The sequence below is a fragment of the Microbacterium lacus genome, assembly GCF_044794305.1.
In the GTDB taxonomy this organism is placed as follows: domain Bacteria; phylum Actinomycetota; class Actinomycetes; order Actinomycetales; family Microbacteriaceae; genus Microbacterium; species Microbacterium lacus_B.
The window spans coordinates 2,466,770-2,582,112 of sequence record NZ_CP084996.1 but is presented as its reverse complement, the minus strand read 5'-3'; the positions used below and the strand labels follow the sequence as shown (position 1 = coordinate 2,582,112).

General features: G+C 66.3%; 99 protein-coding genes, 3 tRNA genes and 1 pseudogene (2 of these 103 running past the window's edge). 42 read left to right on the top strand and 61 right to left on the bottom strand.

Going from position 1 to position 115,343, the window contains the following annotated elements; genetic code table 11:
• The 4 genes in view from LG299_RS12295 to LG299_RS12280 are tightly spaced (at most 26 nt apart) and all read left to right on the top strand, a layout consistent with a single transcriptional unit that may run on beyond the window.
• Window positions 1-1,765, top strand: partial view of a DUF2126 domain-containing protein gene (locus LG299_RS12295; RefSeq protein ID WP_404430619.1) — the 3' portion only. The gene continues 1,571 nt to the left of window position 1, outside the view; the window shows 1,765 of its 3,336 coding nt (coding positions 1,572-3,336); the start codon falls outside the window, past its left edge; its stop codon occupies window positions 1,763-1,765.
• Window positions 1,766-1,791: 26 nt separating this feature from the next.
• Entirely contained in the window at window positions 1,792-4,305 is a 2,514-nt protein-coding gene (locus LG299_RS12290; RefSeq protein ID WP_404430617.1) for a circularly permuted type 2 ATP-grasp protein, read from the top strand.
• On the top strand, window positions 4,302-5,195 hold the full coding sequence (locus tag LG299_RS12285) for a transglutaminase N-terminal domain-containing protein (RefSeq protein ID WP_404430615.1): 894 nt from the start codon (window positions 4,302-4,304) through the stop codon (window positions 5,193-5,195). The genes LG299_RS12290 and LG299_RS12285 overlap by 4 nt, the downstream gene beginning before the upstream one ends.
• The gene (locus tag LG299_RS12280; protein WP_404430613.1) at window positions 5,192-6,184 is read left to right on the top strand and encodes a putative zinc-binding metallopeptidase; all 993 of its coding nucleotides are present in this window, start codon (window positions 5,192-5,194) and stop codon (window positions 6,182-6,184) included. The genes LG299_RS12285 and LG299_RS12280 overlap by 4 nt, the downstream gene beginning before the upstream one ends.
• Before the next feature lie 70 nt (window positions 6,185-6,254).
• Here LG299_RS12280 and LG299_RS12275 read toward each other — a convergent pair whose 3' ends face one another.
• Window positions 6,255-13,679, bottom strand: a complete 7,425-nt coding sequence (locus tag LG299_RS12275; protein ID WP_404430611.1) for a cell wall-binding repeat-containing protein — start codon at window positions 13,677-13,679, stop codon at window positions 6,255-6,257.
• Window positions 13,680-13,912: 233 nt separating this feature from the next.
• Here LG299_RS12275 and LG299_RS12270 point away from each other — a divergent pair, with 233 nt between their 5' ends.
• The gene (locus LG299_RS12270; protein ID WP_404430610.1) at window positions 13,913-14,515 is read left to right on the top strand and encodes a hypothetical protein; all 603 of its coding nucleotides are present in this window, start codon (window positions 13,913-13,915) and stop codon (window positions 14,513-14,515) included.
• 49 nt (window positions 14,516-14,564) lie between these two features.
• Here the strand turns inward: LG299_RS12270 and LG299_RS12265 are convergent, their stop codons facing one another.
• Window positions 14,565-17,093, bottom strand: a complete 2,529-nt coding sequence (locus LG299_RS12265; protein ID WP_404434878.1) for an ATP-dependent Clp protease ATP-binding subunit — start codon at window positions 17,091-17,093, stop codon at window positions 14,565-14,567.
• A 175-nt stretch (window positions 17,094-17,268) separates the two neighbouring features.
• Between LG299_RS12265 and LG299_RS12260 the strand changes: the two genes are divergently transcribed.
• Complete coding sequence (locus tag LG299_RS12260) at window positions 17,269-18,018, top strand: hypothetical protein (RefSeq protein WP_404430608.1); 750 nt, start codon at window positions 17,269-17,271, stop codon at window positions 18,016-18,018.
• Window positions 18,015-18,248 (top strand): helix-turn-helix domain-containing protein, encoded by a 234-nt coding sequence (locus LG299_RS12255; RefSeq protein ID WP_404430606.1) that lies wholly within the window; start codon window positions 18,015-18,017, stop codon window positions 18,246-18,248. Before LG299_RS12260 ends, LG299_RS12255 begins: the two co-directional genes overlap by 4 nt.
• 6 nt (window positions 18,249-18,254) lie before the next feature.
• Here the strand turns inward: LG299_RS12255 and LG299_RS12250 are convergent, their stop codons facing one another.
• The 5 genes from LG299_RS12250 to LG299_RS12230 all read right to left on the bottom strand — a co-directional run bounded on the left by LG299_RS12250 (window position 18,255) and on the right by LG299_RS12230 (window position 23,140).
• The gene (locus LG299_RS12250) at window positions 18,255-18,995 is read right to left on the bottom strand and encodes a hypothetical protein (protein WP_404430604.1); all 741 of its coding nucleotides are present in this window, start codon (window positions 18,993-18,995) and stop codon (window positions 18,255-18,257) included.
• A 332-nt stretch (window positions 18,996-19,327) separates the two neighbouring features.
• Window positions 19,328-19,984 (bottom strand): hypothetical protein, encoded by a 657-nt coding sequence (locus LG299_RS12245; protein ID WP_404430602.1) that lies wholly within the window; start codon window positions 19,982-19,984, stop codon window positions 19,328-19,330.
• A 249-nt stretch (window positions 19,985-20,233) separates the two neighbouring features.
• On the bottom strand, window positions 20,234-21,241 hold the full coding sequence (locus tag LG299_RS12240; protein ID WP_404430600.1) for a MauE/DoxX family redox-associated membrane protein: 1,008 nt from the start codon (window positions 21,239-21,241) through the stop codon (window positions 20,234-20,236).
• A 34-nt stretch (window positions 21,242-21,275) separates the two neighbouring features.
• Window positions 21,276-22,394 (bottom strand): glycosyltransferase, encoded by a 1,119-nt coding sequence (locus LG299_RS12235; protein ID WP_404430598.1) that lies wholly within the window; start codon window positions 22,392-22,394, stop codon window positions 21,276-21,278.
• Between the two features lie 74 nt (window positions 22,395-22,468).
• A complete protein-coding gene (locus tag LG299_RS12230) occupies window positions 22,469-23,140 on the bottom strand; it encodes a hypothetical protein (protein WP_404430596.1) in 672 nt (223 codons plus the stop codon).
• 93 nt (window positions 23,141-23,233) lie between these two features.
• On the opposite strand from LG299_RS12230, the gene LG299_RS12225 reads away from it, so the two are divergent.
• From LG299_RS12225 to LG299_RS12205, 5 genes are all read left to right on the top strand, one after another.
• A complete protein-coding gene (locus LG299_RS12225) occupies window positions 23,234-25,186 on the top strand; it encodes a glycosyltransferase (protein WP_404430594.1) in 1,953 nt (650 codons plus the stop codon).
• The gene (locus tag LG299_RS12220) at window positions 25,186-26,334 is read left to right on the top strand and encodes a glycosyltransferase (protein ID WP_404430592.1); all 1,149 of its coding nucleotides are present in this window, start codon (window positions 25,186-25,188) and stop codon (window positions 26,332-26,334) included. Before LG299_RS12225 ends, LG299_RS12220 begins: the two co-directional genes overlap by 1 nt.
• Entirely contained in the window at window positions 26,331-27,389 is a 1,059-nt protein-coding gene (locus LG299_RS12215) for a glycosyltransferase family 4 protein (RefSeq protein ID WP_404430590.1), read from the top strand. Before LG299_RS12220 ends, LG299_RS12215 begins: the two co-directional genes overlap by 4 nt.
• Window positions 27,386-28,495 (top strand): glycosyltransferase, encoded by a 1,110-nt coding sequence (locus LG299_RS12210; RefSeq protein WP_404430588.1) that lies wholly within the window; start codon window positions 27,386-27,388, stop codon window positions 28,493-28,495. Before LG299_RS12215 ends, LG299_RS12210 begins: the two co-directional genes overlap by 4 nt.
• Window positions 28,496-28,607: 112 nt before the next feature.
• Complete coding sequence (locus LG299_RS12205; RefSeq protein ID WP_404430586.1) at window positions 28,608-30,419, top strand: ABC transporter ATP-binding protein; 1,812 nt, start codon at window positions 28,608-28,610, stop codon at window positions 30,417-30,419.
• On the opposite strand, the gene LG299_RS12200 is transcribed toward LG299_RS12205, so the two are convergent.
• The 6 genes from LG299_RS12200 to LG299_RS12175 all read right to left on the bottom strand — a co-directional run bounded on the left by LG299_RS12200 (window position 30,412) and on the right by LG299_RS12175 (window position 35,955).
• Window positions 30,412-31,134 carry an alpha-1,2-fucosyltransferase gene (locus LG299_RS12200; protein WP_404430584.1) on the bottom strand — a complete coding sequence of 241 codons (723 nt, stop codon included), beginning with the start codon at window positions 31,132-31,134 and terminating at the stop codon, window positions 30,412-30,414. The two genes, LG299_RS12205 and LG299_RS12200, sit on opposite strands and share 8 nt — an antisense overlap.
• A 124-nt stretch (window positions 31,135-31,258) precedes the next feature.
• Complete coding sequence (locus tag LG299_RS12195) at window positions 31,259-32,185, bottom strand: glycosyltransferase family 2 protein (RefSeq protein WP_404430582.1); 927 nt, start codon at window positions 32,183-32,185, stop codon at window positions 31,259-31,261.
• A complete protein-coding gene (locus LG299_RS12190; protein WP_404430580.1) occupies window positions 32,182-33,033 on the bottom strand; it encodes a hypothetical protein in 852 nt (283 codons plus the stop codon). The genes LG299_RS12195 and LG299_RS12190 overlap by 4 nt, the downstream gene beginning before the upstream one ends.
• Before the next feature lie 5 nt (window positions 33,034-33,038).
• Entirely contained in the window at window positions 33,039-34,025 is a 987-nt protein-coding gene (locus tag LG299_RS12185) for a glycosyltransferase family 2 protein (RefSeq protein ID WP_404430578.1), read from the bottom strand.
• 138 nt (window positions 34,026-34,163) lie between these two features.
• Complete coding sequence (locus tag LG299_RS12180) at window positions 34,164-34,781, bottom strand: alpha-1,2-fucosyltransferase (protein ID WP_404430576.1); 618 nt, start codon at window positions 34,779-34,781, stop codon at window positions 34,164-34,166.
• Between the two features lie 277 nt (window positions 34,782-35,058).
• Entirely contained in the window at window positions 35,059-35,955 is an 897-nt protein-coding gene (locus LG299_RS12175) for a polysaccharide pyruvyl transferase family protein (protein WP_404430574.1), read from the bottom strand.
• Window positions 35,956-36,058: 103 nt separating this feature from the next.
• Here LG299_RS12175 and LG299_RS12170 point away from each other — a divergent pair, with 103 nt between their 5' ends.
• A complete protein-coding gene (locus tag LG299_RS12170; RefSeq protein WP_404430572.1) occupies window positions 36,059-37,075 on the top strand; it encodes a glycosyltransferase in 1,017 nt (338 codons plus the stop codon).
• A gap of 235 nt (window positions 37,076-37,310) precedes the next feature.
• On the opposite strand, the gene LG299_RS12165 is transcribed toward LG299_RS12170, so the two are convergent.
• From LG299_RS12165 to LG299_RS12130, 8 genes are all read right to left on the bottom strand, one after another.
• Entirely contained in the window at window positions 37,311-38,201 is an 891-nt protein-coding gene (locus tag LG299_RS12165) for a polysaccharide pyruvyl transferase family protein (protein WP_404434877.1), read from the bottom strand.
• Entirely contained in the window at window positions 38,201-39,334 is a 1,134-nt protein-coding gene (locus tag LG299_RS12160; RefSeq protein ID WP_404430570.1) for a glycosyltransferase family 4 protein, read from the bottom strand. Before LG299_RS12160 ends, LG299_RS12165 begins: the two co-directional genes overlap by 1 nt.
• A 34-nt stretch (window positions 39,335-39,368) precedes the next feature.
• Window positions 39,369-40,832, bottom strand: a complete 1,464-nt coding sequence (locus LG299_RS12155) for a polysaccharide biosynthesis tyrosine autokinase (RefSeq protein ID WP_404430568.1) — start codon at window positions 40,830-40,832, stop codon at window positions 39,369-39,371.
• A 66-nt stretch (window positions 40,833-40,898) separates the two neighbouring features.
• Window positions 40,899-42,260, bottom strand: coding sequence for an O-antigen ligase family protein (locus LG299_RS12150; protein WP_404430566.1), 1,362 nt, complete (start codon window positions 42,258-42,260; stop codon window positions 40,899-40,901).
• A gap of 69 nt (window positions 42,261-42,329) precedes the next feature.
• Window positions 42,330-42,599: a PqqD family peptide modification chaperone gene (locus tag LG299_RS12145; protein ID WP_404430564.1), complete on the bottom strand. Its 270-nt coding sequence runs from the start codon at window positions 42,597-42,599 to the stop codon at window positions 42,330-42,332.
• Window positions 42,596-43,465 carry a 2-nitropropane dioxygenase gene (locus tag LG299_RS12140; protein ID WP_404430562.1) on the bottom strand — a complete coding sequence of 290 codons (870 nt, stop codon included), beginning with the start codon at window positions 43,463-43,465 and terminating at the stop codon, window positions 42,596-42,598. Before LG299_RS12140 ends, LG299_RS12145 begins: the two co-directional genes overlap by 4 nt.
• A 6-nt stretch (window positions 43,466-43,471) precedes the next feature.
• Complete coding sequence (gene cls / locus LG299_RS12135) at window positions 43,472-44,938, bottom strand: cardiolipin synthase (protein WP_404430560.1); 1,467 nt, start codon at window positions 44,936-44,938, stop codon at window positions 43,472-43,474.
• Window positions 44,935-45,123, bottom strand: a complete 189-nt coding sequence (locus LG299_RS12130; protein WP_404430558.1) for a hypothetical protein — start codon at window positions 45,121-45,123, stop codon at window positions 44,935-44,937. Before LG299_RS12130 ends, cls begins: the two co-directional genes overlap by 4 nt.
• Before the next feature lie 114 nt (window positions 45,124-45,237).
• Here LG299_RS12130 and LG299_RS12125 point away from each other — a divergent pair, with 114 nt between their 5' ends.
• Window positions 45,238-46,428, top strand: coding sequence for a DUF4192 family protein (locus LG299_RS12125; RefSeq protein WP_404430556.1), 1,191 nt, complete (start codon window positions 45,238-45,240; stop codon window positions 46,426-46,428).
• 44 nt (window positions 46,429-46,472) lie between these two features.
• On the opposite strand, the gene lysS is transcribed toward LG299_RS12125, so the two are convergent.
• From lysS to hpt, 11 genes are all read right to left on the bottom strand, one after another.
• Entirely contained in the window at window positions 46,473-48,005 is a 1,533-nt protein-coding gene (gene lysS / locus LG299_RS12120; RefSeq protein WP_404430554.1) for a lysine--tRNA ligase, read from the bottom strand.
• A 64-nt stretch (window positions 48,006-48,069) separates the two neighbouring features.
• A complete protein-coding gene (locus tag LG299_RS12115) occupies window positions 48,070-48,801 on the bottom strand; it encodes a DUF2520 domain-containing protein (RefSeq protein WP_404430552.1) in 732 nt (243 codons plus the stop codon).
• A complete protein-coding gene (locus LG299_RS12110; RefSeq protein WP_404430550.1) occupies window positions 48,798-50,504 on the bottom strand; it encodes a PH domain-containing protein in 1,707 nt (568 codons plus the stop codon). Before LG299_RS12110 ends, LG299_RS12115 begins: the two co-directional genes overlap by 4 nt.
• Entirely contained in the window at window positions 50,501-51,115 is a 615-nt protein-coding gene (locus tag LG299_RS12105) for a PH domain-containing protein (RefSeq protein WP_404430548.1), read from the bottom strand. The genes LG299_RS12110 and LG299_RS12105 overlap by 4 nt, the downstream gene beginning before the upstream one ends.
• Window positions 51,060-51,554, bottom strand: coding sequence for a DUF3180 domain-containing protein (locus LG299_RS12100; protein WP_404430546.1), 495 nt, complete (start codon window positions 51,552-51,554; stop codon window positions 51,060-51,062). Before LG299_RS12100 ends, LG299_RS12105 begins: the two co-directional genes overlap by 56 nt.
• Window positions 51,551-52,084, bottom strand: coding sequence for a 2-amino-4-hydroxy-6-hydroxymethyldihydropteridine diphosphokinase (gene folK, locus LG299_RS12095; protein WP_404430544.1), 534 nt, complete (start codon window positions 52,082-52,084; stop codon window positions 51,551-51,553). The genes LG299_RS12100 and folK overlap by 4 nt, the downstream gene beginning before the upstream one ends.
• Window positions 52,081-52,476: a dihydroneopterin aldolase gene (gene folB, locus LG299_RS12090; protein WP_404430542.1), complete on the bottom strand. Its 396-nt coding sequence runs from the start codon at window positions 52,474-52,476 to the stop codon at window positions 52,081-52,083. Before folB ends, folK begins: the two co-directional genes overlap by 4 nt.
• Complete coding sequence (gene folP / locus LG299_RS12085; RefSeq protein ID WP_404430540.1) at window positions 52,467-53,285, bottom strand: dihydropteroate synthase; 819 nt, start codon at window positions 53,283-53,285, stop codon at window positions 52,467-52,469. Before folP ends, folB begins: the two co-directional genes overlap by 10 nt.
• On the bottom strand, window positions 53,282-53,866 hold the full coding sequence (gene folE, locus LG299_RS12080; RefSeq protein ID WP_404430538.1) for a GTP cyclohydrolase I: 585 nt from the start codon (window positions 53,864-53,866) through the stop codon (window positions 53,282-53,284). The genes folP and folE overlap by 4 nt, the downstream gene beginning before the upstream one ends.
• A 9-nt stretch (window positions 53,867-53,875) precedes the next feature.
• On the bottom strand, window positions 53,876-55,885 hold the full coding sequence (ftsH, locus tag LG299_RS12075; RefSeq protein WP_404430536.1) for an ATP-dependent zinc metalloprotease FtsH: 2,010 nt from the start codon (window positions 55,883-55,885) through the stop codon (window positions 53,876-53,878).
• Between the two features lie 87 nt (window positions 55,886-55,972).
• Window positions 55,973-56,524 (bottom strand): hypoxanthine phosphoribosyltransferase, encoded by a 552-nt coding sequence (hpt, locus tag LG299_RS12070; RefSeq protein WP_404430534.1) that lies wholly within the window; start codon window positions 56,522-56,524, stop codon window positions 55,973-55,975.
• 102 nt (window positions 56,525-56,626) lie between these two features.
• Between hpt and LG299_RS12065 the strand changes: the two genes are divergently transcribed.
• A complete protein-coding gene (locus tag LG299_RS12065; protein ID WP_404430532.1) occupies window positions 56,627-57,157 on the top strand; it encodes a DUF937 domain-containing protein in 531 nt (176 codons plus the stop codon).
• Window positions 57,158-57,215: 58 nt separating this feature from the next.
• On the opposite strand, the gene tilS is transcribed toward LG299_RS12065, so the two are convergent.
• Window positions 57,216-58,184, bottom strand: coding sequence for a tRNA lysidine(34) synthetase TilS (gene tilS, locus LG299_RS12060; RefSeq protein WP_404430530.1), 969 nt, complete (start codon window positions 58,182-58,184; stop codon window positions 57,216-57,218).
• Between the two features lie 114 nt (window positions 58,185-58,298).
• Between tilS and ppa the strand changes: the two genes are divergently transcribed.
• On the top strand, window positions 58,299-58,832 hold the full coding sequence (gene ppa, locus LG299_RS12055; protein WP_404430528.1) for an inorganic diphosphatase: 534 nt from the start codon (window positions 58,299-58,301) through the stop codon (window positions 58,830-58,832).
• A gap of 65 nt (window positions 58,833-58,897) precedes the next feature.
• Here ppa and LG299_RS12050 read toward each other — a convergent pair whose 3' ends face one another.
• A complete protein-coding gene (locus LG299_RS12050; protein WP_404430526.1) occupies window positions 58,898-60,238 on the bottom strand; it encodes a M23 family metallopeptidase in 1,341 nt (446 codons plus the stop codon).
• Window positions 60,239-60,533: 295 nt separating this feature from the next.
• Between LG299_RS12050 and LG299_RS12045 the strand changes: the two genes are divergently transcribed.
• From LG299_RS12045 to LG299_RS12035, 3 genes are all read left to right on the top strand, one after another.
• Window positions 60,534-60,606: transfer RNA gene (locus LG299_RS12045), tRNA-Glu, on the top strand.
• A gap of 27 nt (window positions 60,607-60,633) precedes the next feature.
• A tRNA-Asp gene (locus LG299_RS12040) sits at window positions 60,634-60,707 on the top strand.
• Between the two features lie 71 nt (window positions 60,708-60,778).
• A tRNA-Phe gene (locus LG299_RS12035) sits at window positions 60,779-60,851 on the top strand.
• A gap of 962 nt (window positions 60,852-61,813) precedes the next feature.
• On the opposite strand, the gene LG299_RS12030 is transcribed toward LG299_RS12035, so the two are convergent.
• Together LG299_RS12030 and LG299_RS12025 are read right to left on the bottom strand one after the other, a co-directional pair.
• Window positions 61,814-61,993 (bottom strand): antitoxin Xre/MbcA/ParS toxin-binding domain-containing protein, encoded by a 180-nt coding sequence (locus LG299_RS12030; protein ID WP_404434875.1) that lies wholly within the window; start codon window positions 61,991-61,993, stop codon window positions 61,814-61,816.
• Between the two features lie 389 nt (window positions 61,994-62,382).
• A complete protein-coding gene (locus LG299_RS12025; protein WP_404430524.1) occupies window positions 62,383-63,723 on the bottom strand; it encodes an ROK family protein in 1,341 nt (446 codons plus the stop codon).
• 180 nt (window positions 63,724-63,903) lie between these two features.
• Between LG299_RS12025 and LG299_RS12020 the strand changes: the two genes are divergently transcribed.
• The 7 genes and pseudogenes from LG299_RS12020 to LG299_RS11990 all read left to right on the top strand — a co-directional run bounded on the left by LG299_RS12020 (window position 63,904) and on the right by LG299_RS11990 (window position 70,768).
• A complete protein-coding gene (locus LG299_RS12020; RefSeq protein ID WP_404430522.1) occupies window positions 63,904-65,193 on the top strand; it encodes an ABC transporter substrate-binding protein in 1,290 nt (429 codons plus the stop codon).
• A 103-nt stretch (window positions 65,194-65,296) separates the two neighbouring features.
• Window positions 65,297-66,511: an FAD-dependent oxidoreductase gene (locus LG299_RS12015; RefSeq protein WP_404430520.1), complete on the top strand. Its 1,215-nt coding sequence runs from the start codon at window positions 65,297-65,299 to the stop codon at window positions 66,509-66,511.
• Window positions 66,498-68,066 carry a GMC oxidoreductase gene (locus LG299_RS12010; RefSeq protein WP_404430518.1) on the top strand — a complete coding sequence of 523 codons (1,569 nt, stop codon included), beginning with the start codon at window positions 66,498-66,500 and terminating at the stop codon, window positions 68,064-68,066. Before LG299_RS12015 ends, LG299_RS12010 begins: the two co-directional genes overlap by 14 nt.
• Window positions 68,059-68,463 carry a DUF6379 domain-containing protein gene (locus LG299_RS12005; RefSeq protein ID WP_404430516.1) on the top strand — a complete coding sequence of 135 codons (405 nt, stop codon included), beginning with the start codon at window positions 68,059-68,061 and terminating at the stop codon, window positions 68,461-68,463. The genes LG299_RS12010 and LG299_RS12005 overlap by 8 nt, the downstream gene beginning before the upstream one ends.
• Entirely contained in the window at window positions 68,460-69,383 is a 924-nt protein-coding gene (locus tag LG299_RS12000; RefSeq protein ID WP_404430514.1) for a sugar phosphate isomerase/epimerase family protein, read from the top strand. The genes LG299_RS12005 and LG299_RS12000 overlap by 4 nt, the downstream gene beginning before the upstream one ends.
• A 23-nt stretch (window positions 69,384-69,406) precedes the next feature.
• A pseudogene (locus LG299_RS11995) lies at window positions 69,407-69,529 on the top strand (hypothetical protein); the annotation flags it as partial.
• 63 nt (window positions 69,530-69,592) lie between these two features.
• Complete coding sequence (locus LG299_RS11990; RefSeq protein WP_404430512.1) at window positions 69,593-70,768, top strand: polysaccharide deacetylase family protein; 1,176 nt, start codon at window positions 69,593-69,595, stop codon at window positions 70,766-70,768.
• On the opposite strand, the gene LG299_RS11985 is transcribed toward LG299_RS11990, so the two are convergent.
• The 3 genes from LG299_RS11985 to LG299_RS11975 are packed head-to-tail and all read right to left on the bottom strand — an operon-like array spanning window position 70,752 to window position 73,299.
• Window positions 70,752-71,585, bottom strand: coding sequence for an SDR family NAD(P)-dependent oxidoreductase (locus tag LG299_RS11985; protein ID WP_404430510.1), 834 nt, complete (start codon window positions 71,583-71,585; stop codon window positions 70,752-70,754). The genes LG299_RS11990 and LG299_RS11985 overlap by 17 nt on opposite strands.
• Complete coding sequence (locus tag LG299_RS11980) at window positions 71,582-72,094, bottom strand: glycine cleavage system protein R (protein ID WP_404430508.1); 513 nt, start codon at window positions 72,092-72,094, stop codon at window positions 71,582-71,584. Before LG299_RS11980 ends, LG299_RS11985 begins: the two co-directional genes overlap by 4 nt.
• A gap of 41 nt (window positions 72,095-72,135) precedes the next feature.
• Window positions 72,136-73,299, bottom strand: a complete 1,164-nt coding sequence (locus tag LG299_RS11975; protein WP_404430506.1) for a glycosyltransferase — start codon at window positions 73,297-73,299, stop codon at window positions 72,136-72,138.
• A 64-nt stretch (window positions 73,300-73,363) separates the two neighbouring features.
• Between LG299_RS11975 and LG299_RS11970 the strand changes: the two genes are divergently transcribed.
• The 4 genes from LG299_RS11970 to LG299_RS11955 all read left to right on the top strand — a co-directional run bounded on the left by LG299_RS11970 (window position 73,364) and on the right by LG299_RS11955 (window position 77,361).
• A complete protein-coding gene (locus tag LG299_RS11970) occupies window positions 73,364-73,636 on the top strand; it encodes a glutaredoxin domain-containing protein (protein WP_404430504.1) in 273 nt (90 codons plus the stop codon).
• A 46-nt stretch (window positions 73,637-73,682) separates the two neighbouring features.
• Window positions 73,683-74,543 (top strand): tryptophan 2,3-dioxygenase, encoded by an 861-nt coding sequence (gene kynA / locus LG299_RS11965; RefSeq protein WP_404430502.1) that lies wholly within the window; start codon window positions 73,683-73,685, stop codon window positions 74,541-74,543.
• Window positions 74,540-75,481, top strand: coding sequence for a hypothetical protein (locus LG299_RS11960; protein ID WP_404430500.1), 942 nt, complete (start codon window positions 74,540-74,542; stop codon window positions 75,479-75,481). The genes kynA and LG299_RS11960 overlap by 4 nt, the downstream gene beginning before the upstream one ends.
• A 101-nt stretch (window positions 75,482-75,582) precedes the next feature.
• Window positions 75,583-77,361, top strand: a complete 1,779-nt coding sequence (locus LG299_RS11955; protein ID WP_404430498.1) for an aldehyde dehydrogenase family protein — start codon at window positions 75,583-75,585, stop codon at window positions 77,359-77,361.
• Between the two features lie 28 nt (window positions 77,362-77,389).
• Here LG299_RS11955 and pip read toward each other — a convergent pair whose 3' ends face one another.
• Together pip and LG299_RS11945 are read right to left on the bottom strand one after the other, a co-directional pair.
• On the bottom strand, window positions 77,390-78,367 hold the full coding sequence (pip, locus tag LG299_RS11950; protein WP_404430496.1) for a prolyl aminopeptidase: 978 nt from the start codon (window positions 78,365-78,367) through the stop codon (window positions 77,390-77,392).
• Window positions 78,364-79,233 carry a neutral zinc metallopeptidase gene (locus LG299_RS11945; RefSeq protein WP_404430494.1) on the bottom strand — a complete coding sequence of 290 codons (870 nt, stop codon included), beginning with the start codon at window positions 79,231-79,233 and terminating at the stop codon, window positions 78,364-78,366. Before LG299_RS11945 ends, pip begins: the two co-directional genes overlap by 4 nt.
• A gap of 83 nt (window positions 79,234-79,316) precedes the next feature.
• On the opposite strand from LG299_RS11945, the gene LG299_RS11940 reads away from it, so the two are divergent.
• From LG299_RS11940 to LG299_RS11930, 3 genes are read left to right on the top strand one after another with little or no spacing between them, the layout of a single operon-like run.
• Entirely contained in the window at window positions 79,317-80,318 is a 1,002-nt protein-coding gene (locus tag LG299_RS11940) for a malate dehydrogenase (RefSeq protein ID WP_404430492.1), read from the top strand.
• Entirely contained in the window at window positions 80,315-82,063 is a 1,749-nt protein-coding gene (locus LG299_RS11935; protein WP_404430490.1) for a cation:proton antiporter, read from the top strand. The genes LG299_RS11940 and LG299_RS11935 overlap by 4 nt, the downstream gene beginning before the upstream one ends.
• Window positions 82,064-82,120: 57 nt before the next feature.
• Window positions 82,121-82,615, top strand: a complete 495-nt coding sequence (locus tag LG299_RS11930) for a recombinase family protein (protein WP_404430488.1) — start codon at window positions 82,121-82,123, stop codon at window positions 82,613-82,615.
• An 8-nt stretch (window positions 82,616-82,623) separates the two neighbouring features.
• Here the strand turns inward: LG299_RS11930 and LG299_RS11925 are convergent, their stop codons facing one another.
• From LG299_RS11925 to LG299_RS11880, 10 genes are all read right to left on the bottom strand, one after another.
• Complete coding sequence (locus tag LG299_RS11925) at window positions 82,624-84,990, bottom strand: ATP-binding cassette domain-containing protein (RefSeq protein WP_404430486.1); 2,367 nt, start codon at window positions 84,988-84,990, stop codon at window positions 82,624-82,626.
• Window positions 84,991-85,077: 87 nt separating this feature from the next.
• Complete coding sequence (locus LG299_RS11920; protein WP_404430484.1) at window positions 85,078-87,321, bottom strand: LLM class flavin-dependent oxidoreductase; 2,244 nt, start codon at window positions 87,319-87,321, stop codon at window positions 85,078-85,080.
• Between the two features lie 11 nt (window positions 87,322-87,332).
• Complete coding sequence (locus LG299_RS11915; RefSeq protein ID WP_404430482.1) at window positions 87,333-87,902, bottom strand: TetR/AcrR family transcriptional regulator; 570 nt, start codon at window positions 87,900-87,902, stop codon at window positions 87,333-87,335.
• A gap of 58 nt (window positions 87,903-87,960) precedes the next feature.
• On the bottom strand, window positions 87,961-88,389 hold the full coding sequence (locus LG299_RS11910) for a TA system VapC family ribonuclease toxin (RefSeq protein ID WP_404430480.1): 429 nt from the start codon (window positions 88,387-88,389) through the stop codon (window positions 87,961-87,963).
• Window positions 88,386-88,613, bottom strand: a complete 228-nt coding sequence (locus tag LG299_RS11905) for a hypothetical protein (protein WP_404430478.1) — start codon at window positions 88,611-88,613, stop codon at window positions 88,386-88,388. Before LG299_RS11905 ends, LG299_RS11910 begins: the two co-directional genes overlap by 4 nt.
• A 32-nt stretch (window positions 88,614-88,645) precedes the next feature.
• Window positions 88,646-89,224, bottom strand: coding sequence for a DNA-3-methyladenine glycosylase I (locus LG299_RS11900; protein ID WP_404430476.1), 579 nt, complete (start codon window positions 89,222-89,224; stop codon window positions 88,646-88,648).
• Between the two features lie 45 nt (window positions 89,225-89,269).
• A complete protein-coding gene (locus LG299_RS11895; protein ID WP_404430474.1) occupies window positions 89,270-90,124 on the bottom strand; it encodes a carbohydrate ABC transporter permease in 855 nt (284 codons plus the stop codon).
• Window positions 90,121-91,002 (bottom strand): carbohydrate ABC transporter permease, encoded by an 882-nt coding sequence (locus tag LG299_RS11890; protein ID WP_404430472.1) that lies wholly within the window; start codon window positions 91,000-91,002, stop codon window positions 90,121-90,123. The genes LG299_RS11895 and LG299_RS11890 overlap by 4 nt, the downstream gene beginning before the upstream one ends.
• Window positions 90,999-92,276 (bottom strand): extracellular solute-binding protein, encoded by a 1,278-nt coding sequence (locus LG299_RS11885; RefSeq protein ID WP_404430470.1) that lies wholly within the window; start codon window positions 92,274-92,276, stop codon window positions 90,999-91,001. The genes LG299_RS11890 and LG299_RS11885 overlap by 4 nt, the downstream gene beginning before the upstream one ends.
• A 100-nt stretch (window positions 92,277-92,376) precedes the next feature.
• The gene (locus LG299_RS11880) at window positions 92,377-94,482 is read right to left on the bottom strand and encodes an acyl-CoA dehydrogenase (RefSeq protein ID WP_404430468.1); all 2,106 of its coding nucleotides are present in this window, start codon (window positions 94,480-94,482) and stop codon (window positions 92,377-92,379) included.
• Between the two features lie 325 nt (window positions 94,483-94,807).
• On the opposite strand from LG299_RS11880, the gene LG299_RS11875 reads away from it, so the two are divergent.
• Window positions 94,808-95,818 (top strand): TerC family protein, encoded by a 1,011-nt coding sequence (locus tag LG299_RS11875; RefSeq protein ID WP_404430466.1) that lies wholly within the window; start codon window positions 94,808-94,810, stop codon window positions 95,816-95,818.
• Here LG299_RS11875 and recQ read toward each other — a convergent pair.
• Window positions 95,770-97,767, bottom strand: coding sequence for a DNA helicase RecQ (gene recQ / locus LG299_RS11870; protein WP_404430464.1), 1,998 nt, complete (start codon window positions 97,765-97,767; stop codon window positions 95,770-95,772). The genes LG299_RS11875 and recQ overlap by 49 nt on opposite strands.
• A gap of 117 nt (window positions 97,768-97,884) precedes the next feature.
• Between recQ and LG299_RS11865 the strand changes: the two genes are divergently transcribed.
• Window positions 97,885-99,516 carry a molybdopterin-dependent oxidoreductase gene (locus LG299_RS11865; RefSeq protein WP_404430462.1) on the top strand — a complete coding sequence of 544 codons (1,632 nt, stop codon included), beginning with the start codon at window positions 97,885-97,887 and terminating at the stop codon, window positions 99,514-99,516.
• A gap of 15 nt (window positions 99,517-99,531) precedes the next feature.
• Here the strand turns inward: LG299_RS11865 and LG299_RS11860 are convergent, their stop codons facing one another.
• Genes LG299_RS11860 through LG299_RS11850 form a run of 3 tightly spaced genes read right to left on the bottom strand, consistent with a single transcriptional unit; the run spans window position 99,532 to window position 103,502 of the window.
• Window positions 99,532-100,068 (bottom strand): DUF1697 domain-containing protein, encoded by a 537-nt coding sequence (locus LG299_RS11860; protein ID WP_404430460.1) that lies wholly within the window; start codon window positions 100,066-100,068, stop codon window positions 99,532-99,534.
• On the bottom strand, window positions 100,068-102,617 hold the full coding sequence (locus LG299_RS11855) for a DEAD/DEAH box helicase (RefSeq protein ID WP_404430458.1): 2,550 nt from the start codon (window positions 102,615-102,617) through the stop codon (window positions 100,068-100,070). The genes LG299_RS11860 and LG299_RS11855 overlap by 1 nt, the downstream gene beginning before the upstream one ends.
• Window positions 102,618-102,665: 48 nt before the next feature.
• Entirely contained in the window at window positions 102,666-103,502 is an 837-nt protein-coding gene (locus LG299_RS11850; protein ID WP_404430456.1) for an SGNH/GDSL hydrolase family protein, read from the bottom strand.
• Window positions 103,503-103,674: 172 nt separating this feature from the next.
• Here LG299_RS11850 and LG299_RS11845 point away from each other — a divergent pair, with 172 nt between their 5' ends.
• The 3 genes from LG299_RS11845 to LG299_RS11835 are packed head-to-tail and all read left to right on the top strand — an operon-like array spanning window position 103,675 to window position 105,589.
• On the top strand, window positions 103,675-104,007 hold the full coding sequence (locus tag LG299_RS11845; protein WP_404430452.1) for a GNAT family N-acetyltransferase: 333 nt from the start codon (window positions 103,675-103,677) through the stop codon (window positions 104,005-104,007).
• Window positions 104,004-105,017: a pirin family protein gene (locus tag LG299_RS11840; RefSeq protein ID WP_404430451.1), complete on the top strand. Its 1,014-nt coding sequence runs from the start codon at window positions 104,004-104,006 to the stop codon at window positions 105,015-105,017. The genes LG299_RS11845 and LG299_RS11840 overlap by 4 nt, the downstream gene beginning before the upstream one ends.
• Before the next feature lie 29 nt (window positions 105,018-105,046).
• Complete coding sequence (locus LG299_RS11835; RefSeq protein ID WP_404430449.1) at window positions 105,047-105,589, top strand: ECF transporter S component; 543 nt, start codon at window positions 105,047-105,049, stop codon at window positions 105,587-105,589.
• 48 nt (window positions 105,590-105,637) lie between these two features.
• Here the strand turns inward: LG299_RS11835 and LG299_RS11830 are convergent, their stop codons facing one another.
• Together LG299_RS11830 and LG299_RS11825 are read right to left on the bottom strand one after the other, a co-directional pair.
• Entirely contained in the window at window positions 105,638-106,513 is an 876-nt protein-coding gene (locus LG299_RS11830) for a hypothetical protein (protein WP_404430447.1), read from the bottom strand.
• Window positions 106,510-106,836, bottom strand: a complete 327-nt coding sequence (locus LG299_RS11825) for a hypothetical protein (protein ID WP_404430445.1) — start codon at window positions 106,834-106,836, stop codon at window positions 106,510-106,512. Before LG299_RS11825 ends, LG299_RS11830 begins: the two co-directional genes overlap by 4 nt.
• Before the next feature lie 103 nt (window positions 106,837-106,939).
• Between LG299_RS11825 and LG299_RS11820 the strand changes: the two genes are divergently transcribed.
• From LG299_RS11820 to LG299_RS11810, 3 genes are read left to right on the top strand one after another with little or no spacing between them, the layout of a single operon-like run.
• Window positions 106,940-108,745: an ABC transporter ATP-binding protein gene (locus LG299_RS11820; RefSeq protein ID WP_404430443.1), complete on the top strand. Its 1,806-nt coding sequence runs from the start codon at window positions 106,940-106,942 to the stop codon at window positions 108,743-108,745.
• Window positions 108,742-109,593, top strand: a complete 852-nt coding sequence (locus tag LG299_RS11815; protein ID WP_404430441.1) for an energy-coupling factor transporter transmembrane component T — start codon at window positions 108,742-108,744, stop codon at window positions 109,591-109,593. Before LG299_RS11820 ends, LG299_RS11815 begins: the two co-directional genes overlap by 4 nt.
• A gap of 28 nt (window positions 109,594-109,621) precedes the next feature.
• Window positions 109,622-110,515 carry a siderophore-interacting protein gene (locus LG299_RS11810; protein ID WP_404430439.1) on the top strand — a complete coding sequence of 298 codons (894 nt, stop codon included), beginning with the start codon at window positions 109,622-109,624 and terminating at the stop codon, window positions 110,513-110,515.
• A 105-nt stretch (window positions 110,516-110,620) separates the two neighbouring features.
• Here the strand turns inward: LG299_RS11810 and hisD are convergent, their stop codons facing one another.
• Window positions 110,621-111,943 (bottom strand): histidinol dehydrogenase, encoded by a 1,323-nt coding sequence (gene hisD / locus LG299_RS11805; protein WP_404430437.1) that lies wholly within the window; start codon window positions 111,941-111,943, stop codon window positions 110,621-110,623.
• 79 nt (window positions 111,944-112,022) lie between these two features.
• Here hisD and LG299_RS11800 point away from each other — a divergent pair, with 79 nt between their 5' ends.
• A complete protein-coding gene (locus LG299_RS11800; protein WP_404430435.1) occupies window positions 112,023-112,949 on the top strand; it encodes a LysR family transcriptional regulator in 927 nt (308 codons plus the stop codon).
• A gap of 1 nt (window position 112,950) precedes the next feature.
• Here LG299_RS11800 and LG299_RS11795 read toward each other — a convergent pair whose 3' ends face one another.
• The 3 genes in view from LG299_RS11795 to LG299_RS11785 are tightly spaced (at most 27 nt apart) and all read right to left on the bottom strand, a layout consistent with a single transcriptional unit that may run on beyond the window.
• Window positions 112,951-113,757: a nitrilase-related carbon-nitrogen hydrolase gene (locus LG299_RS11795; RefSeq protein ID WP_404430433.1), complete on the bottom strand. Its 807-nt coding sequence runs from the start codon at window positions 113,755-113,757 to the stop codon at window positions 112,951-112,953.
• Between the two features lie 10 nt (window positions 113,758-113,767).
• Window positions 113,768-114,919: a cupin domain-containing protein gene (locus LG299_RS11790; protein WP_404430431.1), complete on the bottom strand. Its 1,152-nt coding sequence runs from the start codon at window positions 114,917-114,919 to the stop codon at window positions 113,768-113,770.
• A 27-nt stretch (window positions 114,920-114,946) separates the two neighbouring features.
• Window positions 114,947-115,343: the 3' end of an ester cyclase gene (locus tag LG299_RS11785; protein ID WP_404430429.1), read on the bottom strand. It continues 584 nt past the right edge of the window; only the last 397 of its 981 coding nucleotides appear in the window; its start codon lies off the right edge, out of view; the stop codon is at window positions 114,947-114,949.

Here is a 115,343-nt window from a genome sequence, read left to right as displayed (position 1 = left end):
CGTGGGGCTCCGTCTCCCGCTGGACTCCATCTCGTGGACCGACCCCGAGGGCCCCGGCGAACCGTCCTATCTTGAGGCGGACGAGCCGCTCATCGTCGGGATTCCGCCCGTCCAGGTCGTCTCACCCGAAGACGCGCAGACCACCGCGCTTACCTTCGAGGGCCGCGACGGCCAGGTGCACGTCTTCCTGCCGCCGACGACCGACCTCGAGTCGTACGCAAGCCTGCTGCACGTCATCGAACGCGCCGCGGCCGACTCGAACGTACCCGTCGTGCTCGAGGGCTACGGCCCGCCGCCGGACGCCCGCGTCACCCAGCTCATCGTCACTCCCGACCCCGGGGTGATCGAGGTCAACGTGCAGCCGACGGCGTCGTGGTCCGAGCAGCGCAACCTGACCTTCACGCTCTACGACGAGGCCCGCAGGGCGCGGCTGTCGACCGAGAAGTTCGACCTCGACGGGACGCACACCGGCACGGGTGGCGGTAACCACCTGACGCTCGGCGGCAGCCAGCCGATCGACTCGCCGCTGCTGCGCCGGCCCGATCTGCTCGCGAGCCTCATCACGTACTGGCAGAGGCATCCATCCCTGTCGTATTTGTTCTCGGGACGCTTCATCGGTCCGACGAGTCAAGCGCCACGGTTCGACGAGGGCCGGCCCGAGGCTGTGTACGAGATGGAGATCGCGCTGCAGGAAGTGCGCCGCATGTCGGATGCGGCCGCCGACCTGGGCGAGAAGTCACTGCCGTGGGTGGTCGACCGGGCACTCCGCCACCTGCTCACCGACCTCACCGGCAACACGCACCGCGCCGAGTTCTGCATCGACAAGCTGTACAGCCCCGATTCCAGCCGCGGCCGATTGGGACTGCTCGAGCTGCGCGGATTCGAAATGCCGCCGCATCCGGAACTGGCGCTCGTACAGGCACTTCTCGTGCGCAGCCTCGTGGCGATGTTCTGGGACACCCCGTACACGGCCCCGCTGATCCGTTGGGGCACGGGATTGCACGAAGACTTCCTGCTCCCGCAGGGCGCTCTGAGCGACATCTACGAGGTCGTGGCAGATCTGCGCGCGCACGGCATCGCATTTGAAGAGACCTGGCTCGACTCGTTCACCGAGTTCCGTTTCCCCCGCATCGGGATGACGCGGATCTCCGCGACGACTGGTGGGGCATCGACGGCGGATGCTTCAGCCGAGGGCTGGACGGGATTCGCGGCGAGCGTCGGCGGGCCGCAGATCGAACTCGAACTGCGCCAGGCGATCGAGCCTTGGCACGTGCTCGGCGAAGAGGCGACCGCGGGCGGCACCGCCCGCTACGTGGACTCGTCGGTCGAGCGCATCCAGATCAAGCTCAACGGAATCGATCCCGCTCGCCACTTGGTCACCTGCAACGGTGTCGCCGTGCCGCTGACATCGACCGGACATCTCGGCGAGTACTACGCAGGCGTCCGCTACCGGGCGTGGCAGCCGTGGTCGGCGCTGCACCCCTCGATCGAGGTGCACGCTCCGCTCACCGTTGAGGTCGTCGACATCCCCTCCGCGGTCAGTCTCGGCGGTGCGACCTACCACGTGGTGCACCCCGGCGGTCGGGCGTATGACCACCCGCCGATCAACGCGAACGAGGCCGAAGCACGGCGTTCCGGACGCTTCGAACCGCGAGGTCACACCCCCGGCGCATTCGACGTCGCCGGAGCCCGAGAGATGGGGCGCCGCGCGGCGAGCGTCGACTATCCCCGTACGCTGGACCTTCGGAGGGTTCCGCAGGGGTGACGGTACTACGCGATTACGCGAGCACGGTGTCAGGTGCGACACTGCCCCTCATCGCGCCCACGGGCCTGGAGGGCAGCCTCGCGCTGTCGACGGTCACCCGCTACGACGAGGTCGTCTCGCCCGAGGGCGGCCTGCGCCCGGCGTGGAAAGCGTTGGCTTCTGCCGCGCTCGACCTCACACCCGAAGAACTCCACCGCGTCGAGGGCGAGATCACGCGATTCCTCGCCGACGACGGCGTGACCTACACGGCGCCCGGCGCGGGTGCTCAGCCGTGGCAGCTCGACCCGGTTCCCCTCGTGATCGACTCCCCGACGTGGGCGAAACTCGAGGTGGGACTTGCCCAGCGTGCCGAACTGCTCAACGCGCTGCTGGTCGACCTCTATGGGTCGCAGACCGTGCTTTCGTCGGGCATCGTGCCTCCAGCATCCGTCTTCGGTCACTCGGGATTCGCGCGCCCCGCCGCGCGCGCGAGTGCGTTCGAGCCGCAGCCGCTGTTGCTGTCGGGCACCGACCTCGGCCGCGATGCCGCCGGTGACTGGCACGTGCTCGCCGACCGGGTGCAGGCGCCGTCGGGACTCGGGTTTGCGATGCAGAACCGCCGGGTCATCTCGCAGGTACTGCCCGAGTTGTTCGGCGAGACCGAACTGCACCGGATGGAGCCGTACTTCGCGGCTCTCCGCGCCGCGCTGATCGCGTCGGCGGGCGATGAGCTCACTGAACCGCGCGTGGTCGTCCTCTCACCCGGCACGCACTCCGAGACGGCGTTCGACCAAGCGTTCCTGGCGAATGCCCTCGGTTTCCCGCTCGTGCAAGGCAGCGACCTCGTCGTGCGCGATGGCTGGGTGTGGACCAAGCCTGCCCGCTGGCCGAACGCGATACCCACCGAGCGCATTGACGTGATCGTGCGCCGAGTGGATGCGGAATGGTGCGATCCGCTCGAGCTTCGCGCCGACTCGAGGTTGGGCGTGGCCGGTCTTGCCGAAGCCGTTCGCCGTGGTCGTGTCCGTCTCGTGAACGGACTCGGCGCAGGCGTACTCGAAAACCCCGCGCTGCTGCCGTTCATGCCGGCGATCTGCGAGCGCCTGCTCGGTGAGCAGTTGCGCCTTCCCAGCGTGCCGACCTGGTGGTGTGGCGACGCCGAGTCGCGCACCGATGTCCTGGCGCGCATCGCCTCGGGCGATGAGGGCCTCATCGTTCGCCCGATCGACAAGCCCCGGGCGACCGTCGCGGGTCTTGATCCCGCAAAACTCATCGCGCTGATCGAAGCGGCTCCCCACCGCTACGTCGGTCAAGACCTGCTTCCGCTGTCGCAGGCTCCGGTCTGGAGCCGCAAAGGTCACGTCGACGCTCGTCCCCTCGTGCTGCGCGCCTTTACGCTGCGGTACGGCTCGGCCTACCGCCCGCTCGTGGGCGGACTCGCCACGGTCCGGGAAGACGCCGACTCTGCTCCCACGACCAAGGACGTGTGGGTGTTGAAGGCGACCGAGCATGAAGCCGACCAGGGGCTCGCCGAGATCACCCCGATCACGCTCAGCCGCACAGTGCCCTCGCTCGGCCCCCGCGCACTCCAAGACATGTTCTGGGCGGGCCGCTACGCCGAGCGCGCCGAAGACCTGCTCCGATTGCTGCTCACGACACAGGCGCAGCTCGACCAGTTCGGCGCTGCCCTCAGCGATGGCGCGAACGAGAGCGCCCGCGTCATGATGGGTGCGCTTCAGCGCCTCGCGGGCTCACGCTGGGTCGATCCCGAGGTCGAGTTCCGCTCGCTTCTGCTCGACAGCGGCCGCCAGGGTTCGGCCGCCCACTCGATCGCGCAGTTGCGCGATGCATTCGACGGGGTGCGCGACCAGATGTCGGGCGACACCTGGCGCGTCTTCTCGGGAATTGACCGCGCAACCAAGGCTCTACGTTCGTCGCCTCGCGCCCACCGTACCGCCGAGTCGGGTGGACGCATGCTGACGTCGATCCTCTCGCTGCAGGGCGTTACGGCCAGCATGATGCGCGACTCGGGCTGGCACATGATCGAGGCTGGACGCCGCCTCGAACGAGCACTGCAGCTCTGCCACCTGCTCTCGGCCACCGTCCTCGAGCGCCGGGCATACCGTACCGACCGCGACGTGCTTGAGACGCTGCTGACGGCCGCCGAGAGCATCGTGACCCACCGCCGTCGCTACCGCGGTTCGGTGCGAACGGCCGATGCACTTGAACTGCTGCTGCTGGACCGTGACAACCCCCGCTCGCTCGCCTTCGCGCTCGACGAACTGCGCACGCACCTCACCGCGATGCCGGCCTCGACCGGGTCCACCCGCGCCGAGCGTCTCATCGAGCACCTCGAGGCGGCGGTCGCAAAGGCTGACGTGTTCGAGCTGACCGCGAGCAGTGACGTTCGCCGGGAAGACCTCGCGACATTCCTCGCAGACGCGATCGCCCAACTCGAGCAGTTGAGCGACGCGATCGGCGACCTGCACTTCGAACAGGGCCCGCCGCCCATCGCGATGTCGGAGCTCTCGCTCGTTGAAGAACTGGTGGCGAGCGCATGAAGTACCGCGTCTCGCACCGCACCACGTACGGGTACAGCAAGCCCGTGCAAGACAGCGTCGGGCTGTTCCACCTGATGCCTCGCGAGCTGCCGTGGCAGAAGGTGCTCTCGAGCGATGTCGTCGTCACGCCCGAACCGGGTGACATCAGCCGCGACACCGACTACTTCGGCAACTCGTCGACGTACTTCCATGTCACGGACCCCCACGCAACCCTCGTCATCGAGTCCACGAGCGATGTGATCGCCGAGGTTCCGGTCTATGGTGCCGAGGCGCTCGCGACCCGGTGGGAGGACTCTCGTCCGCTCGTGAACCCGACTGCGCCGGGCGCGTGGAGGGCGACCGAGTACGCGCTCGAGTCAGCACGGGCGGGCCACGTCGACGAAGCGACGGCGTACGCCGCAGCATCCCTCATTCCGGGTCGTCCCCTCGGCGAAGCAGTCACCGATCTCATGCACCGCATCCACGCTGACTTCGCCTACGACAGCAAAGCAACGACCGTGACCAGCACAGTCGCCGATGTCATGAAGACTCGTGCCGGCGTCTGTCAAGACTTCGCGCACTTGGCGCTGGCCTGCCTGCGCGCGCACGGCATTGCCGCGCGATACGTGAGCGGGTACCTCGCCACCCAGCCTCCGCCCGGCAAAGAGCGCATCGTCGGGGCCGATGCTTCGCACGCGTGGGTGGCGGTGTGGATGCCGGCATCCGACGAGTGGCTCGCCTTCGACCCGACCAACAACCAGTGGGCAAACGACCGCTACATCACCGTGGCGTGGGGGCGCGACTACGGCGACGTCTCGCCGGTCAAGGGAATCATCTACACGAAGGCGAAGAAGTCCACGCTCAAGGTGTCAGTGGATGTGGCTCCCTTCGCCGAGGAACTCGTCTCATGAAGTCGTACACCTGCCGCGTGTGTGGCAACGCCCTATACTTCGAGAACTCCATCTGCGTCTCGTGCCGCACGGGGCTCGGGTACTCGCGCGCAGAGCGCGATATCGTCCCGGTCGACCTCGCGGGAAAGTACGTCGACTCCGAAGGTTGGATCTGGCACGTCTGCCGCAACCTCTCGCTGTCGGGCTGCACGTGGCTCGCACCGCTCGAGGGCGGGCAGTGCTTCAGCTGCGACCTCACGCGCACGCGGCCGCAGGATGCCGACGCCCCGGGGCTCGCCAACTTCCTCCTCGCCGAACGCGCGAAGAGGCACCTGATCGTCGAGCTCGATGCCCTCGGTTTTCCGCTCGTCGGCAAGTCCGAAGACCTGATCAACGGCGTCGCCTTCGACCTGCTCTCGAGCTCGATGCAGAAGGTGATGATCGCCCACTCCGACGGCGTCATCACCATCGACCTCGCCGAGAGCGACAACTCACACCGCGAGCGCGTGCGCTCACAGCTCGACGAGCCGTACCGCACGATGCTCGGGCACTTCCGACACGAAGTCGGGCACTACTACCAGTGGCAGCTGGTCGAGCGCAGCGGCGACTCCGACGTGCTCGCGCGCTGCCGCGCCCTCTTCGGCGATGAGACCGCCGACTACCAGACGAGCGTCGACGCCCACTACGTCCAGGGTCCGCCACCGGACTGGACGCGCAACTACATCTCGTCGTACGCCACCATGCATCCGTACGAAGACTTCGCCGAGACCTGGGCGCACTACCTGCACATCTGCGACACGATCGAGACCGCCGTGGCCTACGGCCTGATCCCGCCGGCCGAACTGGTCGGGCACGCGCGGTTCCGCGACCTGGTGACCCGGGTGTGGGTTCCGCTCGCGACCGCGCTCAACCTCGTGAACCGGTCGATGGGCAAGGACGACCTCTACCCGTTCGTCATCGTCGAACCGGTGCTCGACAAGCTCGACTTCGTCGCCTCGCTCCGCCCGTAGGTCTGACCGTCCGAAGCCCTGCCCCGTTGTGAACACCGTCTGAGGCGACGACGCTCTGCAGCGCCGAGTGTTAGAGAGGCGGGGAAGGCGGCCCCGGTGAGGCAGGAAGGTTGAGAGCCGCTCGGATGAGATTCACCTGCGACTCGCTCACTGCACCCTCACCGCCGAGAATGCGTAGCGAGATCGGGTCCAGTCGCCGCAACTCGTTGAGAACCTCGAGGGCTACGGGGCCTGACGGGGGGATGAGGATGATGGGCGCTCCGTCATGTCCGGCAATCGGCGCGGCAGCGAGCGCATCTGGGAAGTTCGCACCCGTGGCGACGTAGACGACAGGCCTCGGCCCGTCGGGGATGCTCGCCGCGCTTATCGCCGCCGCCGTTTCGTAGCGCGTCGGCCCTGCCAGCCGTTGCGGAACGAGTCCCAGTGCCGCGCCCGCTTGAGCAGCGACCGCGTCGGATACCGCTGCTGTGCCACCCAGGATGACAACCTCGTCGGGGGCAAGCCGTTGAAGCTCCGTGAGGGTGACCGCGGGAAGGGACGTCGGGAGGCTGAGCAGGACCGGCGCGCCCAACTGGGCGGCGATCGCAGCGCCCGCCAAAGCGTCGGGGAACGCCACGCCGCTCGCAAGGTAGACACGTGTCGGTCCCTCGTCGGAGAAGTAGGCCTGGCTTATCCGCACCGCGGTCTCGAAGCGGTCATCGCCCGCGATCCTGGTCACCGATCCGGTGGGAGGAACGTGCACGCGCAGCGCATTGAGCACCGCGTCCGAGACAGCACCCGGCCCGCCGAGGACAACGATGTTGCGCGGCGAAAGCCGCGATAGTTCGGCGACGGTCGCTGCCGGGACTGCGCCATTCGGCAAGGCCAGAAGGATGGGGGCGTCGACCGATGACGCCGCGGAGCCGCCAGCGAGCGCATCAGGATAGTTCAGCCCGTTCGCCACGAAAACGGTGTCTGCGCCCATGGGATACCGCGAGGCACTGACGAGGGCTGCGGTTTCGAATCGGTCGGCGCCTCCGATTCTCGACACGTTCGTCTCCGACACGGTGAAGGTGCTCAAGAACGGCTCGACAAGTGCGTTGCCGTCCAAGTCCACGACGGTGTCGTCGACTTCGACGTGATACTGCCCGCTGCGCAGGGTCGAACTCGGCGTGAGGGTCACGGACGACCGCACGGGATCCTCCAGGTGTATCTCCGCGATCGCGACGTCGACCTCCACGCCGGAGGGCACCCTCGTCAGCCGCACGGCACCGTCGAGAGATGCCGGGTCGACGAGCTCGGAGAAGTCGATCATCACCACTGCAGAGCGGAGGACTCCCTCTGCATCATTCGGGGGCGTGACTCCCGTGACCTCCGGTGGGATTCCGTCGTTCGGGTCGATGACCTGTACCCGCGCACCACCGAGCACCTCCGCGCTCGGGCGCCCATCGGTGTACGTGACCGTCGCGGATGCAGCGACGTCGATGAATCCGCCCGGTGGGTACGAGCTGACTGTGAGCTGCAGATCGACGGATCCTCCGGCATCCGTCGTCCGCAACTCGGTGCGCTGCTGGTCGCCGTCCATCCACGTGAAGGCGACCTCGCGGCCCGGGCCGATCGGGGTGGTGCCCAGGCGCAGCACCGCCGTGATCTCTGAAGTCCCCTGCACCTCGAGGGTGTCCGGCACGGCGGTCACCTCCAGAGCGGGGATGCCGGGCTCGGTCGTGAGGCTCTCGTTGAGCACGCGAAGCGGATTACATCCCAGGTAGGGGTTCTGACAATGCGCGAGAGGAACGAGCGTGCGCTCAGTGCCTGGCGCCGGCTGCTGATAGACCCGTACCAGGCCCCAGCTGCCCGCCGACAGGCCCATCGTCCCGTTCTCGACGCCGTAACGGTAGTCTCCCACCGCCTGCAGAGCCCCGCCCGCGGCCTCCATGTGGAGGGTGTGGGCGCTGCCGGTGGCGATCGAGCCCTGCACACCGGAGCGCACGGAACCCGCATCGAATGCGTGCTCGAGCCAGTTGTGACCCTGGACGGCGAACTGCACCGTACGCGCGCGATCGGAGGAGGCGAGCACATGAACACGCAACGGGTCGCCCTGGTAGGCACGCACGATCGGCGTGTCCGGATCACCGAGCGGCTGAGGCCCGGCCCCGACATCGACCGCATACGTCGTGCGGAAGATGTTGGCGAGGTCCTGTCCGAAGCCGTCGTCGGTGAACGGCGGACCCACGGGATCGACGGCCGGATCGGCGAACTTGTCGATGATCGGATGCGGCAGCCCGAGGCGATGATGGATCGGGGCGTTCCGGTAGTTGATCGCTCGCTCCCCCTTGTCGGGCCAGTCGCCGATGATGGGGTCGAGCACGGGTTCGCCCGCCGCGTTGCGGATGTTCAGCCCGTTATGAAGGAAGATCGCGGCGTCCCGGTAGTCCGCGCCGTCGCCGAGCGGGTCGACGTCCACCTGCACTCCGGAATGCACTCGCTCTCCGGTGATCGGGTCGTGATAGAGCGCGTCGCGCGGGCCTACGACGATCGACGCGAGCAACCCGTGGTGGCGTGTGCCGCGCACGTCGCCGTAGGCCAAGAGCGGAACCACTCCGAGCTCGCCATCGGTGAGTGCGGGTGCGGCATTGGGATCCTGGTAGGTGACTTCGTCGGCGAACCACGTGTATTGCACCGACTGTCCAGGGCCGGCGGTCTGATCGAAGTTGTAGCCGACCGTGGTGCCGTCGGAAGTTCGGACGTCGTAGCGGAGCAGGGAGGGGTGCAGCGACACCCTGTTGCCAGCGACCCACGGTACGCCGCGCCAGTCCTCGTCGCCGGGTTCCTCGTCTGGCTCTTCGGGCTCACGTTCTGACGGGAACACCGGCTCGAGCGGCATCGGCGAGTCACCGTCGAGGGTGCCGAGGCGACCGTGCTGGTTGAAATGCGCCCAGTCGACCTCGTTGTGAAGCGTCACCTCGACGCAGTCGCCCTCATTCACGCGCAGGACGAGGGGCTCGAGCGGCTTAGCCCCACTGCGGACTGCCTCGACGTCCTCCGTCAGGACATACGCCAGGCCGTACGGGTCATGGTCGCCGTACCGGTTGTAGACGATCTCGTGATCGATCGCCGTGACGCTGTACGCCTGCACGGGCGCACCGATCGGGCACGACGGGGTCGGCACCGCTTGTGGAACCTGCTCGGAAGGATTCGGGGGCGGGAGCGGATTGCCCAACGGAAGCGCGACGTTATTGTCCGGAAGGGGGAGAAGTCCGCCGTTTCCGCTCGTCTGGTCGAAGACGCGCATGATCCCCCAGACACCGAACCAGAGATCCTCCACTCCCGGGCCGCCGTACATGAAGTCCGCGACGCGTGGTGCGTCGCCCTCGGCCGGCCAGAAGCACGTCCCCGACGACCCGAGGCCGCAGTCGACCGCGACATCCTCGATGTTGAAGGCCTCCGACACCCCGATCGGTCGCGCGTTGATGTACGGCGACGCCGGGTCGGCCTGGTCGTTCTTCCATCGCAGGCCGTGGACGGTGAAGTTGTGCATCTCCTCGTGCGATCCCTGGATCAGCCGGTAGCGCACCGTGTCCCCACGGTTCGCCCGCAGGATCGGGGTGTCGGGGTCGCCCCACACGCGGGAGCTGAAGGCATACGCGGGATCGACCCATCCCGCTGCCGCCAGCTGCTCGTCCGTCAGCGGTACGCCGGGGCTGGTCGGCGCGGCAGGCGGCGGACCTGCGAACTGACGGTCTATCAGCGGTGCGGCCCGGTAGTTGATCGCCATGCCACCCTGATCGCCTTCGGGTGCGCGCAGCGGCTGGCGAGGAGGCTCGATCGCGTTGAGAGGGTCGAGGATATCCGCGTGGGTCGCGGAAGCAGTGAAGAGCGGGACGAAGTCGGCGATCGCGACACCGAACTCCCGGAAGTCATCGGGCGTCCACGCGTCGGGAGTGGTCGACGGGGAACTCGGACCGATCAGGTCCATCGCCGCGCCGTGGGCTCGGCCGATGCACGCGGTCACACACACGGGCTGACCCGCGGCGGCGGCGTTGTCGGCCTGGTTGATCGGCTGCAGCCACTCCCCCGTATAGGGATGCCGCGAGTCGAAGCCCACGGGCTCGACGATCAGCGCCGAGAAAAGACCCCGGTTCTGCTGCGATCCGGCGAAGTGGTGGTCGTGGGTGAAGACGGTGCGCAGCTCATAGTCCGCGAACCAGCGCTCTTTGATCGTCTGCCCGTTGCTCAGCCAGTTCGCCCGCGCGTCCTCAGACTCTGCGACCGGATCACGCCCGACGGGCATCGCCGGCAGGCACCGCTCGCCGGGTTCGCACGTGATCTCGCCGTCCAGGAGCGCCCGGTTGTACTCAGCTTGGTCCTCGGTGAACGCCGCCTGCTGGTAGTTCCATCCGTTGGACGCACCGTCGGATGCCAGCACGTCGAAGTTCACGAGATGGATGTGCGAGCCCGCCATGTTCGTCATGATGAGCTGCTGGTACGCGTCGTCGCCGATGACGTTCGGTGTTCGATTGGTGAGCTCGAAGTCGATGCAGTCCCCCGAGTTCACGCGGTAGAAGAACGGCTCCGGTTTCTTCTGCCCCGACAGCACGGCATTCACATCCTCGTCCGCGACGAGCATGCGTCCCTGGACGTCGCGCCATCCGTCCGGCGCATCACCGGTGTACTGCAGGGGGAGCTGAATGATCGACACGCGGTACGTCACGACCCGCGCGTCCGTCGGGCACGGGTCGACAAGGGGTGCGCCCGGCACCGGCGACGTGCCTCGGGCATCGTGATAGGCGAGCTGTACCGATTGCTCGACGGCGAGCCGATGCGCGATCCGCGCGGCTTCGGCATCGGTGGGGTCAAAGCCCGCGCTCGGCGTCGATGACGCCGTCGCCGGCGGATCGACCGACGCACCGATCGTCAGATCCGCCACGGCCCTCCACGCGAGCAGCCGGATCCGCCACGGATCCGCCTCGGTGCCGATGCCGAGCACCTCGGCGCGGTCGACGGAGGTCATCCCCTCGATCGCCGTGCGGACGTCGTCGGCCGACGCGGGCAGCGCGACGGCTGCGACGTCACCGGCGAACTCCAGGGTGAGGCTCCCCGTGACGGCATCCGTTGCGATGTTCTGGGTCATCTCCAGCAGCGCGGGGTCGAGTTCCGCGGTGCCGGTGAGTCGCTTCGCAAGCTGCTCGACCGGGTTTCCGGCCCCGTCCAGGACGGGGTTGCCGTCCGTGTCGAACTCGCGCTGCCAGACGCTCAACGGCGGCTGCGGGGCGCGGGCTCCCCACTCACCGGGAATGAAACGCGGGTACCCCGGAATGTCGAAGGATGCCGCCTGCTTGGGTGGCGGAACGCTCGCAGCGAGCCCGAGACCCGCGCCGATCTCGCTGAGGGGCGCCCATGGGGAGACCCGCGTGCCGTCGGGGAGGGCGTTGCCGCCGTCCTCGAGAACGTCGTGAACCCGCATGAGGGCCCAGAAGCCGTGGGAGAAGTGCGTGTAGAGGTGACAGTGGAAGATGCTGTCACCCACGGTGCCGACTCGCGCCCCCGCGCCGTAATTGAGGTCGGCGGTGAACGCGGTCCACGGAGAATAGGTCTTCGAATCGATCGTGGTCGCGCGCGGCTGGACCTCGGCGGTCGGGCGCGGAGGCACCGTGCCCGCCGGGCCGGCGTCGTCGGGTTCGGCCGGCCACGTGTGGGCGTGGAGGTGGAAGACGTGTGTCTCGTAGTTGCCCGCATGACCGAATCGCAGCTTGATCGGGTCGCCCTGATACGCACGAGTGACGTTCGTGACGTAGCAGGATGCGGGCCGTGTCTCGGCTGCACTGGTGGTGAGCATGAGGCCGCAGTCTTCGATGTTCGCCGCCACGAGTCCGCCGGGCTCGGAGAGCGGATCGGCGCCGCCGTAGTCGGGCGCCTCGGGCAGCCACGGCCCAGAATCCGAGGCGAGTTTCACCATCCCCGGATCGCCGTACATCCACGAGGAGAGTGCCGTCTCCTCGGAGCTGCAGTCCTCGCACCACCGCTCGTCGCCATCGACGTTGAAATCGATCCGCTTGTGCTCGGGATCGGATCCGTAGTTGATCCCGAACCGCTCGAACGGCTCCGGTAGGAGGGCGAGCTCTTCATCAGACAGATCGGCGCGGCCCTCGATCGGCAGAACGTCCTGGCTGATCAAGACGCTCTCGCGGAAGCGACGCTGATACGAGTCCGCGATCACGGCATCCACATACAGGTCACCCGACTGATCCGCCACCGCGGCATACTGCTGGTCAGGGATCGACGAGGACAGCTCCCTGCCCGTCACGGGATCGAACCACCGTGCCCCATGCGGCTCCACCGCGAGCGCGCCGTAGAGTCCGTGCTCGGCCGCGCCGCCGTCATCCACACCGGCGACGGTCATTCCCTCGTCGCGGAACATGTACATGCCCTCGGTCTGCGGAGCGACCCAGAAGTATGTGTGGGAGTCGCCGGTCGCGATGCTGGCATCGGGGTTGTATCCGACGCTCGCCCCGCCCGCAGTACCCGGGTTGTACGAAACGCCGAAGGCCCGCAGCGACACGCGGGGATCGACCTGCGGGAGGTAGCCGGGCATCTCGTCCGGGTCGAGCTCGTTGGTCACCGTGATCGCGACGCATTCGCCGACGTTCGCCCTCAGGACGAGCGGACGGGGCCGCAGGCGGCGCCCGTCGGCGACGTCTCCCGCGTAGCCGTCCGCGGCCGTGCCCACGATCGGGACGTGCCAGTTCTGCACCGCAAGCTTGTCGCGCTGGAGCACGAATATGAGGCCGTCGGCGTCGCCGTCGGTGAGGTGGTCGACACCGTTGTCCACAGGATCGGGTTCGGGGACGCGTGTGTCGTTGGACCACCGGGAATAGGGGATGAAGGTGTGAACGGCGGCGACGTCATAGGCACGCACTGCCGTCTGGGCTGTGCATGCTGGCGTAGCCGGAACGGCGGCGCTGGCGGGCAAGACCACCGCAGGCACCAGTCCGACAACGAGGCCGCCGATAGCTGCGGCGATCGGGATCAGCATGCGGCGACGCGACCGGCCGAGTTCGCGCGTCCACGCGCGGATACCGTGGACGGCGCGTGTGACCGGCGTGGCGAGAAGTGCGACAACGACCACGACAGGCGCGAGGACGCTCGCTTCGATGATCGCGTGCTCGAACGCTCCGCCGCCCGCCGAATGCAGGCCGTGAGTGTGTCCGCTTGTCCCCGTCACGGCGACCCGAAGCGTCGCGAAGGCGAGCGTCGAAGCGATCGCGAGAAGTGCGGCAACCATCACGCGCGCCAGTCGCTCGCCTACACGCTGGACAGTGAGGTCATCCGGCCATGTCGCGTGGGTACCGACAAAAGCAATCAATGCAGAAGTCAGCAGTGTCACACCTAGCCAGACGGACGCGACTGATGTGTCGGCGCCGACGAGAAGCGCGGACGTGAGCGCTGCGATGCCCGCGGACAGCACCGCCGGAGCGGTCAGGAATCCGGCGTCGCGTCGTCCACGAAACTCTCGCATTGCGACCCCCCCAGGTCAACCGCAGCGTCACCCAGTACGCCGCCACGGAATCGCCGGATTACGAGAACCAGCGATTGGCCTCATCGTAGACCTCGACAAAAGACTTCTCACCAAACTCTCATTTTTTCGGCGGGCGTGCCATTTCCGAAAGTTTACCGTGGTGGTGTATCATTCTCACTTCTCATCCCAGATCGATCAGTGAGACTGAGTTGATGCGCAGAGGAGGGTAGTCAATGGCCCATTCTGCGCGAACAAGCCTGGAATCAGCGCACGCGGCGCACGGAGACGAAATCCCCTCGCGCCGCCGGAACCCTGTGTCTGTCTGGGCGATCGTCGCCCTGTCCACGCTCGTCGTTGCAGTGGTCGTTGCGTGGGGCGCCGGCCTGCGGAGCACCTACGCCATAGGTGACTCGGTACCGCACAACGGCGGGGTCGTCGTCGTCTCGGACGCGTGGGTGATGGACGATCCGATGCGACTTATGCACCCGGATGACCCCGACCGATTCGCGTCTGCCGGCATGGCGTCCATGCCGATGACGATGCCCGATTCCGTTCCCGAGGGGTTCAAGCGCATCGCCGTCGAACTCGCGCTTCGATCGGGAACGGAGCCCATGCAGTTCCCCGTAGAGGGTGTCACGGTAACCGCTGCAGGCCAGTCATACGCGATCTACACCTCGATGCTGCAGGACGGCCAACTAGCGCCCGGCAGTGCGTTGGACGCGATTGCGGTGTTCGAGGTTCCCGCTGAGACCGGAGCGGCCGAGTTCCGACTTGCCGAAGGGTTTCCCCCTGTCTCACTGAACCTCGTCGGCGGTCACGACCCCCACGAGGACTGAGCAGAAGAGGGGGCGGATGCAGCATCCGCCCCCTCTCACTCACAACGCGTCATTCGCCCGAGGCGACCGCCAAATCGGGGGTCGAGGTGATTTCGGGAACGGTGATCACTCCGACCGCGACCTTGTCGCCGCGGGGGCCGTGCTCGAACACGAACTCGCCGTTCTGCGCATCGACCTTGACGTGGTCGCCCGCGTTGAGCTCGCCGTGCAGGATTTTCTCGGAGAGTCTGTCTTCGACCTCGCGCTGCATCGCACGGCGCAGGGGCCGAGCGCCGAGCGTCGGGTCGAAGCCGATCTCGATCAGCTTGTCCTTTGCGGAGTCGCTGAGCTCGATCGTCATGTCGCGGTCAAGCAGACGTTCGCTGAGACGCTTGGTGAACAGGCCCACGATCTGGCGCAGTTCGCCCTTGTTCAGCTGCGGGAAGACGATGATGTCGTCGACGCGGTTGAGGAACTCGGGCTTGAAGTTGCGCTTGAGCTCTTCGTCGACCTTGCCCTTCATCCGCTCGTAGCTCGTCGCCTCGTTGCCCTCGACCTGGAATCCGACCGGGCCACCGGCGATCGCCGAAGAGCCGAGGTTCGTGGTCATGATGATGACCGTGTTCTTGAAGTCGATCACTCGACCCTGACCATCGGTCAGGCGACCCTCTTCGAGGATCTGCAGCAACGAGTTGAAGATGTCGGGGTGTGCCTTCTCGATCTCATCGAAGAGCACGACGCTGAACGGCTTGCGGCGCACCTTTTCGGTGAGCTGGCCACCCTCTTCGAACCCGACGAAGCCCGGGGGGGCACCGAAGAGGCGTGAGACGGTGTGCTTCTCACCGAACTCCGACATGTCGAGCGCGATCAGCGCGGCCTCGTCGTCGAAGAGGAACTCCGCGAGCGCCTTGGCCAGCTCGGTCTTGCCGACACCGGTGGGGCCGGCGAAGATGAACGAGCCGTTGGGACGCTTCGGGTCCTTCAGTCCCGCGCGCTGGCGGCGAATCGTCTTGGAGAGCGCGGCGATTGCCTGCTCTTGACCGACGACCCGCTGGTGCAGGGCCTTCTCCATGAACACCAGACGGCTGGACTCTTCCTCGGTCAGTTTGAAGACGGGGATGCCCGTTGCCTGAGCGAGCACTTCGGCGATGAGTCCTTCGTCGACCACCGCGTGGGTAGCGACGTCGCCCGACTTCCACTGCTTCTCGAGGCGCAGGCGCTCAGCCAGGAGCGACTTCTCCTCGTCGCGGAGCGACGCGGCCTTCTCGAAGTCCTGCTCCTCAGAGGCGACTTCCTTCTGGCGACGGACCTCCGCGATCTTGTCGTCGAACTCGCGCAGCTCGGGGGGGCTCGACAGGATCGACAGGCGCAGGCGTGCGCCGGCCTCATCGATCAGGTCGATCGCCTTGTCGGGCAAGAAGCGGTCCGAGATGTACCGGTCGGCGAGGTTCGCCGCCGCCACGATGGCGCCGTCGGTGATCTGCACCTTGTGGTGGGCCTCGTAGCGATCGCGCAGGCCCTTCAAGATGTTGATCGCGTGGGGAAGGCTCGGCTCCGCAACCTGAATCGGCTGGAAGCGACGCTCGAGCGCAGCATCCTTCTCGAAATGCTTGCGGTACTCATCCAGCGTGGTCGCACCGATCGTCTGGAGCTCGCCACGGGCAAGGAGGGGCTTCAGAATGGATGCCGCGTCAATCGCACCCTCGGCAGCACCGGCGCCGACCAGCGTGTGGATCTCGTCGATGAAGACGATGATGTCACCGCGCGTGCGGATCTCTTTCGTCACCTTCTTGAGGCGCTCTTCGAAGTCACCGCGGTAGCGGGAACCGGCGATGAGTGAACCGAGGTCCAGCGAGTACACCTGCTTGTCTTTCAGGGTCTCGGGAACGTCGTTCTTCACGATCGCCTGGGCGAGGCCCTCGACGACGGCGGTCTTGCCGACGCCGGGCTCCCCGATCAGCACGGGATTGTTCTTGGAGCGACGCGAGAGGATCTGCATGACCCGCTCGATCTCTTTCTCGCGCCCGATGACCGGGTCGAGCTTGTTATCGCGCGCGGCCTGGGTCAGGTTGCGGCCGAACTGGTCGAGCACCGCAGAACCACCCTGCGCGGCAGCGCCGGCTTCGCTCGCGGCACCACTGACGGCGGCGGGCTCTTTGCCCTGGTAGCCGCTGAGCAGCTGGATGACCTGCTGGCGCACCTTGTTGAGGTCAGCGCCGAGCTTCACCAGCACCTGGGCGGCAACGCCCTCACCCTCGCGAATGAGACCGAGCAGGATGTGCTCGGTACCGATGTAGTTGTGGCCGAGCTGGAGCGCTTCGCGCAGTGACAGCTCGAGCACCTTCTTGGCGCGCGGAGTGAAGGGGATGTGCCCGGTCGGCTGCTGCTGGCCCTGACCGATGATGTCTTGCACCTGCTCGCGCACGGCGTCGAGCGAAATGCCCAGCGACTCGAGCGCCTTGGCGGCGACACCCTCACCCTCGTGGATGAGACCGAGCAGGATGTGCTCGGTACCGATGTAGTTGTGGTTGAGCATCTTCGCCTCTTCTTGGGCGAGGACGACCACGCGACGGGCGCGATCCGTAAATCTCTCAAACATCATTCATCCCTCCGGGACGGGCAAACCGGCGCAGTCCGAGCGCCTTACATCGAGGGTAACGAGCGGGCGGATGCTGCATGCCCGTGTTCGCCGTCGGCATAGCGCCTGCTTGACTCTTTGCTCGGCAGTACATATCGTTCTTCGATAACAACGTTTATCGATATGGAGAACAGTCGTGGATCCGATCATGTGGGGACCGATAGCGCTGTGGACGGCGATTCCGCTCGCGGCACTGATCACCGGAGGAGCGATTTTGCTCCGCATCCGTCGCCCGCCGGCAACCACGGACGGCCTAACCCGTGCGGAACGCTGGATAACGAGCGCCATCGGAACCGCCGCGATCCTCACCGTGATCCTCTCGGCCCTGGCACTTGTCGTAGGGGCCGTCACGACCTTCGGAGAAGGGTCGAAGCGCATTCTCGATATGCCGGTCTCGGCCGTGACGCGTCCCGCGTTCCTCGACGGGGTCGCTGAGGTCACGGATGCTCGCTATACGGCCGCGTTCATCGAGGTGAGCGGCCTGCCGGCGGGATCTCTGTGGTTGCTCTATCTCGAGCAGGTGCTTCCGAGCTTCACGACCGTCGCCATCGCCGTTGCCGTCGCCTGGATCGCGTTGGCACTGCTCACCGGCCGCCCGTTCACGAAGTCGCTTCCCGCAGCGATTTCGATCGCTGGTCTTGCCGTCATGGTGGGCGGTCTCGGCACCCAAATTGCGGCAGCGTTCGCCCGCGCCTCGGTCGTGGAGTTCCTCGGCGCCCGAGATGTCACAGCGGGGAGTGACGGTTCGGGACCGCACGACGGTTTTGCACTCCTGTCCCTCAGCCTGGATTTGGCACCTGTGGGATGGGCGTTCGGCCTGCTGATGGTCGCCGCGGCGTTCCAGATCGGCACGCGCCTTCAGCACGAGACGGATCTACTCGTATGAGCCCCGCCGACCTCGACGACGGCCCGTCCGGAGTCCACTGTCGCCTCGACGAGCTGCTCGAGCAGCGGGGGATGACGCTCACGCGCCTCTCCGAGCTCGTCGGAGTCTCAGTCGTGAACCTCTCGGTACTCAAGAACGACCGGGCCCGAGCCATCCGCTACTCCACGCTTTCGGCGATCTGCCGCGTACTGGACTGCGAGATCGGCGACCTGCTGGTCCGCGCCGAATGACGGGCTTCAGTTGGCCAGGATCGGAATCCGGACGTTGTCGAATTCCGCACCCTGAAGGATCGCGAACGACCCTTCATCGTCAAGACCGTCGACGACGGCAACGATCGCTCGGGGCACCATGTCCATCGTGCAGACCTGGTCGGCCGGCGGCGTGACGAACATCACGGTGGCTTCGTTGTCGCTGGATGCCACGACATCTTCGATCACGGGAACACAGGTTGATGAGCCCCACGTGAGGATCACAAACTGGCCGTCGATGTCGGTCCATCCGGCGCTGGGCAGGTAGTCGGTCATCTCAGCGCGCACGAGGCCCGGCACGCCGTCCAGGTCGGTGTCGCCGGCGTACGCGTCGCCTGCACCCGTCTCGCCGGTGACTTTGATCTCAAGGCTTTGCGTGGGGTCGACCTCGGCGGGCAGGTCGACCAGGGTCACTCGGGGAACCAGGTCACGTGTGCACGCAGCATCCGCGTCTTCGACGAGCGTGACTTCCAGAACGCCATCCGCGTAGCCGCCTACGTCAGCGACTGGCACACAGGTAGAGCTGCCCAGAGTGACCAGCCCGACCATCGAGCCGTTGTCGAGCCATGCGGCCTCGACGTCGATCTCGACCGTGCTACCGGCGCTGGCGTCGGGGGTCGGCGTCGGAGTGGCCGACGGCGCCGTGGCGGCGTCAGTCGCGCACCCGGTGAGCACGAGGGCTACCGCGCCCGCGATCGTCGCCAGTGAAAGGATTCTGCGGATCTTCATTCCAACTCCCACGTCCTGCGGACGCCCGCACGCGGGGCGTCTCCTCTTCAAGAGTGTCGCATTGGAGCGGTGTGTCTCGCTCGAGATTCTCACGGAATGGTCACGGTCTTGCTGGCCGAACCTCCGGTCACTGCTCCGCGGCGTGTACGCTCACCCTCCCACCGCGAAACCGTCCAAAGACGCTCGCACGTCTGCGACGAACTCCGCAATGGCGTCGATCCCGGTGACCGGACCCCCGGCAAGTAGACCATCGATGCCGAAGAGCACCGCCGTCGGCGTTGGCTGATGCGCCTTGTGCGCGCCCCCGTAGGACGCGACCTTGATGGCAGTTTCTACTGACAGTTGCCGGAAGGCTCAGCGTACTCGACGAGGTAGCCGGGGTCGCCAGGCTCCCTAGGAACCACAGCGCAGGCATTATTGGGGTCGACCCATTGGTACGCCAAATAGGTGGTGAAGCTCGAAGAATTGTTGTTCTCGTCGCCGGCCACAACCCACAAGTTGAGGGTCTGACCATCCTGAACGAGAACGTTCGCGGTGGGATTGGCCATGTTCGGGCAGAGCAAACTCGGCGGGAGCGCGACGTTCGGACCGGGGCACAACCCGCTGAACTCGTTGTCGGATCCTGCTGCGTTCTGAAGGTAAATTCCGTGGACGCCGAAGGAGTTGTTCTGGGGGATGCCCGGCACGTTTCCGTTGACGACGTTCATAGCCGTGATCTGAAACAGCAGGTCGCCGTTGCCCGCCGGGTTCGTCACCGTGAAAGGAACTTGCGATGTCCGAGCAAGGTCTGCACAACCGTTATTGGTGTTGCCAACAGTCGCACACGCGTCGGCGAAGTTGAAGTCGGGCGGCGGCGGCGGCGGCGGAATCGACGCGGCGGCGCCGGGCGCGGTCGTGGCGACGGCGATCACGGGCAGCGACCATGCCATCGCCTTGGTGACGGTGCGTCGGCTGACACCCTTCGGGTCAGGCGTATCAAATTCGCTCATGGCGTAGACCTTCCAAAATTTACTTGGCACGCCAGTGGCGAGCCCGGACCCCCAGGTCATGTGACTGTTGTGAGCGTACCGCACATCACTCCGAGGGCAAATCGCCGCGGCGCGCATGCGGACGGTTGTCGTCGGAAATCAAGCCAGCCACGTTGTCGAGCGCCTCAGCTCGACAACGTGGGCGTCACCGAGGTCGGTGCTGCCCGAGCAGCCTCGCCCGTTCACCGTGAAGGCACTTAGTCCGATGGCTCACGCCATGTGCAACTCATCCAGCGAGGCACGGATGTCGCCGACCAACTCCTCGATCGCTTCGAGGCCGGTGGCTGGACCCCCAGCCAAGAACCCGTCCGCCCCCAGGAGCACAGCCGACGGCGTTCTCCAATCAGCGATTGAGCCTTGAACATAGTTCATGGGGTCGTGCAGCGACTGCGGCTCGGTCGTCTCGACGAGCGCGCCGCGCTCGGGCGCCATCCGAACCAACAGGCGCACATCGAGCTCGGGCAGTTCCAACCGCCACTGCGGCGCAAGCTCGATCACCGGTGCACACGCGGCGCACGTCGCAGAGACGGCCAGCAGCAGTATGGGTTTCTGCGCCGCGAGGTCGCGCAGGTTCACCGTCGTGCCGTTGGCCATCGTGACCGGAACGGCAGGAGTACGCACCCGGATGTAGTCAAGCTCTTCGCCATCGGAAGCCGCCTCCACCGCAGCCGCGTCACCTACCGTTACCGCACCTGCGCTCGCCACCGGCGCGCGCCACAACACCAGCGCCACCGTGACCGCCACCACCGCAGCGCCCAACATCCAAGCCCACGCCTCGGCGTCGGCCGCGAGCACCACACCGCCGAGTAGTGGCGCCTGCCACAGGCCCATGAGCGCCACCAGTGCGACGAGCAACAGCCACACATTGCGCACGACGGTGGCGCGGGTCACCGGGGTGCTCTCGCCGAAGCATGCGCACTCCGCGTCGGGCGAGGCGCGCAGCGCCCGCGCGACGAGCCACACGTAAGCAACCATCAGCGCCACGGCCGCCAGCCCGGCAAGCACGCCGAGCACTCCTCCGAGCACAAGCAGGGCCACCCCCAGCGCGATCTCCGCCCACGGATGCAACTTCACCAGCCAGTCGCGTCGCACCGCGGCGGGTACACCCAGCCGGCGCCACCCCTCGAGATCATCGGGATGCCGCAATTTCGCGATTCCGCTCGCGATGACGACGACCGCGACGATGGCGGCCGGAAGAAGCAACAGTGGCCCGAACATATCGAAAAGGCTATCCGCCGCCACCCCCGCGCGGCTAACGCCCCCGCGCGGATCCCCGCGTCAGCAACTCTCGATAAAAATCGGCGTGAGCCTGCGTCACGGTGGCGTCGTCGGGCAGCCCCGGTGTGGCCGCGGCCGTCGAACCGAGTCGCGCCCGCAGGGCCGCGTCAGCGGCAAGCTCGGCGAGTGCAGCCGCGAGCGCGTCGCGATCGCGGGCCGCCACCACGAGCCCGTTCTGGCGGTGACGCACCCATTCGATCGGGCCGCCCTCATCGGTGACGACCGTGGCGCGCCCCGAGGCGAGGTACTGCAGCACGTTCTGGCCGAGCGCTTCGGCCCGCAGCGATGCCTGCACCGCGACATCCCACGTCGACAGCAGCGCAGTCGTGTGATCGACGTGCCCGAGAAACCGCACACGGCCAGCGAGTCCCAGTTCGGCGGCTCTGACCTTGAGTTCTGCGAGAAACTCTTCGTTCTCGAACAACGGAGCGCCCGCGAACTCGAGCACCGCATCCGAACCCCCAAGCGCATCGGCGAACGACTCGAGCAGCAGCAGCTGCCCTTTCCACGGGGCGATTCGCGCCAGCATCCCCACCCGTATCGGCCCGGGCGGGCGCTCGGTGCCGGCCGATCGCCCGAGCCCCGATGCGCTCGGAATGACGACGGCGAGTGCGTCGGCCCGCAGAAACGGGCGCACCGAATCGAGGGTGGCGCGCGAATTGGCGACGATGCCGTCGGCGCGCGGAAGGGCGAGCCGTGTCATCGCGCGGTAGCCGAAGACGCCGAGCGCTTCGGTGTCGACGATGTCACGCACGTGAACCACGAAGCGCGCGCGTGTAGCGCGAACTGCGAGCGCGCCGTACACCGCGGCGCGTGCGGTGTTCGCGTCGACGATGTCGGCGCTGCGAACGAGCGGATGCCGTGCCACCACGACGCTCTGCGCCAGCACCCGCACGGCGGCTGTCAGGGTGGTGCGCAGGCCTCCGCTACTGGCTCCAGCCTTCTGAGCGACGCCGACCGCTGCGGTCTCGACGTCTGGGTGAAGGTCGACGAAGACACCCGGGGCGCCGTCGGGCGCGAGGAGCAGCCGGGCGCGCCACTGCGGAACGCGCTGCAGCATGCGCAGCAACGCATATTCGGCCCCACCAGTCACACACGTCGACTCGAGGTGCGCGACGACCGGAGGCTCGAGGCTCGAAGCCCGATCGGACGTAGCCCCACCGCGCCTCACGGAGCAGTCGCTATCAGTCGGCGAACGCTCGCCGTGTCGGCGACGAACGCGCGGTAGGCGTCGACCTCGACCTGCGGCATCCCGAACAGCACTCCCGCCAGCGCGGTGAGTGGTTCGACGGCTTCGATCGTCATCTGCAGGTACGCGTCGGTGCCGAGTCCGTGCGGGTCGATGATGTCGTCGACTCCGGTGCCCCCTGCGGCGCGGTTGTCGGAGAAGGCGGCCACACGGGCACGCATCTGCGTCACCGCTGCGCCGGCTCGAACCGCGACCCCAGCCCCTGCATCGGGTAGCAGCAGCTCTGCGATGCGTCCCGCTTCTCGCACCGTGAACACCTTGCGCAGCGCCCGCGGGACCCGGGCGAGCACGTCGTCTCGGTGGTGGGTCGCGGCCACCAGCACCAGGTCTGCCCGCTCGATCATGTCGTCGGCGAGTTGCCGCGCCCGGTGCTCCGCGGGCTCAGCGCCGAGCGCCTGTGCGATGCGCGATGCCGTGCGCCCCATCGACCTGCCGACAGGCGCCCCGGTGCCGGCACTCTCGACGACGATGGATGCCGCCACCTCTTGCGGCAAGTACCACTCAGCCCAGGTACGCAGCAGATCGGCAGCCAGTGGCGAGCGGTGGATGTTGCCGGTGCAGACGGTGAGAACCGTGAACCGCTCGGCCATTTGTCCCCCCGAGTGGTGTCGCCCGGCACCCCGATGCCCCGGCGATTATGGTTACTGGGAAGTGTACTAGGGGGTCCCGTGCGGGTATTGCGGGTGTCGCACAGCGGCACCGTCGACGAATGGCGCGGTCGTGAGCGGGCGCTCACTGCGCTCGGCGTCGATGTGCACCTCATCGCCGCACAACGGTGGCACGCGGGCGGAGCTCCGGTGCAGCTCACCCCCCGAGAGGGCGAGCAGGTGGTCGGCGCCGGCACGCTCGGGCGGCATCCGGCCCTCTTCCTGTTCGACCCCCGCCCGCTGTGGCGCGCGCTGGGCGAGCGCTGGGACGTCATCGACGTCCACGAAGAGCCGTTCGCGCTCGCGACCGCCGAGGTGCGTCTGCTGCGCGCCCTGCGCCGCAACCGGGCGCCGTTCGTGCTCTACAGCGCGCAGAACATCGCGAAGCGCTACCCGATTCCTTTTCGCTGGCTGGAGCGCGGCGCACTCCGCGCCGCATCCGGAATCTCGGTCTGCAACGCCGAGGCGGGGCGCATCTCGGTCGCCAAGGGCTTCGCCGGAGAGCCCCGGATGATCCCGCTCGGGGTCGATCTCGCACGCTACGCGCCCAGCGCCCCAAACGACCCGCACACCCCCCAGGGACGAGCGGATGCCGTCACCGTGGGTCTGCTCGGGCGCCTCGTCGAAGAGAAGGGCGTGGGCGTGCTGTTCGAAGCGGCCCGGCTTGATGAGCGGCTGCGGGTGCGCATCGCCGGGTCGGGCCCGCTCGCAGCGGAGCTGGAGACCCGCGCACATGCGCTCGGAATCGCGGACCGGGTCGAGGTGCTCGGCGCTCTCGCCACCGACGAGGTGCCGTCGTTCTACCACGCCATCGATGTGCTGGCCGTGCCGTCGATCGCGACCGCGAGCTGGACGGAGCAGTTCGGCCGCGTCGCCATCGAAGCGATGGCCTCGGGCGTGCCGGTGGTCTCGAGCGACGCGGGAGCGCTGCCCGACGTGGTTGCCGACGCCGGTATCGTCGTGCCGGCAGGCGATGCCGCAGCGCTCGCGGAGGCGCTCATCACGGCGGCCGGCCCTGCCGCCGTGCGGCTGCGCGAAGCGGGGTTTACGCGTGCCTCGACGTGCTCGTGGGATGCCGTCGCCCAGGAATACCTCGGCCTGTACCGCTCGACGCTCCGGAGTGCACCCACCCCCTCTGCGGCGGAAGGCGTCGAGATCATCGTGGTGGCGTACGGCAGCCCCGATCTGCTGCGCCGCTGCCTCGAGCCGGTGGCGCACCTCGCGGTCACGGTGGTGGACAACTCGTCTTTGCCCGAGATCGCGGCGATGTGCGCCGAACTCGGTGTGCGCTACATCGAGTCGGGGGCGAATCTCGGGTTCGGTGCCGCCGTGAACCTGGCCCTCGCCGACCGCCTGCGCCCCGGTGCCGACGTGCTGCTGCTCAATCCCGACGCGCGCATCGATCCTGCGCGCATCGATCAGTTGCACACGGCGTTGCGTGCCGAGTCAGACGTGGCCAGCGTCGGACCCGCCCAGGTCGATGAAGCCGGGCGCACCGCGCGGGTGGAGTGGCCGTTTCCTTCGCCCGGAGGCGCGTGGCTCGAGGCGATCGGACTCAACCGCATGCGCCGGCAAACAGGCTTCGTGATCGGCTCGGTGCTGCTGCTGCGCGCCGATGCGCTCGCGCAGGTCGGCGGGTTCGACGAGAGTTTCTTCCTCTACGCAGAGGAGACCGACTGGGCGTACCGAGCCCATCGCCTCGGGTGGCGGCATCTGGCTGTTCCGTCGGTGCATGCGGTGCACCACGGCGCAGGAACGAGCACCGACGCACGGCGGCGCGAGGCGCACTTCCACGCGTCGCAAGAGCGCTATTTTCGCAAGCACTTCGGTGCTGCGGGGTGGCAGACTGCACGTGTGGCGATATGGGGAGGATCGTTCGCGCGCGGCTTGGTGCTGCGCGGCGAGCGGGGCACGGCTGCTCGACGTCGCGCCGCCCTCTACCGCGCCGGGCCGGTGCGACGCGAGGCGCTCCTGCGGACGGTTCGCTGATGCACATCGTGCAGATCGTGCCGCACATCGGATCCGGGTCGGGCGTCGCCGGCGTGGCGTTCAATCTCCAGCGCGAGCTGACGGCGATGGGCCACACGGTCGAGGCGTTCACCTATGCCACGGCCCGACAGGGAAAGCGCGAAAAACCCTTTCCGCAGACCAAGCTCTACCGCGGGTTCAGGCTATTCCGCCGCATGGTGTGGTTTACCACTTTCGGCACCGTTCGCGCACGTCGGTTCCTCGCCGCGCGCCCCGACGCGATGTCGATCTGCCACAACAACGCGATGGTCGGCGACATCTACGTCAACCACGGCGTGGTGAGCGCGGCGATGCGTGCGCGGGGCAACGGCGTGTGGCGCATGATGCGAAACCCCACGCACATCTTCACGTTCTTCCGCGACCTGATCCGCTATCGCAGCGGCATCCATCGTGCGATCGTGGCACTCTCGCCGTCAGAGGCCGACACGCTGCGGCACGTGTACGGCCGGGTGCGCCCGCCTGTCGAGGTGATTCCCAACGGGGTCGACCTCGAAAAGTTCCGCCCGCCGACATACGAAGAGCGCACGCACGCCCGCGCGCAGTTCCACCTCGACGACGAGGCGCGGGTGGCACTCTTCGTCGGGCACGAGTTCGAACGCAAAGGCCTCACGCTGGCGATCGACGCCCTGGCGCACGCGCCAACGGTGCTGCTGCTGGCGGTTGGAGGCAACGCGTCGTCGATCGACGACGCGCGGGCGCGGGCCGAGCGTCTGAGTGTGGCCGAGCGGGTGCTGTTCGTCGGCCCACGGTTCGATCTGCCGCTGTTCTTCGCAGCATCCGACATCTTCGTGCTGCCGAGCGCGTACGAAGCGAACGCACTCGTGATTCTCGAGGCCCTCGCGTCGGGCCTCCCCGTGGTGGCGACCGCTGTGGGGTACGCACCCGAAATCATCGAGAACGGGCTGAATGGGTTCATCGTCGAACGCGACCCCGCAGAGATCGGCGACGTGCTCGAAACCCTCGCCGATCACGAGCCCGAGCACTGGCGGGAGGCATGCCGCGCGGCCGCGCAACGAAGCGGATGGCGGCGAACCGCCGAGCAGTACATCGACCTGCTCGACCGGCTGCAGACGGCCGCAGCGCCGCGGCACGAGCAGGTGATCCGGTGACTGCCCTGCGCATCTTGCACGTCGTGCGCTCCGATCGCTTTGCCGGGGTCGAGCAGTTCGTGCGGCGGCTCGCCATCGCACAGGCCGCAGCCGGCCACACGGTCTGGGTCGCGGGCGGTTCGGAGGCCGACATGCGCGGCACGCTGCAGCAGAGTGGTGTGCGGTACCGCCCGGCGGCACGCGCGGGCGAGGTTGCGCACGCGGTGAGAAAGCTCGGCAGCGGAGCCGATGTGATCAATGCGCACATGACCGCCGCCGACGTCGAGGCGGTCATCGCCGCTACGGGCCTGCGCCGACGACCCGCCCTCGTGGCCACGCGGCACTTCACCCGGCAGCGGGGCTCACGCGCGCCGGGTTCGCTGTTTCGCGCCGTAGAGCGGCGATTGGATGCTGAGCTCTCGATCAGCGACGCGGTGGCCGCCGCAATCAACGTGCCCAGCACGGTGGTGTACTCCGGCGTAGAGACGCCCCCGCGCCCTCCCGCCGCCGACCGCGTGCCGATCGTGCTCATGGCGCAGCGCCTGCAGCCCGAGAAGCGCACCGATGTCGGCATCCGTGCGTTCGCCGAGTCGGGGCTTGCCGCCCACGGCTGGATGCTGCAGATCGCCGGAGACGGACCGGAGAGGCCGCAGCTCGAGGGGCTTGCCGCGCAGCTCGGGGTCGGTTCCGCGACGCAGTTCCTCGGCTTTCGCAACGATGTGTCTGAGCTCATGGCCCGCGCGGGAATGCTGCTGGCGCCGTGCCCGGTCGAGGGGTTGGGGCTCTCGGTGCTCGAGGCGATGGCACTCGCTCTGCCGGTGGTCGCCGCCGACGCGGGGGGGCACTCGTCGCTGCTTGCCGACCTCGATGAGCGGGCGCTTTTTTGGCCGGACGACGCGGGACACGCGGCCGCGCAGCTGCACGCGCTCGGGCACGACGCCGACGGCCGCGATACTCTCGGCATCGCCGAACGCGAAAGGCAGAGCGAACGCTTCTCGATCGAGACGTGGCGCGCAGGAACCGATGCCGTGTACCGACGCGCCATCGCGATCCGCGCGGGAGCGAGCGGGCAATGACCGATCTGGTCGTGGTCTCGCTCGAGCGGTGGGACGAAGTGTGGCGACGCAACCAGCACCTCGTCGCCGGCCTGCTCGAGGCCGATCCCGCACTGCGGGTGCTCTTCGTCGAGCCGCCCGACGATCCGCTGCATGGGCTTCGGTCAGGCAGTCGACCGCAGTTCGGGCACCGCGCCCGGCCGCATTCCACGATCGAGCGCCTGCACGTGTTCCGGCCGGTGAAGTGGCTGCCGCGACGCGTCGACCGCGCGGTCGACGACCGGTTCGCCCGGGGGGTGCGCCGCGCCGCGCGAAAGCTCGGCATGCTCGATCCGCTCGTGTGGATCAACGACCCCGCTGCTGCAGCGGTTGCGAGGCAGTCTGGGCGCAAGACGCTCTACGACATCACCGACGACTGGGCCGTCGCCGACAGGCCTGCTGTCGAGCGGGAACGCATCGTGGCGGGCGAGCGGGCCCTTCTGGCGACGGCGGCCGCAGTCACGGCGTGCTCGGCCGAGATCATTCGCCGCAAAGCCGCTCAGCGGGGCGACATCACGCTCATCCACAATGCCGTCTCGGTGCGGCAGTACGTGACTGCGGCGGCGCGCCCGACCGACCTTCCGAGCGGGCCCATCGCCCTCTATGTCGGCACGGTGCACCCCGATCGCGTCGATATCGGGTTGTGTATCGACACCGCGCGCGCACTCGACGGCCGGGGCACGGTGGTGCTGGTCGGACCGAATCTGCTCGACAAGCCGACCACGCGGCGCTTGATCGCGGCGGGCGTCGTGGCGCTCGGAGCGCGGCCTCGCGAGGCGATACCCGGCTATCTTCAGCACGCTGACGTGCTACTCGTGCCGCACGTCGTGACGCCGTTCACCGACAGCCTCGACCCCATCAAGCTGTACGAGTACCAGGCCGTGGGACGCCCCGTTGTGTCGACCCCGGTGGCAGGTTTTCGGGATGCTGCGGCGCCCGTGACCGTGGCCGCGCGCGTGGATTTCGCTTCCGCAGTGAACGCCGCGATTCCAGCGACCCATCGCTTTCCACAGGACGCCGACGCAGGCTCGGCCGACTGGTCACAACGCATCGCACAAATGCAGAACATCCTCACGCGCCTGGCGTGAGGACCTTCGCTAAGTACGAGGGGAGTCACCAGCGGAAGAACTTGCGCAGGTCGACCGGGCTAGGATTCCGAAGACGCCTCAGCCCTCCCTGAGCGTCGAAGGGGGAGATTTCGTGGGGCGCTCGACCAACGAACCACGGCTGGCAGATCAACTTGCATTGGTGCTGCGAATGGCCGGTGCGAGCCCGGCGCGGTGGGTCACGGGCACTGTGGCGGGATCGATCGTGCTCGCCGCCCTCGACACGATCGGCGTCGCCGCGATGGTGCCGCTCATGCAGTTGGTCACCACTGGCGACACCACCAGCGGTGCGGCTGGCCTGATCTCCAGCGCGCTCGGCATCGACGACGCCCAGCGCCTGATCCCCATCGTCGCGGGGTTCGTTGCTGGCATCTTCATCGTCAAAAGCATCGCTGCGGTCGCATTCCGCTGGTGGCTGCTGGGACGCACTACTCGCATCTCGGCGCTCTCGTCGGTGGAACTCATGCGGCGCTACGTGCTCTCGCCGTACTCTGCGCACCGCTCGCGGCGCATGAGCGAGGTCTATCGCAACATCAACGACTCCACCACTCAATCCGCGAGCGTGCTGCTAGGGGTCGTGAGCCTCTTCACCGACGCGCTCATGCTCATCGCCATCACAACTGTGCTTGCGATCACATCGCCGCTGATCACGCTGTTCACTGTCGTGCTATTCGTGGTGCTCATCTTCGGCGTGCAGCGCCTTCTCCGCGCTCGTCAGAGCCGTATTGGAGAAGAGTTGTCCGAGGCGAGCCTCGAGAGCTGGCAGTTTCTGATGCCCGCGCTGGAGGGCTTTCGGGAGGCACGTCTCAGTTCGAGCGCGAATGTTTTCGTCGACGGGTTCCTTCGTGCACGTCTCCGTCGCGCTCACGCCTCACGGCTGCTCGGAGTCATCTCCGACGCACCGCGCTATCTGCTCGAGATCGGTTTTGTATTGGCGATCCTCGGCATCTCGGCGATTCTCTTCACGACCGGAACTCCGGCCGAGGCCCTGACCGTGCTTGGAGTGTTCGCGGCAGCATCGATCCGCGCGCTTCCGACCATGAACCGCTTATCGGCGAACCTCGTCACCATACGAACGGGCCGAGCTGGCCTCAATATCCTCACGCGTGTCATGGCCGAGCTCGAGTCCGGAGGCAGCCACAATGAAACGCCGGGAGCTGACACCGACTTCAGCGGTGACATCGATCTTCGGGAGGTCACCTTTCAGTACCCCGACGCGGAACGACCGGTGCTTGACAAGCTCTCGCTAAGAATCGCTCAGAACCGAACAACGGCCTTCGTGGGTTCGAGCGGCGCAGGGAAAAGCACGCTCCTCGACGTCATCCTCGGCCTTTTGGAGCCCACCGAGGGCGCTGTGCAATGCGGAGGCAAGCCGATCCTCGACGATCGCGCGGCGTGGTATCGAGGGTTGAGTGTCGTACCCCAAGACGTCTTCCTGATGAACACTACGGTGGCAGGCAACATCGCATTCGGGGTGTCAGCGAATGCAATAGACCATGCGCTTATCGAACGAGTGGTGCTGCTCGCACAGCTCGATGAACTGATTGCCGAGCTTCCTGACGGACTCGACACCGTCGTCGGTGAGCGCGGCGTGCGCCTTTCGGGCGGGCAGCGCCAGCGCTTAGGCCTCGCGCGCGCTCTCTACCGGCAGCCAAAGATACTTGTGCTCGATGAGGCCACATCAGCGCTCGACAACGCGACAGAGCACGAGATCGCCGCGACACTTGCCGGGCTGGGTGGCACGATGACGATCCTGATCGTCGCGCATCGTCTCTCGACAATCCGCGGCGCTGATGAGCTGGTGTTCCTGAAGGACGGTCTGATCGAGACGAAGGGCACATTCGAAGAGGTGCGCCGCGACAGTGCCGAGTTTGCTCGACTCGTAAAGCTCGGCGACCTCAGCTGAAGCCCTCAATCGCAACCCATCGTGGATCTAGTTGGTGCGCGTCGGTGCGGCCAGCACCCATCCGCCCGTGAAAACGAGGCATCACCACGATGGTGTGCTCGTGGACGACGTCAGCGATGTACGCGCCCCAATAGCTGAACGTGGAGTTCGCGCCGATGATTCGAGACGCGCCTGCGACTGTCAACAGATTCTCAAGCGGATTCGCGTCGTCGTATATGACACGAGCGATCCGGTCGCGAAAGAGCCCTCCCAGCTGCTCGCGACACCACGCGGGATCATCCGATACGACACGTATCTCGGACGCCTCGCCGACGTGATCGAGTGCGGCACCGATGTAGCCGGCCTGGTCGAACTCGTATTTCGCCCGATGATCCGTGTAGTAGTCGCCACGCCGCACGTTAATCACCAGAGTGTCATCGGCAAGCGGGATCACATGCGACACGAGAGCAGCATGTATGAAATTCGCTAACTCGTTGCGCTGGAAGTCGAGTCCGAATCGTTGATAGAGGTATTCGCCGTCCCACTCGCGCCGATCGCTGAAGCGGAGGCCCCCCTTGTCCACTGTCAACGCTTTCAGAGCGGGGAAGTCGACTAGCCACGGCGTCATGGCTGGAGCTGACAGAGCGAGCGTGGGCGAGCCGGCGGCGGTGCGCGAATGCGCGCGCAACCACACATAGAGCAGGTTTCCGAGCCGCAACCCGACACGGGGGGTCATGATCGCCGTGCGATCTCCGAACCGCGCGAGATCCACTCCCGTCGACCAAGTCCTCTGAACCCCGCCCACGACTCTCCGCTTAAGCCTGCCGAGGGTTCGCCTCGCTGGGAAACCCGTCATGCCGTTACCCTTCAGTCCTACGTATGCCAGCACGAGAGCTGGTACGCGATCGCGCCGCGCGAACCAACCCGGGGGGAGAAATCCAGAAGGCAGCCCACAGATCGGCCACTCCCCGCCACACGCGGCCAGCCCGTACGTGCGTTAGGGCGCTAGACAGGCCGTTCGACGCCGTGAACTCGGCGAAGCCCGCCAGGTTGCGCCTCAGAAGGCGCTCCTCAACGGGGCAATTGTCGGCACGTGCTGCGCGCATGTTGAGCGTGATCGCATCGCGTCCCCCACGCCACTGCACGCGCCAGTCGACGAGCGTAGCGTTCGCTCCATGACGCCGGTACTCGACCATCACGGCCCCAGTGGAAACTAGTTCACCGTGACGCACCATCCGGAGTGTGAGTTCAGTGTCTTCGGCAAAATACATGCCATCGGTGAACGCCCCAAACCTCTCGATCGCCCACCTGCGGAAGGAGAGCGTCGTGATTCGTGGGAGCGCCCCACTGCCGGCCAGGTATTGCCTGCTCGTCGCAGGCGGCGAGCTCCAAGATCCGCGACGCCGCCCCTGGTCGTCAATCTCGATTCCGTCGCCGTATGCACCGAGAGCGTCGCGCGACCGGGCGAGTGTCTCCACGGCACGCGCCAGGCGATCTTCGGGCCACACGTCGTCATCGTCTAGGAACGATACGACCTCTCCCGTTCCGCTCGCGATCGCCGCGTTTCGAGCGGTAGCCGGTCCGCCGGCAGGCAGGTGCACGACGACGACATCAGCGATGCCGGCCACGGCTTGCTCGATGTCGGTACCGCGTCCGGAGCCATCATCGGCGACGATGAGACGCCAACGCGGGTAGGTCTGCGCCTGCAGTGACCGAATTGCTGCCCCCAGGTAAGGGCTCACTCGGTTGGTGCACATCACCACATCGACGAGCGGCGCCCAGCTCACGGAATCGCCTCGGCGAACTCAGGCAGTCGTGCGATCCGGAATCGGGAGAACGGATCGCCCGCGAACGGCGCAATCGCGGCAGTCCGGAGGGGGTGCTTCGCGCGCCGTCGCCACATTTCAAGATCGGCCCCCCAGTCTCGCGTCGATGCGTAGCCCGATGTGAGACTCTTCTCGGCCATCTGCTGCTCGCTGCGCACCCAGCTCATGTGGATGATCGCCTCGCTAAGTGGCACGGTGGCGTGCACGTGAACACCATGCCGTTGCGCCGGATCGGTGTTCCATGCCGAAAGATCCACGCGGTGAAGCGGCGACGAACCGGCTTGCCGGGCGACTGTGAGCGTGGTGCCTGCTGCGACCACAACCGGGCCGGGATAGCCCGACTGACTGGTCCAGAATCGCCCGCAATGTTCGAGAAACGCACCGGATTTGGTGCGGGCGTAGATCATGCGCGCCGGGTACTCTAGCGCGGACGCGGCTCGACCTCGAGCCGCGTCGAGGTGGCGGAGGATCGTCGGAAACGACGGAACGATTTCATCAGTGTCCAGCTGGACGACCCAGTCCGCGCCGTCTGAGGCGGCGTCCAAAGCTGCCTGCCGCTGCATCGTCTCGGTCGCAATCACTGAGCGGCCGGTCTGAACATGGTCGCCCGGGAGTAGTCTCACTTTGAGGTCGGGATCGGCGCGCGCAATTCGAGCCAGCGACTCATCGACTGAGAGCGGATCTCCACTCCAAGAGCGCTTGGACCGGTCAAACGACACGACGATCCGCTCGACATGGTCATAGTACGCGCCGATGCTGTGCTCGATCCATGCCGGGTCTCCCGCCAGCACGTAGGCATGCAACTTCACGGCGATTATCCCCGCCGGACGATCGTCGGTCGAGCAGCGACGGCGGCTACGCCGCCAGCAATTGTGCCGACGACGAGAATTGCCGCGCGGCGCAAACCGCCGGCCAGACCCCTCAGCTTCGCACCAATTCCTGCACGCTCGCGATCCCGAAGTGCTCGCACTCCACCTCGCACCTCGCGAAGTGTCTGCCGCCCCACAGTGAGGACATAGCGGCGCAGGTGTATGTCGCGCCAGCCCAAAGTCGTCGCTAGCAAGACGACGTGATTGCGGGCGCCATAGTAGTGATATCGCGAATCAAATCGCTTCCCTTTGGCGTAGTCACCGGCAACGTGATGAACCACCGCTTTGGGCGCATAGACCACGCGTAGCCCTGACTTGCCAATCCGCAAAGCGATGTCCGCGTCCTCGCGCAAACATGTTCCGGGATAGAGTTCTCGAATTCCGCCCAGCGCGCGAATCGCGTTCAGCCGCACCGACATGTTCGCTCCGAGCATGTGATCCACGTCAAGGTCTCGCCCGGGATCTGCGGCGAAGTTTCCGGTGAGTCGACCGTCCGGAAGCAGCAGCCCAATCTCGCCGATCCCCTCGGCCGCTTCACCTTCTCGCCCGTTGAGCGCACGACCCCCGACCGCTCCCACCGACGGGTCTGCGTAGGGCTTGAGCAACTCCTCTAGCCACTGCGGCTCGGCGTACGCATCATCGTCGATGAAGGCTACGACGTCGTCGGTCAGATCTTTGATGCCAATCGCCCGCGACGTCGACAGCGTTCCGGCGCCCCGTTCGTTTCGTCGGTAGTCGACATTTGCAAACCCTCGTACGACGTCGCGCGTATCCGTCTCGGGCGATGCGTCGACCACGATGATTCGCTGGGGTCTCAGACTTTGTGCCTGCAGGCGTGTCAGACACTCTCGCACGAACTCTGGTCGTCGGTATGTTGCGACGACCACCGACGCGATGACCGACGGCGCGGAGGATTGGTTGTTGGCACTCATCGTGTCGATCTCACCACACCTGCGGCGTTGCTGGGGACGCGAGCGTCGTCGACGAGGGAGCGAACCCCTCGGACGGCTCGGACGGCACGAACTGACGGCCCCCAGGAAGGAAGGCCACTTCCTCGTCGCCACCCGCCGTCACGCGTAGCCTTCAATGGCGATCCAGCGCGGATCAAGCTGGTAGGCATCGGTACCGACAGACGTGCGCGCATGAAACTGCGGCATGACAATCTCGGCATCGCCCTGGAGTACGCACGCGACGTACGCCCCCCAGTACGAAAACGTCGAGTTCGTGCCAATGATCTTTCGAGCGCCTGCTACGGCGAGAAAGTTCGCCTGCGGATCGGGCGGGGCGTAATCGACTTCAGCTGCGGCTGCCGTCAAGTCGCCTCCCAGTTCGGCACGGCACCATACATCGTCATCGGAGACGACCAGAATGCGGGAGGCCCCGCTGACCCTACCAAGCGCATCTCGAATGTATCCGACTTGGTCGAACCCAAATCGCGCTTCGGCTGCGGCGTCTGCGAAATAGTCACCGCGGCGCACATTGATCACGAGCGCGCCTGATCGGTCGACCGGAATGTGCGGCCCGAGCACGTCCGCCACGAACGTTGCCAGCGCCTCGCCACTGAAGTCACGGCCGAAGCGCTGATAGCGATAATTGTGATCCCACTCGCGTGCATCGTGAAACCTGATATCGTCCGACGCGATCGTCAGCGCCCGCAAGGCCGGAAACACCTCGAACCACGAAGCCATATGTGGGGCTTCTCGGACGAGCGTGGGTTGTCCTGACGCCGTGCGGGCGTGCGCTTGTAGCCACACATACAACCAGTTGCCGAATCGAAGACCGACCGGCGGCGTCATGATCACGGTGCGGTCGCCGCGGCGCAACCCGTCCGCTGCAAGACGAACGCCCTGGCGGGCTCGCCAAGCGAGGTGCTCGCGCGCTCGCCGAGACACGTTCTCAGTCATCACGCGGGGTGCCCGGAGTAAGGCCAGCAGCGGGCACGCAGACGCCGCACGCTCTCGCGACTCACCGACTGTCTCCCGACCCAAAGACTCCGCCTGGAAACCGAGCGGCGTCGGGGAAAGCACACTGCAACTTCTGCCCGGACTCCCAAAGCCCGTCCACGACCCGTTCGACGGTGGCGGGTGACGCAACACCCGCGTGCGCGATCATGTCCTCCAGCGTAGTCCCCGACGTGAACGGCACATGCCTAGTGGTGCCCGGGGTAATGACCGCCTCGTAGTCGGCGAACTTGAAATCGCCCTGCTCGTGTGGCGGGTCCAAAGACGTCCAGACGGCCGGGATGCCGAGTGCGTCGGCGGTGACTAGCCCGTGGAGGGACGTGGTCACGATTGCCTCACAGGCGCCGATCTCGGCCACCGCCCGCGGTGCCGACTGACGCACATCGATGACGCGAGCGTCCTCGCCGCTGCCGAGAGCAACGAACTCGGCATTGCTCCGATGGTGCAGTCGTGGCACTACGCCAACCCGCCAGCGCGGTCGCCCTCGGCGGACGAATCGGCGCACCAGCAGTCCCGGGTCGCCAAGCACGGTCTCTGCGTGTGCCCCGACGAGGTCTCGCGTGAGTGGTCCACGAACGCCGAGAATCGTGGCGTTCGGCAGCGGGTGGGCAGTGGGGTGAATCAGCCCGCTGCCCCAGACGACGCCGGAATAGTCATGGGGCAGCATCCCGAGAATGCTCCCGACGGCGGCGATTCTCGATTCGGCTGGGCGCCGGTGCACGGGCAGTACACCGAAACGCGGAAGCAGCCAGCGCGTCAGGTCATCGCCGAAGTTCGCCTCACCCACCCACCAGGTTGCAGGCACGATCACGCCTCCGCGCCAGAGTTGCGGGTTTGTCGCCGCCGAAGCGAGATGCGAGATGCGTCGTGCGCGGCGACGGACCGGACTCATGTACCCCATCGGTCTAGTCAACTAGACTTCCGGCGCTTCACCGCTCGCATAGTCTTACTGCGTGACGCGACGCCCGAGGCTTTCCTTTGTCACCGTCCCGCACGCAGTTCGGATGGGGGCACAAAACTACGCCGAGCAGATAGCCGTCCGCACCCCGCAGGCGCTGAAAGCAGCGAGTGCCCTCGACTGGGGGTTCCGTCGACTCGACATACGTTCTCTGCGGAGCGAGCTCGCGGGCAACCGGCGGTTGCCGATCGCGAGAGTTGCGCGCGCCCCCGAACGTGTGCGTCGCGCCATCGGTCGAGCTCTGTACGCGGGTGACCGCGTCACTCATCGAACGAGCCTCGAACTGCCTCCGGCGCCCGAGGGTGATTGCGTGACATTGCACGATGTCATCGCATGGCGTTTCGCCGACGAGTCGGCGCCTGTCGCTGCCGCTCAGTCGGAGTTGCGTCGAGCGGCAGCGGTGATCTGCGTGTCCGAGTTCACCGCCAACGAGGCCTACGACCTGCTAGGCCTAACGAATCTTCACGTCGCCCACAACGGCGTGGAATCTCGGTTCTTCCACGCGACCCCGTTCGACGCACACGCGCTGGCCCGGTACGGAATCACTCAGCCGTTCGTTCTTCACGCCGGTGGGGCTTCAGCGCGCAAGAATCTTGATGCTCTCGCCGTCGCGTGGCCTCGCGTGCGTCGCGAGCGACCCGACCTGCAGCTCGTGCTGTCGGGCCCCCCTCACCCACGGCGGGAATACCTGTTCCGCCGCCTCACGGGCACCGTTATAGTCGGGCACGTACCCAACGACGATGTGCCCGGCCTTGTCGCCGCTGCAAACGCCGTCGTCGTGCCGTCTCTGTACGAAGGCTTCGGCCTTCCCGTACTCGAAGCCATGGCTGCTGGCGTTCCCGTCGTCGCAGCAGCAACCAGCAGTATTCCCGAGGTGGCTGGAGACGCCGCCATCCTGGTTGAACCCACCGGCGCCGGAATCGCCCAAGGCCTGTTGGATGCAGTCTCATCAGACGATGCGGTCGCGGACTTGGTTCGCGCCGGCAAGACACGCGCCTCCGAGTTCACCTGGGAGCGCTCCGCTCTGGAACATGCCCGGGTCTGGGCATCCATCGGATCGTGACAGCACCGATGCTCGCTTTCATCACGTCACTCCGGCATCCTCACAACAGCGCAAACTGCGCGCTTCAGCGCCAGGACTCTGCCGAGCTCTCGGTATGGGTCGTGGGCAACGAACGACCGCAGCAGGTGACCGGGAGGAGTGAACAGCGGTCCGTGCTGCCCAGCGGCCGCGCGTTTATCGAACGGCTCCCCTCCGACGGTGCTGAATCTGCACCGCATCCCCGCTACTAGCGCCGTCAGGTCGTAGCCGCGAGGAAGGGATACCGTTTCGAGCCGACCAAGATCCCGGGGAGCCGGGCGAGGCCGCCCTGCAAGTCGATCGTTAGACGTGAGACAACGTCGGGGTCAGGTGTGCGCGCCCAGCGCGTCAGGCCTGCCAATGTTCCCCCAACGTGGAGCGCAGCGCGCCTCGAAACCCCGGGCGTCACCGCGGACTCATAGTCGCGAAACTTGAAGTCGCCCCCCTCGAGCGGTGGATCGAGCGTGGTCCAGACCGCGGGAACGCCATACGAGTCGGCGGTGACGAGGCCGTGCAGCGATGTCGTCACAATCATTTCGCACGCGGCGATCTCGCGCACCACCTGCGCCGCGGAGCGATGCACGTCGATCACGTGAACGCCAGCGCCCGCCTCGCTGATCGCGGTACGCAAACCCACGTGCGACACGTGGTGCCCGTGCGGCACGACCCCGACACGCCAGCGAGTCTTTGGCCGCGGAATGTGGAGCGCGACAAGTAAGCCCGGATCCCCCAACGGCGTTGACGCCGGAGCGCCGATCAGGTCTCGCGTCAGCGCGCCCCGCACCGCCAACACGTGTGCTCGGGGAAGTGGTCGCGCGACCTCACGGATGAGTCCGCTGCCCCAGATCGCACCTTCAAAGTCTTCAGGCACGAACTCAAGGATGCTGCCTACACCGATGAGCTGCGCATCGCGCGCACGGCGATAGACCGGGACGAACCCATACCGCGGAAGCAACCACGGCGTTAGGTCGTCGCCGAAGTTCGGATGACCGTCCCACCAATGCGCCGGGATGACCAGACCCTGCCTGAAAACCCCGGGCACGGCCGCGGCCTGTGCGTATCGACGCGCCTGGCGCAACCTCCGCCGGATCGGGTGGTGGTACTTCATCACGCCTCAGTCTCCTCGGCCCGCGCGTACAGACCGAGATAGCCCTCTGCAGCCGCGCCCCACGTAAACGCCTCGACCCGCCTGGCTCCCGCCGCGGCGATCGATTCGCGCAGCACAGGGTCGGCCGCGACCGCGTCGAGCGCGCGGGCGAACGTTGCCGACTCTTCTGGATCAACGACCACAGCATCAATACGGTCCCGCACAGGGGCGCCGACGCGGCGAGTCACGATCAATGGGGCCGACGCACGCCACGCCTCAAGCACAACGATCCCGAACGACTCGACACGGCTCGGCACGACGACAGCGAGCGCTGAGGCCATCGCTGCGGCGACCTGCGGCGACTGCAGCATCCCCACGAAACTGACCCGATGTGAGATGCCGAGTTGTTCAGACTGTTTCGTGAGCGAGCCGCGTTCCGGCCCGTCGCCGATGACGACGAGGCGCGTATCAATCGCGGTCTCAGTGCGCGCCAATGCCTCAAGCAGCAGATCGAAGCCCTTCGTACGGCCAAGTCGACCCACGGTCACAAACGTGCGGCCATCGATCCCCGGCAGTGGCGCCGCCGGAACGATTGTCAGGTCTACGCCGTTCGCTACGACGTCACCATCGCTCAACTCGAAGCGGGTGCGCAGGTCGTCGATCACCATTGCGGAGCAGCCGGTGACGATGCTCGCCCGCGATAGCGCCGACCGCAGCCCCCGTCGGAGGAGTGCCGACTTGTCGAAGACGCTCGCGTCATCGGCGAACGTCTCCCCATGCGACGTCACCGCGAGCGGCACGCCCGTGCGTCGGTGCAGCGCCAACGCATACAACCCGTTCGGCCCGAAGCACTGCACATGAAGGAGGTCTGGCCGAAACTCGCGCATCGCGCGCCTCCACCTGCTCCAGGCCGGTGGAAAGCGCCACACGAACCGCGTCATTGCGCCCACAGACCGTGCGGGGAGCGGTGCCGGAAGGTAGCGCACCGTGATGCCGCCGACCTCACGAATGCCCAGGTGCTCTCCGCGGTCAACCGTCCACACCTCGACGGCGATGCCGCGCGCGGCGAACTCTCGCGCCACTTGACGCACATGCTCTTCGACACCACCGACGTGCGGATGAAACGACGACGCGACGAGAGCGACGCGGTTCACGGCTCGACGACCACTCTGCGACAAACGACGACGCTCAGCTGCGGTTGCTGCGCTCACGACGAGGCGCGCGCGCCTTCGCGGCGGCGGCGGGGCTTTCGTTTGTCTTGGGCGCATGGTCGACGGGGCTGTCGTCGCTACGGTAGTCGTACGTGTACTGCGTGGCATCGAGACCGCGTAGCGGCACCTTGTTCAGCACGATCCCGAGCGCCCGACCACTCGCTTTAGCGAGCGTCGCCAGAGACTTCTCGACAAGGTCGATCGTGGTGCTGCCGTGACTCACAACGAGAAGTGCGCCGTCTGCCTGGTGAGTGAGCACAGCGCCATCGGTGACCGGGAGAAGCGGCGGGGCATCGATGATGATCGTTGCGTACCCCGAGAGATCGGCGAGAATCGAGCGCATTCGTTCCGACCCCAGCACTTCGCTCGGATTCGGCGGCACGCTCCCCGCAGTCAACACGAAGAAGTTGTCCACACCCGCGGCGCGCTGCAGGACGTCGCCGAGTTCGGCTCGCCCAGCCAGAACGTCGGTGAGCCCGGCGCCACTCGGCAACCCCATCGTCTTTCCGACCATCGAGCGACGCAGATCGCCATCGATCAAGACCACGGGTTGCCCACCAGCGGCGACGGTTGTCGCCAGATTGCACGCCACGGTCGACTTTCCGTCGCCGGGCAATGGACTCGTCACCACGATCACCCGGGGGGGATTGTCGACGTCCATGAACTGAAGGTTGGTGCGCAACGCGCGCATACCTTCTGAGATCGCGAACGACCCGTCACTCGTGCCCTTGCCTTCCGACGGGATCAGTCGACGCCCTTGAGCAACGCTGACCGCGGCAGGGATAGACCCGACCACGGCGACACCCGTCTTGGACTCGATGTCTTCCGCCGAACGTACGCGACGATCCGAAGCACTCCTGATGAGGGCGAACGCGACACCGAAACCGAGGCCAAACAGCCCGCCGACGATGAGCGCCGACTGAACGTCGGGGAACACGGGTGACGAGGGCAAGGATGCCGAGCCCCCCAGCGTAACCGTGACTTCAGACGAACCTGGCGTTCCATCGCCTTCCAGTTCATCGATCTGCGCCGCCATCGCACGCACCCATGCCTCAGCCAGGTCTCGAGCCTCGGTCGGCGACCCTGCCTGTGCGGTCACACGGAGAATGACTGTCTGAGGTGTGTTCGTCACGGTGACTCGGGGCGCAAGAGCCTCCGGCGTAGTGGACAGGCCAAGGTCCTCGATCGCGAACTCGGCCACGCCGCGCCACGTGCCGATGTCGATGTACGACGCCACTTTCGACCGCGCGACCTGGTCGCCCGTGATCGAAACAGCAGCATCTGTCGTATTTCGTGACTGCACGAACCCACTGGCGGACGCCTCATACACAGGTGTCTGAAGCGCTGACCACCCATAGCCCGCACCGATTCCGAGCACCGTCATCAAGACGATCGCAAACCAGTGACGACGTAGCCCGCGGACGTAATCTCGCAGATCCATGGGCCCCCCGACGCCTTATAACGCTCGTGCGGTGACGCCTAGGCTGCGTCTCGAACACTCACCATGCTATGCCACGACGCGCCCGACCCCGGCTTCCTGGGGACGCAGTGACGAGTCTCGCGCCACCGCCCGCACTCCGGGCTCGCCGCGCTGCGATTCGGCGTGCGCCATCGCACCCAAGCAAAGTCCGGCGATCACGAACGGCACCGACACCTGCGCCGCCACCCAGAAGAGGTCGAACTGAGCCTGCGCGATGCGGCTGAAGACCACGGCGAACGCCAGGGTGCCAAATCGCGGATCGATGCGCCAGAGCACGACGAGAATACCGATCCACATCACAATGAAGGCGGCGAGGCCGAGCACCCCCGTCGAGGCGAGCACCTCCAACTCGGCTTGTGGGGGCTGGAAGTTGGAGTATGGGTGATCGGTCCAATAGCGCAATCCATGGCCAAACCATGGCGAGTGCTTCCATAGCGCGTAGACCTCACGCAGCCAGTCGAGGCGTTGAAAGAACGAGTTGTGCTGGTTTTGCGAATCAATCTGTTCGATGACAGTGCTCGCGACGAGAATCAGCGCCGGGATAGCCATCAGAATGATGAAGATCGATCTGCGCCGCATCTCGCCTCGCACCGCGATGACGAGGGCTGCCACCACGAGTCCGATGAGCGCCTGTCTTGATTGGGTGAGCAGAACACCAACCACCAGCAACCAGAACGACAGCCAGCGCCATCCCTTAGCCCATCCGAGCCAGCCGGGATTGACGTACGCCGTGATCGCCATGAATCCCATGAGGGTGCCGGCGGCATTCTTGTGCATCGGGAGCGGCCACCGCGGGTACACCCCGGTGAAGTCGCCCTGAGCGAAGTTGAGAATCGCAGTGACGATCGTGCCGAGCGCGATGATGCAGGCCGCACCCAACATCAATGAAAGTGCCGTGCGCGCGCGCCCAGACGCGCCGATCGCCCATCCCACGATCAGCGCGCCCGAAATCAGCAGCCACGCATGGAACCATTCGACGGTATTGGCGACGTACGGATTCACGATCACCGTGAATAACGTCACGAACTGGTATGCGAGGTTGAACCACAGCAACTGCCGCATCGGCCCGCTGTAGGGCCGTTGCCCGAGTAGCACCGCCACTCCGAATGCGGCGGCGAGCGCGGCATCTGACACCGAGAGGTCAGTCGGACCCAGACCGACACGCTGAACGACGAACAACGCCGGCATGGCTAGGAGCGGTATCGCCAATGCGTGACTACCCGTGGCAGCGGCTCCAATGACGAGCACAGCCAGCACCGATGCGGTTACGATTCCGCTTCTCTGCCCCGCTTCGAGAAGGAAGTATGTCGCGATAATCGCGCCTGCTGCGAACAGCACCCATCGCCACGCGCCCGCCCACCACTCTGCAAGCCGGCTCGTCGAAGGCACCCTGCGCGACATTAGCGGCGCCATTGACCCTCCCCGGCTGATTTGCTCAAGTATCGCAAATCGCTCGGCTCAGAGGTCCCCGGGCACGAGGATTCCGGCCGCCACCAACTGGGAGACGAATTCCGCGACCACTGCGCGAGCCTCGTCGGGCACTGCGCCGTCCATCAGTTCGGCGACCCGATCGGGGACCGATTCGCGGGCTCCTTCGAGCGCGGCATCCCAGATGAGCCGCGCCACACCGTCCAACACGGTGATCGGCCCATCGGGAAGGAATGCAATGTAGACGGTGTCCGCCGACTCCACGAGCCCCAGTGATGGTGCTGGCCGCAGCACGGTCATGATCGAGACCGATCGCGCGCCGCGTGCCACAATTCCGCGATTGCTCGCTCCGGCCTCGCGAAGAACTCTCGCACGACCTCGCGCCTGGTCGGAGGCCGGCCGAGCACGTGTCCGAGGCGGTCAGAGTTCACTAGGGTTGCTCGCGCAGCAGTGCGGAGCGAACCCATCAGGGTCGGCTGCGCCCGAACCCGCCCCCACCACTCCGCGGCTCGTGAACCGCCTTCGGTGACTGTCTTCCACAGGAGATAGTCACGTTCATGTTGGTGGTCATCGAGTCGTCCCGTGGCCGCCGCGAACGCCACCGGGCAGTCGAGATCGACCACGAGTGCGGCGATGGCCCCTCGATGGTCGAGTGATGCATCATTCCAGGCGGCGGCGAGGTCACGCGCTCCGCGCGCAGGCGACCGAGCCGAGTTGAGAATGAGGATCAGCGCTTGGGCCGTCACGTGGGGAACTGCACACGGCACCCCACCGAACTCGACCACACCGCCACCGGCAGACATCACCGTGAATGCGCGGTCTGCGTCGCAGCGGATGCCCGGAAACGATCGGTGAAGATCGAGGTAGCCCCAGATGTCATGAATGTAGGTCTGTGCATGGCCGAAGGGAGACCCGCTATGGAACGTGCTGTAAAGCTGCCAACCGTGCGCACGCAAGACTGCATCCAGCGCTGCAACATGCGCAGGCCTCGTGAGAACGTCGATGTCGCTTCCGGGGTCGGCTGCTGGCCGCAACGACAGGTCGACCGCGTCACCCTTAATGTGCAGGAGGTCGGCCCCCGCGCTGTCGGCAAGCGTCTGCACGGCGGCTCGGCCCAGTCGCAGGCGCACCGCACGGGGAATCTTCACCACGTCGACTTCACCCATGGTCAACTACTGCAGTGCGCTCGTCAGACGAGCCAGGTTGTCGAGCACGGTCGAGCGCAGGGGCTGCTTCTCCCACTCGGCCAGCGTCAACTCGCGGCTGAGATCGCGGTAGCCCTGCTCGACCTCGCGCATGTCTCGGACGAACTCCTCGCCCCGGACGAGCATGGAGACTTCCATATTGAGACCGAACGAGCGCATGTCCATGTTGCTCGACCCGATGATTGCGGTCTCATCGTCGATCGTCATCGACTTCGAGTGCAAGATGTATGGCCGTTGGTACATCCAAATCTGTACGCCGGCACGCAGCAGCGCCTCGTAGTACGACCGCTGCGCGTGATAGACGAGCGCCTGGTCGCCCTCTTCCGAGACGAACAGTTGCACCTCGATCCCCCGCTGGCACGCGGTCGTGATCGCGAGGAGCAGTGCTTCGTCGGGCACGAAGTACGGGCTCACGACGATGATCTTGCGCTGAGCTGCGTAAAGCAGTCCCGCGAAGAGCTTGAGGTTGTTCTGAAACTCGAATCCCGGACCGGACGGGATGATCTGGCAGTCGAGGTCACCCGGGCCGGACCTGACCGAGAACAGGTCGATCTCGTCGCTGAGCACCTCGTCGGTTTCGCTGTACCAGTCGCTCAAGAAAACCGCATTGACGGATGCTACGACCGGGCCCTCGACGCGCACCATGAGGTCGACCCAGTGCAGGCCGCGCTTGATGTTCTTCTTCAAGTTGTACGTGGAATCGGTCACGTTCTGCGAGCCCATGAACGCGACGGTGCCGTCAATCACGAGCAGCTTGCGGTGGTTGCGAAGGTCGGGACGCTGGTACTTGCCCTTGAACGGCTGCACCGGCAACATCAGGTGCCACTCCGCGCCCATGGCGGTCAGCCGCTTGAGCGTTTGCTTGTAGTAGGGCTTTCCGCGGTTGGCCCAGTGGTCCAGCAACACCCGCACCGTCACGCCGCGAGCCGCGACCTCCTCGAGCGCCGCGAAAAAGTTGTCGGTCGCGGCATCCGTCTGCAAAATGTAGAACTCGACGTGAACGTAACGCTCCGCCGTACGGATGCCCTCCGCCATCGCATCGAGGGACTGCTGGTAGTCCGAAATGAGCCGCGCACCGTTGTCGCCAGCGAGGGGCATCGCGCCGAGGTTGCGGTTGAGGGTCACGAGCGAGGTGAACCAGGCGGGCGCATGCGGCCGGAGCGTACCGAAGTCGAGGTGCTCGCTCGTCTCGCGGATGTACCCGTTGATCTGCTCTTGCTTCTTGCGTCGCTTGCGTGGGAGTCGCGGATTACCGATCAGGAGGAAGAGGAAGACACCGATCAGCGGAATGAAGTAAATGGCCAAGAGCCAGGCCATCGCCGCGGTGGGACGGCGATTGCGAGGGACGATGATGACGGCTGCGATACGGATCGTGAGGTCGGTGATGAACACCAGAACGAGCCACCAGGTGGCGTCGAAGGTGATGTTGATCACTGCTCGGCCGTGTCAGCGCGCGGCGGGAGCCCGAGCTTCGCGCGCTCTTCGACCTCGATCCGCGCGTACTCGCGACGCTCGTTGCGGTCGGCGCGGATGACACTGCGCAGGATGTAGAAGAACAGCGCGCTGACGACGACGGTCGGCAGAAGCGACCACAGCACCGCACCCCAGTAGCTCTCCATCCCTAAATCATACGTTCAGCCAGGGTCCTCTCCCCAGGCACGGGATTCTTCCGAAATTGCCATCCCCGCGTGATCCCGCGATTTCGTGGGTGCGCGCGACGGCACGCTCTCTTCATGACCACCACAGTGAAAGCCGCATCGGCGGCTGAGTTCCTCTCCCTCGTCCCCCTCATGCTGGGCTTTCGACCCAGTGACAGCCTCGTGCTGATCCCCTTCGACGGGTCGCGCAGTCTCGGCGCGATGCGCGTCGACCTCCCGCGCCCTGACACGGACGAGTCCGATGCGCTCGAGAGCGCAGCATCCACTCTCCTGGGCATGATGTGCCGAGTCCCGCATGCCGACGCGTTCGCGATGGTCGTCTACACCGACGTTCGTTTCGCCGACGAGGGCGACGCCCCGCACCGGCGGCTCATCCAGGCGATGCAACGGCATGCGGATGCCTGTGGCGTCCGTGTGAACGATGCGCTGTGCGTTGCACCCGACGCGTGGGGTTCGTACCTCGACCCGCTCTCCCCCGATGCCGGGCACCCCCTCTCCGAGATCGGGTGGGAATCGAGCGACCTCGATCTTCCCGAACCGGACGCCGACCAACGCGTGGGCGCCGAGCTTCCTGAGGTCAGCGCGACTCAGCGCGAGTCTGCAGAGCGAGCGTTCCGCGCCTTCGCGAGCGCGGTAGAGATCGTTTGCGGTCCGGATGCTGCCACCACCGCATCCTCCGCCACCAACTCCGCAGCAACGCCCGACAACGACGACCACCGTATTGACCCGCAAGCGCTCTCTGTCGTCTGTGAGCTCGATGATCTGCCCGAACTGTTCGAAGGCGCGCTGAGTTGGAACCCGGTGTCGCTCGCGCCCTACGAGGCCGCCCTCCTCGGGTGGTGCCTGGCTCGCCCCGCGCTGCGCGACATCGCACTGGTGCAGTGGAGTGACGGTCTCGAAGTGGGCGACGACGCGCTCGATGCTCAGCTGCGGTGGGAGGCGGGCGAGGAGTACCCGACGCACCTCGCAATGCGGATGTGGGGAGAGGGAGAACCACCTGATGCCGACCGGCTCGTGCTCGCGCTCGACCTCGTGCGCCACGTCGCTGCGATCGCGCCCCGCGACCTCCGCCCTGGCGCCCTCGCCGCCGCAGCGTGGCTCTCGTGGGCACTGGGCCGCTCGACCCATGCTGAGCGCTACGCGCACCAAGCGTGCGAAATCAACCCTGAGCACGGACTGTCGGAGATCGTGCTTTCGTTCGTCAGCGCCGGGCACCTCCCCGACTGGGCGTTCCGCCCGCGTCCTGCGCGCAGGATCGCTAATTGACCAGCGGCAAGGGGGAGATCACTTGACCAGCGGGACCAGGGAGATCACTTAACGAGCGGGAAAAGGATAGTCTCGCGGATGCCGAGGCCGGTGATCGCCATCAGCAGGCGATCGATTCCCATGCCCATACCCCCTGAAGGCGGCATGCCGTGCTCGAGCGCGCGCAAGAACTCCTCGTCGATCGGCATGGCCTCGAGGTCGCCCCGAGCGGCGAGCTTCGCCTGCTCGGTGAAACGCTCACGCTGCACGACCGGGTCGACGAGCTCCGAGTACCCGGTCGCCAGCTCGAAGCCGCGGACGTAGAGGTCCCACTTCTCGACCACCCCGGCGATCGAGCGATGCTCGCGCACGAGCGGGCTCGTATCGAGCGGAAAGTCCATCACGAACGTCGGGCGGGTGAGCCCGGGCTTGACGAAGTGCTCCCAGAGCTCTTCGACGAGCTTGCCCGGCGTGGCGTGCGGGGGCAGGTCGACCCCGACCTCGCGGGCAAAGGCGACCAACTCCTCGAGCGAGGTGGCGGGTGTGATCGAGCGTCCGGATGCCTCGTTCAACGAGTCGTACATCGAGATACGGTCCCACTGGCCACCGAGATCGTATTCGGTCCCGTCCGCCCAGGTCACCGTGGTCGAGCCCGACACCGCGATCGCCGCGTTCTGGATCAGCTCTTGGGTGAGGTCGGCGATGCCGTTGTAATCGCTGTACGCCTGATAGGCCTCGAGCATGGCGAACTCAGGGCTGTGGGTCGAGTCCGCGCCCTCGTTGCGGAAGTTGCGGTTGATCTCGAACACCCGGTCGATCCCACCGACGACGGCCCGCTTGAGGTACAGCTCGGGCGCGATGCGCAGGAAGAGCTCGGCATCGAACGCATTCGAGTGGGTGACGAATGGGCGGGCGGATGCTCCACCGTGCTGCACCTGCAGCATCGGCGTCTCGACCTCGACGAAGTCGTGGGAGGTGAACGTCTCGCGCAGGCTCGCGTTCACCTTCGCCCGCGCGAGAACTGTCTCACGCGCCCGATCGCGGACGATCAGATCGAGGAACCGGCTGCGGACGCGGCTCTCTTCGCTCAGCTCGCCGTACATGTTCGGGAGCGGGAGGATGGCCTTGGCCGCGATCTGCCACTCGGTCACCATGATCGACAGCTCACCGCGACGGCTTGAGATGACCTCACCGCTGACGAAGACGTGATCTCCGAGGTCGACGAGGTCCTTCCAGGCCTGCAGAGACTCTTCGCCCACCGAAGCGAGCGACACCATGGCCTGGATGCGGCTGCCATCGCCGGACTGCAGCGAAGCGAAGCAGAGCTTGCCCGTGTTGCGGCTGAACACGATGCGACCGGCGACGCCCGCGGTTACACCGGTCTCGGCGCCGGCTTCGAGCTCGCCGTACTCGGCGCGAAGCGCCGGGATCGTCGTCGTGATCGGCAGGGTGACGGGGTACGCACCACCCGAAGCATCCGCCCGCTCATCGATCAGTCGCTCGCGCTTGGCGAGTCGAACGGCCTTCTGCTCGAAGATGTCTTCTTCAGTGGGCTCGGTCGTCTCGGGCGCGCCGGCGGGCGCGGTCGTATCGGTCATGCGTGGGGCTCCTCGGAAGTCGGCACCAGTCTATCGGCGGGCGCCTGGACGCTTTCGGGATGGCTCAGTCGTCGAACTCGTCGTCGAGGTCGGGCACCTCGGGTAGCTCGGGCTCGTCGCGCGCGCCGGCCGCGGTCAAGGCGTCCTCGATCGTCGAGTGCACGAGCGCGGAAAGGTACGAGCCTGGAGCGGAGACACCCGCTTCGCGGAGGAGGGATGCTGCCTGCTCGACGATCGACTGCGAGAACGTGGTCGCCGTCGCGATCGCCTCGGCGTACGTCGCGCGGTCGGCTTCAGCGACGACGAGAGGCTCGCAGCCCATCTCGACCGCGAGAGCCTGGGCGATGGGGAGCACCGGTGCCGAGGCGGTAACCGCGGCGAAGGCATCCTGCAGTCGGCGCACATCGATGGACGACCCCGAGAAGGTGATCGCAGGATGGACGGCGAGCCCGATCGCACCCTGCGCCACAGCGGGCAGCAGGACATCAGTGCCGTAGGCCGGGTCGGTGTGGAGGACCAGCTGCCCCGGTTGCCAGGCACCGGTCTCGGCGAGGCCCGACACGAGCGGTGCGAGCTCGCCGTGCGGTACAGCGATGATGACCAGCTCGCTGCGGCGCACGACCTCGACGGCGTCGAGGATCGGCACCCCGGGAAGCATCGACTCGATCCGCTCGTCGTCGGACCCGTGTGTGATGGCGACGAGGGCGTGACCCGCCCCCGCAAGTGCGGCGCCGATGACCGGGCCGACTTTGCCAGCTCCGATGACTCCGACGCCGAGGCGTCCGTCGCGGTTCACGAGCGAGCCTCGGGCGATGCGTCGACCGGCGGCGCGTAGGTCCGCCACGGCTCGTCAACGACGGGCGGCGTTTCGTCCCCTTCCCCCGCCCAGCGGTGCGTACGGTCACCCGCGGTGGCCGAGATGACTCCGGCTTCGGTCTTCTCGAAAACGTCGAGCGCCGCCGCACGATCGACGATTCCGAGTTGCCCGCTCACCCGGCCCGCGATCGTATGCGCGTGCAGGTTGGCGACACCGAGCGCCCGGTCAATCGGCCCCTGAGTCAGGCCCACACTCTGAAGGCGGGCAAGCGGGAAGATGGCGAGGGTGCGCCAGATGAGCCCCTTGCGAAGCAGGAGCGCTTCGGGCGAAAGAAGGTATCCGTTGCGGCGCCAGGACAGCAGCCGGAACAGCCGTGCGCGGCGCGGAGTGTTGACGAACGGGTCATCCTCCGTCGGCCCCAACAGGCCATGCGAGAAGACCAGCGGCCATTCGTGCTCGGGAAGATCGGGGAGGAGGAGCCGCAGCACGCGCTCAACATCGGCGCGGGTTCCCACCGGGAGAACGCTGGCGAATTGGTCGGTCGAGGTATCGGTGGGCCCGCGGCCGGAGAGCCGGTTCACGTTGATCGCCCACCACCCGGCCTTACGCCACAGGATGGACTGCGACACCTCCACGGCGTGCAACCGGCCAGGCGGAAGGGTCTCGGTGATCGTCGTGAAGAGTCCGAAGGTAATGCGCACGCCGCTCGGCGTCGGTGCGATCGAGTAGCGCAAGGCGCGGGTGATGCCCCGCACCCAATACGCCCCGAAACCGATCACCGCGGGGATCATGCCGAACAGCAACCAGGGCGTGCCGACGATCGATCCGACGATGATCGCGGCGATCGCGAGCAACAGGCCGATGGTCGAACCGCTCAGCAGATGCGAGCCGATGAGCCTGCCGACCGGGATGTGCACGACCGACTCGGGCTCGCTGATCGGTTCTTCGACACCGTCGATGATCTCGGTGAGCCCACCGGTCACGATGGCTGCGGCGCCCGACAGCCGCGAACCGGGGGTGGTGGCAGCATCCGCCCGCGCATCCCCCAGCCGCGCACCCGACGCAAGGCGCAGGATGTCTGCCCGCACCTCTTCGGCATTGGGAGTCGAGAGGTACTCGAGTTTGACGTTGGAGTCCAGGCCCGCCCCGACGACCTCGAGCTTGGCCATGCCGAGCAGGCGCGCGATCATCGGCCGGGTGATGTTCACACCCTGAACGCGGTCGAGCGGCGCGCGCCGGTGCGTGCGGAACAGCACTCCCGAGCGCACTTCGACATCGTCACCCGTGATGCGGAAAGTGTGGAAGCGCCACGAGACGTAGAAGAGCGCGACGATCAGCGCGACGAGCACCAGCACGCCGACCAGCGCGATGACAATGAGATCGTTGACGATCACGAATTCGATCGGGTCGCTCGGATACTCCCCGTTGTAGTCCTCGTCCAGCATCCCCGGCACGAAGCCTTCGATGATGCGGTCGCGCAGGTTCGCGATGACGATGCCAGCGACGATGACCAGCACGAGCCCTCCGCGCAGCAGCGGAGTGAGCGGGTGCAGGCGATGCCACTCTCCGTCACTCAGCGGCGAGCGCGTCAGCGCGCGCGGAGGCGCGGTGTTCGGAGTCGGCGACGGCGACGGCGACGGCGTTGCAACGGGAGATTCGTCGAACGGCGGGATGCTGCTCACAGGCCGGTCCGTCGGGTCTCTGCGACATCGATCAACGTGTCACGCAGGCTTTCCGCAGCCTGCTGGGTCAAGCCGGGAATAACGACTCCCGTGGATGCGGCCGCCGTGACGAGCTTGAGTTGCGCGATGCTGAAACCACGGTCCAGCGGGCCGTGGGTGATGTCTACGAGCTGCATGCGACCGTAGGGCACCGCGACGACGCGCTGCCAGAGGATCCCCCGGCGAAAGACGAGGTCGTCCTTGCGCAGTTGATAGCCGTAGGAGCGTGCTTGTCGCGGGGTGATGACGATGGTCCAGATGAGTATGGCGCTGATAATCCCGCCGGGGATCCACGCCCACGTCTGCCCGAACGCGAGCGTGAGCACAAGCATCGCGGTCACCACGATGGCCAAGACGAGCCCCGAGCTGATGAGCTGCACCCACACATACTGCCGAGCGAGTTGGTGCCAGGTGCCGTCGCCCAGCGGAAGTCGGCTCGCACCTCGCGGCTCTTTCACCCGGGCGAAGGTGCCCTCGTCCAGAACGCTGGGCTCGCTCGCCTCAGCGACGGTCCCCTCAGTGGTGGTGGGGGGAATCGAGCTCGGGTTCGTCGGTTCCGAGTTGAGGGTCATCGTCATCCTTCCGGATTGTGCAGAGGTGCTCGGCAACGAGGCCGGCCACCACAAGAAGCGCACCGCATACGGCTGTCGCGATGATGGGCCCTAGCGAGCCTACCGACGGCGGAACCGGCCGTGAGAGCAGGAAGACCGCCAACCCGACGCCAAAACCTCCGAAGAGTGCGCCGATGATGCTCGAGGCCTTCGCGAGAACCGCGACCCGCAGTGCCCAGAACGGGTTGATCGGTGCGCGAGCAGTGCCGTGCGTAGCCCGGCGGATCGGGATCGCCAGGGCGACGACAATCACGCCCAGCGCCGCAGCGAAGAACGGCAGCGTCAGCGTGGGCGTGAAGGTTGGTAGACGAGCGCTCGTAAGCAGTTGATCGAGCAGAAATCCCGCCGCGACACCGATGACAGCGGCCGTGATCAGGATGCTGGGTCTCGTGCGTTTCACGAAGACTCTCGCAGTCGCGCGAGCAACTCGTCGACGCGCCCGACCCCCGGCACTTCGGCGTCGGGGTCGACTTCGAGCCACGGCACGAGGACGAAATCACGCTTGTGGGCTCGCGGGTGCGGAATCTCAAGCGAGGGGTCACTGCTGTGCACATCGCCGTAGGCGATGAGGTCGAGATCCAGGGTGCGGTCATCCCACCGCTCACGCCGTTGCCGGCCGTGGCGCTCCTCGATTGCGTGCAGATAACGCAGCAAGACCGACGGCGCGAGACGCGTGGTGACGATCGCCACGGCGTTCAGGTACGTCGGTGCCGAGGCATCCGGTCCATCGGGCTTGACCGCGATCGACTCGACGGCATTCGACGAACGCACGTCGTCGACCAGCGGCAGTCGGCGGAGCTCTTCGACCGCAGCGACGAGCGTGTCGGCGCGATTGCCGAGATTCGCCCCGATCGCGATGACGGCCTCGGTGGCCGGGTGATCGCGACGCTCGGCACCGTCGTGCAGACCCTCGGCGAGCCGGCGGTTCATGCGCCGAACCCCGCCGTGCGGACCTCGGCGGCCATGCGGCGAATCGTGACGCAGACGTCTTCGAAGGGCACCGTGATCGGCGCTTCGGGCTTGTGCACGGTGACGGCGATCATCTGCACGTGGGCGCGGGCGAGCAGGTCATCCGCGATCCGCGCCGCGAGCGTCTCGATGAGGTTGACGGGCTCACCGCTGATGAGCTCGACGATTCGCTCGGCGACCTCGCCGTAGTGCACCGTGTCGACGACGTCATCGGTTTCGGCGGCACGCGCTGTGCGTACGTAGAGCGTGACGTCGACGGTGAAGTACTGGCCGTCGCGCTTCTCGTCATCGTAGACGCCGTGGCGACCGAACCCGCGCACTCCCTTGAGCGTGATCTCGTCCATCATGTCCATCGACTCTCTCCCTTCCAGTGGCCCGCGATGGTGAGCGCATCACGGGTATCGGCAACGTCATGCACGCGCACGCCCCAGGCGCCGGCGCGCGCGGCGAGAACGCTGGTCACAGCCGTGGCCAGATCGCGGCGATGCTCGTCGATGTCGACATCCCCATCGGGCGCGAGCGCCTCGGCGAGAAACCGCTTGCGGCTCGTGCCGGCCAGCACGCGCGGACCCATCCCGGTCAGGCGATCAAGCCCGCGGAGGACGGCCCAGTTCTGAGCCGCCGTCTTTGCGAACCCGACACCGGGATCGATGATCATTCGCGCGGGAGGGATGCCGGCGGCCGCTGCCGCACGGATGCGCTGTTGCATCTCAGACATCACCTCGGTCACCACATCGCCGTACTCAGCCTGGGCATACATGTCGGCGGATGGCCCCCGCCAGTGCCCCAGGACGACATCCGCGCCGGTCGAGGCGACCGCGGCGAGAAGATCGGGATCAGCGAGGCCACCCGAGACGTCGTTGATGATGCGTGCGCCAGCACGGACCGCAGCCACCGCGGTCGAAGCATTCATTGTGTCGATGCTGACAATGGCACCCGCGTGGGCGAGCGCTTCGATGACCGGAAGCACGCGATCTTGCTCGATCGACGGGTCGACGCGCTCGGCACCCGGCCGGGTCGACTCGCCACCGACATCGAGCACGTGTGCTCCCTGAGCCTGCAACAGGAGCCCGTGCGCGATGGCGACATCGCGATCAACGAAGCGTCCGCCGTCACTGAATGAGTCGGGCGTCACGTTGACGATCCCCATGATCACCGTCATCCTCGCCCCAGCAGCGCAATCAGTTCGGCACGAGCCGCCGGCTCGGCGAGCTCTCCACGCGCGGCGATCGTCAGGGTCGACGCATCCGTCTGTCGCGCTCCGCGCATCGTGACGCACTCGTGCGACGCGTCGAGCACCACCAGCACTCCTCGCGCATCGAGCGACGTCGCGATCACATCCGCGATCTGCTCGCCCAGACGCTCCTGAACCTGCGGTCGTGACGAAAGAATCTCGACGACCTTCGGCAGTGCACCGAGCCCCACGACCTGCTCGCCCGGCAGGTAGGCGATGTGAGCGAGACCCCGGAACGGCAGCAGGTGGTGCTCGCAGACGGACCGGAACTGGATGCCTCGCAGCATGACGGCTCCGGACGGCAGAGTCTCGGGCGCAGGGCCGCGAGAAACCGAAATCGTGTGCGCGAGCGGTGCGGACGGGTCTTCGCCGACACCCGCGAAGAACTCGGTGTAGGCATCCGCCACGCGGGCCGGGGTCAAGGTCAGACCCGGGCGATCGGGGTCCTCCCCGATCGCCTCGAGCAGTTCGCGTACGAGCGCGGCTACGCGCTCACGGTCGACGGCCACGGGCCGAGCTTACGCGGTCGCGGGGCGCGCCTGACCGGTCGGGCGACGCACGGCTGCCTTCTCGGCGGCGGGGAGCTCTTCCACTTCGACCGAAGCGGCGAGTCCTGCCTCTTCGCGACGCTGGGGAACCTCGACCGGCGGGAGCTGCGACACGGGACGCTGCTCGCTCGAGAGCCACTGGGCGCGGGGCGGAAGCTTCTTGATGTCCTTGAAGATCTCGGCGAGCTCGATGTGGTCGAGGGTCTCTTTCTCGAGAAGTTCGAGCGCCAACTTGTCGAGCACGTCTCGGTTGGAGTTGAGCACCTCGTAGGCCTCGTTGTGGGCCTGCTCGATGAGCGCACGCACCTGGTTGTCGACGCGCTCTGCGATGCGCTCGGAGAAGTCGCGGCCGTGACCCATGTCGCGACCCATGAAAACCTCACCCGACGACGAGCCCAACTTGACCGGCCCGACATCGTTGGTCATGCCGTACTCGGTCACCATCTTGCGAGCGATGCTCGTCGCCTTCTCGATGTCGTTCGATGCACCGGTGGTGGGGTCGTGAAACACGATCTCTTCGGCCACACGGCCACCCATCGCATAGGCGAGCTGATCTTGCAGCTCGTTGCGGGTGACGGAGTACTTGTCGTCGAGCGGCAACACCATCGTGTAGCCGAGCGCCTTGCCACGCGGAAGGATCGTCACCTTCGTCACGGGATCGGTGTTGTTCATCGCAGCGGCCGCGAGCGCGTGCCCGCCCTCGTGGTATGCGGTGATGAGCTTCTCTTTGTCGCGCATGACGCGCGTGCGGCGCTGCGGACCGGCGATCACGCGGTCGATGGCCTCGTCGAGCGCGCGATTGTCGATCAACTGCGCGTTGGAACGCGCGGTCAGGAGCGCAGCCTCGTTGAGCACGTTGGCGAGGTCGGCACCGGTGAACCCGGGCGTCTTGCGGGCGACGACCTCGAGGTCGACGCCGTCGGCGAGCGGCTTGCCGCGGCCGTGCACTTCGAGGATCTTCTTGCGGCCCTTGAGATCAGGAGCATCGACGCCGATCTGGCGGTCGAAGCGGCCCGGGCGCAGAAGGGCGGGGTCGAGAATGTCAGGGCGGTTGGTCGCCGCGATCACGATGACGTTGACCTTGGGGTCGAAGCCATCCATCTCGACCAGCATCTGGTTGAGCGTCTGCTCGCGCTCGTCGTGACCGCCGCCCATGCCAGCGCCACGGTGGCGACCGACGGCGTCGATCTCATCGATGAAGATGATCGCGGGAGAGGTCTCTTTCGCCTGGTTGAACAGATCGCGCACGCGGGATGCGCCGACGCCGACGAACATCTCGACGAAGTCCGAGCCCGAGATCGAATAGAACGGAACCCCGGCCTCACCGGCGACCGCGCGGGCGAGAAGCGTCTTGCCGGTTCCGGGAGGGCCATACAGCAGCACACCCTTCGGGATGCGGGCACCGACCGCCTGGAACTTGGTCGGGTCTTTCAGGAAGTCCTTGATCTCCTGCATTTCTTCGATGGCTTCGTCAGAACCGGCGACATCGGCGAACGTCACCTGAGGCATCTCTTTGGTCACGAGCTTCGCGCGCGACTTGCCGAACTGCATGACCTTCGAGCCGCCACCCTGGGCGCTGGACATCAAGAACCAGAACAGAAGACCCAGCAGCAGAATTGGGATCATCAGCGAAAGCACGCCGTCCCAGAACGATGCGCGCGGAACCACATCGTTGAAGCCGTCGGCCGGGTCAGCCGCGCTGATGGCATCGACGACCTCGGTCGCGCGCGCCGTGACGTAATAGAACTGCACCTCGTCAGCCCCCTCGTAGGGGCTGGAGAGCGTGAGATCGACGCGCTTGTCGCCGTCGGTGTTGACCACCTCGGTGACGGTGTCGCCTCGGAGGAGTTCGAGGCCATCCTGGGTGGAGATCTGCTTCGCCGCACTCAGGCTCGTGATCAGCGTGAAACCGACGACGAGCAGCACGCCGATGAGCACGACGTACAGGAACGGATTGCGACTGATCTTCTTGAAATCCATGGTGGATTCAGGGTATCGCGGTCATCCTATGGTCAGACTGTGCATTCGCCGACGGCGGAATCGACGCGGGCGGGACGAAAACCGGCGTCAGGAGTAGACGTGGGGCGCGAGCACCGCGACATCGCGCAGGTTGCGGTAGCGCTCGGCGTAGTCCAGGCCGTAGCCCACGACGAACTCGTTCGGGATGTCGAAGCCGACGTACTTGCAGTTCACCTCGACCTTGGCAGCATCCGGCTTGCGAAGCAGCGCGAAGACTTCGATCGACGACGCCCCCCGCGAGGCGAAGTTCTCCAGCAGCCAGCTCAGAGTGAGCCCCGAATCGATGATGTCTTCGACGATCAGCACGTGCTTGTCGTGGAGGTCGGTGTCGAGGTCTTTGCGGATCTGCACGACACCGCTGGACCTGGTGCCCGCCCCGTAGGATGACACGGCCATCCAGTCCATCATCATCGGGCCGGGCAGTGCGCGGGCGAAGTCGGCCATCACCATCACGGCACCCTTCAGGACTCCAACGAGCAGGAGGTCTTTACCCGCGTAATCCGCCGACACCCGCGCGGCGATCTCTTCGAGCTTCGCGTGGATCTGCTCTTCGGTGACCAGGACCTGGGTGAGTTCGCTCTGGATATCGGCGGCGCGCATGGTCAGAGTCTAGGCAAATTGCCGCCCAGCCGAATTCGGGTTGCCAATAGGCTGAGCGCGGGCGGGCTATGGTGCCCGACGCTTCATCGGAGGGAGCCACTTATGGCTGGGCTGGATGACATTCTGAAATCACTGCCGATCGATCAGATCGCCTCGAAGCTCGGGGTCGACCCGAGCGTCGCCCGGCAGGCAGTAGAAGAAGGAGGCGGCGCGATCCTTGCCGGCCTTCAGAAAAACGCGCAGGCCCCAGGTGGGTCTGCAGCGATCGAGAAGGCGCTCGGCCAGCACACCGGCCTCGGTGACAGCGTCGATGTGGATGCGGTCGACACCGCCGATGGCGAGAAGATCCTGCACCACGTCTTCGGTGGCAACGAACAGCAGGTCGCGCAGAAGCTCAGTGACGAGCCGCAGACCGCGGGAATCGACTTCGGCAAGCTGCTTCCGATGCTTGCACCGATCGTGATGGGGCTTCTGGCCAAGAACCAGCAGTCGCAAGGCTCTGCCGCAGGCGACGGTGGTGGCGGAATCGGCGATCTGATCGGCGGGCTCCTCGGCGGCGGGCAGACCGGTGGCCAGGCGGGCGGTATCGACATCGGGGGTTTGCTCGGAGGACTCCTCGGCGGCAAGAAGTAGCTCGCCGAGTTGAGGGCGTCGGATGCTTCGGCCCGGCGCCCTTCGGCATGCGGGCGTTCTACGGCTGGGCGGTGAACTCCACGCGCGCGCCGACACGGCGGGCGCGGCATCCTGGTAAATCAATCGCGGTCTGTCCCGACCAATCGGTGACCAGACGTGCGACTTCGAGAGTCTGTGCGCGGCTGAGACTCTGACCGAACTCTGCGGCGACGACATGCCGGATGATGCGGTGGCGCAGCGCCGCTGGATTCGCCGCGAGCGCGGGCGCCGACACCGAGATGCCCGCTTCGGCGTGCTCGACGATGTCTTCGATCGTTTCGTCGATCATTTCGTCGAACGCCTCGGAGTCTTCGCGCAGTTGCGCGGCAGTGCGCGCGAGTGCTTCGGCGATGCCGGGGCCGAGCTCTGCTTCCAGCACCGGCAAGACGCGGTTGCGCACGCGCACTCGACTGAATCGGGGCTCGTCGTTGTGCGGATCGCTCCAGGGCGCCAGGCCTTCGGCCGCGCAGGCAGCGAACGTCGTCGCCCGGCGCACCTCCAGCAGAGGACGCAGGAGCGCGACCCCCGGCGCGAGCTCGGACTGCGCAGCCATCCCCTGCAGACTGCGCGCTCCCGACCCGCGACTCAGGCCGAGCAGGACGGTCTCTGCCTGATCGTCCAGGGTGTGCCCGACCAGCACGGCGACAGCGCCGACATCGAGAGCGGCGTCGGCGAGCACGCCGTAGCGCGCGGCACGCGCGGCGGCCTCGGGCCCCCCATCGGTGCCCACCTCGACGCGCACGATCAGCGGATCGACCCCGAGTGACGCGGCCTGTCGACCGGCGTTCTCTGCGACCTCCGCTGATTCGGGCTGAAGGCCGTGGTCGACCGTGACACTCGCCACACGCAGTCCGAGTTTGCGGCCTTCGAACCCGACTGCTGCGGTGAGGGCCAGGGAATCGGCTCCGCCCGAGAGTGCGATCACGACAGTCGAGCCTGCGGGCAGCGAAGCGAGTGCGCCTCGAACGGCCCGACGCACCTCAGCCACGGCAGGATCCAAGCCCGGTCGATTCTCCACTCCTCCACGGTACTCGGGGCGGGGGCGGGCATCCGAGTAGGCTGGTGCGCGGCATCCCGACCCGTCATTTCAAGGAGCACACGCATGGGCGCACACGACGCCGTCATCGAAATCCCCCGCGGCAGCCGCGTGAAGTACGAAGTCGACCACGGCACCGGCCGGGTCTACCTCGACCGCGTGCTGTTCACCCCGATGGGGTACCCCGCTGACTATGGCTTCTTCGAGAACACTCTCGGCGAAGACGGCGACCCGCTCGACGTGCTCGTGCTGCTCGACGTGCAGCTCTTCCCCGGCGTCATGGTCAACGTGCGCCCCGTCGGCGTGCTGAAGATGAAGGACGAAGCCGGCGGAGACGACAAGCTCGTCGCCGTCCTCACCAAGGACCCCCGCTGGAGCCACATCCAGGACCTCGACGACATCCCCGACTACACGAAGAAGGAGATCGAGCACTTCTTCGAGCACTACAAAGACCTCGAGCCCAACAAGTGGGTCAAGGTCGATGTCTGGGGCGACAAGGCCGAGGCCGACCGCATTCTCGACGAGTCGATCGTCCGCTTCGCCGAACACGAGGGCGAAACCCGCACTCAGGGCGAGGGAGTCGCGCCCAAGACCGTCTGAGTCTTCAACACGTCGAAGGCGGATGCTGCTACCCGCGGCGTCCGCCTTCTGCGTTGCCGCGCGGTTCAGACGCCGATGCCTCGTGCCGACATGAAGCTGATCGGGTTGACGGGGTTGTTGTTCACATAGGTCTCGAAGTGCAGATGGCAGCCGAATGAGTTGCCGGTGTTGCCTTCGCTCGCGATGAGCTGCCCGGCGTTCACCCACTGGCCGCGGCCCACGAAGATGCCGCCCGGGCGGATGTGCGCGTACCCGGTGCCGACACCGCCGCCGTGGTCGATCTTGATGTAGTTGCCGTAGCCGCCGTTGTACGCGGCATACACGACCGTGCCCGCAGAGGCGGCGTAGATTCCCGCGCTGCACCCTGCGGCGAGGTCGACGCCGTAGTGGAATCCGCTCGAGCAATACGTGTTGCCGCACTGCACCGTGCGTGCCCCATAGCCGGAGGTTCGTCGCCCGGAAGACGGTCGCGCCCAACCCGAACCGATGACTGCGCCACCGTTTCCGCCGACACTTCCGCCACCGCCACCGCCACCGCCGCCGCCGCCGCCACCGCCGCCGCCGTTTGCGGCAGCCGCTGCCGCAGCGGCTGCCGCTGCGGCTGCGAGGCGCTCCGCTTCGAGCCGCGCCTGGCGTGCCGCTTCTTCGGCCGCTCTGCGACGCGCCTCGACACCGGCCTGATACTCTGCGACGGTCCTGGCTGTGGTGTCTTGAAGCGCCGCGAGTTGGGCTTCAAGGTCACCCAGATGCAGTTGCTGCTTGTCGAGTGCGGCCTGGGCGGCATCGGCGGCGGCTTGCGACTCGAGCATCTTCTCTTGCGCGACCTGCTGCAGACGATCGCGCTCAGTTCGTGCGACAACCGCCTGGTCGCTGAGCCCTTGGGCCGCGTCGCGCGCGGTGATCGCGGAAGCGTAAACGTCTTGGTTGCGGTCGATAAGGCGATCCATCGTGCCCAGCCGCGCCAGCAAATCGTCCGCTCCGGCCGCCGAACCCGAGAAGAACAACTCCATCGAGGTGTCGTCACCACCGTTGCGGTACAGCTGCGCGGCAACGCGACCAGCTTTGGCCGCAGCATCCGCCGCCGTCGTGGCCTGTGCGTCTGCCTCCGCTTGCAACTGATCTGCCTTATAGGCAGCGTCAAAGAACGCCTGCTGTGCCTGGTAGAAGACATCAGCCGCCTGGTCCGCGAGAGCACGCTTCGCGGCGACGTCGTCGGCGAGCGACGCGATCAGGCCTTGAATCTTGGTGACCTGACCGGCCTTGGCTACTTCGTTCGCCTGCGCCGCCTGGACGTCTTCCCACGTGGGGTACTCGTCAGCGAACGCGGCGGGCACGAACGGCGCGGCGAGCGTTCCGAGCGCGACGATTCCGAATGCTCCGAATCCCAGGACGGAGCGACGGCTCATCTTCGGCCAGAGGGTGCGGCGCTCAGCGTCAGTCGGGGCGCATCCGCAGTCTTCGGAGGCGTGCTCGAGGGGCATACGGCTACCTCCCCTCAGGACACAACGTCTTTCACACTAGCAACATCAGCAACAGAAGCAAGGAAGACGTCGCTTCCAGTGTGCCCCCGATCGGGCCGATGCGCACCCGTCAGTGTGCGTCGCTCGGCGTGTGATCGCGAGAGGCGCGCCCTCGATTAGCGGATTCACAATGGATTGCGTATGCTTGAGCGTCGGTAAGTGTGAGTTCTCGAACTCGCTCGGCCCCATCGTTTAGTGGCCTAGGACGCCGCCCTTTCACGGCGGTAGCACGGGTTCGAATCCCGTTGGGGTCACTTTCTGACATACAACTGAATACGTAAGGCCCTGTAGCGCAGTTGGTTAGCGTGCCGCCCTGTCACGGCGGAGGTCGCGGGTTCAAGTCCCGTCAGGGTCGCTCTGAGCGACGGGCCCTTTTCTTTGAGAAGGGCCTTTCGTCTCAGGAGTGACATTCTTCGGATGCCACTCGGCTCTGTAGCTCAGTTGGTAGAGCGCACGACTGAAAATCGTGAGGTCACGGGATCGACGCCCGTCGGAGCCACAAGGGTGATCATTACAATCACCCCAGAAACCCTCGCGAAGCTTCTATTCGCGGGGGTTTTGCTTTGCCCTGGTGAGGGCAGGTTTATCACTGATGGGCGCAGCGCCGAGTCCGGTCGTTAGGCGATCGAGGCAGGACGAAACCGCCGTGATGGATGGTGGGTTAAGCAACTCTTTCAGTCGCTTTGGCCGGGAATGGGCCGGGAGCCTGTCGGATTCTGTTGGCACTCGGCTCGCCGCAGCTCCCTTTTCCCCTTTCGCGACCATCCCCTTGGTCAGCCGCTATGCGGCGATCTCCGAGGCCGCGAAAGCCAAGGGGCAGCCGACTACAGCGATTCACCGCAGCTCATGCAGGTATCTTCGCCATCCTCGTAGAGGATCCCGCAACAGTACTTGTCGCCGGAGTAGTCGGACGCGTAGCAGTCCTCGCACTCCCCGTCCTGTATGTCCTCTTCATCGACCTCGTCGCCGCATGAGTCGCAAATGAGGGTAGCCACCGAGCTGTCGGAACTAGCGGCATCAGACGACGCAGATCCGCCAAACAGGTTGCTGAAGAAACCCACACTTCTCCTTTGAGTTCAACGCCTGAGCATCAGGTCGACGCGTGACGTGCCTGTCTTCGAGGCCAGCAGCGCATCCGTTCAGAAAGCGGCGGCACGGTCAACGATTCAGGTCAGCTGATCCTTCTTGACGACCGTGTCGCAGTTTGAGCACTTCAGCTGATTGGTTGTGTACGGCTGCAGCGTGTTCTTGCCACAGTTCGGACAGAGATGACCTTTTGCCATCGAGTTCCCCATATCCCCCAGACGACCGCATCGCGCGACCGATTCATGGCCACAGTAGCACCCTGATTTTAATCATTGGCCGCAGACGGTACTCCTGACCGGGGATTTTTGAACTAATGCCTATTTCTCCGGCGAACTCTGCACCGAAGGCATGACGTATCCATCTCAACAGTGAGGACTAGCTCAGACCGCCCTGGATCTCCGCGTTAAGCGCCTCGATCACGTCCGCGATTGCGTCGAGCTGCAACAAATCGATCGGACGCGCCCCGGCCAGGTGGGAGTTGTGGCCATGGAGCCAGGCATCGGCGGCATCGGGCATGAAGTGACGATGAAGGAGCACCGCGATCTCGTTCGGCATGGTCACCCGTGCTACCTGATGCCCGACTCCGAGCCACCGATCGATAACGTCCATCGCGACGGGGCGGAACTCGAAAGCGTCGACACCGACGTGAACTGGTTGCCATCTGATCCATGATCCCGACTGTGCGTGTGACCGTGGGAATGGATTCGGCGTGGCACTACTCGTCGACGCTGACGTCGCTGCTGCAGGTGCCCAGATACAACTGAAAATCGTGAGGTCACGGGATCGACGCCCGTCGGAGCCACTGAAACCCTCGTGAGGCTTCTACTCGCGGGGGTTTCTTCATTTCCCTGGTCAGAGCCGGACGCGACACCGTCTTCTCACAGGGCTGCCGAGCCTTGCGCGCGCTTGACGGTCTCAGCCGCTCGGCGGCGGGGTCATCCGCCTCACACAAATGCCGTGTCGTGCCTCTGCAGTGCGGTGGCGTGGCCAAGTGGGCTGGCGTCCTCAACCCAGCGCGCGAGCGCCGGGGGTGCGAGAAGATTCTCCGCGGCAAGCAGGGCAGCACCGATGACACCCTCCATCTGATCGAGGGAAGCTGCTCGGACGGTGAGGCCCTCCGAAGCCAATCTCGTACTGCGGCGAAGCACGACGTCTTTGATCCGATTGAGCGGTTCTGTACCTGCCCGCAAAACACCCCCGCCGATGACGAGCTGGCCAGGGTTGACGAAGTTCACGAGGGAGGCGGCTACTTCGCCGAGAATCTGGGCTCTCGCCAGTAGCATCTCGAGCGATAGGGGGTCTCCCTCGTGCGCGGCTACTCCGATGTCGCCCAGGGTGACATGTCCATGGTCGGCAATGGCCGCGGTGAGCATTGCGCTGGCACCCGAGCGACGGGTCGCCTCCTCGAGGAGGGACCATCCGCCTGCGACGGCCTCGAGGCAACCGGTCTGTCCGCATCGGCACGTCACCTGTGGGTCATCGGTGACATGCATGTGACCGATGTCGCCGGCTGCGCCTCGTTGGCCTCGCAAGAGACGACCGCGAGAGATGATGGCCGCCCCGACACCTGTACCTGCCTTGATGAAGAGCATGTCGTCGGAGCGCGACCCGGTTCCGAATGCCCACTCGCCGATCGCCATCACGTTGACGTCGTTGTCTACCCAGACGGGGGCGTCGTAGTGCTCACGCAACCACGATCGAGCGCTGAAACCGTCCCATCCGGGCATGATCGGCGGAGACACGAGCCTGCTCGACGAGTAGTCGACGGGGCCTGGCACGCCCACGCCGATTCCCCAGGGTCGCGCTACGCCTGTACGAGAAGCTAGCGCGTCAAGGTGCAACTTCACGCGCTGCATGGTCAACTCCGGCCCGTTGTCCACGCTCCAGTCCTCATGAGCCGTTGCCAGGAGACGCCCACGCAGATCCGAGATCCCGAGCGTTATTTCGGAGGCCTCGATCAGCACCCCGAAGACGTAGCCGGCGTCGGCATTGAACTCGAGCCGTCGAGCCTGGCGCCCCCCTTCCGAGTGCGCGAGACCGGCATCTTTCAGCAGCCCGTTTTCACACGCCTGATCGACGCGCTGCGCCACGACTTTCCGGCTGAGGCCGGTGATGACTGCCAGACGTGGTCGCGTATCGGCAAAGCCCGTCCGAACGAGGTCAACGATCACAGCGAGCGGCGCAGCATCCAGCGACGATGCGATGGCGTTGGACGCTCCCTCTGAGCCCACCACCCACGTCCGAGAGGCGTCGACTTGGATCTGTTCTTCGGGAGCTAAAGCCACCCTCACATTCTGGCACGTGGGATATGGGCGCGACTCGAATGCTGACACTGCGTATAAGTATGAGCACCAGGGGCATCACCATCACTTATGTTCCTGGGGCACATAACATGCAAGAGTTGAAGCGCATCTTGCTCCAGCCACTCACCCGGGTGGCGACAAAGACGTCACGAAAGGCTCGATATGTCACAGCTCACGGCTACCAAGAACACACGGTGGGTGCTGTTGTCCACCCCGCTCGCTGCCGCTCTCGTCCTGGCCGGTTGCTCAGGGACGCAGGCACCGGGAAGCACCGAAGATCCCACACTGGCCGGGTTCTCGCTGATGGTTCCCCAAGCGAGCGAACTCGACGATCCGTATGAACAACTCGCCGCGCAGTACTCCGAGGAGACAGGGGTCGAGATCGAGGTGCTCCCCTACCAAGCCGAGTCGTACAACAACCAACTCACGACGCAGCTCCAGGGCGGCAACGCCGCCGACCTCATGGTTCTCATCCCGGGCGGAGGCCAGGCCGTCACGGTCACCACGATCGCCGAAAGCGGCTTCCTCGCACCTCTTGGTGAAGCATCCTCGGCAATCATCCCCACCGGTCAAGAGAGCCTCTTCGGCATCGACGGCGAGATCTATGGGCAGCCCACCGCGCTTGCCCCAACCTCCCTCGTGTGGAACGGCCCGGGCGGACAGAGCGTCGGGATCGAGCAGTACCCGGCCACCTACGAAGACTTGCTGGAGGATTGCGCCACTGCACGCGAAGGCGGAAAGACCGTCATGGTCGTCGCCGGCACCATCTCGTTCAACACCGGGCTGCTGGCAGCGACCATGTCCGCGACGCGCGTGTACCAGGAGAACCCTGACTGGAATGAGCAACGCAGCGCAGGCGACGTCACCTTCGCCGACAGTGGTTGGCGCGACCTTCTGGAAGACATTGTGGAGATGAACGACGCAGGATGCTTCCAGGACGGCGTTGCTGGGGGAACATTCGACTCCATCACCCAGGGCCTCGGTGGCCAAACCGCGCTGTCGGCACCGGTACCGGGGTCAGCGGCCGCTCAGATCAATCAAGGCGCAGGCTTGGAGCTGAACGTGCAGGCGTTCCCGCCCGCCGAAGGGCAGGAACCCTACGCGGTGGTCTCGGCGAGCTACGCCTGGGCGATCAACGCTGCTGCAGAGGACGACGCGAAGATCTCCGCTCAAGCGTTCCTCGACTGGGCGGCCGAACCAGAGCAGGCACAAACGTTTGCCGACCTCTCCGGCCTGATTCCGATCTCCGGCGCGACCGCAGAGACGGTGTCGGCGGAGTACGAGCCGATGGCGGCGCTCATCGAGTCGGGTTCCTACACCGGGTTCCCGGTCGAGACGTGGCCGAACCCGGCTGTCTATGACGCCCTGAGCGTCGGTATCCAGGGGCTGTTCACCGGCCAGAACACCGTCGACCAGATCCTCGATGAGATGGATGCCGCGTGGGACGCGTAGACAGCCAGTCGCCCTAGACCGAGGTGCCCGCCTGCTTCGAACCCGGGCGGGCACTCTCTTCTCCCGAAGCTTTCTCCATCCAGTCACCGAAGACGGAGTCCCCATGAACACCCACCCCGAGCCCTCGCCGATCGTCATCATCGGAGCGGGCCCCGCCGGAATGGCCACCGCGCTCGCTCTGCACAAGGTCGGCCACCGGCCGATCCTTCTCGAGCGCTATAGAGAAGCTCGCCCAGCGGGCAACATCCTGAACCTTTGGCCACCCCCGATCAAAGCGCTGCAGGAAATGGGCGTCGACACTGTCGATCTCGGCGCGCCATGCCACACGACATTTCGCGGAGTCAAGGGCAACATCCGCGCCGACGTCAAGATCCCCGACGAGGTCGTGAGCGCGTACGGCGGCGGCTTCATCGGGCTGCTCCGCCCCGAGCTGTACCGGCGGATGCTCGCGGCGATGCCCGAGGGTGTTCTCCGCACGAACGTCGAGGTCACGGATCTCAAGGACAGGGGTGATCGCGTCGACGTGTCGCTCGGGGACGGTTCCGTCGTCGAGGCAGCCGTAGTCGTCGGCGCCGACGGGATCGACTCGATGGTCCGCACTGCCCTGTGGGGAGCAAGCGAGAAGCGCGAGCACAAGCTCCACATCATCGGCGGCTACACCTTCTCCGATGTTCCTGGGGTCGAGCGCAACGAAGTCGTGCTCAGCCACGACCGCAGCGTCCAGGGCACCTACTCGTCCATCCGCGACAACGGGCGCGACGGCATCCAGTGGTGGGTGCTCGAGGCATGGGACCCCACCGCCCAACCTCCGACAGATCTCAAACAGCACGCGCTCACGCTCGCCCGTCGCTTTCCTGGTCCGCTCGCTGGCCTCGTGGAGTCCACCGAAGTGAGCCACTTTCAACGCTGGCCGATTCGCGACCGCAAGCCGTTGACGCAATGGTCGAAGGGACGCATCACACTCACCGGCGATGCCGCCCACGCAACATCGCCCTACGCGGCCTACGGGGCGGGCATGTCTATCGGCGACGGATACACACTCGCGCAGGAATTGACCGGGGCGGACCTCGCCGACACTGCTGCGGTGCACGCGTCCCTGGCGCGCTACGACCAGCGCCGGATCGCGCACACCACGTCCCAGGTGCAGCAGGCCTATGCGCTGGGGCAAGTCTTTCACCACGCTCCGCGCTTTCTCCGACCGGTGCGCGACTTCATCCTCGACAAGACCCCGATGTTGCAGAAGCAGGTGGGCGAGAAGAGTCCAGCCGAGATCGTGGCGCAACTTGAAGAGATGGGTAGCGGTCTTGTCCGTCGTTGATTCAGCGTCGGCCACCGACCGCGCGTTCGCTGCCGACGTGGTCATCGTCGGTACCGGACCTGCGGGTGCCGCGTACGCCCGGATCCTGAGCGAGGAGCGCCCCGATCTGCGAATCCTGCAGTTCGACGCCGGCTCCTTACTCACTGATCCCCCGGGTGCCCATGTGAAGAACCTGGTCGACGACGCCGACCGTGCCGCGGCTCAGCGTCTCTCCGAAGGGCCAAACCCGTCGCACACGCACGAGAGCACCGACACGCTTGACGGTTACGCCTCAGATGCCGCCCGGGTTGTGCGGCCAGGGACCTATCTGCTGACCGAGGGCTATCAGCTCGGCGAACAGGTGGGACTTCCCGCGCTTGCGTTCTCGACAAACGTTGGCGGGATGGGTGCGCACTGGACCTGCGCGTGCCCTCGTCCCGGGGAGAGCGAGCGCGTCGATTTCCTGCCCGATTTCGACGAGCTCCTGACCACCGCGGAGCGTCTGCTCGGAGTGTCGTCGGAGGTCATGGCGGACTCGGCGATGGCACACCTGGTGCGTAAGCGTCTCTCAGACGGACTCGACTCCCGCCGCAGTCGGTCGGTCGCGGCGATGCCGCTCGCGGTACGGCGTCGGGACGATGGGAGCCTGTGGTGGTCTGGTTCGGACGTTGTCTTCGGTGACGAGACTCGCGGCAACCCCAATCACCGGCTTGTTCCTCGCGCACTCGTCACAACGGTGCGCACGTCAGACCGCCGAGTCATCGGTGTCACGGTCCGCGATCTCGAGACCGGCGAAAGCTATGACGTCGGCTCAGCAACGGTCGTCGTGGCGGCCGATGCGCTACGAACCCCCCAGCTTCTTTGGGCATCCAGCATCCGGCCGCCTGCTCTCGGTCGGTATCTCAACGACCAGCCGCAAGTCGTCCACGCCGTCAAACTGCGCGACGTGCCAGCCCAGAAAACCACCCGGCAAGCGGGACCAGTTGACTTGCTCAGCGGGGTGAGCTGGGTACCTTTCACAGACGCCGCACCCTTCCACGGCCAAGTCATGCAGCTCGACGCCTCACCCGTTCCGTATGACGGTGAGATCATGCCGGGCGAAGTAGTCGGGCTCGGGTGGTTCTGCCCCAAGGACATCCGTGAAGAAGACCGTGTCGACTTCGACAGCGAGGCCGTGGACGGCTACGGAATGCCCGCGATGCGAATCCACTACGACCTGACCGACACGGACCGCCGGACGCTCGCGCGCGCGAAGGAGGAGATCGTCGCGGTCGGAGATCTGCTCGGCGATGCCGTCTTCGGCGACCCCATCGAGTTCCCGGCTGGCGCGTCACTGCACTACCAAGGCACCACACGCATGGGCGCTACCGACGATGGGCGCAGCGTCTGCGACGAGAACTCACAGGTATGGGGGTATCCGGGTCTCTATGTCGCCGGCAACGGGGTGATCCCGACCGCGATCGCATGCAACCCCACACTCACCAACGTCGCGCTTGCCATCCGCGGCGCGCGTGCGATCGCGAAGAATCAGAAACCAGGACTCACAGTGGATCAGAGGATCAAAAATCATGCTTGAACGCGAGATCATCCAGAACCGAGGCTTCGAGAATGTCGTCGAAGAGGGGAAGATCACAGGCTTCCGCCTCCTGCTCCGCATGCCGAACTACCGCGGCGTCTACGGACGCCTGATCGATGGCGTGGATATCCGGGTGGGGAACCTGAGCTGGGCAAGGGACGTGCCGCTCTGGACGCTCCATGGCAAGCAGTACTCCCTCAAAGAACTGCAGGACTCTCACCTCGACGTTCGCTGGGATCTCGACCTCCCGGCCACGATCACCGTGCCCCACGATGGCGGTCTGGCTCCCGGGGTGCACGACGTCGAAGTCGACATTGCGATCCACGCGCCCTACATCCCGGCGCTATTCCAACCCTCAATCTTCCACGCCGAGCGCAAGGTCACGGTGATCTCATGAACGTTCCCAACGGTCTGAAGTACGGAGTCTCGCTCTACAGCTACACGGGCGACATGAATACCGTCATGACCCTCGACGACGCGATGGCGGAAATCGCTTCGGTCGGCGCAACCGGCATCGAAATCCTCGGCGAAAGCAATATCCGTCGATACCCGAACCCCACCACGACGTGGGTGGATCAGTGGTGGGCACGTCTCCAGAAGCACGGATTGCAGCCCACCAATTACTGCTCGTGGGTCGACATCGGCCTCTCACGCGGTCGGGACCTCACACGCGACGAAGGCGCCGAAATCCTGCGCCGCGACATCGGGCTCGCATCGACACTCGGGTTCAGCACGATCCGACCCAAGTTCGGCATCGTCAGCATGGAACTGGACCCACACCCTGACTGGGAACACATCGTCGAGGCCAACCTCGACTACGCAGCCCAGCGGAACATCGTCATCTGCCCCGAAATCCACGCGCCGACGCCCATCAAACACAAGGTCGTCGACGACTACATCGCGTTCATCGAACGTACCGGGTCGCCACACTTCCGCCTGATGATCGATACCGGAATCTTCCAGCGTGAGGCAGCGAGCGCCATCCAGCCGGGAATCAGCGAAGACGGGCATAAGGCGGGATGGATGTCGCCCCTCGCGGTGCCGATGAGCGACCTGATCGATGTCCTCCCCTATGTGGGGTTCATCCAGGCGAAGTTCTTCGACATCGATGACAACCTGGTCGACCCCCAGATCCCGTGGGTCGAGATCATCCAGACGCTCGTATCTCACGGATACGACGGATGGCTCTCCAGCGAGTACGAGGGCGACCGGTCGGTCTACCGTGGACAAGAACAAGTCCGGCGTCACCACGCACTGCTGCGCTCAGTCGAGCGCGAGTTCCGGGCGGGTGAACTCGGACCCCCGGCAGAGAACTGAAATCGTGAGGTCACGGGAGCTCGATACACGACCGCTGCCTCAGGACAGCCGACGAGTACGGCACGCCGAGGGACTACGTGGCAGGTGCCAACATCGCCGGGTTCACCCGCGTCGCCGACGCCATGCTCGCGCTCGGCCTCATATAGTCGACGTACAGCGCCGGTTCTGGGGACCGGTGCGGTGACTGCCTCGAACAAACTGGGACTTCGATGGAGCCGTCCGGCACCCACATACCCGCGTCGCGACGACGCCGGCCTCCGCGATGGTTCGCCGTCACCGCCGCGGCAATCGCCTTCGTCGCCGTCTTCGGCGGCATCGGAATGGCGATCTGGTTCGCGGCCTCGAACGCGAATGCACCGGATGCCGCGGCATCCCCCTCCGCGACACCCGAGCAGACACCCACACCGACGCCGACCCCGTTGACCCCGCAGGAAGAGCTGCTCGCGCAGGCCAATGACCCGGCCGCGTGCGTGGTCACGTTCACCGGCGAGGCGGTCGAGTCCGCGGTGCCCATGCTCCACACCCAGGGCGTGCTCTACGCCGGACTCCCCATCCCCGCAGCGGACGGCCGCGTGTTTGCGGGTTGGTATTCGAGCGAAGCGGATGCTGCGGCCCTCGCAATCCCCGGACGCGTCAACGGCGCCGACCTCGTCACGTGCGTCGATCAGCAGATCACACTGCACTCCGCGTGGATGAGCCCCGAAGAGAACGCGGCGGCGGATGCCGGCATCCCGATCCTGATGTACCACCAGTTCACCGACCGGCCGGAGGGGCTCGCGCCCGATCACCCGGACCATTGGCTCAAGGGCAACTACGCCTACATCGGCGACTTCGACGCGCACATGAATCACATCGCGACGACCGGGTTCTACTTGCCGACGTGGGATGAACTCGCGGCGTTCATCGACGGGCGCCTGTACCTGCCCGATCACTCGGTGATCATCACCGACGACGATGCTCACCCGACATGGACCGAGCTGGCCGTGCCGATCGTCAATGCGAAAGGTCTGATCACGACATCGTTCATGATCACCGCCTACACCCAGAGTCCGGCCCCCTCGCCTTTCGTCCTCGGCCGCTCGCACACCCACGACATGCATCAGGCGGGTGCGAACGGCAAGGGCCGGATGGTCAACTGGACGGCCGACGAGATCGCCGCCGACCTCGAGACCTCGGCCGGCGTTCTCGGGGTCAAGGAAGTCATCGCCTACCCGTTCGGCCACTACAACGACACCGCCAAGCAGGGTGTCGCGCAGGCTGGGTTCGAACTTGCCCGAACGATCGAACCGGGTGAGGTGCGCATCGGCACCGACAAGCTGGCTCTGCCCGTGGTGCGCATCGACTACGGCATGGGGCTGGACTCGCTGGTCAACCGGATCGGCTGATTCCGACCAGTTCGGCACTTCGTTCCCACAGCGCATCGACGAGGGAGTCATCGAGCACCTGGGGGTTCATCTGGGTCGTGAGCGAGCGCTCGTCGTAGTAATGGCCCGAGAGCCACGTGACGTCGGGCTCACCGCCTATGAACCACGAGAGCGTGTCGCCGCCCGTGGTCGCCGAGACCATGAAGAGCCGCGAGAGCGGCGTGCGGTAGAACCAGCGAAGCCAGCTCGTGGTGTCGGCCGCGAACCCGGTCGCGACCATGCCGGGGTGAAAGGCAACCGAGGTCACGCCGTCTCGGTGGAACCGCTCATGCAGCCCGCGGGTGAAGAGGATGTTCGCGAGCTTCGCGTCGCCGTACGCCTTGTTGGGGCTGTACTTCTTCTCGTTACCGAGGTCGTCCATGTCGATGTGGCCGTAGCGCGCGGCGCCGACGCTGGAGGTGTTGATGATCGCCGCGTTGCTTGCGCGCAGGGTGTCGCCGAGGAGGTGCGTGAGCAAGAACGGCGCAAGGTGATTCACCTGAAGAGTCTTCTCGTGGCCGTCGACCGTCGGCGTGCGATCGCCGAAGATGCCACCCGCGTTGTTGGCGAGCACGTCGATCTGCGGGGCGGTGGCCAGCAGCGATGCGGCGAGCGCCCGCACGTCGTCGAGCCGTGCGAAGTCGGCGGTGAAGTACTCGGCCCCGATCTCGTTCGCGACGGCCGCGGTCTTCTCGGGTGAACGCCCGACCACGATCACGCGGTCTCCCCGCTCTGCGGTCGTGCGCGCGGCGGCGGCTCCGATGCCGTCGCTGGCGCCGGTGATGACGACCGTCTTCACTCTCCGACCGTGACGTCGACCTGAATTTCGCTCGCCAGTCGCTCGAGTTGATCGGTGACGGCGGCGAGGTCGACGGATGCCGGTGCCCGCGCGATCACCGTCGCCTCGAAGAGCCGGCCGCCGGCCATCGCCGCGTCGCGAGTTTCGGTCGTTAGCCGGTCAATGCTGACCCCGTGCGCGCTGAGGGCCGCGGCGATGTCGCGGACGATGCCGGAACGGTCATTGCCGAGCACCGTGAACGACAGCGCACGGGAGGGGGACGCATCCGCCGCCTGCTCTTTCGCCGCAACCGCCACCGTGAGCAACCCGTCGATACTCGCGAGAGCTTCACGCAGGGCAGTCTCACGATCGGCGGCGACCGAGACCTCGATCACCCCAGCGAAGGTTCCGGCGAGTTCAGCGAGCTGGCTGCGCTCCCAGTTGCCGCCGTGGGCATCGACAACATCGGCGACAGCAGCGACGAGTCCAGCACGGTCATCGCCGACAACGGTCAGTACAAGAGTGGGCATGCCCACACTGTACCTACGCGTACGCGCTCGAAGGCAGGAGATCAGAGTTCGCCCGGCGACATCGCTTGTTCGTCGAGCTCTTCGACGAACCGCCGAGCGGCCGAGGAGACCGCGCCCGGCTTGCGGGGTGCGTAGACGACGAGCGAGTGGAAGACGAACCGCACGACGAAGGCCACGATCAGTGTGATGGCTGTGGCGATCACCACCGAGATGTGCCCAGCCGAGACCATCAGCGCGACGATCGGGATGCGGATCAGCAGCTCAGCGTTGTTGAACGTGAACGACTTCGCAAAGCGCGACCAGACTCCGGATGCTTCGTCCTTCATGTCGTGGAAGACGAAGCGCTCTTGCAGCAAGAAGTTGCCGATGATCGTCGTCTCGGCCGCGATGATCGCCGCCGCGATGTAGTTGACGTCGAAGCTGGTGAGCGCCCACACGATCGCGAGGTTGACGAGCGCACCCAGCCCGCCGATCACCGCGAAGAGCGACATCTTGCCGAAGCGCAGAGCGGCCAACTGCGTCAGAAAGTGCATGCCCTGGCGCACCGACGCCTTGGACTGTCCCGCGCGACGGCCCGCGAAGTGGAACGGCACCTCGGCGATGCGCAGGTTCTTGCGGGCCAGAATCTCCAGCAGGATCTTGAACCCGCGCGGGGTCAGTGACTCAGCCTCGGCTGCCCGACGGTCGATCAGGAAGAACCCGGTCATCGGGTCGGAGACGTCTTTGAGCTTGATCGGGAACATCGCCCGGGTGACGGCGGTCGAGACCTTCGAGACAAGGACACGGGTACGGTCGCTGAGCCCCTCGGCGCTGAACCCACCCCGGTAGCGCGAAGCGATGACGACATCGACGTCGCCCTGCTCGAAGCGCTCCCACAGCGCGGGGATCTCTTCGGGCGGATGCTGGAGGTCACCGTCCATCACGAGGCAGGCATCCGACGAGGCGACAGCAAAGCCTTCAAGCACGGCACCGCCGAGCCCCCCGGTCGCCAACTCACGATGGATGAGCCGTATCGCAATGGCCGAAGTCTCAGCAAGCTCGCGAACGACGTGAGGGGTGGCATCCGTGCTGTCGTCGACGAAGATGATCTCGGCCTCGATGCCCGGGTGCTCATCGCTCCGCCGCGTGGCCGCGACGATGCGACGAACGAGCTCCGCGACGTTGGGAGCCTCGTTGTACGTGGGGACGATGATCGAGAGTTGCACTGCCCTCTATCGTCCCATGACCGCGTGCGGCGAGCGCTCAGGATGTATCACCGAGAATGGACCAATGACTTCCTCTGCTGCATCCTCCGCCTCGACGATCACGATGTTCGGTGCCGACTGGTGCCGCGACTGCGTCCGCACCAAGACGCAGCTCGACGGTCTCGGCATCCACTACACGTACATTGATCTCGTCACCGACCCGGCCGCCGCCGATGTCGCCCGCGAGATCACGGGCCGCACGAACATCCCCGTCGTGGTCTACCCCGACGCGTCGCACCAGGTCGAGCCCAGCAACGCCGACGTGGAAGCGAAGCTGCGCGAACTCTCGCTCATCTGAGTCCGCTCCTCTGACATCGGCGAGGCCTGCTCACTAGGCTGAGCCTGTGACCGAGGGCGTGGACCGCAATACCCGCACGATCGAGGGTTCGGTCGTCACCGACTTCACCGACCGCATGAGTTACGGCGGCTACCTCGACCTTGAGACCCTGCTGTCGGCGCAACGGCCGCTGAGCGACCCCGAGCATCATGACGAGTTGCTGTTCATCATTCAGCACCAGACCACAGAGCTGTGGTTGAAGCTCGTCCTGCATGAGCTGTCGGCGGCCTGCGGATTCCTGCGGGACGGCCAGCTCGCCCGCGCGTTGAAATGCATCGCCCGTGTCAAGCACATCCAGAAGACGCTGACCGAGCAGTGGTCAGTGCTGGCGACCCTGACGCCTGCCGAGTACGCGCAGTTTCGGGGGGTGCTGGGCAACTCCAGCGGGTTCCAGTCCGCCCAGTACCGTGCGGTGGAGTTCACGCTGGGCAATAAGAACGCGGGTATGCTGCGGGTCTTCGAGGCGGATCCCTCCGCTCATGCCCTGGTGAAAGCGGCGCTGGAAGCCCCGAGCCTGTACGACGAGTTCTTGCGCATGCTGGCCCGAGCGGGGTACCGGATCCCGACCGAGGTGCTCGACCGTGATGTCACGAAGGCGTGGACCTTCACGCCCGAACTCGTGCCGATCTTCGTCGAGGTGTACGCAGACCCGCAGACGCACTGGACGGCGTACGAGACCTGCGAAGAACTCGTCGACCTCGAAGACAACTTTCACCTCTGGCGGTTTCGGCACCTGAAGACCGTAGAGCGCATCATCGGGTTCAAGACCGGTACCGGCGGCTCGAGCGGCGTCCCGTTCTTGCAGCGTGCGCTCGAGCTCACGTTCTTTCCTGAGCTGTTCGCGGTCAGAACCGAGATCGGGTCATGAACCTGCGCCGCGCGCGACGCGCGCTGACCGGTGAACACGGGACAGCCCTTGCGCCGTTCATCGACCACCACGTGCATCTCGGGCTGATCGATGTGAGCGAACTCGTCGACGGGGGAATCGCCGGAGTGCTCGACCTCGGCGGCGACCCCGTGCACCTTGCCCGGCGCGCCGACGACGGCATGCCGCACGTCGTCTATGCGGGAGCCTTCCTCACGGCACCCGGTGGTTATCCGGTCGGGCGGTCGTGGGCGCCGAGCGAGATCGTGCGTGAAGTGAGTGACCCCTCCCTGCACCCCGGTGTGCCCGGCGGAGCCGCGACAGCGGTCTTCGAACAAGCCTCATTCGGAGCATCCGTCATCAAGATCGCACTGAACTCCGACGCGGGGCCGGTGTTCGACTCGGTCACCCTCGCCGCCGTCATCGCGGCGGCGAGGGATCGCGGCCTCCCGGTCGTCGCTCACGTCGAAGGCGAGGGGATGACGCGCCTCGCGGTGGAGGCGGGAGCCGACGCTCTGGCGCACACCCCGTTCACCGAACTCGTTCCCGCCGCCGTGATCGCTCAGGCCGTAGCCTCGGGCCAGAAGTGGATCTCGACGATCGACATCCACCGCCGCGAACCGATCGCCGAGAACATTGCGCTGGCCAACCTCGCGGCGTTCGTGTCGGCCGGTGGCACGGTGCTGTACGGCACCGACCTCGGCAACGGCGACCTTCACGTGGGCATCAACGCTCGCGAGCTCGTCGCGCTCGATGACGCGGGCGTGCGGGGCGAGGCACTGATTCACGCTCTCACCGACCCGTGGCCCGTGCTCACGCGGGCGGAGTCTGTCTCGACCTTCGTCGCCGGTGAGCCGCCGGCCGAGTTGCACGCGCTCCCGCGCTGGCTCGCGCGAGGAATCATCGTGCCCCGCGAGGAGCTCATCCATGACGACCACTGAGTTGCTCCCGGCAGGTCACACCGACATCGAGTCGCACGCGGTCTGAGATCGCGTCCCAGCGCGCGACGTACACTGAAAGCCCCGCCCGAAGGAGAGCGCCGTTGTCTGCGACCGTCACCAACCCCGCATCGAAGAAGCCGCAGGTCGCAGCATCCGCCCCGGCACTCCCCGACGAGGTGCGGGAGCCGCTCGATGCGGCGATCCGCATGCTCGAGGTGGGTCAGAGCACGTGGCGGCACCTCACCCTCGCGCAGCGAGCAAGGCTTCTCGGGCGTCTGCACGCGACGGTTTCGGCGAGCGCCGAAGAGTGGGCCGACATCGCCGCGACCTCGAAAGAGCTCGAGCCGGGGCATCCGCTTCGCGGAGAAGAGTGGCTCGGCGGACCCTACGCGGTACTCACGGCGTTGGAGGCGTATCGCACCAGCGTGCGCGCGCTCGCTCAGGGTGAGAGTCCGCTGGCGCGAGTGAGGACGGATGCTGCACCCGGCGGCCGCCTGTGCGCCCGCGTCTTTCCGCTCACCGCAATCGATGGACTCCTGCTTTCGGGTTACAGCGGCGAGGTCTGGTTCGAACCCGGAGTGACCGAAGCGGAGGCCCGTCGCAATGCGGGTCTCGGACAGCTCACCCCGACGACCCCTGCCGGCGTGGGAGTTGTACTCGGAGCCGGAAACGTCTCGGCGATTCCGGTACTCGACGTGCTGTACGAATTGATGGCCAGCAACCGCGTCGTTCTGCTGAAGGTCAACCCGACCCAGGACGCGCTCCTGCCGGTCTTCGAACGCGCACTCGCGCCACTCATCGAGCCCGGCTTCGTCCGAATCGTCCGCGGCGCTGGCGATGTTGGCGCGTACCTCACGACGCATCGGAGTATCTCGCACGTGCACATCACCGGGGCGACACCGACGTTCGACGCGATCGTGTGGGGTCCGGGTGCCAACGGCGAGCGCCGGCGCCGCGCGAACCGGCCGCTGCTGAAGAAACCGATCACCGCAGAACTCGGTGGAGTCTCGCCGATCATCATCGTTCCGGGCGAGTGGTCGACCGCCGACCTGCGCTTTCACGCCGAACACGTTGTGACTATGCGGTTGCAGAACAGCGGCCACAACTGCATCGCGGGGCAGATCGTCCTTTTGAGCGCGGACTGGCCACAGCGCGAGGCGTTCCTCGACGCGCTGCGCGTCGCCTACGAAGCCGCACCCCGGCGGTCGGCCTGGTACCCCCGGAGCGACGAGAAACTCCAGGGCGCGGCATCCGACTATCCCGACGCATCATGGTGCGCCGACGGCACGCGTGCGCTCATCGAGATCGGCGCGGGCGACGACGCCACCGCTCTTGAGACGACCGAGTACTTTGCACCGATACTCGGGGTGGTCTCGCTTCCGGGCACCGGGCAGGAGTTCCTCGACGCTGCCGTGGCACACGCGAACGAAAAGCTCACCGGCACGCTGGGCGCAAACCTGCTGATCGACCCCGCTGCGGAGGCGGCGCTGGGCGACGGATTCGAGCGTGCGATCGCCGACCTGCACTACGGTGCGATCGCGATCAACTCGTGGACGGCCTTCGGATTCCTGATCCCGACGCTGACCTGGGGCGGCTTTCCCGGATCGACACTTCAGAACGTCGTGAGCGGCATGGGTGTGGTGCACAACGCCCTTCTGCTCGATCGCGTGGAGCGCTCGCTGACCCGCGGGCCGTTCCGTCCGCTACCCCGGTCGGTCTCGGCGCTCGCCGGACCTGGCCGGTTCTCGGTGCTGCCCAAGCCGTCCTGGTTCGTCACGTCACGCACGGGCGCGACCGTCAGTGAGGGCTTCACCCGCTTTCGCATGGACGGCAACTGGGCGCGCCTCATGGGCACACTCGTGCAGGCCTTCCGCGCGTAGGCGCTCCAGTCCGCCCGTTACGCGCGCCTCACTCGGCGAAACGATCGGTCGCGGCCCGCAGTGCTGCCGCGATGCCCGGCTCCGAGGCCGAGTGCGAAGCATCCGGAACAATCACGAACTCAGCCTCCGGCCACGCGCGATGCAGATCCCATGCGGTCATGATCGGCGTGCACACGTCGTAGCGCCCCTGAACGATGACAGCTGGGATGCCGCGCACGGCCCCGACCTTATCGATGAGTTGACCCTCCTCGAACCAGCCGTCGTTCATGAAGTAGTGGTTCTCGATGCGGGCGAACGCCGTCGCGGCGGCGGGCTCGGTCATTGTCGCGACCAGATCGTCATCGGGCAGGAGCGTCAGCGTGGACGCCTCCCACTTCGACCACGCGACACCGGCCGGGAGGTGGACGGCGGGATCGGGATCGGTCAACCGGCGGTGATACGCCTCGATCATGTGCGACCGCTCGAGCACGGGGATCGGGGCGATGAACTCATCCCACAGATCCGGGAAGATCGCTGACGCCCCACCTTCGTAGAACCACTCGAGCTCGTGCCGGCGGAGGGTGAAGATTCCGCGCAGGACGATCTCGGTCACCGCTTCGGGATGCGTCTCTGAGTAGGCGAGAGCCAGCGCGCTCCCCCACGACCCTCCGAACACCTGCCACGCCTCGATCCCGAGGTTGCGGCGCAACAGCTCCATGTCACCGACCAGGTGCCACGTCGTGTTGTGACGCAGGTCGGCATCGGGAGCGCTCGCGTGCGGGGTCGACCTCCCACAGCCTCGCTGGTCGAACAAGATGATGCGATAGCGCTCGGGATCGAAGAACCGTCGGTGCCAGCTCGACGTCCCTGCTCCGGGACCACCGTGCAGAAAAACCACGGGCTTGCCTTCAGGGTTGCCCGACTGCTCCCAGTAGACGCGGTTGCCGTCGCCGACGAGAAGCTCGCCCGTCTCGTACGGTTCGATCGGCGGGTACAGGATGTCGTCGAGTTGCCCGAGGTCGCTCACAGGCTGCTGCCCGACACAGCGAAGGTGTCGCAGGCACTCGCGCCCTGCTGGTAACCGGTGGCGAACCACCGCTGACGCTGCTCACTCGAGCCGTGCGTCCAGGCCTCGGGGTTGATGTTTCCGCCCGAGGACTGCTGGATGTGGTCGTCACCGACGACCGCTGCGGCATTGAGTGCGTCTGCGATCTCGGCCTCGGTGGGCGGCTTGAGGAAGGCGACGCCGTTCGCGTCGAGCTGGCTGGAGGCAGAGGCGACCCAGGCCCCCGCGAAGCAGTCGGCCTGCAGTTCGGTGCGTACACCGTTGCTGTCAGGCCCGGACCCGTTGTTCGGGTACTGGTCGAAGACGCCGATCAGCTGTTGAACGTGATGACCGTACTCGTGGGCAAGCACGTAGAGCTGCGCGAGGTCTCCGCCGCTCGCACCGAACTGCTCGCGGAGCAACCCGAAAAAGGTCGGGTCGATGTAGACGGTCTCTTCGGGCGGGCAGTAGAACGGCCCGGTGGCATTGGAGGCTGTACCGCAGGCGGTGTTGGTCGAACCTTCGACGATGATCAACTGGGGCGGACGGTAGCCCTGGAGTGTGTCGGTCCAGTACTTGTCGACCACGGCCGCACCGGCCACCAGTCGGCAGTCGTCGTCGCGGTTCGCGTCCGCACCGGTCTGGCAATCGGTGATCGCTTCGCCCGATCCCGATTCTGTCGACGACCCACCACCCAGGAGTCCACTGAAGTCACCTCCGGTGAAGAGGTTCAGCAGGAGAATCGCGATCGCGCCGAGACCCGCGACCCCACCCGCTCCGGCGGCGATTCCCCCTCCACGGCGCTTTGCCGTGGTGCCGCCCACCTGGGCGTTGTCGTTGAAAGTCATGCCGCCAACGGTACCCTGACGTCGCCCGGTGCCGCGGGATATCGGCATGGCTTGACAGTCGACACCCCAATAGGCTCGGGCCCATGGAGCAACCGACGACAGTCACCATCACCGGAGCAGGCGGGCAGATCGGCTACGCCCTTCTTTTTCGCATCGCCGCGGGCGAGATGCTCGGCCCCGACCGTCCCGTACGACTTCGTCTGCTCGAGATTCCACAGGGGCTCACGGCGGCCGAGGGTGCGGCTCTCGAACTGCAGGATTGCGCGTTCCCCCTCCTCGACGGCGTGGAGATCACCGACGACCCGGTCACAGGTTTCGACGGTGCCAACATCGCGATGCTCGTCGGAGCCAGGCCTCGCGGGCCCGGAATGGAGCGCGCCGACCTGCTCGCGGCGAACGCGGGCATCTTCGGCCCGCAGGGCGCCGCGATCGCCGCGGCCGCTGCGTCGGACGTCCGCGTTGTCGTGGTCGGCAACCCGGCGAACACGAACGCGCTGATTGCCGCAGCATCCGCTCAGGGTGTCCCTGCCGACCGCTTCAGCGCGCTCACTCGACTCGACCACAACCGTGCCGTCGGCCAGTTGGCCGAGATGCTCGACGCGCGCGCCGACGAAATCGAGCGAATGGTGATCTGGGGCAATCACTCGGCGACACAGTTTGCGGATGTTTCGTCCGCGGCATTCCGCGATGTTCCCGTGATTGATGCCCTCGCTGAACGCCTCGGCGGGGCAACTGAGGCCGTGGCCTGGCTCGACGACACCTTCCTTCCCCGTGTCGCGAAGCGCGGAGCCGAGATCATCGAAGTGCGGGGCTCCTCGTCCGTTGCTTCGGCCGCGAACGCCGCGCTCGAGCACGTGCGTGACGAGCAGCGCGGAACCCCGTGGACCTCGGCGGCCGTCGTCTCGCGCGGCGAGTACGGCGTGCCCGAAGGGCTGGTCTGCTCGTTCCCGGTCACCTCGGATGGCTCGGGCTACCGAGTCCTCGAGGGCATTGATCTCGATGAGCGCGGGCGAGCACTCTTTGACCGCTCGGTCGCCGAACTCGTCTCCGAACGCGACACCGTGCGCGCGCTCGGAGTCCTATGAACGAACTCCTCGATCCCCTCATCATCGTCATCTTCGGCGTTCTCGCAATTGCCGCGGCGACGGCGATCGCTCCGAAGATCGGCATCGCCGGCCCACTGATCCTGGTAGTTCTCGGGCTCGGAGTGAGCCTGCTGCCGTTCGTTCCGCCCGTGGAGGTCGAGCCCGAGGTCATCCTGATCGGCATCTTGCCTCCGCTGCTTTACTCGGCGGCAGTGGCGCTGCCTGCGATCGAGTTTCGCCGCGACTTCGGCCCGATATCCGGTCTTTCGGTGCTTCTCGTGCTGGTCAGTTCGATCGTCCTCGGCTTCTTCTTCCACGCCATGATCCCGGAGCTCGACATCCTCCTCGCCATCGCGTTGGGTGCCATCCTGAGCCCGACGGATGCCGTCGCCACATCGATCGTCAAACGTCTGGGCATCTCCCGCCGAGTGGTCACGATGCTCGATGGCGAAAGCCTGCTCAACGACGCGACCTCTCTCGTGTTGCTGCGCACTTTGGTGGCAGCGGTTGCGCTCGGGTCAATTCCCTCCGGAGGTGTCGTCGGGGCGTTCGTGTGGGGAGTGTTCGTCGCTGTCGTCGTCGGCGCGATCATCGGCTGGCTCAATCTGCGGCTCCGCGCGCTCATCCGCCACTCGGCCGCGAACACAGCTGTGGGGTTCATCGTGCCGTTCGCGGCATATCTTCCGACCGAGCACCTCGGCGGTTCAGGCCTCGTTGCCGCCGTTGTTGCGGGGATCGTGACCGGCCAAGGTTCGGCGAGATGGTTCACTCCGGAACAGCGCCTTTCTGACGAACTGAACTGGCGCACGATCGAGCTCATCCTCGAGGGAGGCGTCTTCCTCCTGATGGGGTTGGAACTCAAAGACATCCTCGAGCAGAACGCCGCGAGTGACGACGGCATCGGGCAGGGCATCGGGCTCGCCGCCATTGCCCTTGCGCTCCTTCTGCTCGTTCGTGCGGTGTATGTCAGCCTGCTTGTGTGGCTGCAGAGCCGCAACGCGCGCGGTAAACAGCGAACCGAACTCGAACGCGTCAGTTCTCGTCTCGACGACGTGGAGTCATCTCCGCCTTCGACTGCCAAGCGCGGGCGGCATGGCGGTCCGCGCACCCCCGAACAGGGCACCCGTTGGCTCGCGTCGGGACGCGCGCGAATCGCTCGCGCGTTCGTCGACCTCGACTACTACCAGGCGTCGCCGCTCGGCTGGAAGCACGGCACGATCATCGTGTGGGCGGGCATGCGAGGCGTCGTGACGCTCGCCGCGGCTCAGACTCTGCCGCGCGACACCCCCGAGCGCCCTCTCCTCATCTTCGTCGCATTCCTCGTTGCGATTGGGAGCCTGCTGATCCAAGGGTCGACCCTCCCCTGGCTCGTTCGCATCCTTCGCCTCACAGGCGACCAAGAGGGCATCGACACCGAGGATCGGAAGCGCATCGATGACGAACTGAGATTGGCCGCGGCATCCGCCCTCGCAGATCCCGCACTCGTACGCCTCGACGGGACGCCGTTCCCGGACGGTCTGCTCGAGAAGGTCGGGGCGCGCTTGACCGAACCACCGGATGACGACACCACAGTGTTCGCGCGCGACATGCTGCAGTTGAGGATGGCGATGATCGACGCGATGCGCCGACGTCTGCTCGAACTCGCCTCGGGCGGTACCTACGGAACAATGGCCCTGCGCCACGCACTGGCCGAACTGGATGCAGATGAGATCAGTCTTCAGTTGCGCCTCGACGACGAGGACTGAAAGTGGTGCGCAGCGTCCCCTTGGCGAGGGAGAATGGAGCGCGCGAAAGGATTCGACATGAGTGAGGTCCCCGGCACGGATGCCGCGGTCGCGAGTGCCTTCGGCGCACACGGCCCATCCGCGGGCGATCCGCAAACGAGCCCCCTCCACCTCGCGCACCCCGCGGCGGAATGCCCGAAGTGCTTCACCGAACTCCAGACCGACCGTCACTGGTGGCGTGCACGCCCGGCGGGGTCACGCTTGGTCGGACTCGTCATCTCCCGCGACGACATGCCGTCGGTGGTCACGCAACGGGAAGAACTCGCCCGATTCGGCGTCCCGATCGAGGGGTTCCGTCACCCCGCCCCCGAACAGCTCGAGGGGTGGGAAGAACGTCTCAGCCGTGTCTTCGGACGCCTCGACCGTGGCGACGTGCTCGTCGTCACGAGCGTGCACGCCCTCGGCCGCGACATAGACGAAGAGACCCGCACAGTGGCAGAACTCCACCGCCGCGGTGTCGTCGTCAAGGTGCTCAGCCACGGCGGCTCGCACCTGTTCGACGCCGGGCGCTGACACTCGGGCTACGCGCCGACGTACGCCTTCAGGTGCTGCGCTGTGAGGGTCTTGCTCTCACCGACGAGATTGGCCGGAGTGCCTTCGAACACGATCGATCCGCCGTCGTGACCGGCGCCCGGGCCGATGTCGATGATCCAGTCGGCGTGCGCCATCACGGCCTGGTGATGCTCGATCACGATCACGCTGTTGCCCGCGTCGACAAGGCGGTCGAGCATGCCGAGCATGTTGTCGACGTCGGCGAGATGAAGGCCCGTGGTCGGCTCATCGAGCACGTAGATCGCGCCCTTCTTCGCCATCGAAATCGCGAGTTTCAGCCGCTGTCGCTCACCACCTGAAAGGGTGTTGAGCGCCTGTCCGAGCGTGATGTAGCCGATGCCGACATCGATCATCCGCGCGAGGGTGGTCTGCGCGGACGCCATCCCCTTCACGCCTTGGACGAATTCGGATGCCTCGACCACCGACATCGCCAGGACTTCGGCGATGTTCTTGCCCTCGAGGGTGTACTCGAGAACATCGTCGCTGAACCCCGAGCCGTCACACACCTCGCACAGGGTCTCGACCGTCTGGGTGAAGCCCAGGGTCGTGATGATCACCCCCAGCCCCTTGCACGCGATGCACGCGCCTTCAGAGTTCGCGCTGAAGAGACCGGGCTTGACGCCGTTCGTCTTGGCGAACGCGGCGCGGATCGTGTCGAGGAGGCCTGTGTAGGTCGCGGGGCTCGAACGCCGCGAGCCCTTGATCGGCGCCTGGTCGACGACGACCACATCGTCGAACGCGGGCACATTGCCGTGGATCAGCGAGGACTTGCCCGAGCCGGCCACACCGGTGACGACCGTCAGCACACCGAGCGGGATGTCGACGTCGACATTCTTGAGGTTGTGCTGCGTCGCCCCGCGGATCTGGAGGTGCCTCTTCGCGGTCCGTGTCGAGTTCTTGAGCGTTGCGCGGTGGTCGAGGTGACGACCGGTCAGGGTGCCGGATGAGCGAAGGCCTGCGACATCGCCCGTGTACTGGATCTCGCCGCCCGCGCGACCCGCGCCCGGCCCGAGATCGACGACGTGGTCGGCGATCTCGATGACCTCGGGCTTGTGTTCGACCACGAGCACCGTGTTGCCCTTGTCGCGCAACAGCTTGAGCAGGGCGTTCATGCGCTGGATGTCGTGCGGGTGCAGACCCGCGGTGGGTTCGTCGAAGACGTAGGTGATGTCGGTGAGCGCAGAGCCCAGGTGACGGATCATCTTCGTGCGCTGCGCTTCACCGCCCGAGAGCGTTCCGCTGGAGCGGTCGAGCGACAGGTAGCCGAGGCCGATGTCGACGAACGAGTCGATCGCGTCCTGCAGCCCGCGCATGAGCGGTGCGACGGACGGATCGTCGACGGTGCGCAGCCACGCGGCGAGATCGGTGATCTGCATCGCGGCGGCATCCGCAATATTCACGCCCTTGATCTTCGATGACCGCGCCCCGTCGTTGAGGCGAGTACCACCACATTCCGGGCACGGCATGAACTTCACCGCGCGCTCGACGAACGCCCGCACGTGAGGCTGCAGGGCGTCGCGGTCTTTCTGCAGGACGCTTTTGGTGATCTTGGGGATGAGCCCCTCATAGGTCATGTTGATGTTCTGCAACTTGACCTTGGTGGGCTCTTTATAGAGAAAGTCCGCGCGCTCTTGCTCGGTGTAGTCCTTGATCGGCTTGTTCGGGTCGAGAAAGCCCGACTCGGTGAAGATGCGCACCATCCAGCCGTCGACGTTGTACCCGGGCACCGTCATGGCGCCCTCCGCGAGCGACTTCGTCTCGTCGAAGAGCTCGGCAGTGTCGACGTCGCTGCGTTCGCCGAGCCCCTCGCACGCCGGGCACATGCCACCGGTGATCTCGAAGGATCGACGCTCTTTGACCGTCTTGCCGCCCTTCTCCATCGTGACGGCTCCCGCACCCGAGACCGACGGGATGTTGAACGAGAACGCCTGCGGCGAACCCACGTGGGGCTGACCGATGCGACTGAACAGGATGCGGAGCATCGCGTGCGCGTCGGTGGCGGTGCCCACAGTCGAACGCGAGTTCGCGCCCATTCGCTCCTGATCGACGATGATCGCCGGGCTGACGTTCTCGAGCGCGTCGACCTCAGGCCGGTTGAGCTGGCCCATGAACTGCTGCACGAACGTCGGATAGGTCTCGTTGATGAGTCGCTGGGACTCGTTGGCGATCGTCCCGAACACGAGCGAGGATTTGCCTGAGCCGCTTACCCCGGTGAACACCGTGAGCCGGCGTTTGGGGATCTCGACGTCGACGTTCTTGAGGTTGTTCTCTCGCGCACCGACGACGCGGATGAGTTCGTGCGAGTCAGCAATGTGGCGGTCGGATGCCTCGGTCATGTGATCCTCTCGACGGGCGACGCTCTATTGTGCCGCTGAACGCGGACATCGCGCGTCCTGAAATCGATCGGACGCACGCGCGCACTCTCAGGCTGCGTCGGCGCGGGCCGGCTCGATCGCGAAGTTGTCGCGGAACACCCCGTCTGGGTCGACCTCGGCTTTGATGGCACGCAGGCGCTCGAGCGTCTCGGGCGGGAAGGCCTCCCCGATGCGCTCGGGGCGCAATGAGCTATCGAAGCTCAGGTACATCCCGGAGGAATGCTCGGCGACGAATGACCAGGCGCGGTCGAGTGTGGCGGCATTCGCGCCGAGCGCCACGACCGAGAAGTTCGCCCGTCGGTGCGCGTAGGCGGTCGCATCCTCCTCAACGTCTGCCACCGCGCCGCCCACGGCGCGGATTTGGAAGAAGTAGGCGTCGTCCGAGTCGAGCAGTCGCGCTGCGGCTCTTGCAAAGTCGGGGGTCACGTGGTCGATGAGACCCGAGCGCGAGTGCGGTTCACCTGCACCGTGTTGCGCACCGAGGTCGGCGTTTGCCATCACCTGGGCGTACGTCGCCAGCTGCACAGACTGCTGCACGAGTGGCCCGAGCTCTGCGAACGGTTGCAGTCGAGCGATGATCGTGTCGGGATCACTCGAGTCGACGACGCCGTACAGCTGCGCCACCTGCGGCTGTCCGGGGCGCCGACCTCCCATCAGGAGGAACAGGGTGACATCGCGCGGCGATGACTCGAGGACTCGCCCGTAGCCTTCGAGGAACTCGGCGACGTCATCGACCTGGAACGCCAGCTGCACCCAACCGACCTCGCCGATTTCGTCCACCTCGAACTCGAACGACGTCACCACACCGACGTTGGCACCGGCCCCACGGATCGCCCAGAACAGGTCGGGACGGGTCTGGGCATCGGTGCGGACGACCTGACCGTCGGCGAGCACGACCTCGGCCGCACGCAGGTGATCGATCGTGAGACCGTGCTCCCGGGCGAGGAAGCCGATGCCACCCGCCGTCGCAAGGCCGCCCACCCCCACGCCGCCGTAGTCGCCTGACGAGAGTGCCCAGCCGTGCTCGCCCAAGACAGCGGCCACCTCCATCCACCTGGCCCCCGCGCCGACGCGCACGAGTCGACGATCTTGATCAAGCACCTCGATCGCGTTCAGACGCCGCAAGTCGATGACGATTCCGCCGTCGTTGGTCGAACGACCAGAGATCCCGTGGCCGCCGCTGCGGATTGCGAGCGGAAGGGCGGGATGACGCCGCGCATAGGCGATCGCATCTGCGACCTGCGCGGGCGAGTCAGGCTGCAGTACGATGCCCGGCCGTCCACCGCGCATGTAGGTCGCGCGCACGTCACCGTAACCGAAATCGCCCGGCTCGATCGCCGCAAGACCCGCGGGGAGGTCGTCGTACGCGATCCCCTCGCGGCGCGCGGCGAGTGCCGCCGTCGCGCGCACGGGCGAAGCATCCGTCCCCTTCGCTCCACGCTCACGCGCGACCAGCTCACGCACGGCGGGCGCGATGTCTTCACCGAAGGCGCGCAACAGGTTCGGGTCGTCCCCGGCGAGGATGAAGGTGCCGATGCCTTCGTCGAGCGCGAGCCGCGCGAGGCGTTCGGCGAACTCCGCTGGATCGCTCGAGAGCACACCGATGTTGAGCAGCCGGCGGATCTCGCGCGGGTCGCGGCCGACGGACGCGGCCGCCTCATCGATCGCCGCGTTGCCTCGACCGAGGTCGCCTGGCTGCATGTAGCCGAGCGAAGGCAGCCATCCGTCACCCTTGCGACCGGTCAGGGCCAGCATGCGCGGTTTGTAGGCGCCGATGAGAATCGGGATGCTGTGCGCCGGCCGCGGTCCGCGCTTCGCGCCCTGCACGCGGTGATACGTGCCGTCGGTGAAGACACCGCGCTTCTCGTCGGTGTTCCACAGCTCGCGGATGATGTCGATCGCCTCATCGAGCGCCGTGACCGCCTGCCCTGGTGTGAGCTTGCCTCCGCCCATAGCCGCGATCGCGTCCCAGAACCCGCCGGCACCTAGACCGAGGTCGAACCGTCCACCGGAGAGCAGGTCCAGGCTCGCGGCGCTGCGTGCGACGACGGCAGGAGGGCGGAGCGGGACGTTGAGCACGTTAGGGGCGATCCGGATGCGGTCGGTCCGCGCAGCGACGTACGACATGAGCGTCCACGTGTCGAGGAACGACGGCTGGTACGGGTGGTCTTGGAATGTCACGAGATCAAGGCCGGATGCTTCGGCCGCCTGGCTCAGCAGCACCGGGGTCTGCGGGTTCGCCGCGGCGGGGGTGACGAAGGCGCCGAATTCGAGGGGGTGTCCGTAGTCCATGGAGAGTCCTTTCAGCGGGCCGTGACAGCGGCCGGAACGGGGCGGATGCCGGCGAGGAGGACATCCAGCAGCACGTGTCGATCAGCCGGAGCGCCCAGGCGAACGGCGTGCTCGATGCCGCAGACGAGCTGCTGAAGCTGCGCGGACGAGATGTCGTCGCGGACGACCCCGTCGCGTTGCGCACGGGCAAGTACGTCGGCGTAGCCCGATGACACGGTCGAGCGTGCCGCCGCGCACTCGCTGTGCACGGCAGGGTCGGTGCGAGCGAGGTCGATGAGCACTGCTTCAAGACCCGCGTCGGCGAGTTGGAGGTCGAGCGCGTGCTCGAGGAATCCACGGAGCGCTGCGAGTGCGTCCGGTTCGGCTATAGCGACGCGCGCGGCGTCGATCAGGCGGGTGAGTGAGTCGAGGCTGAGCGCCTCGATGAGCGCATGCACCGTGGGAAAGTGCCGATAGACAGTGCCGATACCGACGCCCGCCTCGCGCGCGATGTCGTTCAGCCGCAGTGAGCGCGCGTCATGCTGGCGAGCGACCTCGAGGATGCGCTCGCGACTGCGCACGGCATCGGCTCGAGGACTCATGAGACAAGCCTAGCCCAAAAACGGATTACTTATCCGTTTTTGACCAGGACGAGTAAGACTAGGGAATGGGGAGAACCACCTCCGCACCCGAGGGCACGGCCGAAGTGACGATCCGCGTGTCGAACGTTGCCAAGAGAGCATCATTGGAGGCTGCGAGGTGGAGCAAGTAGGTGTCGGTCACCTGCGAGCTGGCGAGAAGGCGCTCCGTATGGACCGAACCGTCGAGCAGGCTGACAGAGTCCGCGATGAAGACGTGATCATCGCGAGCTGCGAGGCTCGCCAGGCTCGAGAGAACGACCGGCGCGGGCTGCGTGTTCGAATACTTCGGATTGCTGATCACTCGAACGACACCGTTCTGCACTGTTGGACTCGTGTGCCAAGGATCGTTGCCGCGCCGCTCGAACCAGCGATGCGCGCGATCATGATGGACGTGAAGCGGATCGAGGAGCGCGATGACGACGTTCACGTCGAGGAGGTGACGCGTCACAGCGGGTCGTCTCGGAGCGCGTTGACCTCGTCGAGCGTCGCCGCCGATGCGCTCGATGGGGCCGGGAGCAGCATGATTCCGTTGCGCGTGCTGAACCGTCGCCTCTCACTCAGAGTGGCGCGCGCAAGTTGCGAGAGCGCTTCTCCCAAGGTGAGGCCTCGCGAGTCGGCGAACTGTTTCGCCCCCGCAAGGACGTCGTCATCAATCGTGACTGTGGTTCTCATGCATCAATCATCACGCATCACGCATCAGTTGGTCAATGGAGTTCGGCGGCACGCCAGCAGCCTTCGACGTGGTCATCGACCATGCCCGCGGACTGCATGAGGGCGTACATCGTCGTCGGGCCGACGAACCGGAAACCCCTCTTGCGCAGCGCCTTGCTCATCGCCTCGGATTGGGGCGTGGTGGCGGGCACGTCGGCGAACGAAACCGGACGCGGCCATTCGAGCGGCGCGAACGACCACAGGAAGGCGTCGAGCTCGCCCGGTTGCATCTCGAGCAGGAGTCGCGCGTTCGAGATCGTGGCCTCGATCTTCGCTCGGTTGCGGATGATGCCCGCGTCGGCCATCAGACGCTCGATGTCGTCGGGCCCGAAAGACGCGACGAGCTCGGGATCGAACCCGGCGAACACGTCGCGGAACCGCGGACGCTTGCGCAGGATCGTGATCCACGACAGGCCCGCCTGAAACCCTTCGAGCGACATCTTCTCGAAGAGCGCACGATCACCGTGCAGCGGGAAGCCCCACTCCTCGTCGTGGTAGCGGCGGTACTCGGCGTCGTCGCCGACCCAGGCGCACCGGTCGAGACCATCGGGTCCGCGCAGGGTATCGGTCACCCCCTGACCCTATGACCGAGAGCCGACATCTCAGAAGACGCAGGCTCAGCGATCTGTCGCGTCCGCCAAGCTCGGCATGCCGGTCGCGGTCATCCCGCGCATGACGAACCGGTGCAGCGCGAGGTAGATCACGAGGATCGGCAGCAGCACGAGCATGCTTCCCGCCATCAGGAGCCCGTACTGAATGCCCCCCGGACCGATCGAGTACAGCGACAGCGCGACGGGCACCGTGTACATCTCTTGCGATTGGGCGACCACGAGCGGCCAGAGAAAGTTGTTCCACGACGACAGGAACGTGAGGATCCCGAGCGTCGCGAGCGGCGCTCCGCATAGCGGCAGCACGATCCGGAACAGGATGCGAAACTCTCCCGCCCCGTCGATGCGCGCGGCGTCCAGCAGCGAATCGGGCACCGCCAGCATGTACTGCCGCATGAGGAAAACCCCGAGCGGTGTCGCCACGAACGGCAGGATCAGCGCGGGGTACGTGTTCACCAACCCGAGGTTCGCCACCAGGACGAACAGAGGGATCATCGTGACGATCCCCGGGACCATGAGCGTTCCCATCACCAGCAGAAACAGCGCGCGCTTGCCGCGGAACTGCAGCTTCGCCAGTGCGTACCCGAACATCGAGCAGAAGACGAGATTGCCGAGAACGACGAACACCGCCACGATCAGCGAATTGGCGAAGTGCAACGGAAAGTCCAGCCGCGTGAGCCACTCGGTGTAGTTCGCGAGCGTCGGCTGCAGCGGCCACCATGTTGGCGGGCGGATGCTGAGCTCAGCCGGCCCTTTGAACGAGGCGAGTGTCATCCAGGCGAAGGGCAACAGGGTCAGAGCCAGCGCAATCGTCAGGGCGAGGGTGACCGCGCGTGAACCCCGGGCGCGGGAGCGCGGGGTCATGATTCCACCCGGGAGCGCAGCGTCCGGAACCACACCGCCGCGATCGCCGCCGTCGCGACCACCAGCACATAGGCCGCCGCGGCGCCGGACGCATAGTCACCGAACCCGAACTGCTCGTAGACGTACAGACTGACCGAGGTCGTCGCGCCGAGCGGCCCGCCGCCGGTCATCACGAACGGTTCTTCGAACAGCTGCAGGTAGCCCACCGTGAGCAGCACCGCCCCGAGCAGAATCGTCGGGCGAAGAAGCGGAAGAGTGATGCGGCGCAGCCGGGTCCACGGCCCCGCGCCGTCGACCGATGCCGCTTCGCGCAGCTCGGGCGGAATCGCCTGGAGACCCGCCAGGCAGATGATCATGATGAGTCCCGCGTTGCGCCAGACCGTCATGATGATGATCGACGGCATCGCCCACGCGGGGTCGGTCAGCCATTGCGGGCCGTCGATGCCGACCACAGCCAGCATCGAGTTCACGATTCCGTCGGACTGCAACATGAACCGCCAGACAATTGCGACCGCGACGATCGAGGTCACGACCGGCGCGAAGAAGCCGATGCGAAAGACCGCACGGACACGTGAGATTCCCGCGTCGACGGTGAGCGCCAGCGCGAGCCCCACGACGATAGTGATCGGGATGCCGACACCGACGAAGTACGCCGTGTTCAGCAGCGACTGCACGAACCGTTCATCGGCGAACAGCGCGGCGTACTGATCGAGACCGACGAAGTTCACCGCGAACGGACTGCGCACGTCGCGCGACGACATGTCGGTGAACGACATCGCAAGCGAACCCACCAGCGGCAGGATCATGAAGACGGCGAAGACCGCCAAGAACGGCAGAGCGAGGGCCCATGCGACCAGGCCCTGCCGCTGAGTCCTCACCAGCCGGTGCCGAGCTCGTCTGCCTTGGCCTGGATGGCGGTCGCGGCATCCTGCGCCGTCGTCGTCCCCCGCGCCACCTTCTCGGATTCGATCGCGATGGTCTGGGCGAGCTCATTCCATGAGGGCACGGGTGGTGCGATGACGACACTCTCGAGCTGGGCTCGCGCCGTCGCAAGCCAAGGGTCGGCGTCGAGCGCGGGGTAATCCCACGCTGCGGTCACCGCAGGAAGCTCGCGCGTCTGGTCATACAGTTCCTGCTGCGCCTCGAGCGTGGCCAAAGAGCGAACGAGCTTGAACGCTCCGTCGAAGTTCGCCGCATCGGTGGGAACCGCCCACGTTGCGGCGCCGAGGTAAGAGGGGTTGCCCGCGGGGCCTGCCGGAACCTCGGTGCACGCCACCGCCGACTCGACCAACTGCGGGCCGACCTGCGCTTCGATGGCCGGGATGATCCAGGTGCCGACGTAGAACGCGGCGATCCGCCCGACGAGCGCATCGCCGATCGGGTCTCCGCCGGCTGTGCCGTCGGCCGTGGCGTGGCCGTCCGTGAAGAGCGAGCCGTAGTACCCGAGCGCCTCGACCATCTCGGGAGTGTCGAGCGTGTACTGCGTGTTGTCGGCGTTCATCGCGGCGCCACCCGCCTGACCGAGCAACGGGAGAATGAACTCGCCCACCGGCTCGTCGGCGCCGATCGGGACGAGCAGCGGAGACTCGCGCAGCGCGGGTACCTTCAGGGCCTCGGAGAAGGCAAGCAGTTCTTCCCACGTCGTGGGTGCCGAGAGACCGGCGAGTGCGGCAAAGTCCTTGCGGTAGCAGAACAGCCTCGTGTCGACGAACCAGGGCACCCCATAGGAGGTGCCTTCGTGCTCGGTCGCCGCCTGCACATCGCTGAGGATCGTGCTCGCGTCGACCACCCCTTCCGCCACCGGCTGCACGCCGTCGGCGGCGATCAGCGTCGGAATGTCGGCCAACCCCATCAGAACGAGGTCGGGGGCGGTGCCCGCCGCGATCGCGCTGGTGACCTTGGTCGCCATTTCGTTCCACGGCACGTCGGTCACTTCGACGGATGCTTCTGGGTTATCGCTCTCGAAAGTCTCGATGAACGGCGCCAATCGGCCGTCGTTGCCGCCAGCGGTCCAGACGATGATCTCGCCCGTCGCCGGGGAGTCATCGATGGTCACCGGACCGTCGACCTCGCCGTCATCGGCGCGACCGCACCCCGCGAGGACGAGAGCCGAGACGAGAAGCACGACCGTCAGAACAGGTGCGCGTTTCACAGTTCCTCCCCCACGAGTCCCCGGAGCCGCGCAGCGTCATCGCCGCACGGATTACGCGCACAGTAGCACGGGAGTGGGAACTGCTGGCACGGTTTCGGGGCTACTTCTTCTTGAGCGACTTCTCCGACACCGGCGCCTCGCCTGACTCGGCGAGCGCGCGGTAGTACTCGCGCGCCTCGTCCTGGCGTGCCTGCTCAGCGCCCGAAGAGATCGACGCGCGCAGGTGCTCCTGCTCGTAGCCGAACGCATCGACGAGGTCTTGTGCGTGCGGGCGCAGACGGCCGCACAGGCGGTCGATATAGGACGAGACCACCGCTGCCCGCTGCGTCGAGATGCGCCCGTTGATCAGGTACCACGCCAGGTGCTTCTCGATCAGGCCGAGGCCGAACAGGTCGCGCAACCAGGTGAGCACGTGCTTCGTGCCATCGTCGGTGGTGCGGTTCACCGCATCGGTGAACGCCTCCCACTGGAGGAGCTCACCGTGCGCACGGGCTGCTTCGATCAGTTCGGACTGGTTCTGGTTGAACACCGCTGCAGCTTCTTCGCGAGGCAGCTTCGATGCCGGGCGCAGGCGGCCCGCGATGTCAGAAACCATCTGCTCGACGCGGCCGGCGAGAAGCTCGTGCTGCTGGTCGGCGCGAAGCCCGCGCTCGACCGAACGTGACGGCTGGCCGAGGTCACCCACAGCCTGGCCGAACTGACGCAGACCGGCGCCGTGGAACACCTTGCCGGCGGTCTGTCCCATGGCGTACTTGGCGAGGGACGCAGCATCCGCCCCCTTGAACTGCTTGGCGTAGTCGCTCAACAGGCGCTTGCCCACCAGCTGCAGGAGCACGTTGTTGTCACCCTCGAACGTGACGTACACGTCGAGGTCGGCACGCAGGCCGACCAGGCGGTTCTCGGCGAGGAAGCCCGACCCACCGCACGCCTCGCGGGCCTCTTGCAGAGTGTCGAGGGCGTGCCAGGTCGAGAGGGGCTTGAGCGCGGCCGCGAGGGTTTCGAGGTCTTCCCGGTCTTCGTCGGTGTCGGCCTTGCCGCTGAAGACGGCGTCGAACTTCTGGAGGAACTCGTCGTGCGCGAAGATCGCAGCGTACGTCGTGGCCAAACGCGTGAGCAAACGGCGCTGGTGCTTGCCGTAGTCCATCAGCACGACCTCGTCGGTGCCAGAGCCCGAGTCGAACTGGCGACGCTGGTTGCCGTACGTGATCGCGATCGTGAGGCCCAGCGCCGAGGCCCACGCCGCCGACCCGTCGAGCGAGACACGGCCCTGAACCAGCGTGCCGAGCATCGTGAAGAACCGGCGGCCCGGGCTCGAGATGTGGCTCGAGTAGGTTCCGTCGGCTGCCACGTCGCCGTACTTGTTGAGCAGGTTCGTACGGGGCACACGCACCTGGTCGAAGTGCAGGCGACCGTTGTCGATACCGTTCAGACCACCCTTGAGCCCGTCGTCCTCGCCGCCGATCCCGGGAAGGAACTCACCGTTCTCATCGCGCAGCGGCACGTAGAAGCAGTGCACACCGTGGTTCACACCGTTCGTGATGAGCTGCGCGAACACGGTAGCAGCGATGCCGTGCAGCGCCGCGTTGCCGAGGTAGTCCTTCCAGGCCGCGCGGAACGGCGTGTGGATGACGAACTCGCAGGTGTCGGGGTCGTAGGTCGCAGTCGTTCCGACGGCGGCAACGTCTGAGCCGTGGCCGGTCTCGGTCATGGCGAACGCGCCGGGGATCTCGAGGTTCATGATTCCGGGCAGCCACTTGTCGTGGTGCTCCTTCGTGCCGAGCTGCAGCACGGCAGAGCCGAAGAGGCCCCACTGCACGCCGGCCTTGATCTGCAGGCTGGGGTCGGCAGAGACCAACTCGACGAACCCGGCGATGTTGGCACCGTTGTTGCCTTGGCCGCCGTACTCCTCGGGGAAGGCGCGGAGCACGCCGCCCTGGTCGACCAGGAGGTGCAGCTGACTGAGCACGCGCTCACGGTGCTCAGCCATGCTGAGACCGTCGATGCGGTGGAACGCGGAATCCTTGACCATCTCGCGCGCGACGCGGCGGGTGTCGGCCCACGTGCCCAGGAGCGCGTCGGTCACGGCCGACACATCGATGCGAGGTTCGGATGCCTCTTCCGGCGTGTGCGCGGCGGTCGGGGCACCACCGGCTGGGGTGCGCTTGTTCGTGGCGGGTTTCTTGGAGCGGACGGCGGCGTCGGCCATGTCATCGCCTTTCGGGATGCGGACGGGGAGTCACTTTCACGGTAGGACTCCCACAATCGCCTACCAAGTCCGTTGATGATGTCCACAACGGTCGGGTCGGATGCGGTCGGGGCTGATTGTGCGGATGCAACATCCGCGGCTCACTCAGCGACTTTTCAGCCGGGGCCAAGTCGAGTCCCCTAGTGTTCGAAGCCCAAGGGGAGTACTCCACCACGGCCCGCTCGACACTACGGACGAAATTCTCGTCCCGGGCGACCGGTCCTCGATCTCGAGGATGGAGAAGACCTTGGCGCTGATCCGCTCACGCCAAGGTTAGGAATCCTCCATGAATGTCAGCACGACTGTCTGGTTGATCACGATCGCCGTCACGATCGCCTTCTTCGTCTACGAGTTCTATGCGCACGTGCGCACCCCGCACGAACCGACCATCGGCGAGTCCGCCCGATGGTCGGCGTTCTACATCGGTCTGGCGCTCCTGTTCGGTGTCGGCATCGGCATGGTGTCGGGCTGGACGTACGGCGGCGAGTACTTCGCCGGCTACCTCACCGAGAAGGCACTGTCGATCGACAACCTCTTCGTCTTCTTGATCGTCATGACCGCCTTCGCCGTGCCGAAGATCTACCAGCAGAAGGTGCTGATGATCGGCATCGTGATCGCGCTCATCATGCGCGGCATCTTCATCGCGGTAGGAGCCACCCTCATCTCGAACTTCTCGTGGGTGTTCTACCTCTTCGGAGCGATGCTGCTGTTCTTGGCCTATCGTCAGGCCTTCGCGCACGGTGAGTCGGACCCCGCGAATGGTCGCTTCATGCGTCTCGTGCGACGAGTCGTCCCGGTCACCGACGAGTACGACCGCGACCGGTTGACCACGAAGATCGACGGTCGACGCTTCTTCACGGCGATGTTTCTTGTCATCGTCGCCATCGGCTTCGTCGACCTGATCTTCGCCGTCGACTCGATTCCTGCGATCTACGGGCTCACCGAAGAGGCGTACATCGTCTTCACGGCGAATGCCTTCGCCCTCATGGGTCTGCGCCAGCTCTACTTCCTCATCGGCGGTCTGCTGCAGCGTCTGGTCTACCTCGCGCAGGGTCTCGCCGTCATCCTCGCGTTCATCGGCGTGAAGCTGCTGATCCACGCTCTGCACAAGAACGAACTCTCGTTCATCAACGGCGGTGAGCCGATCACCGTGATTCCCGAGATCCCGATCTGGCTGTCGCTGGTGTTCATCGCCGCGACGATCACGGTTGCGACGGTGGCGAGCCTGCTCAAGACCCGCCGGTCACCTCAGCCGGAGGTGGAGGAAGCGACAACCTCGAGCACGGCGGCGCCGTAAGCCTCGCGCTTCTTGGCCCCGATGCCGGTGACGCCGTCGAGGTCGGCAAGCGACGCGGGCTTGTGTTCCGCGAGTGCGCGCAGTGTCGCATCGCCGAAGACGATGTACGCCGGCACCCCGAGCTGTTTCGCCACCCCTGCGCGCCACTCACGCAGAGCTTCGAAGAGGCCTCGGTCAGAGGCATCCAGCGCATCACTCGCCGAGACCTTGCGCACGCGCGGCGCGCCACCGGCGCGGCCGATCACGTCACGGCGCAGCGGCACGGGTGTGGCACCCTGCAACACGGCCCCAGCGGGTTCGGCGAGCGCGAGCGTGCCGTAGTCGCCACGGGCGACCAGGATGCCGCGGGCCAGCAGCTGCCGGATCACACTGCGCCAGTCCTGATCGGAAAGATCTGCGCCGATGCCGAAGGTCGCGAGAGAGTCATGGCCGAGCTGCCGCACGCGCTCGGTCGACGCACCGCGCAGGATGTCGATCAGCTGACCCGCACCATAAGCCTGACCGCGCTCGCGCTGGAGCCGGACGATCGTCGAGAGGAGCTTCTGCGCCGGGACGAGCCCGTCGAAGGTGTCGGGCGGCTCGAGGCAGGTGTCGCAGTTGCCGCACGGGTCAGAGGGCTGGCCGAAGTAGTCGAGCAGGTTCTGTCTGCGGCACGACACCGTCTCGCACAGCCCGAGCATCGCGTCGAGGTGCTGCCCGAGGCGCATCTTGTAAGAGCGGTCGCCGGGGGACTGATCGATCATCCGGCGCTGCTGTACAACGTCACCAAGGCCGTAGACCATCCAGGCGAGCGCAGGTTCGCCGTCACGGCCGGCCCGGCCCGTCTCTTGGTAGTACCCCTCGACCGACTTCGGCAGGTCGATGTGCGCGACGAACCGCACGTCGGGCTTGTCGATGCCCATCCCGAACGCGATCGTGGCGACCATGACGACTCCGTCATCACGGAGGAACCGGGACTGGTTGGCCGAACGTACCTCGGACGGTAGACCGGCGTGGTACGGCAGGGCGTCGATCCCCTGCGAGCGCAGCAGTTCTGCGGTCGCCTCTACGCTCTTACGGCTGAGCGCGTAGACGATTCCGGCGGTGCCTGCGGGCTGCGAGCGGATGAATGCGGCCAACTGCCGGCGCGGGTCGACTTTCGCCTCGATGCGGTACTGGATGTTCGGCCGGTCGAAGCTCGCGACGAAGTGCTCCGCCTTCGGCAGCCGCAGGCGCTCGGTCAGCTCGCGGTGGGTCTCGCGCGTCGCTGTAGCCGTGAGCGCCATGCGCGGGACACCGGGGAATCGCTCGTCGAGATCGCCCAGGTTGAGGTAGTCGGGGCGGAAGTCGTGACCCCACTGCGACACGCAGTGCGCTTCGTCGATCGCGATGACGCTGAGCTTTCCGCGTTGCAGGAGCGCGGTGGTCGAAGCGGCTGATAGCCGTTCGGGGGCGACGTAAAGAAGGTCGAGCTCTCCCGCGAGAAAAGCTCGCTCGACCCGTGAGCGCTCGGCGGGCGCCTGGGTGGAGTTCAAGTACGCGGCGCGGACGCCGTTCGCGATGAGTGCATCGACCTGATCGTGCATGAGCGCGATCAGCGGGCTGATGACGAGCCCGGTGCCCGGGCGCACGAGCGCGGGCACCTGGTACGTCACACTCTTTCCGCCACCGGTGGGCATCAGCACAACCGCGTCGCCACCGGCGATCACCTGCGCGACGATGGCGGCTTGGTCGCCCCGAAACTCCTCGTACCCGAAGACCTCGTGCAGCACGTCGCGCGGGTCGGCGCCGGTGAATTCGCGAACGGGTGCGCGCGGGACGGATGCCTCTGACCCAGCGACGGCGGACGAATATGCGTCGTCGGGCGGCGGCATCCATCCGTCTTCGGGCGGAGCCCACTCGTCGAGCGGGGGTTCGTCATCGCGCGCCCACACAGCGCCGGCATACGGGTCTGCGGACGGGATGCTCATCGCCTCAAGGGTAGCCCGCGCCGCCGACACCCGACCTCGCAAGGGGTCCGCAATCCGAACGGGTGCCCGTGACGAACTGATTGAGACGGGCCCACCACCGTCGAATCGGAGCGCGCCATGAACACCAAGAGCAGACGTTGGCGCTTCTGGGCGTGGGCAGCGGTCGCCGGAGTCGTGAGTGCCGCGGTCTTTCTCGCCGTGGCAGAGATCGTCGCTCTGGTCGCCGCCCGCGACGGCAGCCCGATCCTCGCCGTGGGCTCGTTCGTCATCGACATCGTTCCGCAGCCGTTCAAAGAGTTCGCGATCGCCACCTTCGGCGAGTACGACAAGATCGCCCTTCTCGCCGGCCTCGGGCTCGCCGTCGTGATCGCCGCGGCGATCGCAGGCGTCCTCCAGTTTCTGAAACCCCCGCTCGGTGTGCTCGCCCTGGTGCTCGCGGGGGGTCTCTCGCTCGCCGCGATCGTGACGCGTGCCGGAGCGACCGCCTTCTCGTGGCTCCCTCCCGTCGCAGGGACCATCGCCGGGTGCATTGTTCTGGCGATGCTCATCGCTCGGCTGCGCCGGTGGGCAACGGATGCGACCGATACCGCAGCCGAGCCAGCTGCTCCCGCCGAGCCTTCCGAAGCGCCGAAGCTACTCGAGTCACCGACCGTGCACCCGAAGACCCCGGCCGTAGCATCCGTCGACCGCCGTTCGTTCTTTCGCTTCACTGCGATCGCAGGTCTATCCGCCGTCGCGGTGGGCGTGGGTGCCCGCATCGCGAGCGCGGCCACCTCCTCGGTCGATGCCGTACGCAGGGCGCTCAACCTGCCCACGCCGCGGAGCACCGTGACGATTCCCGCCGGCGCAGAACTCGACATTCCGGGCATCACCCCGCTGATCACGCCGAATGCGGACTTCTACCGCGTCGATACTGCCCTTACCGTGCCCAGCATTGATCCCGCGACCTGGCGTCTCGTGATCGACGGCATGGTCGACGAGCGGATCGAGCTGAGCTTCGACGACCTCGTCGCGATGGGCGTCGACGAGTACGCCATCACCCTTACCTGCGTCTCGAACGAGGTCGGCGGAAACCTCGTCGGCAATGCCACGTGGATGGGTGTTCCGGTACGCGATGTCCTCGCGCTCGCTGGTCCTCAGTCCGGCGCCGACATGGTGCTCTCGCAGAGTGTGGACGGATACACCGCCAGCACTCCCCTGGCATCGCTCACCGACGACGGCCTGGATGCGATCCTCGCGATTGCGATGAACGGCGAGCCCTTGCCCCTCGAGCACGGGTTTCCGGTGCGGATGGTCGTGCCGGGACTCTACGGTTACGTGTCGGCGACGAAGTGGCTCACAGAACTGAAGGTCACGACCTTCGCCGATGACGAGGCCTACTGGACTCCGCGCGGCTACAGCGCCGAGGCGCCGATCAAGTTCTCGTCACGCATCGACACTCCCCGCATCGACAAAGAGATTGCGGCGGGCATGACGCCCATCGCCGGTGTCGCTTGGGCCCAGACCGTGGGCATCGAGCGCGTCGAGGTGAGCATCGACGACGGCGACTGGCAGCCCGCGACGCTGTCGACGCCGATCAACGACAACACATGGGTGCAGTGGGTTGTCGAGTGGGATGCGACCCCCGGAGTTCACTACGTCGCGTGCCGAGCCATCAACAAGAACGGCGACCTGCAGATCGCAGAGCGAGTCCCCATCGCCCCCAACGGGTCGAGCGGGTGGGAGCGCGCGCTCATCCGCGTTGTCTGAGAAGGCAGAGACTGCTCAGCACCACTTCGCGGCGATGGTCGTCACGACATTGAGGTTGCGGTTCGTCCCTACTCCGAGCAGTTTCGCCGCGCCGAGCGGGTCGACCACGCCCTCCTGGTATCCCTCGCGCAGCAAGGCATGGGCGGCGCGGCCGCGCACGATCATTTCGCCGGCGTCGGATGCCGCGGCCTCGACCCGCGCGACCGTCTCAGCGTCGAGCTCGTTCTTGAGCAGATAGACGTAGTGCCGGGCGAGGCCCGGGCGCTCCGCGGTCAGCGCCGCGGCTTCAGCGGCGAGCGCGGCGAATTCGGATGCCTCGAACACGATCGTCGGCACGTCAAACCCGCGGTCTGCGAGAAACGCCTGCTCCAGCATCCGCTCGATCTTCGCTCGCGAACGCAGGGGTGTCTGAAACCGCACGTTGCCCGACGCGATGTGGGTCGCGACAGCGGTGAAACCCACGGACTCGACCGCCGCGATGATCGCGTCCTTCGGAAATTTGCGGGTCGGGCCGAGGTTGATGGCCCGCAGGAAAGCGATGTAGGTCGGCATCAGAGCCGCACGACCTCGGTGATCCGCACGATCGCGGTGCCCTCTTCTTCGGACGCGGCAAGATCGACCTGGCCGCGAATGCGCCAGTCGTGGTTGCCTTCCGGGTCGTCGATCGTCTGCTCGACGCGCCAGATTCCCTCGGTCGATGCATCAGTCTCGTCGATCGTGACCAGCCGCGGGTTGCGTGCTGCCCCTCCCGTGAGCATCTCGTCGTGCTCGTCGAAGTACGCATCGAGGGCGTCTGGCCAGGATGCCTCGGGGTCGAGCGTGACCAGTTCGTCGTCCTTCTGCAGCGCGGCCAGCTGCACCCGGCGGAACATCTCGTTGCGCACGAGCACGAGGAACGCCCGGCGATTGGTGAGCACCGAGGGAGGCGCGGGAGGCACGACCGGGGCCGACGGATCGACGAGTTCGGCGGGATTGATCAGGGCTTCCCACTCGTCGACGAGCGACGAGTCGACCTGGCGGACGAGTTCGCCCAGCCACGCGACGATGTCGAGCAGTTCGGGGGTCTGGGCATCGGTCGGTACGGTCTGGCGGATCGCCCGGTACGCATCGCTGAGGTAGCGCAGGACGAGGCCTTCGCTGCGGGCGAGCTGGTAGTGCTGAATCAGTTCGGCGAACGAGAACGCGCGCTCGAACATGTCGCGCACGACCGATTTGGGCGAGAGCTCGAAATCGCGGATCCACGGCTGGCTCGACGCGAACACCTCGAACGACTGGGCGAGCAGCTCGTCGAGCGGCTTGGGGTAGGTGACCTCTTCGAGGAGTTCCATGCGCTGGTCGTACTCGATGCCGTCGCGCTTCATCGCCGCGACCGCTTCGCCCCGCGCGAAGAACTGCTGCTGCGACAGCACCGGGCGGGGGTCATCGAGCGTGGCCTCGATGACACTGACGACGTCGAGCGCGTAGTGGCCGGTGCCCGCAGAGCTGGCGGCAGAATCAGCGGATGCCACGGCCCCGTGCCGCAGCTCGACCTCGGGGTCGAGCAGCCCGATCGCGGCGAGCGCGAACGGCGACAGTGGCTGGTTGAGCGCAAAGTTCGGCTGCAGGTCGACGGTCAGCCGGACTTCGCCCCGATCGGACGTGACCACCTGTGCCACGACGAGGGTGCGGAAGATCGCGAGCGCCCGGCGCGCGAGTTCGTACTGCCGTGCGCGCGGCTCGTGGTTGTCGTAGACCAACGAGCGCACGTTCGCGAACACATCGCCGCCCCGGGCGATGACGTTGATCAGCATGGCCGCGGTGAGCTGCATCTGGGGGACGAGGGGTTCGGGTTCGGCATCCACCAGTCGTTCGAAAGACGCCTCGCCCCAGTTGACGAAGCCCTGCGGAGCCTTCTTGCGCACGACCTTCTTGAGCTTCTTGGGGTCATCACCGGCTTTGGCGACGGCGGCGGTGTTCTCGATCTCGTGCTCGGGTGCCATGACGACGACGGTTCCGGCGGTGTCGTACCCGGCTCTTCCCGCGCGGCCGGCGACCTGGTGGAATTCGCGGGCACTGAGCTGCCGCATCCGTTGTCCGTCGTATTTGGTGAGCGCGGTGAGCAGCACCGTGCGAATCGGAACGTTGATGCCGACGCCGAGCGTGTCTGTGCCGCAGATGACCCGCAGCAAGCCGCGCTGGGCGAGGGTTTCGACCAGGCGACGGTAGCGCGGGAGCATGCCGGCGTGGTGCACGCCGATGCCGGCGCGCACGTAGCGCGAGAGCATCTTGCCGAAGGCAGTCGTGAAACGGAACCCGCCGATGGCCTCGGCGATCTGGTCGCGCTGCTCGCGCGAGACCACCTTGATCGACGACAGTGCCTGCGCGCGTTCCATCGCCGCGGCCTGCGAGAAGTGCACGATGTAGACCGGCGATTGGTTCGACTGCAGGAGGTCTTCGACCGTCTCGTGGATCGGCGTTCGGGCATAGGAGAAGTGCAGCGGCACCGGCCGCTCGACACCTGTGACCCGAGCCACAGGACGGCCGGTGCGCCGCCCGAGGTCGTCGGCGATCGCCGTGACATCGCCCAGCGTCGCCGACATGAGGATGAACTGCGCGCGGGGCAGAAGCAGCAGCGGCACCTGCCACGCCCACCCGCGCTCGGGGTCGCCGTAGTAGTGGAACTCGTCCATCACGACCTGATCCACCTGAGCTTCGGCGCCTTGGCGGAGCGCCATGTTCGCGAGGATCTCAGCCGTGCAGCAGATGATCGGCGCATCGGGATTGACCGACGAGTCACCCGTGACCATACCGACCCGCTCAGCGCCGAAGATGTCGACGAGCGCGAAGAACTTCTCGCTGACGAGCGCTTTGATCGGGGCCGTGTAATACGAACGGCCGCCGTGGGCGAGGGCCACCGCGTGCGCGGCGATGGCGACGAGCGACTTGCCCGTACCGGTCGGGGTCGACAGGATCACGTTCGAACCCGAGACGATCTCGATGACCGCTTCGTCCTGCGCGGGGTAGAGGCTGAGGCCTCGCTCGAGCGCCCACGTGACGAAACCCTCGTACGCCTCGTCGGCACCGGCCCCGCGAGGGACGGCATCGAGGATCGGGAGGGTCATCCCTTGAGTCTGCCAGGCCGGGCGGGGCCGCCTGGCCTGGCAGAGGTGCTAGCGCGTCTTCAGGACGGCGGCCGCAATAGCCAACTGGCCCGCCACGTTGACGTGCAGACTGCCGTCCGACAGGACAGGGAGACCGATGACACCATTGATCCAACGCAGTTTGGTGTCGCACAGTCCGTGCCCCGCGAAAGTCGATGTCAGGTCGAGGAACTTCACCTTCGCATCAGGTACAGATACTGATACTGACGACACGGCAGTAGCGAGTGCGTAGTTCAGTGCGTCTACGCCACCATTGGCAAGGCCCGCCTGTGTGGCGGTGACCGTCACCTGCGTGCCTTGATACGACCCGATCTTGCACGAAGTCGCAACGTTCCCGAACAGCCGCGGATAACCGGTGACGATGATCGTGGCGTGGGGCGCGCTCGCACGGATCGCGACGATCGCCGCCGCTGTGTTCGTCGTGACAGCGGGTAGCAGTCCCCCCGCCTCCGTCAGCGCCAACCTGCACGCGTCATCCCCCTGCGTGTAGCAGATGGTGAGGACGTCCACCCATTTCAAGTCGTTCACACCGGCGGTGATCGTGACCCGCTTCGTCGAGGCGCCGAGCTTACCGGCGGTCACCGCGGTATTCACCTGGCCGAGGAGGTCTGACGACTTCGCACCCGCGCACGCGTAGGATGTCGCCCCGAGCATGAGCGGGTAAGACAGCCGAGAACGAAGGCACGACCGATCAACATAGAGCAGGTTGCCCGTTCCGGCTGCCTCAGAGTCGCCGAAGGCGACATACGAGCTTCCGGCGGACGCAGCTGTGGCAGGTGGTGCCGCAGCAAACAGTGAGATACCCAGAGCGAGTAGGCCGACAACGGCGAAGGCGCGCTTATTCATGACTCCCCTTTGAATCGATGTTTTCGCGGGCAGCTTTCCCCCAGAGCGCCCCTGACAGTGCTGACTGTAGACCTCGGGTGCGTGCGCCACTAGAGGGGTAGCACGCAGGCCGAACGGTGGCGGAACACACGGCACGCCACGTACGTTGACACAGACGACGAAAGGGATGCAGATGCCAGCCTCCGACGATGACATCACGGTCAGCCGCAACGACGAAGAGAACCGCTACGAGATCCACGTCGGTGACGTGCTCGCGGGGTTCACGGAGTTCGCTCTCGATGATCGCGGGCGGTATTCGTACCCGCATACCGAGGTCGATCCCGCCTTTCAGGGGCGGGGCCTTGCCGGGCGCCTGGTCGCGGATGCGATGACGGATGCCGCAAGCCGCGGTGAGACCGTGCGACCGCAGTGCCCCGTGGTCGTGAAGTACCTGCAACGCACTGAGGTGGAGGGCCTGGACATCGACTGGCCCAGCCGCTTCGCGCCAGTTCCAGACCCGTCATGACCAGACTCGACGCCGGCGCCGGTGCCGTCGAAGAAGCCCTGCACCCTGAAGCGGAGCCGCAATCACAGGGCCCGCGGGCGCTGCTGCTCGAGTCGCGCGAGGTGCCGCTCGGCGGCGTGCGTGCGATGGAAGTGCACCGCGCTTTGCCTCAGCGCGACCTGCCGCTCGTCGGCGCGTGGTGCTTTCTCGACCGCTTCGGCCCGCAAGACACCCTCATGCGGGTCGAGCCGCACCCGCACATCGGCTTGCAGACGGTCACCTGGCCCCTGATCGGCGAGGTGCGCCACCGCGACACGATCGGCAGCGACGTGATCGTGCGCCGCGACGCGCTCAACCTCATGACGAGCGGCGCGGGCATCGCGCACTCGGAGTATTCGCTCGGCGACGATCCGATCCCCCTCGACGCCCTGCAACTCTGGATTGCGTTGCCCGAATCGCGCCGCCACGGCGCTCCCGCGTTCGAGCAGCACGAGAACCTCCCCGTGCTCACCCTCCAGGCAACGGAGGGGACGGATGCCTCCGTCACCGTCGTGATCGGCGAGCTGGGCTCCGCCACCTCGCCGGCATCGGCGTACACCCCGATCGTCGGCGCCGAGGTACGGATTCCCGCCGGAACCCGGGTACGGATTCCGCTGCGGGCCGACTGGGAATACGCGCTCGTCGGGGTGACCGGCACGGTGGTCGTCGAGACCGCGACCGATGGGTTCGCGGGGGATGCAGCATCCGTCGACCGCTCACACCTGCTGTATCTCGGAACCGCGCGGGAAGGTGTCGAGGTCAGTGCCGAGGGCGACGCCGTGCTCTTCCTCCTCGGCGGCGAGCCGTTCGAAGACGACATCATCATGTGGTGGAACTTCGTCGGGCGCAGCCACGAAGAGATCGTCGAGGCGCGCGAGGCCTGGGAGGCGCAGTCCGATCGGTTCGGGCGGGTGGAGGGGCACGGCGATGTGCGGATTCCCGCGCCGCCGATGCCCGCCGTACGGCTCACACGCAGGCGGCGCCGGGTCTGAGTCGCAGCATCCGGCGGTAATCTGGGCGGGTGGCCCCGACCTCCCGCCTTTCGACGAGCATCCTGCTCACCTGTGCAGCGATCGGTGTGGCCACCGGAGTGCTCCAGGCGGGTGCCGGCGCGCTGAGCGCCCCGGTTTCGGCGGCGGCGCCGATTCTCTACGGGCTCGTGCTCGGCGTCCATGTTCTGCCCGGAGTTGTTGCGCAAGAGCTTCTGCGCCGCCCGTGGGTCGCCCTCATCACGCACCTCGTCGCGGCCCTTGTGGCCAGCGCCGTGGTGCCGCTGTGGGTCGGTCGCTACATCGGCACAGCCCTGCTCATCGGGCTCCTTCAAGAGGGCATCGCCGCGATCGGCCGGTACAAGAAATGGGAGCCCTGGCGCTTCTTCGCCGGCGCCGTCGTCGTCGGCGCGGTCATTGCCGTCACGATCTGGGTCGCGGCTGACCTTGCGAAGTTCGCGCTGTGGGGGCAGATCGTCTATGTCGCGCTGTTCCTACTCGGTCCGGTGCTGTGGACCGCGGTGGGCTTGGCGATCGGGCGGGCGCTGCGCCGCGCAGGAGTGGCTCGGCGGTAGGCCGGACTTCGGTTCGGAGCATCCACCCGTTTCACTCCTCCCCACAGATCACTCCTCCCCACAGATGGGAAGAATCTCGCCGTCCGCGGTCACGTGCGTCTCTTCCACGACTGCGGGTGGCTGAACGCCGGAGTACGGCGCGACCACATCTTCGAACTCAGCGGCAGTCGTCCAGGATGAGAGCAGGGGCCCGGCGATGAACGACATCGAAACCGTCGAGCGGGCGATGGTGAGGGACAGTGATTGTGATTCCAGCCTCCATTCGCGCATGCCGTCGCCGGTGCGAACGTCGCCTGCCGTGTCGCGAATCTCGGTGAGCGCGAGTTGTGCTGCCGCGCTGTCGAGAGTGCGGAGAAGCACCTCGCGCTGAGCATCGCTCCCGTCGAAGCTCTCCGTCACCCACACAGCACTCTGAACGCGCACGAACTCAGACCCACCGCCGAATCCGTTGGGGATTCCCAGCACGCCGGTGGTGCACTCCGCGGTGGTCCAGGCGTGTCCGAGTTCGCCTGCGAGGGTCTCCACCGCTGATCTCAGAGATGCGTTGGCGGCCGTCGCGAGAGCGGCAGTGTCGACGGTTTGGAGTTGGTCTGTCGTCGGCGTCAAATCCGCGACGCCGGGGTAGAGAGCCCAGTCCACCAAGCCGCCGCCCGTCGAGCGGGCGATGGTGTCGAATTCGACTGCGATGAACGACTGGACAGCGCTGACGGCGAGGGGGTTGCCTACCGCCACTACGCACACGGCGAGCGGCGCAAGCACCCGGCTTCCGGTCAGCATGGCCGACCTTGCCGCGACAAAGATGATCGCACCGGCAGCGATGCTCAGCGCGCCGAGAAGGACCCATCCTGCGTCTAGCAGTGTGCCCGCCACCGACAGAATCGCCACGACGGATGCAGCGGCCAAGACTATCCGCGGAGAGGTCACGTCGACCCGTTCACAGCGATGATGACACTCCCGATGACCACGGGGTTGAAGATCGCAGCGATGACGAGGGCGAATACGCCAGACACGCGAGTGTGCGAATCCAGGAGGGCGACGATGGCGATGACGCCTACGACGAGCAACAGCACACCTGCCACGCTCACGAGGGTGGCGTCGCCGGTCGCGCGCGCGATGTGAGTGCCGAACATCACCATCACGCCCACCGCGACCGCCGCGGGTGGAAGCAACCCGATGAGCGCTGCGCGACGCAGCCACGCACGACGGGCCGGGCCGCGTTTGCCTGGGAGGGTTTCGACTGTCACCACACCGCAAGAATATGCGCGGGTGATCGTGTTCCGCCTCGGCGCACAAGGGGTAGGTAAGGGTCGGCTAAGTTGGAGCCACACCGTCCCTTTGACTGGAAGTCCCGTGACCGCACTCGAGAGCGATCCCACTGCCGCTCCGGCGGTCGCCCCCGACGCGGGGGCAGCGCCGCTGGTGAGTCTGCGCGAGGTCGCGGTCACCTATGAGGGTGAGGATGCGGCGGTGCCGGCATCCGTCACCTTCGAGATCTTTCCCGGCGATGTCGTGTTGCTTCTCGGGCCAAGTGGGTCGGGCAAGTCGACGCTCACTCTCGCGCTGAACGGACTGATTCCGCAGGCCGTGCCGGGCGTGGTCGCGGGCACCGTGCTGGTCGACGGCCTCGACACGGCAACGACACCCGTCGCAGAACTGAGCACGCGGGTTGGGATGGTCTTTCAAGACCCAGACGCGCAGCTGGTCACCGGAACACTGCTCGATGAAGTGGCCTTCGGCCCCGAAAATCTGCGGATGCCGGCGGACGAGGTTCTGGTTCGGTCAGAAGAGGCCCTCCGCCGCGTCGGGCTCTGGGAACGTCGTGCCGAGAACCCCGACCGACTCTCGGGCGGCGGGCGCCAGCGCCTCGCGATCGGCTGCGCGCTGGCGATGGGCTCACCACTGCTCGTGCTCGATGAGCCGACGGCGAACCTCGACCCGCAGGGGATCGAGGACGTCTATACAGCCCTCGAAGAGCTCGTCGCCGCGGGCGACCGGGCGATTCTGCTGGTCGAGCACAACCTCGATGCGGTCGTCGGGTTCGCGTCGCGCGTGGTCGTGCTCAATCACTCCGGCCGCGTCGTGGCGGATGGCTCGGTCGACGAGGTGCTGCGGCAGCGAGCCGATGAGCTCCATGCGATGGGCGTGTGGCTGCCGGTGTCGACGCTGGCCGCACTGCGCCTGCGCCGTGCGGGCTATGCGCTTGACCCCCTGCCGCTCACTCCTGCAGAACTGCGGGCCGGCCTCGAGAATTCGGTGGTGAGCGGAGGGGATTCGACGATCGGAAGACGGGATGCCCCTCCCCCGCCCTCCCCTCGCCAGATCTCCTCCCCCCGCAGCGAAAGTGAACCCCTGATCTCGGTGCGCGGGCTGACGCTCCGCCGTGGCCGCACCGAGGTTCTGCACGAGGTCGACCTCGACATCGCCGCAGGAGAGTTCGTCGCCGTCGTCGGGGCGAACGGCGCGGGCAAGACGAGTCTCATCCAGGCCATCGCCGGGGTTGTTCCGCCTCCGCGCGGGACCGTCCACATCGCCGGGCTCGACGTCGGTCGGGCCGACGCCCGCAAGATGTCGTCGCGCATCGGCTTCGTCTTTCAGAACCCCGAGCACCAGTTCATCGCCCACACCGTTTACGACGAGATCGCGCACGGCCTGCGGCTGCAGCGTCTTGCGGATGCCGAGGTCAGAACCCGTACGTGCGAGTTACTCGAGCGGTTCGGGCTGGGGGAGAAGGCCGACACGCACCCGTTCCTGCTCTCAGGGGGACAGAAGCGACGCCTCTCCGTCGGCACGGCTCTCGTCGCCGGCGCCCCGGTGCTCGCCCTCGACGAACCCACGTTCGGGCAAGATCGCGCCCGCGCCGATGAACTGCTCGGGCTCCTGCGCGAACTCAATGCCGAGGGCACGACGGTCCTCGTCGTCACGCACGACATGCAGCTGGTGACGGAGTACGCCGACCGGGTGGTCGTGATGAGCGAAGGTCGGGTTCTTCGAGCCGGACCCACCGCCGAGATCTTCGCCGACGTCGAGCTCATCGAGTCGGCGGGGCTGCGGCTTCCTCCGTTGCGACAGGCGCTACAGGGAATCCAGCGGCATCCCAAGCTTGCCGATATCGCACGCCTCTCTGACCTCCCGGCGGGGCGCGGGGGTGCGCGATGACCGCGACCGGTCCCGTGCTCACCGCCCGAGCGGCCCACTCGAACGTCGATCCGTACGCGGACCGTGTCGTGGCATCCCCCGTCCGCTTTCTTTACGGACTGAACCCCCTCGCGACACTCGCCGCGCCACTGCCTGCGATGCTCGCCCTGGTGTTCGTACGGGATGTCGCAACTCCCCTCGCATTTCTCGCTCTCGCCTACGCCCTCCTGCTGATCGGCGTGAGCTTCACCCGGCGGCTCGCCCTGATTCTCTTCCTGGCTCTGCCCGTCGCGGCGGCGGCGATCGGCTTCGGCTTCGCGGTGTGGACCGACCCGGCAAAGGTCGACCAGAGCGTCGTCGTCTGGCAGATCGGCGCGTGGACGCTGTACGGCGGAGCGCTCGAGGTCGGCTACGCGACTGCCCTGCGCATCGCCGCGATCATCGCGCTCAGCCTGATCGTGGGACTCTCGACCACCGGGCCCGATCTCGTACGGGCGAGCGTGCAACACCTGCGCGTGCCGTATCGAATCGGCTACACCGCTCTGGCCGCGTTCCGCTTCGTGCCCCGGTTCGGGCACGAACTCGATGTCATCCGGCAGGCCCACCGCGTGCGCGGAGCGCACGGCGGGCGCGGACCCATCGCCGCCGTCGCGCGCTGGTTCGGGTACATCGTGCCGCTCATGGCCGGGGCGATCCGCCACGCCGAGCGCGTAGCCCTGGCGATGGACGCCCGCGCCTTCGGTGCCTACCCCGATCGCACCGAGCGGCACCTCGTGCCCTGGCAGGCCCGCGACACGGTGTTCGTGCTCGCGTTCATCGCAACATCCGCCGTCATTCTCTTCGTCTTCTTCCCCTGGGGCCTCTCATGAGCGCCGCTCGACCGTCAAAGGAGGACGCATGGCACAGGCCAGCCGTCTCGTGAAGCCCGCCACGCAGGATCTCGTGCACCTGACCGTGCTGCGCACCGAGCGCCTGTCGGCGCACTGGATGCGCGTCACGCTCGGCGGTGGTGAGATCGATGACTTCCGCCCGATGGGCTACGACCAGTGGTTCCGCATATTTCTTCCGTTGGGCGGCGATGAAGGACTCGAGCGGCTGCCCGCGAAGGCGCACAAGCTCTTCGGCTACCTGCGCTACCTGCGGATTCCGGACGGCATGCGTCCGGTCATGCGCAACTACTCGGTGCGCGCGTATCGCGCGGCGACGGCGGATGCTGCGGCCGAAATCGACGTCGACTTCGTGCTCCACGGCTCGGCCGAGGAGGGCACCGCCGGCCCGGCGTCTCGCTGGGCCGAGACGTGCACTCCCGGCGAGAGTGTCGTGATCATCGATGAAGGCCTCGCCTTCAACCCCGAGCGTGGCACCGACCGTGTGCTGCTCGTGGCCGACGAGACGGGGCTGCCGGCGATCGCGTCGATCTGCGCGTCGCTGGGGGCGGATGCTGCGGGCCTCGTGATCGTCGAAGTCCCGGCCGCGGAAGATGCGCTGGAGTTCGAGCGCCCGGCCGGCGTCGAGGTGCGGTGGATCATCCGCCACCATGACGACAAGCCGGGCGAGCCTGCGCTGGCTGCGCTCACCGCGCTGGGCGCGCTGGGCGCGCACGAACTTCCGACGGGGGAGTATCACGCGTACATCGTGGGCGAGCAGGCTCTGCCGACCGGCGCGCGGCGGCACCTGATCGCCGAGCGCGGGCTTTCGAAAGACCAGGTGAGCTTCTGCGGCTACTGGCGGGTCGGTGCGTCGTCGCCCACGCCGAAGTCGCAGCTCGCGCAGACCGAGGCCCACTCGTGAGCCGCGTCGGCACCGCCACCTGACCGCCCCGAACTTCGCTCACGCATCCAACAACGGATGCCGCGCCCCAAGCCTCCGAAGTGGGCCGGGGCGCGGCATCCGGTGTCAGTTCTGCGTGTACGTAGCCAGGCGCATCGTCGCCGTCGCGCTGTGCGCCGCCATCCCCTCGGAGTCCGAAATCACCTGAACTGCTTCGGCGAGCGTGGGCGTCGCTTCACGCGCGATGCGCTGATACGTCAGGGGCTTGAGGAACCGCGAGACCGAGAGCCCAGCGCTGTGCTTTGCGCCACCAGCGGTCGGCAGAACGTGGTTCGTCCCGGCCATGCCCTTGTCGGAGTAGGCGACGGTGCTCCAATGACCCAGGAAGATCGAGCCGTAGTTGCGCAGGTTGTCGTGGTACCAGTCGTCGTCGGCCGTCAGCACCTCCAGGTGCTCGGGGGCGAGGTCGTCCATGAGGGCGACAGCTGTCTCGCGGTCCTTCGCCACCGTGACGACGCCATAGTCGCGCCACGCGGGGCCCGCGATCGGCTCGGTCGACAACTCGGCAAGCTGGCGCTCGACCGCAGCGATCACCGCACGGCCGTGCTCTTCGGACGTCGTGACCAGCGCGGCGGGCGAGTTCGGGCCGTGCTCGGCCTGCCCGAGCAGGTCGGCCGCGACGATCTCGGGGTCTGCCGTCTCGTCAGAGAGCACGGCGACCTCAGACGGCCCGGCGAGCAGGTCGATCGCGACCGTGCCGAAGAGCTGACGCTTGGCCTCTGCCACAAACGCGTTGCCGGCGCCGACGAGCATGTCGATGGGCAGTTCGCCCAAGAGTCCGTATGCCATCGCGGCGAGCGCCTGTACGCCACCCAGGACGAAGACGCGGTCGACACCCGAAAGATGCGCGGCATAGACGACGGCGTCGTTCGCACCACCGTCGGGCTGCGGCGGGGTGCAGGCGATGACCGTGGGAACACCGGCCGCCTTGGCCACACCGACCGTCATGAACGCACTGGCCGTCAGGGGGAAGCGCCCCGCCGGAAGGTAAGCACCCACCCGCGACACTGGAACATACCGAGCGCCGGTGACAAGACCGGGAACCAGCTCGGTCTCGAAGTCGGTGAGGTGCGAGCGCTGCTCGGCAGCGAAAGCCTTCGTGCGCGCGGAGCCCAGTTCGATCGCCGCACGCAGGTCAGCGGGCAGACGGTCACCGCTCGTGGCGATCTGTTGCGGGGTGAGCTCGATGTCTCCGCCCTGATAGTTGTCGAGCTTGCGCGCGTAGTCGAGCACGGCGTCGAGGCCGCGGTTCTGAATGTCGAGCAGCATCGATGTGACGGTCTCAATCACCGCGGGCTCCCGCTGGGCGGCGGGAGCATCGATGAGCGGGGTCTTGAGGTGGCGGAATGAGCCCTCGAAGCTCTGGAGGAGTGGGGTGCTGTAGCGCATGAGACGACGCTAGAGCGACGGCGTACTCCCCCACAAGCCCAGTGGATACGATGCAATCCATAGGGTTTACCATTGATTTGTGACTCTCACCCAGCTGAAGGCGTTCCTCGCCGCACTCGAGTCCGGTTCGTTCACGGCGGCCGCTATCGACCTCGACACGACTCAGGCATCCGTGTCAGAACTCGTCGCGCGACTCGAGCGCGAACTCGGCGTGCGACTCTTCATCCGCGGAGGAAGGCGGCTGACACCCACCGAGTCGGCTCTCGCCCTGCGCGCGCACGCCGAACAGGCGGTCGACGCCATCGACAACGGCGTCGAGACCATCCGCGCCATCCACGCCCTCGAAGGCGGCACCTGCACGTTCGGAGTGCTGCGCAACGCCGCGTACTACGACCTCTCCGACCTCGTCCAGCGGTTTCACCGCCGTCATCCGAACGTCAAAGTGCGACTGGTGGGCATCAACTCGGCCCTCGTCGCCGAATCGATCGCGGCCGGCGAGATCGAGGCGGGACTTCTGGTGCTCCCGGTGGCGGAATCGGGACTGCACATTCGTCCGCTTTTCCGCGACGAAGTGCTCTACGCCTCGGCCCGACGCTCACTGCGCTCGGGCGCGGTGACGATCGCCGACGTCGCAGCGGCGAAGCTCGTCCTGTACGACGCCTACGCGGGGTGGAACGACCCGACCAGGCGGCAACTGCTCGAGCGTGCCCGGCTCGAGGGCCTCACTATCGACCCCGCGATCGAAGTCGAGCACGTCGAGACGGCTCTCAGCCTTGTGGCCACGGGCGCGGCCGACACGATCGTTTCGCGCACGATCGCCGAGTCAGCGTCGTTCCCGCCCGGCATTGATGTGGTGCCGTTCGCCGAGCCTCTGTATGACACGATCGCGCTCGTGCACCGCGAGGGTGCCGCCCTGTCACCGGCGACTCGCCGACTCGCCGATCTTGCCGAGCGCACGCTGCTCGCACAAGTGGCGGGCCATGCGGGGCGCTCTCGGGCAGAGTAGCTCAGTAAAGTTCGGGCCGACGGTCGCCGAAGAGGTCATTGTGCGGCGGCAGTGACTTGTCGCCGCTCTCGCGCAGATCGAGAGTCGCGACGGCGATGCCGTAGCTTCCCGACACGGCGACCACCCAGCCGTCCTCATCGATGATCGACGAGCCACCGGTCCACTCGACGCCCCGCTCTGTTCCCCAGCGGTCGGCGACGACGGTCGCCAGCCGCGAGGAACGCGCCGCGGCCATCGCTTGAATCGTCTCCGGGGAGCGTTCACCCTCGGGGCGCGGCACGAGCGGCCAGTTGACCGGAAGCGCGAGGATCGCAGCACCCGCGAGAGCGAGCTTGCGAGGCACTTCAGGAAACTCGTTGTCGTAGCAGATGGCCACGCCGAGGCGACCGAGCCGCGTGTCGAAGACGGCGCCGGCTCCGCCATCCCCCGGCGTGAACAGAGTGTTCTCGGCTCCCCACAAGTGGGCCTTCCGGTAGTCACCGATCCGGGTGCCGTGCTCCAGCACCGCTGCCGAGTTGAAGAGTCGGTCACCGTCCCGCTCTGCGTACCCGACGACGGCGACAGCGTCTTCGGGCACCGCTGCGGCGAGTCTTCGCCACACAGGATGATCGCGTGTGAGAGACGCCGCTCTCACCTCGTCCCGGTCGGCGAACACGTAGCCGCACGTCGCGAGTTCGGGCACGACGATGAGCTGAGCACCGAGAGCCCCTGCCGCGCGCAGGGCCTGCACGATTCGCTCGACGTTGCCGCCGACATCTCCCAGACGAATAACGGGAGACGCGGCGGCAACGCGGAGCGATCGAGTCATGCGAACGGTGTCAGTCGTCCTCAGTGGCGGTGACCATGACACCCACCGGCGCCAAGTAGCCGTTCGGGTCGATCATCCAGTCGGCCTCACGCGCGGCGTCGACGACTTCAGGTGCCCACTCCAGGTAGACGCGGTCATCGCCCGAGTTGACGACGAGAAGCTCACCGGCCCCGCCGTCTCCGACCTCCAGGCACTGGAACGTGCGCCACGCTCCCGCGGGCACCGAGAACGAGTCAGACGGGCCGATTTCGATGGTGCTCTCGGGGTCACCGTTGAGCGTGACCGCCCATCGTCCCGACTTCACCAGGAGCACCTGGTTCTTGTCGTGACGGTGGCGAAGCAGACCTTCACCCGCCGCGGCACGCACCCAGGCCATGTTGAACGAGTGCGGCTCGTGGATGCGGGGTACCTGGCGACGGTCTTCGCTCATGCCGTAGCCGATGGCCAGGCTGAGCTCGGCGGCACCACCGGGCACACTCGCACACAGCAGCGCGCTGCGGCTATAGACCCGGTCACCCGGCTGGATCACCCGGCCGCGCATCTCTTCCACTGAGTAGGTGGTGAGGTCATCGACGTATTTCTGCTGGATCGGCGTGATGAGTGCCACGTCCTCCGGCAGCACATCTCCGGCCACGGTGTCGATGAGCTGATTGTCCGCCGTGAGGTAGAGCCCGTACGACTCTGCTTCCTTCAGCACGGAGGGACCCCAGATGATTCCACCGGTGACATCCCGTCCGAGAGCGGTCCAGAGGATGCCGTCATCCGGACCCTCGTTTGTGAACCCGCGGAAGATCCATGTCGGGATGGAGATGATGTCGCCATCGGTGCTGACGTACTCGCCCTGCTTGCCGTCGATACCCCAGCGGAGGCGGAACTCGCCTCCGAGGTTCACGAAGACCTCAGCGGTGAAGTGCAGGTGAAGGTTGTTCGAGATGCCGTTGGGCATTCCCGCCGCGCCGGTGTTGAACCCGTGCTCCTCCGTCAGGTTGATGACCTGTCCGGCATTCTGCGAGACCCCGCCTCCGATGAAGGCGTAGTTCTCTTTGCGGTCAGAACCGGGTGTACGGCAGTCGATGAAGGCCGCGTTGTGCGGGGCCCAGTCGGTCTTGCGAATCGTGCGGCGCGCGATCTCGGTCTGATCGACGTTGACGTCGGTGCTCATTTCTTTCTTCTTTCTTTGACGCTGAGATCAGTAGATGTTGGAGGGGCCTACGGGCTCGTCGCCGCGGAGTTGCGCGATCTGTGCACGCAGGGCGATGTCGTCCCACAAACGCACCTCTTTGGCCAGCGCTCCGTTGTGGAAGGTGAACTGCGAAATGCCCAGCACGTCGACCGGCTTGCCGGTGAGCGATCCGTAGTTCGGCTTGCCGATGTAGTCACCGACGAACTTCCAGGTGACGGCGACGCGCAAGCCGGCATAGCGCACGTCGTAGTTGGTCTGGATGTCGCGGATCTCGAACTGTCCGGCGGGGAACGCCTCGAGGAACCGCAGCAGCGCACGCCGGTAACCTTCGGGCCGGATGACGAGACGGTTGCCGACGGTGAGCAGCACGAGGTCGCGCTGGAAGTACTTCTCGACCTTTTGC

Coding starts and splice junctions, on each gene's coding strand:
- LG299_RS12285 (WP_404430615.1), top strand. CDS start 4,302: ATGAAGTACCGCGTCTCGCACCGCACCACGTACGGGTACAGCAAGCCC.
- LG299_RS12280 (WP_404430613.1), top strand. CDS start 5,192: ATGAAGTCGTACACCTGCCGCGTGTGTGGCAACGCCCTATACTTCGAG.
- LG299_RS12275 (WP_404430611.1), bottom strand. CDS start 13,679: ATGCGAGAGTTTCGTGGACGACGCGACGCCGGATTCCTGACCGCTCCG.
- LG299_RS12270 (WP_404430610.1), top strand. CDS start 13,913: ATGGCCCATTCTGCGCGAACAAGCCTGGAATCAGCGCACGCGGCGCAC.
- LG299_RS12265 (WP_404434878.1), bottom strand. CDS start 17,093: ATGTTTGAGAGATTTACGGATCGCGCCCGTCGCGTGGTCGTCCTCGCC.
- LG299_RS12255 (WP_404430606.1), top strand. CDS start 18,015: ATGAGCCCCGCCGACCTCGACGACGGCCCGTCCGGAGTCCACTGTCGC.
- LG299_RS12250 (WP_404430604.1), bottom strand. CDS start 18,995: ATGAAGATCCGCAGAATCCTTTCACTGGCGACGATCGCGGGCGCGGTA.
- LG299_RS12245 (WP_404430602.1), bottom strand. CDS start 19,984: ATGAGCGAATTTGATACGCCTGACCCGAAGGGTGTCAGCCGACGCACC.
- LG299_RS12240 (WP_404430600.1), bottom strand. CDS start 21,241: ATGTTCGGGCCACTGTTGCTTCTTCCGGCCGCCATCGTCGCGGTCGTC.
- LG299_RS12230 (WP_404430596.1), bottom strand. CDS start 23,140: ATGGCCGAGCGGTTCACGGTTCTCACCGTCTGCACCGGCAACATCCAC.
- LG299_RS12220 (WP_404430592.1), top strand. CDS start 25,186: ATGCACATCGTGCAGATCGTGCCGCACATCGGATCCGGGTCGGGCGTC.
- LG299_RS12210 (WP_404430588.1), top strand. CDS start 27,386: ATGACCGATCTGGTCGTGGTCTCGCTCGAGCGGTGGGACGAAGTGTGG.
- LG299_RS12200 (WP_404430584.1), bottom strand. CDS start 31,134: ATGACCCCCCGTGTCGGGTTGCGGCTCGGAAACCTGCTCTATGTGTGG.
- LG299_RS12185 (WP_404430578.1), bottom strand. CDS start 34,025: ATGAGTGCCAACAACCAATCCTCCGCGCCGTCGGTCATCGCGTCGGTG.
- LG299_RS12180 (WP_404430576.1), bottom strand. CDS start 34,781: ATGGCTTCGTGGTTCGAGGTGTTTCCGGCCTTGCGGGCGCTGACGATC.
- LG299_RS12175 (WP_404430574.1), bottom strand. CDS start 35,955: ATGGGGTACATGAGTCCGGTCCGTCGCCGCGCACGACGCATCTCGCAT.
- LG299_RS12170 (WP_404430572.1), top strand. CDS start 36,059: ATGGGGGCACAAAACTACGCCGAGCAGATAGCCGTCCGCACCCCGCAG.
- LG299_RS12165 (WP_404434877.1), bottom strand. CDS start 38,201: ATGAAGTACCACCACCCGATCCGGCGGAGGTTGCGCCAGGCGCGTCGA.
- LG299_RS12155 (WP_404430568.1), bottom strand. CDS start 40,832: ATGGATCTGCGAGATTACGTCCGCGGGCTACGTCGTCACTGGTTTGCG.
- LG299_RS12145 (WP_404430564.1), bottom strand. CDS start 42,599: ATGACCGTGCTGCGGCCAGCACCATCACTGGGGCTCGTGGAGTCGGCG.
- LG299_RS12140 (WP_404430562.1), bottom strand. CDS start 43,465: ATGGGTGAAGTCGACGTGGTGAAGATTCCCCGTGCGGTGCGCCTGCGA.
- LG299_RS12130 (WP_404430558.1), bottom strand. CDS start 45,123: ATGGAGAGCTACTGGGGTGCGGTGCTGTGGTCGCTTCTGCCGACCGTC.
- LG299_RS12125 (WP_404430556.1), top strand. CDS start 45,238: ATGACCACCACAGTGAAAGCCGCATCGGCGGCTGAGTTCCTCTCCCTC.
- lysS (WP_404430554.1), bottom strand. CDS start 48,005: ATGACCGATACGACCGCGCCCGCCGGCGCGCCCGAGACGACCGAGCCC.
- LG299_RS12105 (WP_404430548.1), bottom strand. CDS start 51,115: ATGACCCTCAACTCGGAACCGACGAACCCGAGCTCGATTCCCCCCACC.
- folK (WP_404430544.1), bottom strand. CDS start 52,084: ATGAACCGCCGGCTCGCCGAGGGTCTGCACGACGGTGCCGAGCGTCGC.
- folB (WP_404430542.1), bottom strand. CDS start 52,476: ATGGACATGATGGACGAGATCACGCTCAAGGGAGTGCGCGGGTTCGGT.
- folP (WP_404430540.1), bottom strand. CDS start 53,285: ATGACGGTGATCATGGGGATCGTCAACGTGACGCCCGACTCATTCAGT.
- ftsH (WP_404430536.1), bottom strand. CDS start 55,885: ATGGATTTCAAGAAGATCAGTCGCAATCCGTTCCTGTACGTCGTGCTC.
- hpt (WP_404430534.1), bottom strand. CDS start 56,524: ATGCGCGCCGCCGATATCCAGAGCGAACTCACCCAGGTCCTGGTCACC.
- LG299_RS12065 (WP_404430532.1), top strand. CDS start 56,627: ATGGCTGGGCTGGATGACATTCTGAAATCACTGCCGATCGATCAGATC.
- ppa (WP_404430528.1), top strand. CDS start 58,299: ATGGGCGCACACGACGCCGTCATCGAAATCCCCCGCGGCAGCCGCGTG.
- LG299_RS12050 (WP_404430526.1), bottom strand. CDS start 60,238: ATGAGCCGTCGCTCCGTCCTGGGATTCGGAGCATTCGGAATCGTCGCG.
- LG299_RS12030 (WP_404434875.1), bottom strand. CDS start 61,993: ATGCCGAACGAGATCGCGGTGCTCCTTCATCGTCACTTCATGCCCGAT.
- LG299_RS12020 (WP_404430522.1), top strand. CDS start 63,904: ATGTCACAGCTCACGGCTACCAAGAACACACGGTGGGTGCTGTTGTCC.
- LG299_RS12015 (WP_404430520.1), top strand. CDS start 65,297: ATGAACACCCACCCCGAGCCCTCGCCGATCGTCATCATCGGAGCGGGC.
- LG299_RS12005 (WP_404430516.1), top strand. CDS start 68,059: ATGCTTGAACGCGAGATCATCCAGAACCGAGGCTTCGAGAATGTCGTC.
- LG299_RS12000 (WP_404430514.1), top strand. CDS start 68,460: ATGAACGTTCCCAACGGTCTGAAGTACGGAGTCTCGCTCTACAGCTAC.
- LG299_RS11990 (WP_404430512.1), top strand. CDS start 69,593: ATGGAGCCGTCCGGCACCCACATACCCGCGTCGCGACGACGCCGGCCT.
- LG299_RS11980 (WP_404430508.1), bottom strand. CDS start 72,094: ATGCCCACTCTTGTACTGACCGTTGTCGGCGATGACCGTGCTGGACTC.
- LG299_RS11970 (WP_404430504.1), top strand. CDS start 73,364: ATGACTTCCTCTGCTGCATCCTCCGCCTCGACGATCACGATGTTCGGT.
- LG299_RS11960 (WP_404430500.1), top strand. CDS start 74,540: ATGAACCTGCGCCGCGCGCGACGCGCGCTGACCGGTGAACACGGGACA.
- LG299_RS11945 (WP_404430494.1), bottom strand. CDS start 79,233: ATGACTTTCAACGACAACGCCCAGGTGGGCGGCACCACGGCAAAGCGC.
- LG299_RS11940 (WP_404430492.1), top strand. CDS start 79,317: ATGGAGCAACCGACGACAGTCACCATCACCGGAGCAGGCGGGCAGATC.
- LG299_RS11935 (WP_404430490.1), top strand. CDS start 80,315: ATGAACGAACTCCTCGATCCCCTCATCATCGTCATCTTCGGCGTTCTC.
- LG299_RS11930 (WP_404430488.1), top strand. CDS start 82,121: ATGAGTGAGGTCCCCGGCACGGATGCCGCGGTCGCGAGTGCCTTCGGC.
- LG299_RS11925 (WP_404430486.1), bottom strand. CDS start 84,990: ATGACCGAGGCATCCGACCGCCACATTGCTGACTCGCACGAACTCATC.
- LG299_RS11920 (WP_404430484.1), bottom strand. CDS start 87,321: ATGGACTACGGACACCCCCTCGAATTCGGCGCCTTCGTCACCCCCGCC.
- LG299_RS11915 (WP_404430482.1), bottom strand. CDS start 87,902: ATGAGTCCTCGAGCCGATGCCGTGCGCAGTCGCGAGCGCATCCTCGAG.
- LG299_RS11905 (WP_404430478.1), bottom strand. CDS start 88,613: ATGAGAACCACAGTCACGATTGATGACGACGTCCTTGCGGGGGCGAAA.
- LG299_RS11895 (WP_404430474.1), bottom strand. CDS start 90,124: ATGACCCCGCGCTCCCGCGCCCGGGGTTCACGCGCGGTCACCCTCGCC.
- LG299_RS11880 (WP_404430468.1), bottom strand. CDS start 94,482: ATGGCCGACGCCGCCGTCCGCTCCAAGAAACCCGCCACGAACAAGCGC.
- LG299_RS11875 (WP_404430466.1), top strand. CDS start 94,808: ATGAATGTCAGCACGACTGTCTGGTTGATCACGATCGCCGTCACGATC.
- recQ (WP_404430464.1), bottom strand. CDS start 97,767: ATGAGCATCCCGTCCGCAGACCCGTATGCCGGCGCTGTGTGGGCGCGC.
- LG299_RS11865 (WP_404430462.1), top strand. CDS start 97,885: ATGAACACCAAGAGCAGACGTTGGCGCTTCTGGGCGTGGGCAGCGGTC.
- LG299_RS11860 (WP_404430460.1), bottom strand. CDS start 100,068: ATGCCGACCTACATCGCTTTCCTGCGGGCCATCAACCTCGGCCCGACC.
- LG299_RS11855 (WP_404430458.1), bottom strand. CDS start 102,617: ATGACCCTCCCGATCCTCGATGCCGTCCCTCGCGGGGCCGGTGCCGAC.
- LG299_RS11850 (WP_404430456.1), bottom strand. CDS start 103,502: ATGAATAAGCGCGCCTTCGCCGTTGTCGGCCTACTCGCTCTGGGTATC.
- LG299_RS11845 (WP_404430452.1), top strand. CDS start 103,675: ATGCCAGCCTCCGACGATGACATCACGGTCAGCCGCAACGACGAAGAG.
- LG299_RS11840 (WP_404430451.1), top strand. CDS start 104,004: ATGACCAGACTCGACGCCGGCGCCGGTGCCGTCGAAGAAGCCCTGCAC.
- LG299_RS11815 (WP_404430441.1), top strand. CDS start 108,742: ATGACCGCGACCGGTCCCGTGCTCACCGCCCGAGCGGCCCACTCGAAC.
- LG299_RS11810 (WP_404430439.1), top strand. CDS start 109,622: ATGGCACAGGCCAGCCGTCTCGTGAAGCCCGCCACGCAGGATCTCGTG.
- hisD (WP_404430437.1), bottom strand. CDS start 111,943: ATGCGCTACAGCACCCCACTCCTCCAGAGCTTCGAGGGCTCATTCCGC.
- LG299_RS11795 (WP_404430433.1), bottom strand. CDS start 113,757: ATGACTCGATCGCTCCGCGTTGCCGCCGCGTCTCCCGTTATTCGTCTG.
- LG299_RS11790 (WP_404430431.1), bottom strand. CDS start 114,919: ATGAGCACCGACGTCAACGTCGATCAGACCGAGATCGCGCGCCGCACG.